A 115,343-nucleotide genomic window follows, 5' to 3' on the forward strand; every position below is an offset into this window, starting at 1 on the left:
TGATTCCCGGGCCGGAAACCGTCGTTCGCAGTCGCTTGCAACGCTGGTTCGCCGAGCAGCAGATCCAGCCGCGCATCGTTGGCGAGTTCGATGACAGCGCCCTGATGCAAGCGTTTGGCCCGTCCGGGGCAACCAGAGAGATCGCCTCGCCCGATCGACCGGCACGGCCAGTACGGCCGATGCGGTGAACGTAATCTTCGTCGACGTTCGGCAGCTCGAAGTTGACCACGTGTGGCAACTGGTCGATGTCGAGGCCGCGAGCGGCGATGTCGGTGGCAACCAGGATGCGCACTTCACCGGCCTTGAAATCGGCGAGTGCTTTGGTACGGGCATTCTGGCTCTTGTTGCCGTGGATCGCGACGGCGGAAAGACCGTGCTTGTCCAGGTACTCGGCCAGACGGTTGGCGCCGTGCTTGGTGCGGGTGAACACCAGGACCTGTTCCCAGGCGCCAGCGGTGATCAGGTGAGCCAGCAACGAACGCTTGTGGTTGGCAGGCAAACGGAACACGCGCTGCTCGATACGCTCGACCGTGGTGTTCGGCGGCGTGACTTCGATGCGTTCCGGGTTATGCAGCAGCTTGCCGGCAAGGTCGGTGATGTCCTTGGAGAACGTCGCCGAGAACAGCAGGTTCTGACGTTTGCTCGGCAGACGAGCCAGGACCTTCTTCACGTCATGGACGAAGCCCATGTCGAGCATGCGGTCCGCTTCGTCCAGCACGAGGATTTCCACGTGGGACAAATCGACGCTGCCTTGGCCGGCGAGGTCGAGCAGGCGGCCCGGGCAGGCGACGAGCACGTCTACACCGCGGGACATGGCCTGAACCTGTGGGTTCATGCCGACGCCACCGAAGATGCAGGCGCTGACGAACTTCAGGTCACGGGCATAGATCTTGAAGCTTTCGTGTACTTGAGCGGCGAGTTCACGGGTAGGGGTCAGGACCAGTACGCGCGGTTGGCGCGGGCCATGACGCTGGGACTTGTCCGGATGACCATTAGGGAACAACCGCTCCAGGATCGGAAGGGCGAAGCCACCGGTTTTACCAGTACCTGTCTGAGCCGCAACCATCAGGTCGCGACCTTGCAACACGGCGGGAATAGCCCGCTGTTGCACCGGAGTAGGCTCGGTATAGCCCGCTGCCTCGATGGCGCGGACTAAAGCCTCGGAGAGACCGAGGGAAGCAAAGGACATGAGTAATCCTGTTTTAGTTAGGGCTTGGCCCAATGGGAGTCTTGCCTGGCGCGAATCGCGTTTAAGAAGAACGCAACCCCGTCCGGTCCTGCTGGGCCTTGAAAGCTCGTCTGGAGCGCTCGCGCGGGCTGAAAAGCTGCGCTGTAGCGGGGTCGAGATGCCTTGAACAAGTCCGAGCGTCCGGGCGTGAGCCTGGCGGGAAGGCCGGAGTATAACAGAGCAATCACTGCGCGCTGCTTTCCTGCTGCTCAACGGTTTTTCCGCTGGCACGGGTGACGCTGGCGGCGTTGGCATTGGCGGCAGGTCCGGCACCGTATCTGGCACTCAGTTCCGCGTAGGCGGGCTCCCGCTTGAAGCGTTTGAGCTCGGCGCCGAAGCGTTGCACCAATAAGTCCATCCCAGCGTTGCGTCGTACCGCCAGATACTGGCTTTGCTCGCTGATGATCAGCGGGTTTTCGGTGATCTCGTCCCGGAGGTTCAACTCGTCGATCAGGTGCTGACCGACTCGGCGATCAGTGATCAGCAGGTCGATTCGTCCTCGTACCAGTTTGCCGAAGTTGGCTTCGTGGCTCGGCGCGGGCTCCCGTGTGAACAACGTCGACTCGCTGAAATCCGTGCTGTAGAGATAGCCCGGCGAGGTACCGACGCTTAGTCCGCGTAAACCATCCAGGGTACTGAACGGGTGAGGGCGGGCGTTGGCGTAGAACATCACGAATTGCACTTGCGAGAGGGGTTCGCTGGGGTAGAGCAGGGTCGCATCGCGCTCGACGCTGTGGAAAATATCCAGTGCTCCGTCGGCCTGACCCTGCTCGAGCATCGACAGGCAGCGCTTCCATGGCAGGAACTGCCACTCCACTTCAATGCCCAGACGCTTGAAGACAATGGCGGTGGTTTCGTAGTCCAGCCCCAGCTTTTTGCCGTTCTCCTCGTACACGTAAGGCGCCCAGGGTTCAGTGACAATGCGCAGTTTCTCGGCCCGAGCGGTAAAGCTCAGGCACGTGAATAAAATCACTGTCAGCAACTGTGAGATCAAAGGCATGGCTTGAGATTACGACGAGAAACCGGAAAGAGCCAGAAACTGGCCGCAGAAGCTCTAACTCCGTGTATTGGCGCACAAAAACAGGGCGTTAAAAGCAAAAGATCGCAGCCTTTGACAGGTCCTACAGAGGTTAAACAAACCGTGCAGGAGCTGCCGAAGGCTGCGATCTTTTGATCTTGCTTTGCTGTGTATTAACGCGGCAACTTCAGGTTGTTCCACACCGCCAGGCTCGGTTCAGCCTGGTTCAAGGTGTAGAAGTGCAACCCTGGCGCGCCACCTTGCAGCAGGCGTTCGCACATTTCGGTGATCACTTGCTCACCGAAACCTTGAATGCTCTTGGTGTCATCGCCGTAGGCTTCCAGCTGCTTGCGGATCCAGCGCGGAATTTCCGCACCGCAGGCATCGGAGAAGCGCGCGAGCTTGCTGTAGTTGGTGATCGGCATGATGCCCGGCACGATCGGAATATTCACGCCCAGTGCCCGTACACGCTCGACGAAATAGAAGTAGCTGTCGGCGTTGAAGAAGTACTGGGTGATTGCGCTGTCGGCACCGGCATTCGCTTTGCGAACGAAGTTGGCGAGATCGTCTTCGAAGTTACGCGCTTGCGGGTGCATTTCCGGGTAAGCGGCGACTTCGATATGGAAATGATCGCCGGTTTCTTCACGAATGAATTCCACCAGGTCATTGGCGTGGCGCAGTTCACCGCTGGCCATGCCCATGCCTGATGGCAAATCACCGCGCAGGGCGACAATACGCGTGATGCCGGCAGCCTTGTACTGAGTCAGCAGGCTGCGCAGATCATCCTTGCTGTCGCCTACGCAAGACAGATGCGGTGCGGCAGGGACTTTGACTTCGCTTTCCAGCTGCAACACGGTGTTGATGGTGCGATCACGGGTCGAACCGCCAGCGCCATAGGTGCAGGAGAAGAAATCGGGGTTGTACGTGGCCAACTGACGGGCAGTGGCGAGCAGCTTTTCATGCCCAGCGTCGGTCTTCGTAGGGAAGAACTCGAAGCTGTAGCGACGGTCTTGGGACATGGTCGTATCCTTGGAAACTCATGAGCCTGGAAGGCTTGCACGGTACCTGTGGAAGCGGGCTTTTGTGGTGAGGGGATTTATCCCCGTTGGGTCGCGCAGCGACCCCATAGCTTTGCGACTGCTTCGCAGCCGAACGGGGCGGTGCGACGTTTCGCTAAACCTTCACCACAAAAGCCCGCTCCCACAGGGGGAGCAGGCAGCAGGACCGATCAGTAACGGTAAGCGTGCGGCTTGAACGGACCTTCGACGGTCACGCCGATGTAGTCGGCCTGGGTCTTGGTCAGTTGAGTCACGACGCCGCCAAAGCCGCGGACCATTTCCAGGGCCACTTCTTCGTCGAGTTTCTTCGGCAGTACTTCAACCGTCAGGCGCTCGGCTTTCTGGGCTGGCGACAGGTCGGCGTATTTCTGGCCGAACAGGAAGATCTGCGCCAGAACCTGGTTGGCGAACGAACCGTCCATGATGCGGCTTGGGTGACCGGTAGCGTTGCCCAGGTTAACCAGACGGCCTTCGGCCAGCAGGATCAGGTAGTCGTCGTTCTGAGCGTCGAACGCGCCAGGACCGGTACGGTGGATCTTGTGTACCTGTGGCTTCACTTCTTCCCATGCCCAGTTCTTGCGCATGAAAGCCGTGTCGATTTCGTTGTCGAAGTGACCAATGTTGCAGACAACGGCGCGCTTCTTCAGGGCTTTGAGCATGTTCGAATCGCAAACATTGACGTTGCCGGTGGTGGTCACGATCAGGTCGATCTTGCCCAGCAGCGCTTTGTCGATGCTTTCTTCAGTACCGTTGTTGATACCGTCGATGAACGGCGAAACCAGTTCGAAACCGTCCATGCAGGCTTGCATGGCGCAGATCGGATCGACTTCGGACACTTTGACGATCATGCCTTCCTGACGCAGGGACTGGGCCGAGCCCTTGCCCACGTCACCGTAACCGATGACCAGCGCTTGCTTGCCGGACAGCAGGTGGTCGGTGCCGCGCTTGATCGCGTCGTTCAGGCTGTGACGGCAGCCGTACTTGTTGTCGTTCTTGCTCTTGGTCACCGAGTCGTTGACGTTGATGGCCGGGATTTTCAGCTCGCCCTTGGCCAGCATGTCCAGCAGGCGGTGAACGCCAGTGGTGGTTTCTTCGGTAACGCCGTGGACGCGGTCCAGGATCGCCGGGTATTTCTTGTGCAGCAGCTCGGTCAGGTCGCCGCCGTCGTCGAGGATCATGTTGGCATCCCAAGGCGCGCCATCTTTAAGGATGGTTTGCTCCAGGCACCACTCGTACTCTTCTTCGGTCTCGCCTTTCCAGGCGTAGACAGCGATGCCGGCAGCGGCGATAGCGGCAGCGGCCTGATCCTGAGTCGAGAAAATGTTGCAGGACGACCAGCGTACTTCGGCACCCAGGGCAACCAGGGTTTCGATCAGCACGGCAGTCTGAATGGTCATGTGGATGCAGCCGAGAATCTTCGCGCCTTTGAGCGGCTGCTCACCGGCGTACTTGCGGCGCAGACCCATCAGGGCTGGCATTTCGGATTCGGCGATGATGGTTTCGCGACGACCCCAGGCAGCCAGGGACATGTCGGCGACTTTGTAATCGTTAAAATCTGCAGGCGTGATGACAGCGCTCATGATGAGCCTCCATTCGTAATGTATGCGAATGGGCGCCGTTGTGCGTTTAGTGTCCGGTCGATGATGACCGGGCAACGCCCCATCCGAGCCTGACAGGTCGAACCTGCTGCAGCGCCCCTCGGACAGGTGGCGGGAAAACGGTATCAATCGATGATGACCGTTTTGAAACGGTGGCGATTATAGCGGGCTAAGCTGATCTTCCAAAGTCTTTCTGCAGGTCAATGCCTGAACGGTAATCGCGACCATAGTCGAAGCTTAATAGAGCTCTAGCCCGGGCTCTGCCATGATGTGCGGCATCAATCGGCAAGACGGTCAGGAGTGAATATGAATTTCCACACCCGCAAATGGGTAAAACCAGAAGACCTCAACCCCAACGGCACGCTGTTCGGCGGCAGCCTGTTGCGCTGGATCGACGAAGAAGCGGCGATCTACGCCATCGTCCAGCTGGGCAACCAGCGCGTGGTCACCAAGTACATTTCCGAAATCAACTTCGTCAGCGCCTCGCGCCAGGGCGACATCATCGAACTGGGCATCACCGCCACCGAATTCGGTCGTACCTCGATCACCCTGACCTGCGAAGTGCGCAACAAGATCACCCGCAAAAGCATTCTGACGGTCGAGAAGATGGTGTTTGTGAACCTTGGCGAAGACGGCTTGCCCGCGCCTCACGGTCGCACCGAGATCCTGTACGTCAAAGACCAGTTCAAGGATGAAGGCTTAAGCGAGTAATGCGAGCCCTGTAGGAGCTGCCGGAGGCTGCGAGCTTTTGATCTTGTTTTAAAAAATAAAGGCCAAAAGAAGCAGCGTTTACCGGCGCCTACAGAACGGAATCCGAGCCGCGCATGTCGTACGTACATCACACGCCACCGGTTTCGGAGCTCTATGGACACTCAACAAGACGGCAAGACCCCGAACCTCTCGGCGCAAGAGAAGCACGACGTCGACAAAAACCAGCCCCCGCGCGCGGCGGTGCTGCACGAAATCATCCGCACCCAGGGCGATCAGGAGCTCGAGCGTAGCGTCGCCGCGCTCTGGTGGTCGGCCCTGGCTGCCGGTTTGACCATGGGCCTGTCGCTGATGGCCATGGGGCTGCTCAACTCCCGCCTGCCGGACGGCGAAGCTTTCAAGGTGATCGCCAGTTTCGGGTACTGCGCCGGTTTTCTCGCGGTGATCCTCGCCCGCCAGCAACTCTTTACCGAAAACACCCTCACGGCCGTGCTGCCGGTCATGACCAAGCCCACGCTGAACAATTTCGGTCGGCTGATCCGGCTGTGGAGCGTGGTGCTGGTGGGCAACCTGTGCGGCACCTTGCTGGTCGCCTACGTGATGCTGCATCTGCCGATTTTCGATACCAAGACCGACATGGCGTTCCTCGACATCGGGCGCAAGGTCATGGAGAACGACGCCAGTAAGATGTTCGCCAAAGGCATCGTCTCGGGCTGGATGATCGCCACCATGGTCTGGATGATCCCGTCCATGGAAAGCGCCAAGATGTGGATCATCATCCTCATCACTTATTTGATGGCGTTGGGAGACTTCACTCACATCGTCGTCGGTTCCGCCGAAGTGTCGTATCTGGTGTTTGCGGGTGAGTTGTCGTGGGGAGATTTCTGGATGGTGTTCGCCGGTCCGACGCTGGCAGGCAACATCATCGGTGGCAGCTTCATCTTTGCGCTGTTAAGCCATGCGCAAATTCGCAGCGAGAGCGGGCCGCCGAAGCAGAATTCGGATCAGCAGGATAATGGGCAAAAGCACGAAAAATAATCAGTGATGCCCGGCCTGTGCCACTGGCGCAGGCTTTTCACTAGGCATCTGATAGCCCCGCTCTCGATGTTTACGGACTCGATGAGAAGGAAATCGAGAAGCAGGTAGTGACCGCATTGGCGGATCAAGAGGCGGGCAGATAAGCGCCTGAAATCAAAGATAAATTTTTAACCTGGCGGAATGATGTGGCAGCGTTTGTTGTATATTGCGAACGCTTCCCATTCATTGAAGACGGATCTTTATGCAATTTTCAGTTTCCCCTCCGGCGCGCCTTCTTGGCGCGTTTGTGCTGATGGTCATGACGTTCGGCACGGCTCAGGCCAAGGACGATGGCACCGACCTTTCGGTAACGATCGAGAAAGAAATCCAGGCGAATGTCATCAATGCCGATGGCAGTTTTGTCGTCACCAGTGACACGGTTTACCTGATCAATGAAGAGCGGGCCATCAAGGATCATGCGCAACGCTCACTGAGCTACAACCGCACCCTCGAAACCCTGGATGTGGTTGAGGCCTATACGCAAAAGCCTGATGGCCGCAAAGTCGTGGTCAAGCCCGAGCAGATCAAGGAGCAACAGGAACAGGCCTCTACCCAGGCGCCGATGTTTCAGGATACCCGGGTGAAAGTGGTGATTTTTCCGGAGGTCGCCGTAGGTGATCGCCTGGTGCTCCAGTACAAGAAGAATCGCGTCACGGCGTTGTTTCCCAATCAGTTTGAAGACCTGACCGCTCCGATGTTCTACCCCACCCGGCAACTCACGCTGATCTATGACCTGCCGGAGAACATGCACCTGAACGCGGACGCAAAAGGATTCAGTGCGTCAACGGAGATCGCGGCGCCCGGCCGCAGGATTTATCGTTGGGACTATGTGCCTGCCGACAAGGCCCGGATAGAGCAGGGGGCGGTGTCGTATCTGGATTACGGTCAATACCTGGCGGTCTCCACCTTCACTGATTTTGCCGAGTTCGCCAAAGCCTACGATTCCCGGGCCCACGTCAATGTCACGCCGCAGGTCCGCGAACTGGCTAAAACCATCACCTCTAAACTCGACAACCCTCGGGCCAAAGCCATCGCCCTGAATGAATGGGTTCGCAGGAACATTCGCTACGTGGCTGTTTATGTCGGCGCAGGCGGTGTGGTGCCGCATTCGGTGGAGACGATTCTGTCCAATCGCTATGGCGACTGTAAGGATCACGTGGCATTGCTCGAAGCATTGCTGATCGCAGCAGGGATAGAAAGCACGCCTGCATTGGTCAGCTTGGGCAATGCGTATGAACTACCGAAGGTGCCGACCCTGGGCGTGCTGAACCACGCGATCACTTATGTGCCGAGCCTGAACCTGTACCTGGATTCGACCGCCGAGGGCGTTGCTGGCGGCTACCTGCCGGTGCTGGTACTGGATAAACCGGTGGTGCTGGCCAAGTCGGGCGAGCTGGGGCGCACGCCGGCCGAGCAGGATGGCCTGGTAAAAAACGACACGCTGTACAAGGTCTCGAAAACGGGCGCGGCAGACTTCACTCACACGTCCCGCGTGGTTGGCTGGGCGGCGGAAATGAACCGCTATGGCATGAAGTCCATGACACCGACCAATCGCGATCAGATGATCCAGCAAGTCCTCGCTTCGTACGGACTCAATGGCACGGGCAAGTTCGACGCCGGGGAGCTTGAAGGCACAGGTGACGATTATGAAATGAAGCTGGCGGGGCGCGTGGACAACCTGGTCAACCTGCCCGGTCCTATCGGTGTGTTGACCATGAGCAGTCTGTCCGGCGGCATCGCGCAAAACGTATTTGGCTTTCTCATGGAGCAGGACCGGACTCAGGCATTTACCTGTATATCCGGCGTGACTGAGGAGCAGGCGCGGTTCGAATTTCCGAAAGACGTGAGCATTCTCGCCGCCCCCAAAGCGATTTCGTTGAGCGGGGAACGCTTCGACTACAGCGCCACGTACACCCGTGAGGCCAACGCGGTGGTGGTCAAACGGCGTTTCGCGTTCAAGCATCCAGGTGCGGTGTGCACACCTGAGGACTTTCAGGCGATGAGGGCGACGGCTGAAGTGATGATCAATGATCTGAAAAGCCAGATTATTGTGCAGGCGCTTTGATCACGAATCCTGTCAGTCGAGGGTCGCACTGAATGTGTGGCGAGGGAGCTTGCTCCCGCTGGACTGCGTAGCAGTCCCGTTCTTTTTGATAAAAGCGGGGCCGCTGCGCAGCCCAGCGGGAGCAAGCTCCCTCGCCACATGTTTCTGTTAGCCGAAAGATTCGGGCTGTTTCAGCCCACCACATTGGCCAGCTGCGCTTCGCGCCGTTGCCGATAGATAAAGTACAGCGCGGCGAGCACGGTCAAACCGCTGACCAGCGCACCGGTCCATGGCAGGTCGGCCAGGTCGGCGCCGCTGGCCACGACCAGCCCGCCGATCCAGGCGCCCGCCGCATTGCCGAGGTTGAACGCACTCTGGTTCAGCGTCGAACCCAGGTTCGGTGCCTCATGGGCCTGATCGATGATCAGCAGTTGCAGGATCGGGCACAGGGCGAAGGCAAAAATCCCCCACAACACCAGCGTGATTGCGGCCGGGATCACCGAGTGGCTGGCCTGCGTGAATGCGGCCAGCATCACGACTGTCGCCAGCGCCATGCCCACCAGCGATGGCAGCAAGCGACTGTCTGCCAGTCGCCCGCCGAGCATGCTGCCCGCCGTCAAACCTACGCCGAACAACAGCAGCATGAGGGTCACGCCATGCGGGCTGACGCCGGTGATGTCCTGCAGGATCGGCGCGATGTAGGTGAACACGCTGAACAGGCTGGTCGATGCCAGCACGCTCATGCCCAGCGCCATCAACACATTGGCCTTGCCCAGCACTTTGAACTCGCTGGCGAGGTTGGCTTTGTCCATGGCGATGTCCTTTGGCAACCAGACCCACTGCGCGATAGCGGCAATCACACCAATCACCGACACCGCCCAGAACGTCGAGCGCCATCCGGCGTATTGTCCGAGCGCAGTGCCCAATGGCACGCCAAGTACATTGGCCAGGGTCAGGCCGGTGAACATCATGGCAATCGCCTGGGCGCGTTTGTTCGGTGCCACGAGGCCGGCAGCCACCACTGAGCCGATGCCGAAAAAAGCGCCGTGACACAGCGCCGTGACCACACGCGCGGCCATCAACGTGGCGTAGTTGGGCGCCAGTGCGCAAAGAATGTTGCCGAGAATGAACATCAGGGTCATGCCCAGTAGCGTGGCTTTGCGCGGCATGTTGGCGGTGCCGACCGCAAGGATTGGCGCCCCGAACACCACGCCCAGGGCGTAACCGGTAATCAGCAGGCCGGCGTGGGGAATGCTCACAGCGAGGTCGCGAGCGACATCGGGCAGCAGGCCCATGATGACGAATTCAGTGGTGCCGATGCCGAATGCGGCAACAGCAAGGGCAAGCAAAGCGAGTGGCATGCGCAAGGTCTCTGTCGGTAGTCTTGACGCTGTGATCAGGCATACGCGTGCCGACGTCCGATCTGGATCAGAACGGGCGCGGGCAAAAATTATTGGAATTAGTCTGTGTGCAACTGAGTGCGGCGTGGTCGCTTGCAGTATAAACAGCTGCTGACATATCGCGAATCAATTCTCCGCGCCAACATCGCCTACAACGAACGTTGGAGCTTTAAAAGGAGTCAGCATTAGCGTGAATGTGGTGGTGTAGTTTGCGTTACCTGAAAGAACCTTTCGGTCGACCACGGCTCTTAGCCTGTGGGCGGGTATTGATCGGCTTGTTGGCGATGAAATTTTTAACGACTGATAAAAATTCAAATACTGAAAAAGGGACTGATTTATGACGGTTGCTCTGTGGTGCGTATTGATCGCGTTTTGCCTGCCTTACCTTTGCACGGGTGTTGCCAAGATCAGCGGCCGGTTCACGCTGAAAGACAACCATGACCCCCGGGACTTTCTCGATTCACTGAACGGTTTGGGTAGGCGCGCCTATGCGGCGCAACTGAACAGCTTCGAAGTGACCCCGTTTTTTGCCGCAGCGGTGATCGTGGCTCACCTGGTGGGCACCGCTCAGTTGGTGACGGTCAATGTGCTGGCCGTATTGTTTGTTACCAGCCGGCTGCTGTTCATTATTTGCTACCTGGCCGACTGGGCGATCTTGCGCTCGTTGGTGTGGTTTGTGGGGATGGGGTTGATTGTGAGTTTCTTTGTGGTGTCTGCCTAAAAACAAGATCAAAAGATCGCAGCCTCGTTTCACTCGACAGCGCCTACCAGGGATAGGTATGCAACCCTGTAGGCGCTGACGAAGCCTGCGATCTTTTGACTTTAAATTTTGTCAGCCACCTGAGGTACTTGCGGCAGCGCCGCGCCCTTCGGCCACAACATCCAGATCTGTCCCTGCTGTTTCATGTCTCCTGCCAACTGCCCGGCCGCTTCGCCGGTGCCCCAGAACAGATCCGCACGTACTTCACCGGCAATCGCCCCGCCGGTGTCCTGAGCCGCTACCGGGCGAACCAGTGCCGTGCCGTCCGGTCGCGTTGTCGATAGCCACAGCAGACTGCCCAGTGGAATCACCTTGCGATCCACCGCCGCGCTGTAGCCGGCCGTCAACGGTACGTTCAACGAGCCGCGAGGGCCTTCGTTGCTGTCCGGATTTCGGGTGAAGAACACGTAGCTCGGGTTACTGCCGAGCAGTTCCGGGATGCGCATCGGATTGGCCTTGGCCCAATCGCTGATGGCGCCCATGGTCACGTCTTCTTTCTTCAGTTCGCCTTGCTCCACCAGCCAGCGGCCGATCGGTCGATACGGGTGACCGTTCTGGTCGGCGTACGCAATGCGCAACTGGCGTCCGTCATCGAGCTGAATACGACCCGAACCCTGGATCTGCAGGAATTGCAGGTTCATCGGATCAGTCAGCCAGGCCACGACAGGTGCCTTGACCCCTTTGGTTTCAATGGTGGCTGCATCGTCGTATGGCTTGAGCACGCGACCTTCAAGGCGTCCCCGCAGGCGCTTGCCCTTGAGCTCGGGATAAATGCTGTCCAGAGAGACGATGATCATGTCTTCGGGCACGCCGTACACCGGGATGTTCGCCGCTTCGGTTTGCGTCAGGCTGCCGGGGTAGACCGGCTCGTAGTAGCCGGTGATCAACCCGTTCGGGTTGTCATTGGCGGCGCGCAGCCCGTAGACATCCAGGTGTTGTTTGAGAAACCCGCGAATCTCGTCGGCGGTTTGCGGCACGTTGGCAGAAGCCGCACAGGTCGAGCCCCAGACCGGGTCGGCCTTGAGCCGGTTGCAGGCGCTGCGCCATGAACCGAAACCGGCGATCAGATCGTTGTCGGACACAGCCGGCAGAGCTTCCCAGGTAGCGCTGGAATAGGTCGCCAGCGCGTGGGTTTTGGGGGTGTTGTTTTCGCCACCGGTGCAGCCCGCGAGCACGGCTACCATCGGAAGGGTCCAGGCCAGGCTGTGACGCCATGCCTTGATACGGCTAATCATGGAGTGATTCCTTTGACGGTCGCTCGAGTGCTCCATGCGCTCGAACAACCCATATTGATAATAGGGCTATTGGTCTTTATCGATGACGCGAGGATACTGGCCGCCGTTCCCGTGACCTGAAGCCACCATGATTCTTAAAAGATTTTCAGTTGTATTGCTGGCCTGCCTGACGTTGTCTGCCTGTGGCGGTGTCGACCCGAATTCCCCACTGGGCCAGCGCAAAGCGATCTTCAAACAAATGCTCAAGACCGGCGAAGACCTGGGTGGCATGTTGCGCGGTCGTATTCCGTTCGACGGTCCGAAGTTCGCCGAGGGCGCCGTGAAGCTTGATGCGTTGTCCCATGAGCCGTGGAAACATTTTCCGCAGGTGCGCGAAGAAGATCACACCAGCGCCAAGGATGATGTCTGGCAGAAACAGGCACGCTTCCAGGAAATGGCCCGCCATCTTGAAGCGGCCACCGGTGAACTGGTGATCGCCAGCCAGGTTCAACCTTACAAGGTGAGCAACCTTGGGCCGGCGGTACAAAAGGTCGAAGACGCCTGCAGTGCTTGCCATAAAGAGTTTCGGGATCATTGATTAATTGAAAGATCGGCCGGATGCGACCCGAGCCTTCGGCATCTCCTACATGTCATGCGTACCTCTGTAGGAGCTGACGAAGGCTGCGATCTTTTGATCTTGAAACGATGTTACTTATCCAGCTCGTCCAGCGCTTCCTGCAATTCCTTGCGGGACTCGGCGAGTTTGTCTTTGCGTTTGTTGATCTTTTCCGGGTCGCCTTTTTTCATGGCCTTATCAAGATCCGCCTGACGCTTGCTGACTTCGTGCTTGGCGTCGAGGACCTTGTTTTCCCGTTCTTTCTGCAGCGAGGCGTCGGTGCAATGAGCGGTGACTTCGCTGAGGGCTTTTTCCAGCCCGGCCTGCTGATCGGCGTTGCCGTGGGATTTGGCCAGTTCGATCTGGTTGATGATGCCTTGTTTCTTGGCCGCGCAACCGGTCAGCCCCGGGGCCTCTTCGGCGGCCATCAGTGGAGCAGCCATCACACTGCAAAGAGTCAGCAGGGCGAGCGAAGAAAGAAATTTCATAAAAGCTCCATGTGCAGAGTCAAACGGGTCGAGTGGCGTCGGGCTGTTTGAGCCCTGGTCGACACTTGGGTTCCCGGGTGGGTGGGCATCGCCGGCTGTTAGAAACCGTCGATGCCCGCCATACGTAATATTTCGCTCAAGGCCAGGACCTGCGGGTCGCGGAAAAAGGCGCTCAATTGCGCCGCGCGTCCCGGGCCGATACCGGCTTCAGCCTGCCATTGTTCGGTGTTTCGTTGCGCCAGCTCCTGCCATGAATCCGCAAGTACTGCCTGTCCCGTCGGCGGTAAACCCAGCGCTTTGAGCCAGTGCGCGAAGGGACGTTCCCGGGCACTGTTGAAACTGTTTAACAAACGAACCGTGCTGCGCTCGCCGAAGCCGTTAATGTTAGCAAGCTCTTGAGCATCGAGGGTCAACCAATCCAACAGGTTGTTTAGACGGCCTGTTTCGAGAAGTTTCTCCCAGATGCCGGGACCGACGTGGGGCATGGCCAGTCCCTGCTTGCCGCTGAGCCAGGTCAGACGCGCAAGAAACTGACCCTCGCATCCCGGCGTGGGTTGCCAGCAACTGAGCTGATGAAAGTCCGCTGCCAGCGGCACGGTCAACTCAACACGCTCGGTGCTGCGCAGCACAACGCTGTCCAGTCTGGGAATGGTCAGTCCCGCCAGACTGATGGACACTTGATCGCCGGGACGAATGTCGAGCTCCTCCCAGCGCCGCAGGGAGCTGACACTGACGCGCTTGATCTGCCGGTCATCGAGCCACACCGGTGCCAGGTCCAGCACCGGTGTGATCCTCCCGGTCCGGCCAATCTTGAACTGAACCTTGCGCACCTCGGCCAGCGTCTGGGCGAATGGATACTTCCAGGCAACAATCCAGTAAGGCGCTTTGGCTTGCCAGCGATCCGCCGGGGGACGTTGCTCCTGGCGCAAGACGATACCGTCGCTGGTGAAAGGCAGTGGAGAGCGATACCAGTGTTCACGCCAGCGCTCGGCGTCGGCAAATGCCTGGATCGGGTGGCTGAAGTGTGCTGTGCCCGGGAAACCCAATTCGTCCAGTGCCGCCAGGCGTGCGGGCAAATTGGCCGGGCCCTGCGGCCAATCCCAGACAAACAAACCGATACCCGCGGCAAGCTCAGCGCTCAGTGCCTTGCGGGTCATCAATCCGGCTACCGTGCCCCGTGCGTTGAGGCTGCCGGCCGTGGCCTGGACGTGATCGGTCAGGCGCCAGTAAAGCTCGCCTTGCAGCACCAGATCCAGTGGTTGCTGCAGTTGCTGCGGGATGTCTTTGATCAGGCGCGCGGACGCTGTCCAGTCATGCCCGTTGATCCCGTCACCACGGCTGATCGCCTGAGTCAGTTGACCGTTTCGGTAAACCAGCGTGACCGCCACACCGTCGACCTTTGGCTGCACCCAGACATCCTTGCGATCTTTCAACCAGGCGTTGACGGCGCGTGCATCACTGAGCTTTTCCAGGCCGGTGTGGACGATGGGGTGAGCAACGGGGCCGCCAGCGGTGCGCAACGGTTTCGCAGGAGCGCTGAGGTCGAAACATTTTCGCCACGTTGTCAGTTGCGCGCGGGATTGGTCATAGAGTTCGTCGGCAACAAGCGAGCGGCCCTGGCGATGATAGGTGTCGTCCCAAAGGTCGATTTTTTTTTGCAGGCTGGTGATTTCGGTTTGGGCGCGGGGAGTGGGCCAGTCGGGGCATTGGGTGGCGTTGGCGGTCATGCAGGAGAAGGTCAGGAGGAAAGCGATCAGTAAGCGCATCGTGAGCGTCCTTGCTCAATGGGATGCTCAAAGGCTAGTCAGTTTTAGCCTTTTGGGATCAGGGTATCCATTCAGTATGTTTCGTGGGCGAGGATCAAAAGATCGTCCGAACGCGGCCCGAGCCTTCGGCAGCTCCTACAGAGTCTCGCTTGCAACTGTAGGAGCTGCCGAAGGCTCGGGCCGCGTTCGGACGATCTTTTGATTTTCATACAATAAAAAGCCCCGCACGGCGAACCGTGCAGGGCTTTTGGTACCGCCGGGGAAGTTTTACAGACCGGCAGCAGCGCGCAGAGACTCGGCGCGATCGGTTTTTTCCCAGGTGAACGTGGTGAACGTATCGTCGCCCACGGTCTTGGTTTGCGGCGTGCGACCGAAGTGGCCGTAGGCAGCAGTTTCCTGGTACATCGGGTGCAGCAGGTCGAGCATGGTGGTGATTGCGTAAGGACGCAGGTCGAACACTTCACGGACCAGGTTGATGATTTTTTCATCGCTGATCTTGCCGGTGCCGAAGGTGTTCAACGAGATCGACGTCGGCTGGGCAACACCGATCGCGTAGGAAACCTGAATCTCGCAACGCTCGGCCAGGCCGGCTGCGACGATGTTCTTGGCCACGTAACGACCGGCGTAGGCTGCCGAACGGTCAACCTTCGATGGATCTTTACCGGAGAACGCACCGCCACCGTGACGGGCCATGCCGCCGTAAGTGTCGACGATGATCTTGCGACCGGTCAGGCCGCAGTCGCCCACCGGGCCACCGATGATGAACTGACCTGTCGGGTTGATGTGGAACTGAGTGTCCTTGTGCAGCAGTTCGGCAGGCAGCACGTGCTTGACGATCAGCTCCATCACGCCTTCGCGCAGGTCTTTGTAAGACACTTCCGGGTTGTGCTGGGTCGACAGAACAACGGCGTCGATACCGACAACCTTGCCGTTTTCGTAACGGCAGGTGACCTGGGACTTGGCGTCCGGACGCAGCCAAGGCAACAGCCCGGATTTGCGCGCATCGGCCTGACGCTGCACCAACTGGTGAGAGAAGGTGATCGGCGCTGGCATCAGCACGTCGGTTTCGTTGCTGGCGTAGCCGAACATCAAACCCTGGTCGCCGGCGCCCTGATCTTCTGGCTTGGCACGGTCGACACCCTGGTTGATGTCAGGTGACTGCTTGCCGATGATGTTCATCACGCCGCAAGTCGCACCGTCGAAGCCAACATCGGAGCTGGTGTAGCCGATGTCGGTGATCACGTCACGGACGATCTGCTCCAGGTCAACCCAGGCCGAAGTGGTGACTTCGCCGGCGATGATCGCCACACCCGTTTTCACCAGAGTCTCGCACGCCACACGGGCGAACTTGTCTTCAGCAATGATTGCGTCCAGCACCGCGTCAGAAATCTGATCGGCGATTTTGTCCGGATGCCCTTCAGACACGGACTCGGAGGTGAAGAGGGAGTATTCGCTCATCTCGATGTTTTCCTGAATTTACCGATGGTGAGTGTCGCCAGGCGGTCGCTGAAAATGGCGGACCTGAATCTGGAAACCATTACGTAAGCCTACATAGAGGCTTTCCCCGGGAACGAGTCCCGCAGCGGTGGCCCAACGGGCCAGATCGTCCTGTTCAAACCCCAGCCAGAGATCACCGCAGGCCTCCTTGGCCCAACTCTGGTTGTGGCTACATAACTCTGTTACTAGCAGGCTTCCGCCCGGTTTCAGCAAGCCGGCCATGTGCTTGAGCGCATCAGCCGGCGCGGCAAAATGGTGCAGCACCATGTTCAGTACAACGCAGTCGGCCTGGAGGCTGACGCCGTTCAATGCATCGGCCAGCTGCAGGCTGACGTTAGCCAACGACTCGCGCTCGCACACCTGGCGCGCCAGTTCGAGCATTGCCGGGCTGTTATCCAGCGCTGTGACCTGCGTAAAGCGGCGCGCCAGTTCCGGCAGGAAAGCACCGTCACCGGGGCCGACTTCAATAGCCGTGGCGCCTTCGTTGAAACTCAACTTGTCGAGCAGGGCCACCACGCTTTCGCGGTACTGCGGCAGGCCGGCAATCAAGTCTTGCTGGGCGCGAAACTTCTCCGCAACCCGTGAAAAAAAGTCCTGGCTGGCTGCCGCTCGTTGGCCATGAACCTGGGTAATTCGCGAGCGAACGTCCGCAGGCAGGGTCAGGTCGTCGACCTCTTCGAGCAAGGCGGTGTGCAGCTTGCCGCCCGGCAGGTCGGTGTGGGGCAGGGCGCGACGGTAGAAGATCGCATTGCCTTCACGGCGAGTCGCCACCAGCCCGGCCTGGGACAACACCTTGAGGTGATGGCTCATGCCCGATTGGCCCATACCGAAGATCTGCGCCAGTTCCAGTACGCCAAACGAATCGTTGGCCAGCGCGCGCAATACATTCAGGCGCAGAGGATCACCGGCGGCCTTGCAGAGGGCCGACAGATCGTCGCAATCGTCATGTCGAATGGAAGGCGCGCGTAAATTCATAAGGCCGGCAGTCTAGTCACGGGTCGAAAACACCGCAAGGGCAATATCAAAAAGTTTTGATATTGCTCGATAGATGGCACTTCTGCGTGCCTGGTCCACTCTACAAACGAGCAGCGGAAAGGTTTCACCAACCGAAACCACCGCTATCCATGGGAAAAACGTCCCCGGATGACTATCTGTCATTGCCCCGAGGCCGGTCGGTGAGGGAAAATGCTCGCCTTTTTTCCGATTCGTTTTAATCAATCCCCAGGAGAACAGCGATGCCCAGCCGTCGTGAGCGTGCCAACGCCATTCGTGCCCTCAGCATGGATGCCGTGCAAAAAGCCAACAGCGGCCATCCCGGTGCCCCTATGGGTATGGCGGATATCGCCGAAGTACTTTGGCGTGACTTCCTGAAGCACAACCCGAGCAATCCATCGTTCGCCGACCGTGACCGCTTCGTGCTGTCCAACGGTCACGGCTCGATGTTGATCTACTCGCTGCTGCACCTGACCGGCTATGACCTGTCGATCGATGACCTGAAAAACTTCCGCCAGCTGCACAGCCGTACGCCGGGTCACCCGGAATTCGGCTACACCCCGGGCGTTGAAACCACCACCGGTCCACTGGGCCAAGGCCTGGCTAACGCCGTTGGTTTCGCCCTGGCAGAAAAAGTGCTGGCGGCGCAGTTCAACCGTCCTGGCCACAACGTCGTTGACCACCACACCTACGTGTTCCTGGGTGATGGCTGCATGATGGAAGGCATTTCCCACGAAGTGGGTTCCCTGGCCGGTACCCTGGGCCTGGGCAAACTGATCGCTTTCTACGACGACAACGGCATCTCCATCGACGGCGAAGTCGAGGGCTGGTTCACCGACGACACGCCGAAGCGTTTCGAAGCCTACAACTGGCAGGTGATCCGCAACGTCGACGGTCACGACCCTGAAGAAATCAAGACCGCCATCGAGACTGCACGCAAAAGCGAGCAACCGACGCTGATCTGCTGCAAGACCACCATCGGTTTCGGTTCGCCGAACAAGCAGGGCAAAGAAGACTGCCACGGCGCCCCGCTGGGTGACGCGGAAATCGCGCTGACCCGCACAGCGCTGAACTGGAACCACGGTCCGTTCGAAATCCCGGCTGACATCTACGCCGAGTGGGACGCCAAGGAAGCAGGCCTCGCGGCTGAAGCCGAGTGGGATCAGCGTTTCGCGGCCTACTCCGCTGCTTTCCCTGAGCTGGCCAACGAACTGGTCCGTCGTCTGAGCGGCGAACTGCCGGCTGACTTCGCTGAAAAAGCATCGGCCTACATCGCTGAAGTCGCGGCCAAGGGCGAGACCATCGCCAGCCGTAAAGCCAGCCAGAACGCACTGAATGCCTATGGCCCGCTGTTGCCTGAACTGCTGGGCGGCTCCGCTGACCTGGCCGGTTCCAACCTGACCCTGTGGAAAGGTTGCAAGGGCGTTTCGGCTGAAGACGCCAGCGGCAACTACATGTACTACGGCGTTCGCGAATTCGGCATGAGCGCGATCATGAACGGCGTGTCCCTGCACGGCGGTCTGGTGCCTTACGGCGCGACTTTCCTGATGTTCATGGAATACGCACGCAACGCAGTTCGCATGGCGTCGCTGATGAAGAAACGCGTGGTGTTCGTCTACACCCACGACTCCATCGGTCTGGGCGAAGACGGCCCGACTCACCAGCCGGTCGAGCAATTGACCAGCCTGCGCAGCACGCCGAACCTCGACACCTGGCGTCCAGCCGATGCCGTTGAATCGGCCGTTTGCTGGAAACTAGCTCTGGAACGCAAGGACGGCCCTTCGGCGCTGATCTTCTCGCGTCAGAACCTGCAGCACCAGGAGCGTGACGCCGGCCAGATCGCCGACATCGCCCGTGGCGGTTACGTGTTGAAGGACTGCGAGGGCGAGCCTGAGCTGATCCTGATCTCCACCGGTTCCGAGGTCGGCCTGACCGTTCAGGCTTACGACAAACTGACCGAACAAGGTCGTAAGGTTCGTGTTGTTTCGATGCCTTGCACCACCGTGTTCGATGCTCAGGACGCCGGTTACAAGCAAGCAGTTCTGCCGTTGCAGGTCAGCGCCCGTATCGCCATCGAGGCCGCCCACGCGGACTACTGGTACAAGTACGTGGGCCTGGAAGGTCGCGTCATCGGCATGACCACCTACGGCGAGTCGGCGCCTGCGCCTGCCTTGTTCGAAGAGTTCGGCTTCACCCTGGAAAACATCCTGGGTCAGGCTGAAGAGCTGCTGGAAGACTAAAACACGGACGTGGCAGTCATGTTTTCATGCCTGCCGCGATCCCTGTAGCAGCTGCCGAAGGCTGCGTCCGGCCGCGAAGCGGTCGTAAACCCGACACCGCGTACCTTCAACTGAAGCGCGGTGCCAAATTTACGACCGCTTCGCGGCCGGACGCAGGCTGCGCCAGCTGCTACAGGTCCGGGTTGGTATAAAAATTCGTCTGGCTGCGTATTATCGAGAACCCCATGCCCCAACCGCGTCCCTACAAAGTTGCACTCAACGGCTACGGCCGGATTGGTCGTTGCGTCTTGCGTGCGTTGTTCGAGCGTGGCGAAAAGGCCGGGTTTGAAATTGTTGCGATCAACGATCTGGCCGACATGGCCAGCATCGAATACCTGACACGCTTCGACTCCACTCACGGGCGTTTCCCCGGTGAAGTGAAGGTCGACGGCGATTGTCTGCATATTAATGGCGTCTGCGTGAAGGTCCTGCGCAGCGCCACCCCCGAAGGCATCGATTGGGCGTCGCTGGACGTCGATCTGGTGCTGGAATGCTCCGGCGCTTACCACACCCGTGAAGACGGCCAGCGTTTCCTCAACGCCGGCGCGCCAAGGGTGCTGTTTTCCCAGCCGATGGCCAGCGAGGCCGATGTCGACGCCACCATCGTCTACGGCGTGAACCAGGATTGCCTGACCGGCGACGAGCTGCTCGTGTCCAACGCGTCCTGCACTACTAATTGCGGTGTGCCGCTGCTGCGCTTGCTGGATAAGGCCATTGGCCTGGATTACGTGTCGATCACCACCATCCACTCGGCAATGAACGACCAGCCTGTGATCGACGCCTATCACCACGAGGACCTGCGCCGCACCCGTTCGGCGTTCCAGTCGGTGATTCCGGTGTCCACTGGTCTGGCACGTGGCATCGAACGCCTGTTACCGGAACTTGCCGGGAGAATTCAGGCCAAAGCCGTGCGGGTGCCGACGGTGAATGTGTCCTGCCTCGACATTACGATGCAGACCGCCACCGCGACGGACGCCACCGAGATCAACCGGATTTTGCGCGAGGCTGCCACCAGCGGCCCGCTCAAAGGCTTGCTGGCCTATACCGAGTTGCCGCACGCCAGCTGTGATTTCAACCATGACCCTCATTCGGCGATCGTCGATGCCAGTCAGACCCGGGTTTCCGGGCCCAAGCTTGTGAATATCCTGGCCTGGTTCGACAACGAATGGGGTTTTGCCAACCGAATGCTGGACGTTGCAGAGCACTATCTGCAAACAGCTTCTCCACTCTCTGCTTCTCAAAAGCCGTAACTCAGGAAATGCGACCCATGACCGTGTTGAAGATGACCGACCTCGATCTGCAAGGTAAACGCGTACTGATTCGCGAAGACCTCAACGTCCCAGTCAAGGACGGTGTTGTCACCAGCGATGCGCGAATCCTGGCCTCGCTGCCGACCATCAAGCTGGCCCTGGAAAAAGGCGCGGCCGTGATGGTCTGCTCGCACCTTGGCCGTCCGACTGAAGGCGAGTTCTCGGCCGAGAACAGCCTCAAGCCAGTGGCTGAGTACCTGAGCAAGGCCTTGGGCCGCGAAGTGCCACTGGTGGCTGATTACCTGGGTGGCGTCGACGTGAAAGCCGGCGACATCGTGCTGTTCGAAAACGTGCGCTTCAACAAAGGCGAGAAAAAGAACGCTGACGACCTGGCCCAGCAATACGCTGCCCTGTGCGACGTGTTCGTGATGGACGCCTTCGGCACTGCTCACCGCGCCGAGGGTTCGACCCATGGCGTGGCCAAGTTCGCCAAAGTCGCTGCGGCGGGTCCGCTGCTGGCTGCAGAGCTGGACGCATTGGGTAAAGCCCTCGGCGCTCCGGCCCAGCCTATGGCCGCCATTGTTGCCGGCTCCAAGGTATCGACCAAGCTCGACGTACTGAACAGCCTGAGCCAGATCTGCAATCAGCTGATTGTCGGTGGCGGCATCGCCAACACCTTCCTCGCTGCTGCCGGTCACCCGGTCGGCAAGTCGTTGTACGAGCCGGACCTGCTGGACACCGCGCGCGAAATCGCCGCCAAGGTCAGCGTGCCATTGCCGGTCGACGTTGTTGTTGCCAAGGAATTCGCTGAAAGCGCGACCGCGACCGTCAAGCTGATCGCTGATGTGGCCGCAGATGACATGATCCTGGACATCGGTCCGCAGACCGCGGCGAATTTCGCCGAGCTGCTGAAGTCGTCCAAGACCATCCTGTGGAACGGCCCGGTAGGCGTGTTCGAATTCGACCAGTTCGGTAACGGCACCAAAGTGCTGGCCCAGGCCATCGCAGAAAGCTCGGCGTTCTCCATCGCTGGCGGCGGCGACACCCTGGCAGCCATCGATAAATATGGCGTTGCCGATCAGATCTCCTACATTTCTACCGGTGGCGGCGCATTCCTCGAATTCGTCGAAGGCAAAGTGCTGCCGGCCGTTGAAGTCCTGGAAAGTCGGGCCAAGGCCTGAGGCGGTTCATTTGACCAGGAAAGGGAGTGTTCACATGGTCAAGACGTTAGCGCTGTTGATCGTCGCGGGTTCACTGGCAGCTTGCGGGAGTAACCCGAAAGCCACCCCGGAACCTGCTCCGTCCGAGGTGGAGAAAGGCTGCTACCAGGCTGACTGGCAGGCCGAAACCAACCCGGTGATCAACAAGCGTTCCGGGCCTGATGGCCTGGACAAATACGAGACACAGACCCCCGCCAAGGAGCGTGGTTGCCCTTGACGGGTCTGACTCATTACTCAAGGCCGGCGGCGTGCGCCGTTGGTCGAGGAACATGGATGAAAGGTTTTATCGCCGTCATGGCGCTGGCTCTGCTGGCAGGTTGCTCGAATTTCAACCTGTTCGACAGTTCAGCCCCAGCGGACAACTGGACCACCTGGACCTGCGACAGCCAGGCCAAAGTGGTATGGCGCTATGCTGATGCTGCACGCGAGGAAGTCGATGTGCGGCTTGGCGGCGCCGACCAGGTCTATCGTCTCAAGCAGGAACCCGGCGCGTCGGGTTCGCTGTACAGCAACGACATGCTGGCGTTTCACATCAAAGGTGAGGAAGGCCTGGTTTACTGGGTCGCCACCAATGATTTGATTGGGCGCGGTTGTAAAGCGCAGTAGTACCCAGAGCCGACACCAAACCTGTGGGAGCCGAGCTTGCTCGCGATGAGGCCGGCACTTTCAATGCATGTGCTGGCAGTTAAACCGCCATCGCGAGCAAGCTCGGCTCCCACAGGGAATCGATGGTTCTCAAGATTTTTGTATTACCGAATTCGCAGCCCGGGCCAACCCCCGATCTGCAATAACTTGAATAGCCGCCGCCGCTACGGCAGGCTGGCACGATTAACGACCCTAAACCGGGAGAGACACACACAATGGCACTTATCAGCATGCGCCAGATGTTGGACCACGCAGCCGAGTTCGGCTACGGCGTTCCAGCCTTCAACGTCAACAACCTTGAGCAGATGCGCGCCATCATGGAAGCCGCTGACAAGACTGACTCCCCGGTGATCGTCCAGGCTTCGGCCGGTGCTCGCAAATACGCTGGCGCGCCGTTCCTGCGTCACCTGATCCTGGCGGCCATCGAAGAATTCCCGCACATCCCGGTGTGCATGCACCAGGACCACGGCACCAGCCCTGACGTCTGCCAGCGCTCCATCCAGCTGGGCTTCAGCTCGGTCATGATGGACGGTTCCCTGGGCGAAGACGGCAAGACGCCGACCGACTACGACTACAACATCCGCGTGACTCAACAAACCGTAGCCCTGGCTCACGCCTGCGGTGTTTCGGTAGAAGGCGAGCTGGGCTGCCTGGGTTCGCTGGAAACCGGTATGGCCGGTGAAGAAGACGGCATCGGTGCAGAAGGCGTGCTTGATCACAGCCAGATGCTGACCGACCCGGAAGAAGCCGCTGACTTCGTCAAGCGCACTCAAGTCGATGCCCTGGCCATCGCCATCGGCACCAGCCACGGCGCCTACAAGTTCACCAAGCCGCCTACCGGCGACGTGCTGGCGATCGACCGCATCAAGGAAATCCACAAGCGCATTCCGAACACTCACCTGGTCATGCACGGTTCGTCTTCGGTGCCTCAGGACTGGCTGGCGATCATCAACCAGTACGGCGGCGACATCAAAGAAACCTACGGCGTACCGGTTGAAGAAATCGTCGAAGGCATCAAGCACGGCGTGCGCAAGGTCAACATCGACACCGACCTGCGCCTGGCGTCCACCGGTGCGATGCGTCGCCTGATGGCCACCAATCCGAGCGAGTTCGACCCACGTAAATTCTTTGGCGCCACCGTCACTGCAATGCGTGATGTATGTATCGCTCGTTACGAAGCTTTCGGTACCGCAGGCAACGCTTCGAAGATCAAGCCGATCTCCCTGGAAGCGATGTATCAGCGTTACCTCAAAGGTGAGTTGAACGCCAAGGTCAACTAAGCCTTAAGCGTCAATCAGCACCCACAAAAAACCCGCAGCGATGCGGGTTTTTTATGCTTAAAAATTAATGTTCAGTTTTTTGTCCTTTAAGAATTTTACGTTTACTTAATTTTTTGAATGAGCGCTTCTCAACTAGCCGTAGTGATAGCTGTAAGAATTTAAGTTTGTCTTTTGTAATAGCGCATATAACAAAGTCGTCTAAAAGACTGTTACATTTGACAGGTTATTTCCTGTCTGTTTAACGCTACTTTCATGACTGAAAATTATACTTCAGGAGTAATGTATGCAAATTACAGTTAAGCTATGCCTGAGCGGTAGGTCAGTAACGCTTGAGGTTGCGCCATCTGACTCAATCGAATATGTAAAAGCAAAGTTTCAAGACAAAGAGGGAGTTCCTCCAGATCAACAACGTTTGGTTTTTGACGGAAAGCAGCTGGAGGACGGGCGTTCGTTGTCTGATTACAATATTCAGGCGGATTCGACAATAGATATGACATATCGTCCTAAAGCAAGTTGATGTTGGTGATATAAATATTTGGCGATGCGCAAAAATGCACGCTTTGTAACTGTGTGGAACAAGTTTTCATTCGGGAGGCGAAAACGCTTGCTTTTTCAGGAAGAGATTTAATTGTCGCAGCCGCGTCAATTCCTACAGGTGTATACGATTCAAAGTAGGAACTGCCGAAGGCTGCTATCTTTTCAAACGTAAAAGCTACTTGTCGTGATCAATATCCAGCTTGCTGAACGTCACCTTCCCGCCTTCGCTGGTGTATCCGGTGTGATCCTGAACATACACCCCAGCCTTGAAATACAGCGGCTTGTCTCGCCAGGTCTTGCTGATATCGGTGTCCCATTGATAGCCCGCAGCACTAATGCCTAACGAACCGCCGGGACTCAGGTGAATCAGGTAGGAGAATTGCTGATCCAGCTTCACCCCGGTAGCGATAGTGATGACTCGACCTTCACCGTCGTCGGGGCGCATGCGCACCTTGGCGACGATGTTGCCTGACTGCGTGCTGGTCTTGTACTGATACTCGACCTTCACCATCGGCTTCTGGCTTTGATAGGCATGAATCTGACCGATAACGATCTTGCCCGAGCTCGGCACCTGATTCACCGCCAACGTGGCACGCAGGGAGTTGTCGGCGTCCGGGTAAAGCCAGTTGCGCAGGGTGCCGTTGCTGTAGGTTTCGCGAAGCTCAGTGCGAGGATATTTCGCGTTTTCAGTTTTGGAACCAGTCACCGGTGACCAGAAAAACAAGGTGCCGGTATCGGAATGGAAGTATTGATCCTTGAACCCCTTCACCAGTTTTGCAGTTTCAACGGTGTAGGGCGGGTTGCCGACGGGAACGCTGAGGTTCCAGGTTGCGAGATCGATCATAGACAAAAGCTTCCACAAATTTTGCTGCACGCACGTGCCAGAAGCTCTAGCACGCGCCTTAGAGGGCGGTCTTTATAAGCGTAGAAGGCAACATTGTTAACGTCGAACTGACAGATGGATGACGTCAAAATCCTGTTAAAAGGCCATCTTCCCCGGTTTTAGCGGCCTGTAGGCGCGACCGTTAGTCGGCGAATTAACGCTTTCGTAGAATGATGGCGCTCTGACAGCTACTGCTTTCCTGGATCCAGGTCTAGAGTGATGGCTTGGTAATTGTCCGGTTTTTACCCAAAACCGGCCTGACTCCCCGAACAAAGAGAAGCAGCATGGAATGCGGGCAACTTACGCCAGGTGAAGGCAACCCTATCCTGTTAATCGTTGACGATTACCCTGAGAACCTCGTCAGCATGCGTGCTTTGCTGGAGCGCCAGGACTGGCAAGTAATGACCGCGCTTTCGGGTTTCGAAGCCCTCAGCCTATTGCTCGAACACGATGTGGACCTGGTGCTGCTGGACGTGCAGATGCCCGGCATGGACGGTTTTGAAGTCGCACGTCTGATGCGCGGCAGCCAACGTACTCGCCTGACGCCGATTATTTTCCTTACCGCCAACGAACAGTCCCAGGAAGCCGTGATCAAGGGTTACGCCAGCGGCGCGGTGGATTACCTGTTCAAGCCGTTCGACCCGCAAATCCTCAAGCCCAAAGTGCAGGCGCTGCTGGAACACCAGCGTAATCGTCGCGATTTGCAACGCCTCAGCCACGATCTGGAAGTAGCGCGCGCCTTCAACGCCTCGGTACTGGAAAACGCCGCCGAAGGCATTCTGGTGGTTGGCGAGGATGGCCTGATCCAGTTTGCCAATCCGGCCATGTCACGGATGCTCAGCGCCACGGTGCAAGAGCTGCAAGGCAAGGAATTTCTGGATTTCCTGCAAAAACCGCACATCCCGATCTGGGCCGATTCCGAGTGGCTGGCGGGTTACAAGCGCGGTGAGACTTTGCGCCTGCACGACGCACTGCTGCGTACCGCACCCAATCAGCAGGTTCCTGTCGCGCTGTCCTGCGCGCCGTTGCCGGCCGAGCAGCACGCCATGGTCGTGACGGTGCTGGACATGTCGGTGGTGCGTCATCTTCATAAGCAACTGGAGTTCCAGGCTGTCACCGACCCGTTGACCGGACTGCTCAACCGGCGCGGGTTTTATCAAACAGTGGAAAACCTGTTGTTGCGCGGCGAACGAACCGACGGGGCCTGGGTGCTGTTGTACCTGGATCTGGACGGCTTCAAGCGGGTCAACGACTCACTCGGGCATGATGCTGGCGACCGGGTGCTGCGCTGGGTCTCCGAGCAATTGAAAGGCTCGCTGCGTCCCCTGGATGTACTTGCGCGTATGGGGGGCGACGAGTTTACGGCGTTGCTCGACCTGGATTTTCCCGAGCAGGCGGCGAAGATTGCCGAAAAACTCATCGATCGAGTCTCGGCCTGTCAGCAAATCGAAGGCCTGGACATCGCGCTGGGCGCCAGCATTGGCATCGCCACCTTCCCGGACTGCGGTTCCAATCTGGATGGTTTGCTGCGAGCGGCGGACATCGCCATGTACGAAGCCAAACGCGCCGGGCGTCAGCAGTATCGTTTCTACGACCATGACATGAATGGCCGCGCCCGCTCGCGATTGATGCTGGAAGAGAGCGTTCGCGACGCCATCGAGAATCGTGATTTCAATCTGGTGTACCAGCCGCAGGTGTCCATCGCCGACGGGCACCTTCGCGGCTTCGAAGCCCTGCTGCGCTGGCAGCATCCGAGCGTCGGCGATGTCCCGCCCGGGTTGTTTCTACCCTTGCTGGAAGAAGCGCAACTGATCAGCCGTCTCGGCAGCTGGATTTATCAGCACGGAGCAGGGCAGCGCAAGGCGTGGGAAACCGTATTTGCTTCGGATCTGGTGTTGGGCGTCAGTTTGAGCAGCACTCAGTTCGGCATGCCCCATCTGGTCACCGAATTGCGCCAGGTGCTGGAGCGCCATGGTTTGCAGCCGCGCTATCTGGAAGTCGAGGTGACCGAAGAGGCGTTGGCGCAAAACCCTGAGGAAACCCGCAAGCAACTGTGGTTGCTGCGCAATCTCGGGGTGCGGGTGGCGTTGGATGATTTTGGGTCTGGCGCATGCTCGCTGTCTTACTTGCGCGACCTGGAACTGGATACGCTGAAAATCGATCGGCACTTGATTGCGCGGTTGCCGCACTCCTCGCGGGATGCGGCGCTGGTGCGAAACGTCATCGACCTGTGCAAGCAATACGGGTTGCTGATCGTTGCCGAGGGCGTCGAGACCGTTGCGCAATATGAATGGCTGCAAGCCCATGGTTGCGAGTACGTGCAAGGATTTCTGGTGGCACGACCGATGATCGCCGAGGAAGTCACCGACTTCGTGCAGCCGTTTGACTGGAACGCGCTGAGCCTCTGAATTCGCTACACTGACGACCTTTTCGTGATTGACGTTGCCCGCCCCGATGACCGCGTTGAAATACCTCCAGGCCTATCCCGCAGCGTTGCAGGACCAAGTACGCCAACTGATCAGCGAAGGTCGGCTGGGCGATTACCTGAGCCAGCGTTACCCCGAGAAGCACGGGGTACAGAGCGACAAGGCGCTGTACACCTACGCGCTGGACCTCAAGCAGGAATACCTGCGTAACGCGCCGGCCATCGATAAAGTGCTGTTCGACAATCGCCTGGACCTGACCCACCGCGCCCTCGGCCTGCACACCACCATTTCCCGGGTGCAAGGTGGCAAGCTCAAGGCGAAGAAAGAAATTCGTGTGGCCTCGCTGTTCAAGGAGGCACCCGCCGAGTTTCTGAAAATGATCGTGGTGCATGAACTGGCGCATTTCAAAGAGTCGGATCACAACAAGGCGTTCTACAAGCTGTGCGAACACATGTTGCCGGGGTATCACCAGGTGGAGTTCGATCTGCGGGTGTACCTGACGTGGCGGGATATGCCAGCGCCCACGGGCGCGTAGGAGCTGTCGCAGGCTGCGATCTTTTGATCTTCCAATGAATGCGGGGCAAATGGATGGACGTTAGCAAGACCAAAACCAGTTTCTACCGCCGGCTATACGTGGCTTACCTGATCGACAGTGGGCTGGCCAGCAGCGTTCCCGCATTGACCGAGGTCACCGGCATGCCCCGGCGCACGGCGCAGGACACGATTGCTGCGCTGGCGGACCTGGACATCGTGTGCGAGTTCGAACAGGAAGAGGGCGCGCGCAATCATGCCGGGCGCTATCGGATACGCGAGTGGGGAGCGATTGATCGCGGCTGGATCGAGCGTAATTTGCGGCAGGTGAAAGCCGTGCTCGAATACCCCTGAATTTGCAGTGTCAGGTCTGACGCCATCGCGAGCAGGCTCACTCCCACATTGGAATGCATCCCTGCAGGAGTGAGCCTGCTCGCGATAGGGCCCTCAAGGGCGACGCATCCCGATATGCGCAATTCCGTCTTCCATGTATTCCTCGCCCGCGACGACAAACCCGTACCGCCCGTAATACCCCTGCAAATGCGCCTGGGCTGACAAATAGATCGGCACATCCGGCCAGCGCTTCGCAGCCTGTTTGAGCGCCTGGGCCATCAACTCATGCCCGAGCCCGGTTCCGCGTGCCTGAGGGGCAATGATCACCCGGCCTATCACCACGTCACCGCCCTGAAGCTCCGGGTCGAGCAAGCGCAGGTACGCCACCAGACGATCCTCCTCCCAAGCCATCAAATGGCAGGTGTCGCCTTCCAGGTCCTGGCCATCGATGTCCTGATACACACACTTCTGTTCAACGACGAAGACCTCCGCCCGCAGTTGCAGAATGGCGTACAGCTGCTCTTTGCCCAAATCGCTGTGGTGTTTGCACACCCAATCAATAGTCATGTCCACATTCCTTGATCAACGTCGCCCGATACTAAGCTCCCTGATGAAAGATGTCTTTATGGCGGTCGAATCTGTGACAAAGGCCAAAATGCCATCATTCATTTCGCGCGGGATTGTTTTCTTTGTGTAATCTTCGATGACAGTCCGCCCGCCAAGGATTTTCCAGCATGCCGCGAGTGCATCGAGCCTTTGCTTTGATTGGATTGCTGTTGCTGACTCAGAGCGCGGTGGCGGAAAAGTTGCGACTGGTCGCCGATGCCTGGCCTCCGTTTACGGATGCCACGTTGATTAACGGCGGTCTGGCCACGGACATCGTCAGCACCGCATTGGCCCGAGCCGGTTATGCCAGCGATTTCGAGCAAGTGCCTTGGGCGCGAGCCTTGCTCGGCATCGGCGAGGGACGTTACGACGTGCTGGTGAATGCCTGGTACAACCAGGAGCGCACCAAGATCGGTCAGTTTTCCGGCGAATACCTGCTTAACCGGGTGCGCTTTCTCAAACGCAAAGACGTGGCCATCGAGTACAACAATCTGCAGCAACTGCACACCTACCCGATTGCGGTTGTGCGCGGTTATGCCTATTCGGCGGCATTCGATGAGGATGCGTCGCTGCAGAAAGTCCCGGTTCACAACTTCGCCATGGCAGTGCGCATGGTCGCGGCCGACCGGGTCAAGTTGACCTTGGAGGACGAATTCGTCGCGCGCTATTACTTGTCCAGGGAATCTTCAAAAGTGCGCAACTCGGTGGAATTCCTGCCCAAACCACTGAGCGAGAACAGCCTGCACATACTGGTCAGCCTGAAGAATCCCAGGCATGAGCAGATCGTCGCGGGATTTGATCGCGAGATCGCGGCGATGAAGGCTGACGGAAGTTATGAGCGGTTGATGAAGCAGCATGGCATGTGAAATCGCGTACAGAAGTACCTGTAGCAGCTGCCGAAGGCTGCGTCCGCTCCGGGGTCGCGCTCGACCGAAGCGGTCGCTGTCCAGACGCTGTGATGCCCGCTTGAAAATCAGGGCCGCTTCGCGCCCCAACGCAGGCTTCGCCAGCTGCTACAGGAAGCTATCCATCACTGCGCGCTGGTGTCCTTGATCAGGTGCGCCGCCAACGTCCGCAATGGCCCAAGCTGCCGGCAGATCAACGCCAGCTGGGTCTGCACCAACCGCTGCCCTTCATCGATTTCATCCGGCATCTGCTCAAGCTCGTTAGCCAGTGCCTCTTCCTCATCGCTCTGAATCGCGATCGGCGTTTTGCTCGCCAGGCCTTGGGCGATCTCGTCAATGCTGGCGGCCAGTTTCACCCCGGCCCCCTCAATCAGATGCTCTCGAACATCCGCTGGCAGCTGCGTCTCACGGTGTGCACCCAGCCCTGACAAATAACTGAGCAAGGTGTGCGACAGCACCAGGAAACGAAAGCCCACGTCCGCCTCCTTACGGAAATGGCCCGGCTCCATGAGCATGTTGGCCAGCGTTGTCGACAGGGCTGCGTCGGCGTTGTGGGCGTTGCGTCGGGCCAGGCGATAGGCGAGGTCGTCGCTTTTGCCGGCGGCGTATTGCTGCATGATCTGGCGCAAGTAAATGCTGTTGCACGTCAGGGTGTTCGCCAGCACTTTGTTCAAGCGCCGTCCCTGCCAGTCCGGCAGGAACAGGAACACCGCCAGGCCGGCAATCAGGCTGCCGAGCAAGGTATCGAACAACCTTGGCAGAAACAGCCCGTAGCCGTCGCCCACCTGGTTGAAGCAGAACAGCACCATCAGGGTGATCGCGGCGGTTGCCAGGGTGTAGCGGGTGGTACGGTTGATAAAGAATACCACCCCGGCGGCAATGGCGAAGCACGACTGAACCAGGGGGTTCGGGAACAGATCGAACAGCGCCCAGGCCACCGTCAGGCCGATGGCGGTGCCGATGATCCGCTGGCCGAGTTTGCGTCGCGTTGCACCGTAGTTCGGTTGGCAGACAAACAGTGTGGTGAGGATGATCCAGTAGCCCTGGGACGGGTGAATCAAATGCACCATGCCGTAGCCGATGCTCAGCGCGAGGGGCAATCGCAGGGCGTGGCGGAACAGCAAAGAGGTCGGTGTCAGCTGCGTGCGCAGGCGAATCCACACATCCTTGAGGCTGCGGGGCGAGCGGTCGAGCAAGCTGCTGTCGGTGGCGTCTGCCAGGGCATCCGGGTTGCTGGCATCGCTGAGCAGGCGGTCGAGGGTGCCCAGGTTCGCCGCCAATGCCCGCAACGAACGCAACAGGCCACGCCAGGCCGGATTGCTCTGGCCGCGCAAGTGTTCCAGGGAGGCGTCCAGGTCGCTCAGTGCTTCGGCGAAGCTGGCGTCGTAGATGAACGGTTGACGCATCTGGATCGATTCGGCCAGTGCTCGACAGGCTTTGCCCTGTTGGCGCAGCAGGCGCTGACATCGGAACAGCACGTCACTGTGGAAGAAGGCCTCGGCGAGCGCGTTGTAAGGATAGTGCGAGGAGCTGGCGCGTTCGTGGATGTCCTGAGCGAGGAAGTACAGCTTCAGGTAGCGACTGACTTTCGAACCCGGTCGACCATTGCCGACCCGGTGCAAAATGATTTCCTTGGCGGCGTTCAGTGCGGCGACCACGCGCCCATTCTGTTGGGCCAGTTCCAGGCGGCGCGCTTCAACGTCCATCTGACGGATCGGCTCGAACAGCGATGATTTCAGCTTCAGGTAAAACCCCAACTCCCGAAACAACCGCGCCAGGCTCTGTTGCACTGGCTGGTTGGAAAACATCGCCTGCCACAACACCGACAGCAAGCCGTACCAGGCGGCACCGGCGACCAGCAGCAGCGGCTCGTGCCAAAAGTCAGTGACCGCACCACCGCGCTGGTCCACGCCGATCATCGTGTAGACCGACAGGATCAGTGTCGCCGAGGCTATCGCACCGTAGCGCTCGCCCAGGGCGCCGAGCATGGTCAGGCCGAAGCTCGCCAGTGCCAGGGCGATGACGAAGACGATGGGGTAGGGGAACAGCAATTCGACGGAGAGCGCGGCGACGCTGAAGCACACCAGCGTCACGGCCAACGCGTTGAGGCGGCCTTGCCAACTGTCGTCGGTCTCGGCCAGTGCGCTGGCGATGATCCCCAGGAACAGCGGGATCAGCAGCCCCATTTCATCCTGATACCAACACAGCGCCATGCTGCCGGTCAGGGCGATGAACACCCGCACGCTGTAGCTGAATTTATCCAGCGCCCAGAGGCGACGCAGAGACTGATGAAGTGGGGTCGATGACATGAAGTGCGAAGGCCTTCCGAGGCAATGCCGCTAAATTGAGCCAGTAATGACGTCGACGCAATGGCGTCGATCACATCTGGCAGCAAAATTTGTTCCTTTAAAGCTCCACGCCCGTCTCAAATTTTCAGACTGGCAAAGAAACCTGTGGGAGCTGGCTTGCCAGCGATGAGGCCGGTACATCCAACATCCTTGTTGACTGTCAGGCCGCCATCGCTGGCAAGCCAGCTCCCACAGGGATTGTATTATTGGTTAGACGTACTGCGCGGCCGCGTAACCCGAGGCCCAGGCCCATTGGAAATTGAAACCGCCCAGGTGCCCGGTCACATCGAGCACTTCACCGATGAAATACAAACCAGGGCTTTTCAGCGATTCCATGGTCTTGGATGACACTTCATGGGTATCAACGCCCCCCAGTGTCACTTCGGCGGTGCGGTAGCCTTCGGTGCCTGCGGGTACGACTTTCCAGCTCGCCAGTTTTTCGGCGATGTCGGCGATTTCCGCATGGGTGTACTGCTTCATCGGTTTCGAGACGAACCAGTTGTCCGCCAGCAGGTTGGCCATTTTCTTGGTGAAGATCTCACCCAGCAGGGTTTTCAACTCGCTGTTCGGGCGCTCGGCCTGTTGCTGTTGCAGCCAGCCAGGCACGTCGTGATCGGGCATCAGATTGATTTCTACGGTGTCACCCGATTCCCAGAACGAAGAGATCTGCAAAATCGCCGGTCCACTCAGGCCGCGGTGGGTGAACAGGATGTTCTCGCGGAAACTCTGCTCGTTGCAGCTCACCAGGCAATCCACCGACGTACCGGACAGCTCGGTGCACAGCTCTTTGAGTTGATCGGTGATAGTGAATGGCACCAGACCTGCGCGGGTCGGCAACAGATCGTGGCCGAACTGCTTCGCCACCTGGTAACCAAAGCCGGTAGCGCCCAAGGTCGGAATCGACAGGCCGCCCGTGGCGATCACCAGGGACTCACAGCTGATCTGGCCCAGCGTGGTGTCCAGCAGGTAACCGTTTACGAGCTTCTCGATCGTCTGGATCGAGGTGTCCAGGTGGAGGCTGACGCCGACCTGATTGCACTCATCGAGCAGCATCTCGAGGATGTCACTGGATTTGTTATCGCAGAACAGTTGGCCGAGCTTTTTCTCGTGATAAGGCACGCCGTGTTTGGCGACCATCCCGATGAAATCCCATTGGGTGTATCGGGCCAGTGCTGATTTGCAGAAGTGTTCATTCTGCGAGAGAAAATTGCCCGGTTCGGTGTACATGTTGGTGAAATTGCAGCGTCCACCGCCGGACATCAGGATTTTCTTGCCGGCCTTGTTCGCATGGTCGAGCAACATCACCTTGCGCCCGCGCCCGGCGGCGGTCAGCGCACACATCAACCCTGCGGCGCCAGCGCCAATGATCACGACTTCGGTAGAGCGCAAAACGGTGTCCTCACACAATGGCTGAGCTGGAATGCAATCAAATGTGGGAGCTGGCTTGCCTGCGATGGCATCGACTCGGTCTGTCAGTCAGACCGAGTCGATGCCATCGCGGGCAAGCCCGGCTCCCACAAGGGCAAGCGACGTTCTTTAGAGAATACGAACGCGCAACGAACGGCCTTTGATCTTGCCGTCGTTCAGGCGCTGCAAGGCTTGCTTGGCGATGCCACGTTCAACCGCCACATACGCCTGGAAGTCGAAAATCGCGATCTTGCCAACCTGGGCGCCCGGAATACCGGCATCGCCTGTCAGTGCGCCGAGGATATCGCCCGGACGAACCTTGTCTTTACGGCCTGCGCCAATCACCAGCGTGCTCATCACCGGCAGCAGCGGTGCGCCGCCCTGGGATTTGAGGTTGTCCAACTGGTCCCAGCTCAGCGGCGACTTCTGCAGTTGCTCGATGGCCTGGGCGCGATGCGCTTCGGACGGAGCAACCAGACTGATCGCAATACCTTTCTCACCGGCGCGGCCCGTACGGCCAACACGGTGAATGTGGATTTCCGAATCGCGGGCCAGTTCGACGTTGATCACCATGTCCAGCGCATCGATGTCCAGACCGCGCGCGGCGACGTCAGTGGCCACCAGTACCGAGGTACTGCGGTTGGCGAACATTGCCAACACCTGGTCTCGGTCACGCTGCTCCAGATCGCCATGCAGGCCGACGGCAGAGATGCCTTTGGAGGTCAGGTGATCAACCGTTTCCTGCACTTGCTGCTTGGTAAAGCAGAATGCAACGCAAGTGGCAGGGCGATGGTGCGCGAGGACTTTGACCACGGCGTCCATGCGCTCTTCCGGGGAGATTTCGTAGAAGCGCTGCTCAATCTGCGTGTCGTCGTGGAACGCCTCGGCCTTCACGATTTGCGGGTTGCGCATGAACTTCGACGCCAGTTGCTTGATGCCTACCGGGTACGTGGCGGAGAACAGCAGGGTCTGGCGGCGCTCGGGGCACTGGGCAATGATTTCTTCGATGGAATCGTAGAAACCCATGTCGAGCATGCGGTCGGCTTCGTCGAGGATCAGCGTGTTCAGGCCGTGAAGAATCAGCGAACCCTTGCGCAGGTGCTGCTGGATACGACCCGGGGTGCCGACGATGATGTGCGCGCCGTGCTCCAGCGAACCGATCTGCGGCCCGAATGCAACGCCGCCGCACAGGGTCAGTACCTTGATGTTGTCTTCGGCACGGGCCAGACGACGGATTTCCTTGGCGACCTGGTCGGCGAGCTCACGAGTCGGGCAAATGACCAGTGCCTGGCAACCGAAGAAGCGCGGATTGATCGGATTCAGCAGGCCGACACCGAAGGCGGCGGTCTTGCCGCTACCGGTCTTGGCCTGAGCGATCAGGTCCATTCCCTTGAGGATCACCGGCAAGCTTTGCGCCTGGATCGGCGTCATCTGGGCATAACCGAGGGAGTCGAGGTTAGCCAGCATGGCGGCGGACAGCGGCAAAGTATTAAAAGCGGTGGCGATGGTGGTCACGGGACTGGCCTGCAAAACAAAATGTCGCGCAGTGTATCAGTCCCATGGCCTTTAGCCCGCAGTTTCCGGACGAGAAGTCGTAGAAGCCCGAGACCTAACCCTGTAGCAGCTGCCGAGGTACGAGGCTGCGTTGGGCTGCGAAGCGGCCCCCGAGGGCGGTCCTGCGGACACGCAACGCAGCCTCGTGCCTCGGCAGCTGCTACAGGTCAGTGTTCGATGTCGTGTTCGCGGTTAACTGCCCGTCTCCCATCGTTCGGCGAAAGCTGCGAGAAGATCGTCGCAGCCAGCATCGCCATGATTCCGACCGTCACAAAGGTCAGCTGGAATGCGCCCAGTACAGTGTCCACCCCGTCATTACCCACCTCTGCCGTAAACCCACCGAGCAGCGCACCTGCACACGCAACACCCAGGCTCAGGGACAACTGCGCGACCACCGACAGCAAGCTGTTGCCGCTGCTGGCGCTGGCGTCATCGAGGTCGATCAGGGTCACGGTGTTCATTGCCGTGAACTGCAACGAGTTGATCGCCCCGAGAACCGCCAGCATCCCCAGCAGCAGCCAGTACGGCGTCTGCTCGCTGACCAGGCCCATGCTCGCCAGCATCGCGCCCAGTGCCAGCGTGTTGCCGGTCAGTACGATGCGATAGCCCAACCGTTCAATCAGCGGCCGTGCCACCGACTTGGCAACCATCGCCGCAGCGGCCAGCGGTAGCATGCTCATCCCCGCTTGAGAAGGCGAGTAACCCAGTGCCACTTGCAGCAGCAATGGCACGAGAAACGGCAGTGCGCCGCTGCCCAGTCGGGCGAACAGGTTGCCGAGGATGCCCACGGCGAAGGTCCGAGTCTTGAACAGCGACGGCGCGAACAGCGGGTTGTCGATGCGTCCGGCCCGTAACCAATACGCGGCGAGGCAGGCCATGCCGCCGAACAGCAACAGCATCACGCGCAAGTGCGGCAAGTGCAGTTCGCCCAGGCCTTCCATGGCGACGGTGATCAGTACCATCGCAGCGCCAAACAGCAGGAAGCCGAGGCTATCGAAACGGGTGCGTTCAGTGCCGCGCAGGTCGGGGATGAATTTCCAAACGGCGTAGCAACCGACAGCGCCCACGGGCAGGTTGATCAGAAAGATCCAGTGCCAGGTCAGGTATTCCACCATCCAGCCGCCCATCGTCGGGCCGATCAATGGACCGAGCAATCCGGGAATGGTGATGAAGCCCATGATCCGCACCAGCTCGGAACGCGGGTAGGCCCGCAGCACCACGAGGCGCCCGACCGGCAACATCAACGCACCGCCCAGGCCCTGAATCACCCGAGCGCCGATCAGCATGCTCAGGCTGCTCGACAGGGCGCAGAGCAATGAGCCAAAGCTGAACAGGAGAATGGCGCCGAAGAATATCTTTTTGGTGCCGAAGCGGTCGGCGATCCAGCCCGAGGCAGGGATGAGCAAGGCGACGGTGAGCATGTAGGCGATGATCACGCCCTGCATGCGCAGCGGATCTTCCGCCAGATCGCGAGCCATGGCCGGCAGGGCCGTGTTGAGGATGGTCCCGTCGAGGGACTGCATGAAGAACGCGATGGCGACAACCCACGGCAACCAGCGGGCGGTGACGGCGTCGAGAGGTGGGCGGTTGGGCATGGGGCCTCTTGTGGGTTGGAGTGGCTGCAAGGTCATGGCTGACGCTGTGGCGAGGGGATCCTGTGGCGAGGGGATTTATCCCCGTTGGGCTGCGCAGCGGCCCCCAAAATCGGAAAACGCGGCACAGCAGATAAACCGTGTTGGCCGGCTTTACGACTGCTTCGCAGCCGAACGGGGATGAATCCCCTCGCCACAGGGTCTCCCATGGCGTTGGGATGCTGTGTTTACAGCGTTAGAGTAAGCCGGCTGATCAACGCCCCCGGCAACAGCGCCGAATCCGTCGCCCGCTGACTGTAGGTGCTGGCCGACAGCAGGAGTTCCCTTTCCTGAGTCAACGCTTCCAGCTGCGATCCCAGCAAGCTGTACGCACTGTCATCAAAACGCATGGTGCTGACCGGCGCCTGGATTTCGCCGTTCTCGACCCAGAATGTCGCGAACCGGGTCATGCCCGTCATGCGCGCACCCGGCTGGTCCGAGTAGTTCAGATACCACAAGTTACTGATGTACAGACCGGTGCCCAGTTGCTTGAGAATGTCCGCATTCGGCAAGGTTCCGGCCGCCATGTTCAGTGCGCCGGGCGACTCACCGCCGCCGGCGCCATTGGCGGTCAGACCATATTCGGCGGCGCTGCGAGAACTCACCAATTGATCGCCGGCCTGACCATCAGTAATCAGCTTCAGGTCACTGCGTGGATAGCCTTCACCCGAAAACGCCGGGCTTAACGAACCACTGACTTTCTCGTCCAGCGACACCAGCGGGCTGAAGGCCTGATCTCCAGCGTAGAGCTTCTGCAACGGGCTGCTCTTGCTGGCGATCGACTGCGCCGAGAACCCGCCCCAGCTCAGCATGCCCATGATTTCTTCCAGCGCGGCCGGGGCCAGATACGCGCGGTACTGACCGGGTGCCAACGTGCGCAATGGGCGACCGAGAAATTCCAACTGCTCGCGGGCCTGCTGGAAACGCTTGGCGAACCCGTCGCTGCTCCAGTCGTGCCCGGCGTAGCTGGCTTTCACTGCCTGGCCGTTTTCATGGAACAGGCTGAAATCGAAGTTGAAACTGTTGGCCTGATGCCACCCGAACGCGCCCGCAGAACTGGCAAACCCGCGACTGATCGGGCCTGCGGCGTAGAAACCAACCAGGTCCAGGCCTTCAGCAGCCTGGGTGATTTCAGCGACCACCTGCTCGGTGTCGGGTAACGGATGATCCTGCACGTTCTTGCTCTGCCAGCCGTTGAAGTTGAGCAGCAGGTAGGGATCTTTCGGCAGCAGCGGCAACGTCTCGCGCAACTGTTGCAGCCCTTCGGCGAGACGCTGCAGGTCAACCTGCGCATCACCCGACAGCGTGATGTCGAGGTCCGCATGGCGACCTTCGTTGATCAACTTGAAGCCGATACTCGCCTGCTGCACCTGGCCGGCCTGGCGCACTTTGGCGTGGTTGAAACGCACAAAGGCAGAAGACTCGGCGGCGTAGCTGAGAGTGAATTGTTCCGGCTCGCGAATGGCATCGCGCAACCAGTTGACCAAGGCTTTGAACGACTCGGCCTGGTTTTTAGACAAACTCATCAGGCGTCTCCTCCAAACACATCCACATGGCTGAACACACACGCGGGCGAAGCATGACCGACGCGGATGACCTGATTCGGCTCGCCCTTGCCGCAGTTCGGTGTGCCCAGGACCTTGAAGGTGCTGGCATCGCCGACGGCGCTCAGGCTTTTCCAGAAGTGCGCGGAAATGGCCCGATAGTTGGGATTTTTCACCACGCCTTTGAGCTCGCCATTCTCGATCAACTGACCCCATTCACAGCCGAACTGGAACTTGTTGCGCGCATCGTCAATGGACCACGAACGGTTGGTGCTCATCAGGATGCCGTGCTCAATGTTGCCGATCAGCTGCGCCAGCGGTTGATCACCGGGCTCGATATTGAGGTTGGCCATGCGATCGATCGGTGGGCGGTTCCAGCCACAGGCACGGCTGTTGGCAACGCCGTCCATGTCGGCACGGAACTGCGAAAGGGCGCCGCCCAACGGACGCAGGAGCAGGCCTTCCTTGATCAGAAACTGCTTGCTGGCCGCCGTGCCATCGTCGTCATGACCGTAGCTGGCGAGCTGTTCGGGAATGTCCGGGTCGAACGTCACGTTGAGTAGCTTCGAGCCGTATTGCAGGTGGCCGAAGTCTTGCGCCTTGACGAAGCTGGTGCCGGCGTAATTGCGCTCATCGCCGAGGATGCGGTCCAGTTCCAGCGGGTGGCCGATGGACTCATGGATCTGCAGCATCATCTGGTCGGGCATCAACAGCAGGTCGCGCGGGCCTTGCGGGGTGTTCGGCGCGAGGAGCAACTGCAGTGCCTGATCGGCGACTTGCGGGCCGGCGCCCACCAGTCCACAGCGGCTGATCACATCGGCGCCACCCTGCTGGCCAAAGTTTTCGCGGCCGAGGCTGCGTGTCTGGCTGTCATTGCCGTCGTAGGCGGTCACGTCCAGGCCCGGGTAGACAAAGCGCTGGGCCTGGCGCAATTCGGCGCCTGCGCTGTTGAGGTAGATCTGCTCGACGTGCGTAATGCCCAGGCTCACCTGCCAGTTCACCAGACGGTCGTCCTTGGGCACGGCCGCGGATTCGGCGCCGAGCAACTGGTAGCAGTCGCTCAGGGACGGGAAAGGCTGGTCGAGGTTCGGCGAAAAATAATCGGCTCGGTCGCTGGAAACGGCTTGTTCACGAAGGTCCAGCAGCGCGTGAGGCTTGAGGTGCCGTGCCTGTAGCTCGGCTCTTTCGAGCGCGGCTTGCAGGCCTTGTTGCGACAGGTCATTGGTCGCGGCATAGGCTTCGACGCCATTAACCCGGACCGTCAGCATCGCACCTTCATCACGGCTCAGGCTCGGAGGTTCGGCGACGTTCTTGCGCACCGACAGGTACTGGCCGGACTCGCGCACATAACGCAGCGAAAAGAATTCAGCGCCCGTGCGCAAGGCAGCAAAGCGCTGCTTGAGCTGGGGGTGGAAATCGAACATTCGGAAACCTCCTTGGTATGGAGTGGCGATGCAGCGGTGTTGCGAAGGGGGGTGAAACGTTTGCGTGGCGCTAGATTAGGCCTGTGCGGGGGGTAGGATCAAGCTTGGAGAGGTGTAGGAAGAATTACGTCGTAAAGAGGGCGCGTGGGACAAGATGGCTGATTATTGACGTTCGCGAACACTCAGTGGCGGCATGTTCGCGATCATTTCCTCTGTCGGGGAAATCAGATTTCAAGGGTCCAGAACGATGAGCGCTACCAGATAAATCGATAAGCTTAAAAAAAACGAAGGCAGGATTTTCTTTGTTGTGGCGACCGCGATAAAAGTACCTACGAGCAAGAACAGCTTCAGAGCATCTATAACTTGAAACTGCTCTATCAGTGTTAGTGCATCTCTCTTCCCGAACGCGGTGTCGTAAATAATAACCCCCAACATGGCTTGCGCGCTGTAGCTGATGAATCGATAGAAGGAACCTTGGGTTTGCGTGAGTGCCGCGCTATTTTTAAAAGCGAAAGGCAGAGCACGAAATGCAAAGGCGGTAAGGGCGGAGAATGTAATAAGAAGCCCGATTGTCATGCAGGAACTCGTTTTTTGTAATTGTTTTCAATCAGTACGATCAATCCGCCGATTATAAAAGGTGTGCATAACAAACTGTAATCCTTGAATAGGTAAACCAGCAGTGGAGCACCGATGAAGCCCATCCAATAACTTGATACTTCCGCATAATGAGGCCAATGCTTGCCGGCCAAGGCTGTGAACTGTAGCGGTAACAGGAGTGTCATGGCGGCAAAGATTAGCGGTGAGGCCAATCCTGCGCCGGCGATGAAACCAATATAGGTGCAAATAACTGATACGCCAAATATTGGCAGGCCTAGGCCGATAAAATAAGTGAAAGGGTGGTCGGTTCGACGTTTGAATCGTGTGAGACATCCGGTGAATATCGACGGTGTGATAAAAACCAAAGAAGCCATTATTTTTAGGGATGAAGTCTTTCTTATATAGGGGGTAAGTGTGGCGGAGAGCAGCACGAAGCGAGCATTGAGTGCCACAATGATGGGAAGCAATATCCATCCATCGTTATAGTTTTGTATGAGTAGGAACTGCAGCGGTGTAGAAAATATTAGCAGGGTCGTTGCGAGGGCTTGCCCTAGGGACAATGATTGCGTAGCGCTGAGAATACCAATTGATAAGTAAAGAAAAATGAATGCGACGCCAAACGTGATCGCGTCTCGTGCCCCCTCCTTGAATACGTTACCAGCTGAAACTCGAACGGATGAGTCGGGAGTAGGCATTAACAGGCCTCCCGCGTATAAGCTGTCTCATCCAGCGAGTAGTATTGCTTTCGAGGGCCTTTGCTTCGGAACAACAGTCGAGGAGTAGTGGTGAACGTCGAGTTGTTCGCTTGCTGGCGGGTGTGTGTGCCTTGGTTGTTATTTTTTTTCCACCAAGACCCAATGGCGCCACTTAAATAGCCGAAGTCCAGTGTAATTGCTTTTTCGTTGGATATTGTTTTTCGAAAGAAACTTATATCGGTATCGGAGCAGTGAAAAGCAATATTTTTCATAAAACTGTTTGGTGTCTGACTAAAGCGGGAGCGGATAATAGAAGAAGTTTTTTGTTGTGTGTAAATACAAGTGTTACTAGTTTTGTGAAGAGTTGATAAAAGGTTTTTAGTTGCTTGATATGAAGATTGTGGTTTGCTGCGCCAGCTTGTGCTAGACGAAAAAAAACCGCCAGCCTATGGAGGTTGACGGTTTTTCTGAGACAACGGCGCTAACTATTACTGAGCAGTAAGGCTCACATCCCGCATCGGCTTGCCACGCACCGGTGCATCACCGGCCACATAGTAATCAGCCGTGCTGCGCGGCAGAGGCTGGCGGCCGCGGATCTTGTCGGCGATTTTCTCGGCGATCATGATCGTTGGCGCATTCAGGTTGCCGGTGGTGATGATCGGCATGATCGAAGCATCGACCACACGCAGGGCTTGCATGCCATGCACACGACCTTCGCCATCGACCACGGCCATTTCGTCGGTGCCCATCTTGCACGAGCAGGACGGGTGGAACGCGGTTTCGGCGTGTTCGCGGATGAACTTGTCCAGCTGCTCATCGGATTGCACGTCGATGCCCGGGCTGATTTCCCGGCCACGGAAAGCATCCAGCGCCGGCTGCTGCATGATTTCGCGGGTCAGGCGGATGCCGTCGCGGAATTCCTGCCAGTCCTGTTCGGTGGCCATGTAGTTGAACAGGATGCTCGGGTACTCGCGCGGATCCTTGGACTTGGCCTGGATGCGACCACGGCTCGGCGAACGCATGGAACCCATGTGCGCCTGAAAACCGTGCTCTTTCACACCGTTGCTGCCGTTGTAGTTAATGGCAACCGGCAGGAAGTGGTACTGGATGTTCGGCCAATCGAAATCTTCGCGAGTACGGATGAAACCGCCCGCTTCAAACTGATTACTCGCGCCGATGCCGGTGCCGTTGAACAGCCACTCGGCGCCAATGGCTGGCTGGTTGTACCAGAGCAGCGACGGGTACAGCGAGACCGGTTGGGTGCACGCGTATTGCAGGTACAGCTCAAGGTGATCCTGCAGGTTTTCACCGACGCCTGGCAGGTCGTGGACCACCGGGATGTCGAGCTTGTTCAGCAGTTCGGCCGGGCCGACGCCGGAGCGTTGCAGAATCTGCGGCGAGGCGATGGCGCCGGAGCACAGCAGCACTTCCTTGCGAGCGCGGGCTTCAATGCGCTCTTCAGCCGCGCCGATCAGGTAACGCACACCCACTGCACGTTTGCCTTCAAACAGGATCTTGTCGGTCAGGGCGTGGGTGACGATGGTCAGGGTCGAGCGCTTTTTGGCCGTGTCCAGGTAACCGCGAGCGGTGCTGGCGCGACGACCGTTCGGCGTCACGGTACGGTCCATCGGGCCGAAACCTTCCTGCTGATAACCGTTGAGGTCTTCGGTGCGCGGGTAACCGGCTTGCACGCCTGCTTCAACCATCGCATGGAACAACGGGTTGTTGCCCGCTTTCGGCGTGGTCACGCTGACCGGACCGTCGCCACCGTGGTAGTCGTTCGGACCGATGTCGCGGGTTTCGGCCTTGCGGAAATACGGCAGGCAGTTCAGGTAGTCCCAGTCTTCAAGACCTGGCAGTTTGGCCCAGTTGTCGTAGTCCATCGCGTTGCCGCGGATGTAGCACATGCCGTTGATCAGCGAAGAACCACCCAGGCCCTTGCCGCGACCGCATTCCATCCGGCGGCCGTCCATGTGTGGCTCTGGATCGGTTTCGTAGGCCCAGTTGTAGCGACGGCCTTGCAGCGGAAACGCCAAGGCGGCGGGCATTTGCGTGCGGAAGTCCAGACGGTAATCCGGCCCGCCTGCTTCGAGCAGCAGGACGGTGACGCCTTCGTCTTCAGTCAGACGGGTCGCCAGGGTATTACCGGCCGAGCCGGCACCGATGATGATGTAATCGAATTCTTGGGACATTGAATGCACCCTCTTTGAAGTTGGTTCAGGTCGCGGTGACCGAGCTGCCACCTACTTGTGGCGAGGGAGCTTGCTCCCGCTCGGCTGCACAGCAGTCGCAAAATCAGCGACCGTGTTCTGACTGAAGGGATGCGGTGCCTGGAGTGGGGCTGCTTCGCAGCCCAGCGGGAGCAAGCTCCCTCGCCACAATGGCCGCTCCGCACCGCGTCAGATCAGAACACCGAGGCGTAATCGCCCAGTTCGACCTGTACCGATTTGATGCGTGTGAAGTTGTTCAGCGAGCTGATGCCGTTTTCACGGCCCACGCCCGACTGTTTGTAGCCACCGACCGGCATCTTGGCGTCGGACTCGCCCCAGGCGTTGATCCAGCAGATACCGGCTTCCAGTTGATGAATCACGCGGTGGGCGCGGTTCAGGTCCTTGGTGACGATACCGGCAGCCAGGCCGAAATCAGTGTCGTTGGCACGACGGATCACTTCGTCTTCGGTGTCGTAGGTCAGGATCGCCATGACCGGGCCGAAGATTTCTTCGCGAACGATGGTCATCTCGTCGGTGCAGTCGGTGAACACGGTCGGTGCCACAAATGCGCCTTTGGCCAGGTCGCCTTCGGTCAGACGGCTGCCGCCGCACAGGACGCGAGCGCCTTCTTCCTTACCTTTGGCGATGTAACCCAGCACGCTTTCCATGTGGGCAAAGCTGACCAGCGGGCCGAAGTTGGTGTTCTCGTCTTCCGGGTTGCCGATGCGGATGCGCGCTACGCGCTCAGCGATCTTGGCTTCGAAGGCCGCTTTCAGGTGAGTCGGTACGAACACGCGAGTGCCGTTGGTGCAGACCTGACCGGAGCTGTAGAAGTTGGCCATCATGGCCGTGTCGGCGGCGCGATCGAGGTCGGCGTCGTCGAAAATGATCAGCGGGGATTTGCCGCCCAGTTCCATGGTCACGTCTTTCAACGACGAGCTGGAAGCGCTGGCCATGACCTTTTTGCCGGTGTCGGTGCCGCCGGTGAAGGAGATCTTTTCGATGCGTGGGTGTTCGGTCAGCCAGGTGCCGACTTCACGGCCGCTGCCGGTCAGTACGTTGAACACGCCAGCCGGAACGCCGGCTTCGGTGTAGATCTCGGCCAGTTTCAGCGTGGTCAGGGAAGTGACTTCACTTGGCTTGAAGATCATTGCGTTACCGGCTGCCAGGGCTGGCGCGGATTTCCACAAGGCGATCTGGATCGGGTAGTTCCACGCGCCGATACCGGCCACAACGCCCAGCGGCTCGCGACGGGTATAAACGAAAGAAGTGGTGCGCAGCGGAATCTGCTCGCCTTCGATGGCCGGAACCAGGCCCGCGTAGTACTCCAGCACGTCAGCGCCGGTGACGATGTCGACGTACTTGGTTTCGGAGAACGACTTGCCGGTGTCCAGGGTTTCCAGGGCGGCCAGTTCATCGTTGCGCTCGCGCAGGATGTCCACGGCACGACGCAGGATGCGCGAACGCTCCATGGCGGTCATCGCGGCCCAGATTTTCTGGCCCTTTTCGGCGCTGACCACGGCGCGTTCAACGTCTTCCTTGGTCGCACGCTGGACGTTTGCGAGGACTTCACCGTTAGCCGGGTTGATGGCTTCGAATGTAGCGTCGCTGCTGGCGTCACTGTAGCCGCCATCAATGTAAAGTTTTTGCAGTTCGAAACGGGCCATAAAGTCCTCGCAAGAGCATCAGTAGGTTGGCGGTAACCACCGCGGTGATGCCATATGGTTGTGGCAACACCGATCGGTAGCAGTTCAGGGGTTGAGCGTTTATGTGTGCTCTAACTCACCTGCTTGGCCAATTGGATATCCATGTATTCGTAAGCGATCTGTTGCGCCTGCTCAGTGTCGAAAGCATCTCCCGACAGTGCGCCGCGCAACCACAAGCCATCAATGAGGGCTGCCAGGCCCCGAGCTGCACTGCGCGCGTCGTTGAGCGGCAATACACGGCGGAACTGGCAGCACAGGTTGGAATACAGGCGGTGATCGTTAATCCGCTGCAACCTGTGCAAAGACGGCTGGTGCATGCTGGTGGCCCAAAAGGCCAGCCAGGTTTTCATTGCCGGGCCATTGACCTGGCTGGCGTCGAAGTTGCCTTCGATGATCACCTGCAGATGCGCCCGCGGGCTTTCATCTGTCAGCGCCAGGCGGCGCGCGGTGACGTTCTCGCTAAGGACGCTCATCAGATACCGCATCGTGGCGGCGATCAGGCCATTCTTGTCCTGAAAATAGTGACTGATGATGCCGTTCGAGACACCGGCCAAACGGGCGATCAGCGCAATGCTGGCGTCCCCCATTCCAACCTGATCGACGGCCAGCAATGTGGCTTCGATCAACTGCTGACGGCGGATGGGTTGCATACCGACCTTGGGCATCTTGCACATCTCCTTAGGCCTTCCGGCAGACGTCGAACGTCTATCGGATTGAGGGCCAGTCTATTTTGTTTTGATTGAACGTTCAATCAACAAAGAATAAGCTCTGCGACAAATCGTCGCTATTTACAGATTTTTCCTACGTGTGAATGGCGATAAACCGACATCCAAAACCGCTCGAAACCTATACGCCACGGTGCTTCTGGGCTTTCGGGCATTTTCGGGGTGTCTTTATATCACCCGCCGGTCGGCTGCCAACTAACCGATTGGTCGGGTATCGCGTTGCCTTGTGTCCTTCTCTCGCACTGCCCGGAGCTTCTGTGCCATGAGTTCTGCCTCTCTAATAAAGACCCCACCCGAGAAGGTGACGGTCAACGGTTGGGTGTTCTACACCTCTACCGCGCTGGTTCTGCTGTTGACCGCCATTCTGATCATCGCCCCGCAAGAGGCGGGCAGGGTGCTCGGTATTGCTCAAGCCTGGTTGTCCCGCAGCTTCGGCTGGTACTACATGGTGGTGATTGCTGCCTATCTGGTATTTGTCGTCGGCCTGGCGTTTTCGTCTTATGGAAAACTCAAGCTGGGCAGCAAGGACGACACGCCGGACTTCAGCTACGGTGCCTGGGCGGGGATGCTGTTCTCGTCGGGTATCGGCATTTCGCTGCTGTACTTCGGCGCTTCCGAGCCGCTGGATCACTACTTCAACCCGCCGGAAGGCGTGGCCGCCAGCAACATGGCCGCTCGTCAGGCCGTTCAGCTGACATTCCTGCACTGGGGCCTGCATGGCTGGGCAATCTATGCGCTGGTCGGTCTGGCCGTTGCTTACTTTGCCTACCGTCACAACCAGCCGCTGGCGTTGCGTTCGGCGCTGTATCCGCTGGTCGGCGAGCGTTGGGTCAAAGGCGCGGCCGGCCATGCGGTAGACGGGTTTGGCATGTTCGTGACCCTGTTGGGCCTGGTGACGAACCTGGGGATTGGTTCGCTGCAAGTGTCCTCCGGGCTGGAAAACCTGTTCGGCATGGAACACAGCAACACCAACCTGCTGATCGTGATCATCGTGATGAGCACCGTGGCGACCATCGCCGCGGTGTCCGGTGTGGAAAACGGCATTCGCCGTCTGTCCAACCTGAACATCGTGCTGTTCAGCGGCCTGTTGATCTTCGTCCTGCTGTTCGGCCCGACCCTGCACCTGCTCAACGGCTTTGTGCAGAACGTTGGTGATTACCTCAACGGTATCGTGCTGAAAACCTTCGACCTGTATGTGTATGAGGGCAGTGCCGAGAAAACCGAACGCTGGATGGGCCTGTGGACCCTGTTCTACTGGGCCTGGTGGATTTCCTGGGCGCCATTTGTAGGCATGTTCATCGCGCGTATTTCCCGTGGTCGTACGGTGCGCGAACTGGTGGCCGGCGTGCTGCTGATTCCACTGGGCTTCACCCTGGCGTGGCTGTCGATCTTCGGTAACTCGGCGCTGGACCTGGTGATGAACCATGGGGCGGTGGAGCTCGGGAAGACGGCGCTGGAACAGCCGTCCATGGCGATCTACCAGTTGCTTGAGCATTACCCTGCTTCGAAAGTGGTGATCGGCGTGTCGATCTTCGTGGGTTTCGTCTTGTTCCTGACCCCGGCGGATTCCGGCGCGGTGATGATGGCGAACCTTTCGTGCAAGGGCGGCAATGTCGATGAAGATGCGCCGCACTGGCTGCGGATTTTCTGGTCGGCGGTGATCACCCTGGTGACCATCGGCCTGCTGTTCGCCGGTAACTTCGAAGCCATGCAAACCATGGTGGTGCTGGCCGGTCTGCCGTTCTCGGTGGTGCTGGTGTTCTTCATGTTCGGCTTGCACAAGGCCATGCGCCAGGACGTGCAGATCGAACAGGAGCAGGCGGAGCTTGCCGCGCGTGGTCGACGTGGGTTCAGCGAGCGTCTGACGCAGCTGGATTTGCAGCCGAACCAGTCGATCGTGCAGCGTTTCATGGACAAACAAGTCACCCCGGCGCTGGAAGAGGCCGCTGCGCAGATGCGCGCGCAAGGTCTGGAAGTTCAGACGCTGGTGGGCAAGTCCAAACGCTGCATGGGCCTGCGGATCGAGATGGAAGAGGGCAACCCTTTTGTCTACGAAGTGAGCCTGGATGGTTACCTGGCGACGCCGACCGAATCGGCTCAGTCCGATGAGACCCGCCAGCGTTACTACCGCGCCGAGGTGTACCTGCACAACGGCAGCCAGGACTATGACTTGATGGGCTTCACCCACGAACAGATCACCCGTGACGTGCTCGATCAGTTTGAAAGCCATCGGCAGCTCCTTGGCCGGGTGTATAGCTGAGACTTGAGGTAATGCGGTGCAAGCAGCTGCACCGCAGATCCATTGTGGCGAGGGAGTTTACTCCCGCTCGGCTGCGCAGCAGTCGTACACCCGGATAATGCGGTGTTTGTGAACCATTGCGGTGCCCGGTTTTGGGGCTGCTTCGCAACCCAGCGGGAGTAAACTCCCTCGCCACAGTAGTCCGCGTTTACAGCTCAATATCTGCACTAACAAAAACGCCGCGATCCTCTCGCGGCGTTTTTGTGTCCGGGGTCCTTACCCCAGGTTCTTGCCGAGCAGCGCGTGATACAGCTCGCTGTCCCCAAGAATGCCCACCACATGATGGTTGTCGTGCAGCACCAGCTTGTTCCCGGTCTGATAGCGAATCTGCAGCGCATCACGCATGCCGATGTTCGAGTCCACCAGCGTTGGCCGGCGACCCAGACCATCGACCGCTTGCCCCGGCACCCAGTTCTGCAGGTCAAGGCTCTCACCGTTCTGGCGGGCGCCCTTGATCGTGTTGCCTTCAGCCAGGTCCAGCCACGAATCGCCACCCGGATCGAGACAGACCGAGCCGTTGATGCGTTTGCAGTTATCCAGCGTGCGCATCAGGCTGCGACCGCACAGCACGTTCAACGGGTTGGTGTGGGCGACAAAGGTCCGCACGTAGTCGTCCGCCGGGTTGAGAACGATTTCTTCCGGCTTGCTGTACTGCACGATCCGACCGTCTTTCATGATGGCGATACGGCTGCCCAGCTTCAGCGCTTCATCAAGGTCGTGGCTCACGAACACGATGGTTTTGTTGAGCTTGCTTTGCAGTTCCAGCAGTTCGTCTTGCAGGCCCTGGCGGATCAGCGGGTCGAGTGCAGAGAACGGTTCGTCCATCAGCAGAATGTCGGCGTCCATCGCCAGTGCCCGGGCGAGACCGACACGTTGCTGCATGCCGCCGGACAGTTCATCAGGCTTCTTGTTACGCCATTGAGTCAGGCCCACCAGTTCGAGTTTTTCATCGACCAGTTTCTTGCGTTCCTTCTCCGGCCGACCCTGCATCTCCAGGCCGAAGCTGATGTTCTCGCGCACCGTCAGCCACGGCATCAGGGCGAACTTCTGGAACACCATCGCGATGCGCTTGGTGCGCATCATTTTCAGCTCTGCCGGAGTACAGGACGCGATATCGATCTGCTTGCCTTCGTGCTCCACAAACAACTTGCCACGGCTGACCGTGTTCAGGCCGTTGATGCAGCGCAGCAGGCTGGACTTGCCGGAACCGGACAGGCCCATCAAGACGCAGATTTCGCCCTTTTCGACGTCCAGGCTGGCTTTTTCAACGCCAACGATTTGTCCGGTTTTTTTCAGGATCTGGTCGCGCGTCATGCCTTGGTCGAGAAGCTTGAGTGCTTCTCGCGGGTCTTTGGAGAAAATTACGTCGACGTCTTCGAAGCGAATAATGCTCATGCGTCACCCCCTACTTTAGCGTCGGGTTGTTTGCAGATACGGTCGAGCATGATCGCCAGCAGTACGATCGCCAGGCCCGCTTCGAAGCCCAGGGCGATATCAGCAGTGTTCAGTGCGTTGACCACGGGTTTGCCCAGGCCATCGGCGCCCACCAGTGCCGCGATCACCACCATCGACAACGACAGCATGATGCACTGGGTGATGCCGGCCGCGATGCTCGGCATGGCGTAGGGCAGTTCTATGCGCGCAAGCAGTTGACGGCGCGAGCAGCCAAAGGCTTTACCGGCGTCCATCAGTTCTGCGGGAACATCACGAATACCCAGGTAGGTCAGGCGGATAGGCGCGGCAATCGCGAACACCACCGTGGAAATGAGGCCTGGAACCACGCCCAGCCCGAAGAGGGTCAGGGTAGGAATGAGGTACACGAAGGTCGGTACGGTCTGCATCAGATCGAGCACCGGACGCATCAGTGTGTAGAACATCGGTTTGTGCGCGGCGACGATGCCCAACGGCACGCCGATGACCACGCAGACCAGGGTGGCGAACAACACCTGGGCAAGGGTTTCCATGGTTTCCTGCCAGTACCCCAGATTGAGGATCAGCAGGAAGGAGGCGATGACGAAAACCGTCAGTCCCCATTTGCGTTGAATGAAATGTGCGAGGAGTGCGATAAGGCCGATCAATGCCAGCGGGTTGAACCAGGTCAGCGCAAAAGTCACGCCGTGGATCATCGTTTCCAGTGACACGGCGATGGCGTCGAAGGTGTTGGCGCCGTGTTGCGTCAACCATTCAACGAAGCCTGCGATGTACTGGCCTAAAGGGATTTTCTGATCAATCAGCATGGTAGTGAACGTCCGCATGCAAGGAAAAAACAGCCCGGACGACCGAGGTCGCCCGGCGTAAGCGATTTTACTGAGCGAGCTTGGCTTTCACGGCTTCCAGGCCAGGTTTACCGTCAATGGTGGTCACGCCAGCGAGCCAGGTATCGAGCACCTGTGGATTCTTTTTCAGCCAGGCCCTGGCGGCCGCGTCAGGCTTCATCTTGTCGTCCAGGACGTTGCCCATCAGCGTGCTTTCCATGTTCAGGGTGAACTGCAGGTTCTTCAGCAGTTGACCGACGTTGCTGCATTCCTGTGCATAGCCCTTGCGGGTGTTGGTGTAGATGGTCGCCTGACCAAAGTTCGGGCCGAAATAATCGTCACCGCCGGTCAGGTACTTCATCTTGAATCGAGTGTTCATCGGGTGTGGTTCCCAGCCCAGGAACACCACGGCGGTGTTGCGCCGCTGTGCACGATCGACTTGCGAGAGCATGCCTGCCTCGCTGGACTCGACCACCTTGAAGCCGGCGTCTTTGAGGCCGAAGGCGTTCTTGTCGATCATGCTCTGGATCAGACGGTTGCCGTCGTTGCCAGGCTCGATGCCGTAGATCTTGCCGTCGAGTTCTTTCTTGAACTTGGCGATGTCGGCGAAATCTTTCAGACCTTTGTTATACAACTCTTCCGGGACGGCGAGTGTGTATTTTGCGTTTTCCAGGTTGGCGCGCAGGGTGTCCACGGTACCGGCATCGCGATAAGCCTTGATGTCGTTTTCCATGGTCGGCATCCAGTTACCCAGGAACACGTCCATGTTCTTGCCGTCGGCCAGGGACTTGTAGGTCACCGGCACGGAAATCATTGTGGTTTTGGTCTTGTAGCCCAGTGCGTCGAGGACGACGCTGGTGGTCGCGGTGGTGACGGTGATGTCGGTCCAGCCGACATCGGAGAAGTTTACGGTGCTGCATTGGGCCGGTTCTGCAGCTTGCGCCAGAACCGGCAGACTAAGCATGGCGGCCAACAACAACGACGGGGAACCTTTCATTGACTGACTCCTTGGTGTTTTTTTTGGCAGTGTTCCGACTGGACCACCGCACTTATAGGTTGCGGTTGGATGGCGTTTTTGGGGACAGCTCTACCGCGGCGCCTTGCAATCGAGTCGATACGATCATGTACCAGTGAAAATCAGACGCCTACAGGGTGCGTCGTATCCAGTACAGGGAGGGTCGCATCCAGTGTCGGTGACGTCGTTTACAGCTTTTTTTAGCCCCCTTTGTTCCTCTGCACCGTAAAAAAACGGCGAAAACGCAGCGTGTACGACCTGCGGCGTTCGTGGACAAGAGTGCGTCGGTTAGAGACGCCGAACGACAGGGTAAAAGCCTGATGATGCAGCCATATCGGCGGATTGCAGCTTGAGCGTAGCAGCTCCGTCACTGGGCGCTTTTGCGTCTGGAGTTGGGCATATCCAGGAGTTCTGCAGTAATGGCTATCAGCGTTTTCGACCTGTTCAAAATCGGCATTGGCCCTTCCAGTTCGCACACTGTGGGGCCGATGCGCGCCGCAGCGCTGTTCGTGCAAGGTTTGCGCGAACAGGGTCTTTTGGAGCAAGTGCGGCGCGTCGAAGTTCAGCTGTATGGCTCGCTATCGGCCACAGGCATCGGGCATGGCAGCGACAACGCCGTGATCATGGGGTTGATGGGCGAGTGGCCGGACGCGATCGATCCGTCGCAAATCGGCATCCGCATCGCCACCCTGCGTGAAACCAATGAGTTGCTGCTGGATGGTCGTTTACCGGTGCCGTTCATGTGGGCGCGGGACATGCGCCTGATCGATGAGAACCTGCCGTTTCATCCCAACGCCATGACACTGATTGTCGAAGGCGACGCCGGCGAGCTGCACCGTGACACCTACTATTCCGTCGGCGGCGGTTTTGTCGTGGATGAGGCGCAAGCCAGCAGCGGCGTGGTGGACATGGATCGCACCGTATTGCCTTACGACTTTTCCAGTGCGGCCGAATTGCTCAGTCTTTGCCAGACGCACAACCTGCGCGTGGCCGAATTGATGTTGGCCAACGAGAAGGTCTGGCGTAGCGAAGACGAAATCCGCAGCGGTTTGATGAAGCTGTGGCGGGCCATGCAGGATTGCGTTGAACAGGGCCTCAAGCACGAAGGCATCCTGCCGGGCGGCCTGAACGTTCGCCGTCGTGCCGCCAGGTTACATCGCAGCCTGCAGGAACTGGGCAAGCCCAATGTCATCGGCTCGACCCTGAGCGCCATGGAGTGGGTGAATCTGTTCGCCCTGGCGGTCAACGAAGAAAACGCTGCCGGCGGGCGCATGGTCACGGCACCGACCAACGGCGCGGCGGGCATCATCCCGGCAGTCCTGCATTACTTCATGAAGTTCAGCGAAGCGGTGACCGACGCCAATGTCGTCGACTATTTCCTCGGCGCTGCGGCGGTCGGGATCCTGTGCAAGAAGAACGCGTCAATCTCCGGTGCCGAAGTCGGCTGCCAGGGGGAAGTCGGATCCGCCTGCGCAATGGCGGCGGCCGGCCTGGCGGAGATTCTCGGCGCGACACCAGAACAACTGTGCAACGCGGCGGAAATCGGCCTGGAGCACAACCTCGGTCTGACTTGCGACCCGGTGGGTGGGCTGGTGCAGGTGCCGTGCATCGAGCGCAATGCGATTGCGGCGGTGAAAGCGATCAATGCGGCGCAAATGGCGTTGCGTGGGGATGGTCAGCACTTTATCTCGCTGGACCGGGTAATCCGCACCATGCGTGATACGGGGGCGGACATGCATGACAAATATAAAGAGACATCGCGGGGCGGGTTGGCGGTGAGTGCGGTTGAGTGTTGAGACCGCGTTGATCCTATCGCTGGCAAGCCAGCTCCCACAGGGATCTTTGGTATGAAACAGATTCCAGGCACACCGAAAAACCTGTGGGAGCTGGCTTGCCAGCGATAGCGTCCCACCAGTCAAAACTGCGCGCTAACTGAACACCCGATCCAAAACGCGCCACCTTTTGGCGCGTCGCTTACAGATAAGCGCCTTGCCTGAGATCCGGGATCCAGGTTGACCATTACCGCCTGTCACCTGTGCTTGTGGTGACACTCTTTCAGAACGCGCCGTAGCCCTGTTCCCACAAGTGCTACCGATTTGCTCACACGCATCGGGGCAGCGCACTTGCCTCGCCTGATGGCACTTTTAAACCCTACTCCCCGCGCGTCATATCCAGACACATCCCGACGTCGTTTTCAGGAGTTATTGAACGCGCATTCAATTTTAGGCATGGCAATTGCTCTGTCATTACAAAGCCCGTCTCCCACGCGAGAACGATGGCAATAACAAGAGCCTCCGCCTGAGGCCATCACCCGCTTTGTGTGAGGAGATACCGCGATGACGACGTCCAACTCCGGGGCCCAACCCCAGAACCGTGCGCCTCAATCCATCGGCTTTTTGCTGCTGGACAATTTCACGCTGATTTCTCTGGCCTCCGCAGTGGAACCCCTGCGCATGGCCAACCAATTGTCCGGTCGCGAGCTGTATCGCTGGACCACACTTACCGTGGATGGCGGTCAGGTCTGGGCCAGTGACGGTCTGCAGATCACCCCCGATTGCTCCATGCACAAAGCCCCGGCGCTCGACACCATCATTGTCTGCGGCGGCATCGGCATTCAGCGCACTGTCACCCGTGAGCACGTGTCGTGGTTGCAAAGCCAGGCGCGTCAGTCCCGTCGTCTCGGTGCGGTCTGCACCGGCAGCTGGGCCCTGGCGTGCGCCGGCCTGCTGGACGGTTTTGATTGCAGCGTGCACTGGGAATGCCTGGCCTCGATGCAGGAAGCGTTTCCGCGTGTGGCCATGAGCACTCGACTGTTCACCCTCGACCGTAACCGCTTCACCAGCTCAGGCGGCACTGCGCCGCTGGACATGATGCTGCACCTGATCAGCCGCGATCACGGACGTGAACTGTCGGCCGCGATCTCGGAAATGTTCGTCTACGAACGCATCCGCAACGAGCAGGATCACCAGCGCGTGCCGCTCAAGCACATGCTTGGTACCAATCAGCCGAAACTGCAGGAAATCGTCGCGCTGATGGAGGCCAATCTGGAAGAACCGATCGACCTCGACGAACTGGCGGTGTATGTCGCTGTGTCGCGTCGTCAGCTCGAGCGGTTGTTCCAGAAATACCTGCACTGTTCGCCGTCGCGTTACTACCTGAAACTGCGCTTGATCCGCGCCCGGCAGTTGCTCAAGCAAACGCCGATGTCGATCATCGAAGTGGCGTCGGTGTGCGGTTTTGTGTCTACGCCGCACTTCTCCAAGTGCTACCGCGAATACTTCGGCATCCCGCCGCGTGACGAGCGCGTAGGTTCCAATACCACGCAGCAAGTGGCGATGATGCCGCTGCCGCAAGCCTTGGTGCTGTCGCCGTTGTCGGGACCGTTGTCGGCGTTGAGTCAGGCGCGGAACGAGTCGACGTTTGCGAGTGTAAGGCTCTAAACCGAGAGGCCATCATCGCGGGCAAGCCGGCTCCCACAGGGATTTGATGTGTGAATACAAACTATGTCACACGGCAGATCCTTGTGGGAGCGGGCTTGCCCGCGAAGGCGTACTGTCAGGCGCTACGGCTCTGCTGAAACTCCGCCAACGCCGGCAACAATTGCCTGTCGATGGCCTGGCGCACAGCCGGCAGGATCGTCGCGCTGCTGGTGTACATCTGCTTGACCATTGTGCGCAGCTCAATGGCCCGTTCGTTGTTCAACCCCCGCACTGCACACTCGCAAGCCTGCTCGGCGGTGGCGCCGTTCGGTACTTGAAAACCCAACGACTTCAGTTGGCCCAACAGGTCTTCCTGGTCAATCAAATCGGCGTACATCATGACGCAATCCTTCTTCAGGGAACGGTGTCGTGGCTCGATTCTCGTAGGGGTGAGAGGTGGCGGCAAGGACGATTTGTCGCAATGGCCGGTATACCTATGAACAGGTCGTTTTCGGCTAACTGATCGAGTAGGGGAGTGGGCACACTGGACTCAGCTCGCTTCACGAAGGTTTGGTCACCCTCGCGCAACGGCTCCTCAACAGTACCCTCCTCAGCTCCGATCCTGTCACGGCTTGATCGGGGTTTTTTTTGCCTGTGAATCAGGAAGGGATGTGCAGTCCGGACCGACGCCATCGTCGGAATGCCGCCCAGAACAAGCTCACTCCCACATTGACCGCATTCTTCTGGTAGGAACTCGGTTGAATGTGGGAGTGAGCCTGCTCGCGATGAACGATGACTCGGTCTAGCGTTGCAACACCAGAATCCGCGACAGCAACTCATCCCGATCCACATAACACCCCTGGAAATGCCGGGCCCCGCTGGCAGGGTCGAACGCATTGCGCGCATGCAGGGTGCGTCGGTTATCGAAGCACCACAGCTCCCCGGGATTGAGTCGTTGCATCAGCCTGAACCGAGGCTCGCGCGTCATCGCGATAAAGCGCCGATACGCGCGATAGAGCCTGGGCATCTCTTCCACCGACGCATCGAACGGCCCGCGTAAAAAGTTCGCCATGCGGATCTCCGACACCTGCCCCATCGCATCCAGCGCGATGATCGGCGCCAGGCACCGGTAGTCGCTGTGGCGGTCCTTGTTGCGGAATTCCACGGGGATGTTGCACAGGCTGTGGAACGACTCGGGATCCTCTTGACGCAGTGCATCAGCAATCGCAAACCCGTCGACGAAAATACTCTCGCCACCGTCGGCGTCATTCACCAGGCAGTGCAGAAATTGCAGTCCCGGTTGCAGCTCCCTGGTCGGCAAATCGCTGTGCAGCGGCAGGTTGAAGGCGGTGTAGGCATTGCTGTCGGCATCAGCCTTGGATTGCACGTTGAACAGCACACCGAAATTGCTCTCGCGGATGAAGGAAATGCGTTGCGCAATCAGCTTCAAAGATCCGGGTTCCGTGGGTACGCCGCGGACCTGGGTGAGGCCGATATCCCGTACCGCCAGCAGCCACTGCAACAACGCCTGGTTGTCGTTCATCAGCGCCGAATATTCGAACACCGGCAGCTGCACATCGCTGTGCCACAGCGTGGCTTTGGGTTTGCGGGCCCGACGTTCGTTGCGGGATTCATCGTCATAGGCATGCGCCCGCAACCAGCCCGGATCGAAGCGGCTGAGGTGGCCGTCCTGCCAATCGAGGCTGAGGCAGCCGTCTGCATCAATGCGGGTTTCGGTCGGTATCAGGTGCTCTGGGACGTCGACGATCTCCAGCACTTGCTCGCGAGTCACCGTGTAGACGCACTGTGGACACGGGCAGTTGTCGCGCAACCACTGATGATGGAACGGGCTGATGCGCCCGTCGGCCCAGGTCACCTGAGCGCGGTCCGCCAGGGTTTGCACGGCGGTCAACGCGCTGATCAACGGGTAGGTACGGAAGTCGGCAAAAGCGGCGGCGGTGTTCATGGCGATCTCCTTGTTATTTTTTGGGGGGTAAAGCAATCACTCGGCCAATGTAGTCAGGAACAGGCAGGTCGGTTTGTTCGGCGACGATGGCTTGCAGTTTGTTCAGGGTGTCGTCGCTGAACGGTGCGGAGCGCGGCCCGGCGAGGTCGACGTGGAGCAGCATTTGCTCGTTAGCCGCCAGCGCCTTGTCATCTCCGGCCAGGTGCAGGCTGTGGTAGAGGTGCAGGCGTTTGCTGTCGTGAGCGATGATTTGGGTGTGCACGTCGACGTCGGCGTCGAGCTTTACCTCTTGCAGGTAATTGAGGTGCAGTTCGAGGGTGAACAGCGAGTTGCCGCTGGCTTCGCGGTGGCTGCTGTCCATGCCGAGGCGGTCCATCAATGCGTCGGTGGCATAGCTGAAAATGAGCAGGTAGAACGCATCGCGCAGGTGGCCGTTGTAGTCGACCCACTCGGGGATGATGCGGGTTTGGTAGGTGGTGAGTGCGGGCATGGTGGCTGATCCAGAACAGATTGTGATTGGAATGCCGTCATCGCCAGCAGGCTGGCTCCCACATTGGAATGCATTCTCCTGTGGGAGCCAGCCTGCTGGCGATGGGGCCAGTCCTGATAGTGGATTACTCGCTGAATGCCATCCCATGCTTTTCTTTGGTGGTTCTCACCGCTTCAAGCACCGCCAGCAAGCAATCATCACGATAGCGCTCCAGCGCCGAAATGCTGTGGGTGCCCAATTGATCGCTTGTCCCATCGACCACATCATCGATCAACTTGTCGGTCAGTTCCGGTGCCGGCAAGTACGTCCACGGCAACTGCAACGCCGGTCCGAACTGCGCCATGAAGTGCCGCATGCCCGCATCACCACCCGCCAGGGTGTACGTTAGGAACGTGCCCATGAACGACCAGCGCAGTCCCGCGCCAAAACGAATTGCATCGTCGATCTCGCCGGTGGTCGCCACCCCGTCGTTTACCAGGTGCAGGGCCTCGCGCCACAGCGCTTCGAGCAAGCGGTCGGCGATAAATCCTGGCACTTCCTTGCGCACATGCAGCGGACGCATCCCCAAGGATTCGTAGACTTTCATGGCCGCCTGTACGGCTTCGGGTGCGGTGTTTTTACCACCCACCACTTCCACCAATGGCAACAGGTAAACCGGGTTGAACGGGTGACCGACGACACAACGTTCCGGGTGCGTCGAACTTTCGTAAAACTCACTCGGCAACAGCCCTGACGTACTGGAGCCGATCAGCGCGTTGGGCTTGGCTGCCGCGCTGATTTTGCTGTGCAGTTCCAGTTTCAGATCGAGGCGTTCCGGGGCGCTTTCCTGAATGAAATCCGCGTCGCGAACACACTCTTCAATGGTGGCGACAAAGCGCAGGCGATCTTGCGACGCGCCAGGTGCCAGGCCTTGTTTCTCCAGTGCTCCCCACGCATTGGCCACGCGTTTGCGCAAGGCGGCTTCGGCACCCGGTGCCGGGTCCCACGCCACTACGTCGAGGCCGTGGGCGAGGGCGCGGGATACCCAGCCGCTGCCGATGACACCGCTGCCCAGGGCTGCGAAGGTTTTGATTTCGGTGATGAAGGTCATGGCGCCGTCCTGAATGAATTCGGTGATCCTTGTAGGAGCGAGCTTGCTCGCGATGGTATTCCAGGCGCTGAGTGGCGTCGGCTGTACCTTTTTCGCGAGCAAGCTCGCTCCTACAGGGCTTATGTGTGGATTTAGCGCTTGGTCAGGCCCATTTTTACCCGGCCTTCAGCAGGGGTCAGGACACGGGCGCCGAGGCGACTGAGGATTTCGCTGGCGCGTTCGACCAATTGGCCGTTGGTGGCCAGTACGCCTTTGTCCAGCCAGATGTTGTCTTCCAGACCGACCCGCACGTTGCCGCCCAGCAGCACCGCTTGAGCCGCCATCGGCATCTGCATGCGACCGATGCCGAAGCCCGCCCAAACCGCATTGGCCGGCAAGTTGTCGACCATCGCCTTCATGGTGGTGGTATCCGCCGGCGCGCCCCACGGGATGCCCAGGCACAGCTGGAACAGCGGATCGTCGAGCAGGCCTTCCTTGATCAGTTGTTTGGCAAACCACAGGTGACCGGTGTCGAAAATTTCCAGCTCGGCCTTCACGCCCAATTCCTGAATGCGTTTGGCACCCGCACGCAGTTGAGCCGGCGTCGATACATAAATGGTGTCGCCATCGCCGAAGTTCAGAGTGCCGCAATCCAGGGTGCAGATTTCCGGCAGCAGCGCTTCGACATGCGCAAGACGCGTCAGCGGGCCGACCAGGTCGGTGTTCGGGCCAAACTCCATCGGGTTTTCGCCCGCACCGATTTCCAGGTCGCCACCCATGCCGGCGGTGAGGTTGACGATGATGTCGACGTCCGCCTCGCGGATGCGCTCCATCACTTCGCGGTACAACGCCACGTCACGGCTGAACTTGCCGGTTTCGGGGTTGCGCACGTGGCAATGAACCACCGTGGCGCCGGCCTTCGCGGCTTCCACTGCAGCGGCGGCGATTTGTTTCGGGGTGACCGGCACGTGTGGGCTTTTGGCGGTCGTGTCGCCAGCACCGGTGAGTGCGCAGGTGATGATGACGTCGTGGTTCATGAGGCGGGTTCCTTGCAGGCGTGATGATTTCGTTCGCAGCCCATGCGGGCTGCGATTCGACGGTTCAATCAGGGTTTATTTGGTGGTGAGTTGCAGGTTTTCAGCGGCAGGTTTGCCATCGAAGGTGGTGACGCCCTCGAGCCAGCGCTGTTTGTCTTGCGGGTGATCTTTCAGCCATTGCCTGGCCGATTCGAAAGCGTCTTTGTGATCCAGCAGCGGCTGCATCATCCGGCTCTCGTCTTCGGCGGTGTAGGTCAGGTTGCTCAGCAAGCGACCGATGTTCGGGCATTGCTCGGCATATTTCGGCGAGGTGACGGTCCAGACGGTCGCCATGCCTTCGTTCGGGCCGAGCGCATCGTCACTGCCCGTGAGGTAGGTCATCTTCACGTTGACGTTCATGGGGTGCGGCGCCCAGCCGAAGAACACCACGGCTTCATTGCGGCGCACGGCACGATCCACCGCCGCGAGCATGCCGGCTTCGCTGGACTCGACCAGCTGGAACTTGCCGAGACCAAACTGGTTCTTGGTGATCATCGCCTTGATCTGGGTGTTGGCGCCCGAACCGGGCTCGATGCCGTAGATCTTGCCGCCCAGTTCTTTCTCGAATTTGGCGATATCAGCGAAGGTTTTCAGACCCTTGTCCGCCAGATAGGTCGGTACGGCGAGGGTGGCGCGGGCGTCTTTCAGGCTGGGTGCTTCAAGCACCTTGACCTGGTTGGCCTGAACGAACGGCGTGATGGTCTGGGTCATCAGCGGGTTCCAGTAACCCAGGAACAGGTCCAGCCGCTGATCACGGATCCCGGCGAAGATTATTTGCTGGGACGCGCTGGTTTGTTTGGTGTTGTAGCCGAGGCCGTCGAGCAGGACCTGGGTCATGGCGCTGGTGGCGATCACGTCGGTCCAGTTCACCACGCCCATGCGCACGTTCTGGCAGGACGCGGGTTCGGCCGCCATGACGCTGGCGCTCAGGAAAGCGGTACCGCTGAGTGCAAGAACACAGCTGCTGATCAGTCGTTTCATGTCGGGTTCCTCGGCAGACGTTATTGTGGGTTCCGGCGTCTGCGCGCCGGTGATGCCAAGTTACGCAGCTATAGGCCCGTGGAAGCGCACTACGGCGACCAGCTCTTGCACTGCAGCGACCTGTGCTCTTGAATGCCGCTCGCAAGTGGCGTATCAACGTCTGCACGCTTCCCGCCCTCTCGCTACCAGCCATTGAGTGCGTTCCATGTCCCAGGATTTCTACTTCTTGCTGATGCCCGGTTTTTCGGCCATCGGTTTTATCTCGGCCATTGAGCCGCTGCGGGTCGCCAATCGCTTTCGCGGCGAGCTGTATCGCTGGCATGTGCTGAGCGCCGACGGCGGTGCGGTGTTAGCCAGCAACGGCATGTCGGTCAACGCCGACGCCGCACTGGAACCGTTGAAAAAAGGGGCGACGCTCTTGGTGGTCGCGGGGTTCGAACCGCTGAAATTTGCCACGCCCGCGCTGGAACACTGGCTGCGCCGCCTGGACATCGACGGCGTGACCCTCGGCGCCATCGACACCGGGAGCTTTGTCCTTGCCGAAGCCGGCTTGCTCGATGGCCATCGCCTGACCCTGCACTGGGAAGCGATCGACGCCTTCAAGGAATCGTATCCGCAGCTCAGCGTCACCCAGGAGCTGTTCGAAATCGACCGCAAGCGCATTACCTCGGCAGGCGGTACGGCGTCCATCGACCTGATGCTCGACCTCATCAGCCAGGCCCACGGCCCGGAATTGGCGATTCAGGTCAGCGAGCAATTCGTACTCGGCCGCATCCGCCCACGCAAAGACCACCAGCGCATGGAAGTGGCCAGCCGTTATGGCATCCGCAACAAGAAGCTGGTTCAGGTGATCGGGGAAATGGAGCAGCACAGCGAACCGCCGCTGACCACGCTGGCGCTGGCGGAGTCGATCAAGGTGACGCGGCGACAGCTCGAGCGCTTGTTTCGACTGCACCTGAATGACACGCCGAGCAACTTTTACCTGCGATTAAGGCTGGAGAAGGCCCAGCAATTGTTGCGGCAGACGGACATGAGCGTGCTGGAAGTGAGCATTGCTTGCGGGTTTGAATCGCCGTCTTATTTCACCCGAAGTTATCGGGCGAAGTTCGAGCGTTGTCCGCGGGAAGACCGGCGTACCGCAAAAGCATGAACAACCGAAAAACCTGTGGGAGCGGGCTTGCTCGCGAATGCGGTGGGTCAGGCAACATCAATGTTGAATGACTGACGCAGATCCCTGTGGGAGCCAGCCTGCTGGCGATAGCGGTGTGTCAGTCAATCAAGATGCTGACTGATACACCGCTATCGCCAGCAGGCTGGCTCCCACAGATCTGTGGTTGATTTTATTTCTTCAGCAACGCCGAACACGCCGCTTTGTACGCCTCATGCTGATACTTGTTTAGCGTCGCGGGTGGCTCAAACCCGTGCTTTTTGGCCTGCGCATTGATCGTCTGCGGCGACAGCAGCGTCACCTCGCAACTTTCCAGCAACTGGAAAATGCCCTCGATCTTGAACGTGGTCGGTCCGCCGGCAAACTCACCTTTCTTGCTGCGCTTCTTGATCGCGATCCGGTCGATGGAGTTCTCACGAACAAAGGACGCCACCTGCGCGGCAAAGACTTTGACGTTGGCCGCTTCGTCGTCGTCTTCCAGGGCGATTTTCTTGGTGGTGAGGGGAAGGTGACTCAGCGCCTGACCGTCGAGGGAGGCCACGGCAATGATTGCTTCGCTGCCTTTGATTTCGATGCCGCAGATTTTCATTTCGAATCCCTTTAAAAATGGTTGTGCGCAAGCTACAGCTCAAGCTGATTGGCAGTAATGCCAAACGCCATGGCAATTTTCTCGCGGGTGGCCTTACGCGGCTTCGCAACGGTCTCTTGTTGGGCGAAGGCTGGTTGGGAAATACCCATGCGTTTGGCCACTTCATCCTGAGTAAGGTTCAGGTGTTCGCGCCAGGCGCGAATCGGCGTTGCACCATCGACGATGCGGCTGACGACTTCGTGAGGAATCAGATCGGGCTCAATTTTTTGCGCGAGATATTGCGCGTAGGGAATGACCACGAAAGCCGGGTTGCCCTGTGCATCGTTAATAATTTGAACGTCAGTAGGTGCGTTCATCGCGTTTTTTGACCTCTTGAATATTGACCACTTTGATTGCGCCATCCCAATCGAATATGACTCGATAGTTACCGACTCGCAGACGGTAGGCGTAATCATGGCCGACAAGTGCTTTGACGTTGCCCGCATGCGGCATGCTAGCCAGCATTGTGACGGCATCACGAACCTGGATCTGGTGAGCGGAATGCAATTTCAGGAGTTGCTTAACGGCATTTCGAGTCCAGTGAATACTGTTCATGAGAGAGTATAAGTCTTTTATAAGATTTCCAATCTTTACTTATATTTAGCCGTCTACCAACTAACGAAGATTGTCAGGATGTTGCCCGGTTCACAGGGTCTTTCGCGACGCGTGGTAACACTGCAGGCCTTATCAGCCAAGGGCGTAGGAAATAGCGTTTCTTGAAGGCGAAAGCCGACAACGGCGCCAGCTTCCGATGGAATTACAGGATCACTCCTGCCCAATCGACTCCAAAAACTCCGACCGCTCATCACTCATCCGCGCCACGCAATCATTCTGCGCAATGGTGAACGCCTTGCTGCCGCTCGTCGCCGGGAACGCTTCGACGGCGCAATCGGCATCCCGCGTCTTTAGCCATTGCTGTTGGGAGGCTTTGATCCTGGAAGTGATGTCGGTCAATTGCGACGGGTTCTTGCCGTAGAGCGTCTGCATGCGCTCCGCCAGGCTTTGATAGTTGTCTTTGAGCAGGTCTTCGGCTGTGGTTCGGCTGTAGGCCGAGCATTCCAGGGTCTGGACGTCGTTTTCGACGGCATCGCAGGGGGTGCTGTCGGACTCTTCCTGGGCCTGTACGCCCGTCGCCGTCAGTAGTGCCAAGACCAGAAAAATCGTTTTCATAGCGCTGCCGTCCCCTTTATTCCATTCAAAGCTTCAGTAACGCGTTATTGAAGCATCCAGTGATGCGGCGAATTCTGGCCCAAGCGGAGGGGCTTGAACAGGCGGGCGATCAGGCCTGTCGACGACCCTTTGTCGCGGATTGACGCTTTCGGCAATTCCCCTGTCGTTTTTGCACCCGGCTGCCGAGGCACCGAGGCATATGCTGGCCCCAAAGCGCCGGCACACGATTCGGCGCACGAATCGCTAATAGGGGACAGCCTGATGAGCCCAGCCGAATTGCACGCCGACAGTATCGTTATCGACGGGCTGATTATTGCCAAGTGGAACCGTGAGCTGTTCGAAGACATGCGCAAGGGCGGTCTGACCGCGGCCAACTGCACCGTGTCGGTGTGGGAAGGCTTCCAGGCGACCGTCAACAACATCGCCGCCAGCCAGAAACTGATTCGCGAGAACAGCGATCTGGTGATTCCGGTGCGTACCACCGCCGACATCCGCAAGGCCAAGGAGCAGGGCAAGACCGGCATCCTTTTCGGCTTCCAGAATGCTCACGCCTTTGAAGACCAGATCGGCTACGTCGAGGTGTTCAAGCAGCTGGGCGTCGGTATCGTGCAGATGTGCTACAACACCCAGAATCTGGTCGGTACCGGCTGCTACGAGCGCGATGGCGGCCTGTCGGGCTTCGGTCGTGAAATCGTCGCCGAGATGAACCGTGTCGGCGTCATGTGCGACCTGTCCCACGTGGGTTCGAAAACCTCCGAAGAAGTCATCCTCGAATCGAAGAAGCCGGTCTGCTATTCCCATTGCCTGCCGTCGGGCCTGAAGATTCATCCGCGCAACAAATCCGATGAAGAACTGAAGTTCATTGCCGACCACGGCGGTTTTGTCGGCGTGACCATGTTTGCGCCGTTCCTGGCCAAGGGCATTGATTCGACCATCGACGATTACGCCGAAGCCATCGAATACACCATGAATATCGTCGGCGAAGACGCCATCGGCATCGGCACCGACTTCACCCAGGGCCATGGCCAGGACTTCTTCGAATACCTGACCCATGACAAAGGCTACGCACGCCGCCTGACCAGCTTCGGCAAGATCATTAACCCGCTGGGCATCCGCACCGTCGGCGAGTTCCCGAACCTGACCGAAACCCTGCTCAAGCGCGGCCATTCCGAGCGCGTGGTGCGCAAGATCATGGGCGAGAACTGGGTGAATGTCCTGAAGGACGTCTGGGGCGAATAAAAACCGGCCTCCCAACAACCCTGTAGCAGCTGCCGAGGCACGAGGCTGCGTTGCGGTCCGCAGGACCGCCCTCGAGGGCCGCTGCGCAGCCCAACGCAGCCTCGCAGGCTCGGCAGCTGCTACAGGGCTACGACACGCAAATACAACGAATTTTTCTGGAGTTAAGTTTCCATGGCCAAGATCGCCCCGCAATTGCCAATCGAAGTCGACAGCGAGACCGGTGTCTGGACCTCTGACGCCCTGCCGATGCTGTACGTACCGCGGCATTTCTTCGTCAACAACCACATGGGTATCGAGGAAGTGCTGGGCGCCGAAGCCTACGCCGAGATCCTCTACAAGGCCGGCTACAAATCCGCCTGGCACTGGTGTGAGAAAGAAGCCGAATGCCACGGCCTTGAAGGCGTCGCAGTGTTCGAGCACTACATGAAGCGCCTGTCGCAACGCGGCTGGGGCCTGTTCAAGATCCAGGACATCGACCTCGACAAAGGCACCGCCAGCGTCAAGCTCGAACACTCGGCGTTCGTGTACGTGTACGGCAAGGTCGGGCGCAAGGTCGACTACATGTTCACCGGCTGGTTTGCCGGTGCCATGGACCAGATTCTGCAAGCCCGCGGCAGCAACATCCGTACCGTTGCCGAACAAGTCTACGGTGGCTCTGAAGAAGGCCACGACGACGGTTTGTTCACCGTCAAGCCGTTGTAAGTCGAGGAACCCGCCATGGCTTTCGAAGCAATGTTCCAGCCGATCCAGATCGGCAAACTGACCATCCGTAACCGCGTGCTCAGCACTGCGCACGCCGAGGTCTACGCGACCGACGGCGGCATGACCACCGATCGGTACGTCAAGTATTACGAAGAGAAAGCCAAGGGCGGGATCGGCCTGGCGATTTGCGGCGGTTCCTCCGTGGTGGCCATCGACAGCCCGCAGGAATGGTGGAGTTCGGTGAACCTGTCCACCGACCGGATCATCCCGCACTTCCAGAACCTCGCCGACGCCATGCACAAGCACGGCGCCAAGATCATGATCCAGATTACCCACATGGGCCGTCGCTCACGTTGGGACGGCTTTAACTGGCCGACCCTGATGTCGCCGTCGGGCGTGCGTGAACCGGTGCACCGTGCCACCTGCAAAACCATCGAGCCGGAAGAAATCTGGCGAGTGATCGGCAACTACGCGCAGGCTGCTCGCCGGGCCAAGGCCGGTGGTCTCGATGGCGTCGAACTGTCCGCTGTGCACCAGCACATGATCGACCAGTTCTGGAGCCCGCGCGTCAACAAGCGTACCGATGAGTGGGGCGGCAGTTTTGAAAACCGCATGCGGTTCGGCCTGGAAGTATTGAAGGCTGTGCGGGCTGAAGTCGGCCCGGATTTCTGCGTTGGCATCCGTCTGTGCGGCGACGAATTCCACCCGGACGGCTTGTCCCACGAGGACATGAAGCAGATCGCCAAGTACTACGACGACACCGGCATGCTGGACTTCATCGGTGTGGTGGGGTCGGGTTGCGACACTCACAACACCCTGGCCAACGTCATCCCGAACATGAGTTATCCACCGGAGCCGTTCCTGCACCTGGCGGCCGGTATCAAGGAAGTGGTCAAGGCTCCAGTGCTGCACGCACAGAACATCAAGGACCCGAACCAGGCGACCCGAATTCTGGAAGGTGGTTATGTGGACATGGTCGGTATGACCCGTGCGCACATCGCCGACCCGCACCTGATCGCCAAGATCAAGATGGGCCAGATCGACCAGATCAAGCAGTGCGTCGGCGCCAACTATTGCATCGACCGGCAGTACCAAGGGCTGGACGTGTTGTGCATCCAGAACGCTGCGACCTCCCGCGAATACATGGGCGTGCCGCACATCATCGAAAAGACCACGGGCGTTAAGCGCAAGGTCGTGGTGGTGGGTGCCGGGCCGGCGGGGATGGAAGCCGCTCGCGTGGCCGCCGAGCGTGGCCACGACGTGACCTTGTTCGAGAAAAAAGAATTCATCGGCGGGCAGATCACCACTGCTTCGAAAGCACCACAGCGCGACCAGATCGCCGGTATCACACGCTGGTATCAGCTTGAACTCGCAAGGTTGAAAGTCGACCTGCGCCTGGGCGTGGCGGCGGATGCGCCGACCATCATGGACCTGCGCCCCGACGTGGTCGTGCTCGCGGTAGGCGGTCATCCGTTCCTCGAGCAGAACGAGCATTGGGGCGCGGCTGAAGGCCTGGTTGTCAGCAGCTGGGACATTCTCGATGGCAAAGTTGCGCCAGGTAAAAACGTGCTGGTGTACGACACCATTTGCGAGTTCACCGGCATGTCGACCGCTGACTTCCTGGCCGACAAAGGCAGTCAGGTCGAGATCGTTACCGACGACATCAAGCCTGGCGTGGCGATCGGCGGCACCTCGTTCCCGACCTACTACCGCAGCATGTACCCGAAAGAAGTGATCATGACCGGCGACATGATGCTGGAGAAGGTCTACCGCGAAGGCGACAAGCTGGTGGCGGTACTGGAGAACGAATACACCGGCGCCAAAGAGGAGCGGGTGGTGGACCAGGTGGTCGTGGAAAACGGCGTGCGTCCGGACGAAGAAATCTACTACGCGATGAAAGAAGGCTCGCGCAACAAAGGCCAGATCGACGTCGAAGCTTTGTTCGCGATCAAGCCGCAACCTTGCCTGGAACAGACCGGTGACGGTTACCTGCTGTTCCGCATCGGTGACTGTGTGGCGCAACGCAACGTGCATGCCGCGATCTACGACGCACTGCGGCTGTGCAAAGACTTCTAAGAGCTTGTGGATAACCCTTGTAGGAGCGAGCTTGCTCGCGATGGACGTGAACGATGACGCGGGGAGTCTGTTTTAACGCGACGTTCTCAGGTTTTTCGCGAGCAAGCTCGCTCCTACACAGGGAATCGAGCAAGGCATCCAGGTAGTTTGGCCTGCAAGACCCCGAGGTCTTTGGGAGCTCCACCATGTTGAACACCCTTCTTCCAATCCTGCTGTTCGCTGCCCTGGGCCTGGCTGTCCTCGGCGCGGTGCGGCGGGTGGCTATGTGGCGCCGGGGACGAGCCTCGAAGGTCGACCTGATCGGTGGCCTGTTCGCCATGCCCAAGCGCTACATGGTCGATTTGCACCATGTCGTTGCGCGGGACAAATACATCGCCAACACCCACGTCGCCACGGCCGGTGGTGCGGTGGCGTCCATTGTGCTGGCGATACTGGTTCACGGTTTCGGCCTGCACAGCCGCATTCTCGGCATTGCCCTGTTGATTGCCTCGGCGGTGATGTTCGTCGGCGCGATTTTCATGTACCTGCGTCGTCGCAACCCTCCGGCTCGCCTGTCCAAAGGGCCATGGATGCGTCTGCCGAAAAGCCTGCTGGCATTCTCGGCGAGCTTCTTCCTGTTGACCCTGCCGGTGGCCGGCATCCTCCCGGAAAACTTCGGCGGCTGGATGCTTGCAGCGATCCTCTTTGTCGGCGTGCTGTGGGGCGTGTCGGAATTGTTCTTCGGCATGACCTGGGGCGGGCCGATGAAACACGCCTTTGCCGGTGCCTTGCACCTGGCGTGGCACCGTCGCGCCGAACGCTTTGGCGGTGGCCGCTCGACTGGTTTGAAACCACTGGACCTCAACGACCCAACCGCGCCGTTGGGTGTGGAAAAACCCAAGGATTTCACCTGGAACCAGCTGCTCGGTTTCGACGCCTGCGTGCAGTGCGGCAAGTGCGAAGCGGCGTGCCCGGCGTTCGCCGCCGGTCAGCCGCTGAACCCGAAAAAACTGATCCAGGACATGGTGGTTGGCCTGGCGGGTGGCACCGACGCCAAATTCGCCGGTAGTCCCTATCCTGGCAAAGCCATTGGTGAGCATGCCGGTAATCCGCATCAACCGATCGTCAACGGCCTGGTGGACGCCGACACCCTGTGGTCCTGCACCACCTGCCGTGCCTGTGTCGAGGAATGCCCGATGATGATCGAGCACGTCGACGCCATCGTCGACATGCGTCGCCATCTGACGCTGGAAAAAGGCGCGACCCCGAACAAGGGGGCCGAAGTCCTGGAAAACCTGATTGCCACCGACAACCCTGGCGGCTTCGCACCGGGCGGGCGGATGAACTGGGCCGCGGATCTGAGTTTGAATCTGCTCAGCGAGAAGAAATCGGTCGACGTGCTGTTCTGGGTCGGCGACGGCGCTTTCGACATGCGCAACCAGCGCACTTTGCGCGCCTTCGTCAAAGTGCTGAAAGCGGCCAAGGTCGACTTCGCGGTACTGGGCCTGGAAGAGCGCGACAGCGGTGACGTGGCCCGGCGTTTGGGCGATGAAGCGACCTTCCAGTTGTTGGCCAAACGCAACATCCAGACCCTGGCCAAATACAGCTTCAACCGCATCGTCACCTGCGATCCGCACAGCTTCCACGTGCTGAAAAACGAGTACGGCGCTTTCGATGGCCACTACCTCGTGCAGCACCACAGCACCTACATGGCGGAAATCATTGGTGCGGGCGCCCTGAATCTTGGTCAGCACAAAGGCAGCAGCGTGACCTATCACGATCCGTGCTACCTCGGTCGCTACAACGGCGAATACGAGGCGCCGCGCGAGGTATTGCGTGCTCTCGGCATCGAAGTGAAAGAGATGCAACGCTCTGGTTTCCGCTCGCGCTGCTGCGGTGGGGGCGGTGGTGCGCCGATCACCGACATTCCGGGCAAACAACGGATTCCGGACATGCGCATGGAAGACATCCGCGAGACCGGCGCCGAGTTGGTGGCCGTGGGTTGTCCACAATGCACGGCGATGCTCGAAGGCGTTGTCGAACCGCGCCCGATGATCAAGGACATCGCCGAACTGGTGGCCGATGCATTGCTCGAAGACGCAGCCCCGAGCAAACCGAATGCGCCGCTGAAACGTGAAGAACCTGCGGAGGCCCACTGATGAGCGACATTATCCGCCGCGACCCCCGCGCCGAATGGATTGCCCGCAACCGCCTGCACCCGCTGCATGCGGCCATGCAACCGGCGCAACACAGCTGGATGGGGCCCAATGGGGTCATTCGCAAGAATCCCCATGGCATGGGCTTCATTGGTCCCAATGGCATCAAACGTATTGACCGCAGCGGCGCACAGCAGGGCGTAGCGACCAAACGCTCGGCCACAGTTGAAGTGCAATTACCACTGCATCAAGTACCGCAGCCAGCGTTTTATATCAGTGTGGTGCCGGACATGGTGGGTGGTCGCTTGAGCAGCCACGATCGCGACTTGCTGGGTCTGGCGCATCAACTGGCCGGTCAGGACGGCGCGGTGTTGGCCGTGATCTTTGGCGAGCACAAGGAAGCGGCCTTCGCTAGTGCCGGCGTGGATCGATTGCTGGTGCTCGACGGCGAGGAATTCAGCGGTTATGCACCGGAACAACGGGTCCAGGGCTTACGAGCTGTGGATAACCAGTTCAGTCCGCGTCACTGGCTGCTGCCCGACAGCCGCAGCGGCGGCGGCGAACTGGGTCGGCGCTTTGCCGCAGCCCTTGGCGAGCGTCCGGCCACGCGTGTCTGGCAGGTCAAGGATCAGGAATGTATCGGCCGTGCCGGTGCTGGTTTGCAAGACCTGGCGCGGCCGGTTGCGCGCTTGATTCTGGCCGCCGTCGAGTGTGCCGAACCGGTGAGTGAAACCCGTCACGAAGCCTTGCCCGTGGAGTTATCCACAACCGTGGCGCGCAGTCTTTCCCGTATCGAAGATTTGGGCGCGGTGGCGGTAGACCCGGCGGCGATTCCCATGGCGGAAGCCGAATTCATTTTCTCCGGCGGTAATGGCGTCAAGGATTGGGAGCTTTTCCACAGGACCGCCCAAGCCCTCGGCGCCACCGAAGGCGCGTCCCGGGTGGCGGTGGACGATGGCTTCATGGCGCGTGATCGGCAGGTGGGTGCTTCGGGGACCTGGGTCACTGCGCGGGTCTATGTGGCCGTGGGGATTTCCGGCGCGATCCAGCACCTTCAAGGTATTGGTGCCTGCGACAAAGTGGTGGCGATCAACCTCGACCCGGGTTGCGACATGATCAAACGGGCCGACCTGTCGGTAATCGGTGAAAGCGCCGAGATTCTTCAAGCCTTGATCGATGCGATAGCGGCCTACCGCAACGACGCCAAGCGCGATGCGGCTTAAGGGAAGGAAAAGGTTATGAGCACGAAAATCATCAGCCTGGTGTCCATCGGCGCCCACCCGACCTCCGGCCGGCCACGTCGCGCCGAACAGGATGCGCGAGCGGTGGAGCTGGGTCTGCAACTGGCTGGGGATCACCTGCAAGTGCTGCATGCCGGTGACGTCGCCGAGCCTGCGCTGCGTGCGTATCTGGGCATGGGGCTGGACCAGTTGCATGTCCTGGAACAGCCGTTGGGTGCCGACGCGTTGCCGGCGTTAACTGCCTATTTGCGGGAGGCTGGCGCGCAAGTCGTTCTGACCGGCAGCCAGGCGGAAACCGGCGAAGGCTCCGGCATGTTGCCGTTCCTGCTGGCCGAGAATCTGGGCTGGCCGCTGGTGGTGGGGCTGGCTCAGGTGGAATCCATCGACGGGGGTTCGGCACTTGTTCTGCAGGCGCTGCCCCGTGGTCAGCGTCGTCGCTTGAAAGTGCGTTTGCCGTTTCTGGCGACTGTGGATAACGCTGCGCCCAAACCTCGGCAAAGTGCTTACGGGCCAGCGCGCCGGGGTGTTCTGCAGGCCGATGATGTCGAAGTGATCGACGATGAACTGCTCGCCGTCTCCACCTTGCAACCGGCAAAACCAAGGCCGAAACGATTGAAGGTGATCAAGGCCAAGAGCGGCGCCGACCGGATGAAGGCTGCAACGGCCAAGGCCAGTGGTGGCGGTGGCCAAGTGCTTAAAGGTGTGACCGCACAAGCGGGTGCCGAGGCGATCCTCAAGCTGCTGATCGAAGAAGGCGTGGTTCGCTAACCCTCCACCGACATTAAAGCTGGCGAGGACTGCGTCCTCGAACGCCGCCTCGCGGGCTCGGCAGCTGCTACAGGATCGGGTTTCCAGTTGGGGTTTACCTACGCCCTATAAATCGCTTCTGTGGATAACGCTGCCTCACTTCCCCAAACTTACCCCCGATCTCTGTTGGCGCTTCTGTGGATAAGATGTTCGCTGTCTGCTGGAGGCTATATAAACAAGGGGTTACAGGCTTTTGATTAAAAAACAACCAATCAGCCTGTTTAGGTGTGAAATCTCGTTGAAAGCCTGATGTATCAAGGGTTATGGCGGTTTTCCACAGTGCCCGCATAGTTGCCCCCAAAGTCTGTTGGCGCTTCTGTGGATAAGGTGTTTGCGGTCGTCTACAGGCCACGTCATGTGTGGCTTTCAGGATTGTGATCAAAAAATAATCAATCGTCGTTCAAAACCGTGAATGTTAATAAGTCACGGATTTTCTTCGGATTGTGTGGAGAAAGTTTCAGGCAGATGCACACTTGTCCCCATTAGCTGTGGGTGGAGGTGTGGATAACTTGTTCGTGGAAGGCTGCGAGGTGCGGTGCGTATAGGCCTGAACGGAATAGATCATATTTCGTACAGTTCTACAGAGTGGTAGGTTGCCGGGAAGTGAGGTGTGGGCAGGTAAGCCGCCATCGCGAGCAGGCTCACTCCTACAGGTGATCTTTGGCATACCGAAGATCAAACGTAGGAGTGAGCCTGCTCGCGATGCTTTTGCCGTTAACCTTGAACCGGTACTCCCTTGAGGTAAGGCGCAGGCTCTGCCCCCAGATTGCTCAGCAACCGTTCGCTATACCAATCCACGAAGTTCACCACGCCAAACTCGTAGGTCTTCGAATAAGGCCCGGGCTGATAGGCCGTGGAGTTGATCCCGCGCTGGTTTTCTTCGGCCAGACGGCGGTCCTGGTCGTTGGTTGCATCCCAGACCTGACGCATGCGGTCGACGTCGTAATCCACACCTTCAACAGCGTCCTTGTGCACGACCCACTTGGTCGTGACCATGGTTTCCTGAGCGCTGATCGGCCACACCGTGAAGACAATGATGTGGTCGCCCATGCAGTGGTTCCACGAGTGCGGCAAATGCAGGATGCGCATTGAGCCCAGGTCCGGGTTCTTGATGCGGCCCATGAGTTTGGCGCAGCCCTGTTTGCCGTCCAGGGTCATCGACACGGTGCCTTTAAGCAGCGGCATGCGCACGATGCGGTTACGCAGGCCGAAGCTGGCGTGGGCGTAAGGAATCTTCTCGGCTTCCCAGGCAGCGGAAGAGGCAGCGACGTGGTCCTTGAACGCCTGATCGGCGCGTGGATCGGTGACGTCGTCCCATTCCAGCAGGGTCTTGAGCAGTTCCGGGTGCGACGCGTTGCAGTGGTAGCACTCGCGGTTGTTTTCCAGCACCAGTTTCCAGTTGGCTTTCTCCATCAAGGTGGTGGTGATTGCCACCTTGGTGTTTTCCATGTCGTACGGTTCCATGTAATGGCTCAGCGTCGACAGGAAGTCATCAATGGCTGGCGGGTTCTCCGACAGGCTGATGAAGATGTAGCCGCCGGCCGTTTTCACGTTCACCGGTTTGAGGCCGTATTGCTTCATGTCGAAGTCGGCGCCCATTTCGGTGCCGGCGAACAACAGACGACCGTCCAGCTCGTAGGTCCACTGGTGGTAGTGGCAGACCAGCTTGGCGACCTTGCCTTTTTCACTGGTGCACAGGCGCGAACCGCGGTGGCGACAGACGTTATGGAACGCATGCACCACGCCTTCAGCGCCGCGAATCACGATGATCGGGTTTTTGCCGACCTGCAGGGTCAGGTAATTGCCCTTGGTCGGGATCTCGCAAGTCATGCCGGCGATCAACCACTCTTTCTGGAAGATCTCCTGCATGTCGATATCAAACAGCCGCTCGTCAGAGTAAAACGGCTGCGGCAGCGAGTAAGTGCGTTCGCGCTCCTGGAGCATTTGCGCGGTGGCCTTGCGTGCGGGTTCCAGCGGATCGCCCAGGCTGATTTTTGCGGTGACGTCCATCGATTTGATCCTCATGGCCTTTCTGTGAGGCCGGCGAAAGTGGCTAATCAGGTTTGCTACGCAAGGTGTAAAGAAACTGTAGTGGTGTGAAGCGAGTGTGGGGCCGGCGCTACCCGGAACCTTATCCATGGGCGACATGGCCCAATCTGTTCCCGACGCGCAACCCCCGGTAGTTGGGGGCTGGTCGCGATAAGTATGTGAATGTCGCAGATAGGTAAATGGGTGGTTCGCGCTATACGCAGAATCGCCAACATAAGGCCGAGCATCGGCGGTGGAGAACAGCATGTCCAACAGCTTCCTGAATCCGGTAACGACCCAGACCTGGGCCAATGGTCGACACATCGTCCGTTGCGTCAAAGTCATCCAGGAAACCTGGGACGTGCGCACCTTCTGTTTCATGGCCGACCAGCCGATTCTGTTCTTCTTCAAGCCGGGGCAGTTCGTCACCCTGGAGTTGGAAATCGAAGGCGTGCCGATCATGCGCTCCTACACCATTTCCAGTTCGCCGTCGGTGCCGTACAGCTTTTCGGTAACGATCAAGCGAGTGCCGGGGGGCAAGGTGTCCAACTGGTTGCACGACACCCTGCATGAAGGTCAGGAACTGGCGGTGCACGGACCGGTCGGGCTGTTCAACGCCATGGACTTCACCGCGCCGAAAGTGCTCTACCTCAGCGGCGGCGTCGGCATCACGCCCGTCATGTCCATGGCGCGCTGGTTCTACGATACCAACGGCAACGTCGACATGGTGTTTATCCACAGCGCTCGTTCGCCCAAAGACATCATTTATCACCGCGAGCTGGAACACATGGCTTCGCGAATCGATAACTTCAGCCTGCACCTGATCTGCGAGAAGCATGGTCTGGGCGAGCCGTGGGCCGGTTATCGCGGTTACCTGAACCACAAGATGCTCGAACTGATGGCGCCGGACTTCATGGAGCGCGAAGTGTTCTGCTGCGGGCCGACGCCGTACATGAATGCGGTCAAGCGCATGCTCGAAACGGTTGGTTTCGACATGTCGCGTTATCACGAGGAATCCTTCGGCGCGACGCCACCGGAAGCTCGGGCCGATGCGGTGGAGCAAGCCGAGATAGCGGCGGATGCGCCTGAAGTCGATCTGGCGGATCTGCACCAGGTGGAGTTCATTGCTTCCGGGAAAAGCATTCGTGTGGCGCCCGGGGAAACCGTGCATGCGGCAGCCGCCAAGCTCGGCCTGCTGATTCCGAAAGCCTGCGGGATGGGGATCTGTGGGACATGCAAGGTGTTGAAACTGGGCGGCGAGGTGGAGATGGAGCACAACGGCGGCATCACCGAGGAAGACGAGGCCGAGGGTTATATCCTGTCGTGCTGCAGCGTGCCGAAAGGGGATGTGCGGATCGAGTTCTGACACCCGCCGAATCTCCCCTGTAGGAGCTGTGTAGGAGCTGTGTAGGAGCTGTCGAGTGAAACGAGGCTGCGATCTTTTGACTTTGCCTTTTAAAAGCAAGATCAAAAGATCGCAGCCTCGTTTCACTCGACAGCTCCTACAGTCCTATAGGGAGTTTGGGTGTTTCAGTCTATGAACAGGTCTGTCATCAGCTTGTCGGTGGAGTCCGGTTCAAACCGATAACCTTCAAAATCCTTCACTCCGTTTTCTCTCAGAATCTCTTCATCAATCAGCAGCCGTCCAGTCATGCTGCGATTAACGCTGCTCAAAATCACATGCGCCGCATCCGCCATGATCGCCGGCGTTCGTGCGTGTTTGAAGGACTCGCGCGAACCCAGCTGAAATTCGATGGCAGCAGTGGCAATCATGGTCTGCGGCCACAACGAGTTGACGCTGATGCCGTAGTTCTTGAATTCCTCGCTCATGCCCAGCGTCAGCATGCTCATGCCGTATTTGGTCACGGTGTAGGGGCTGTATTGCGCGAACCATTTCGTCGCCAGGTTCAACGGCGGCGACAGGTTGAGGATGTGGCCATTGGTTTTTTTCAGATAGGGCAGGGCGGCCTGGCTGCACAGGAGAACGGCGCGGGTGTTGATCTGGTGCATCAGGTCGAAGCGTTTGAGCTCGATGTGCTGAACGCCGGTCAGTTTGATCGCGCCGGCATTGTTGATCAGCGCATCGATGCCGCCGAAATGTTCGTTGGCCTGGGCCAAGGCTTCACGCACCGCCACTTCATCGCGCACATCCACCTGCAAGGCCAGCGCCTTGCCTCCCGCCGCTTCGACTTCCTTCGCGACGCTGAAAATCGTGCCCGGCAGCTTCGGATGCGGCTCGGCGCTTTTGGCCGCAATCACAATGTTGGCCCCGTCCCGCGCGGCACGCAGCGCGATTTCACGACCAATCCCACGGCTGGCACCGGTGATGAACAGGGTTTTGCCTTTTAGTGACATGCGTACGCTCCTGGTTATTGTTGTCTGAGCGGAGGGCTCGACAAACAATGTAGACGATGGAGCTGACGCAGGCTGGGAGTGGAGGAGCGCCCTTGTGGCGAGGGGATTTATCCCCGTTGGGCTGCGAAGCGGCCCCAAATACTGGGAATGCGGTCTGTCTGGCAGACCGCATTGGCTGGTTTTACGACGGCTGCGCCGCCGAACGGGGATAAATCCCCTCACCACACGGTATTTGGGTAGCTGCTCGACGGGATCAGCGGGACATGACTTCGCGGATATCCGCCGCCAGTTCACGAACACGCTCTTCCTCGGTATCCCACGAGCACATGAAGCGTGCGCCGCCGTTGCCGATGAAGGTGTAGAAGCGCCAGCCCTTGGCGGTCAGGGCGGCGATGGCCGGTTCCGAGAGTTGCAGGAATACACCGTTGGCCTGCACCGGGAACATCAGTTCCACGCCCGCAATGTCGCTGACCAGTTCAGCCAGCAACTGCGCACAGTGGTTGGCGTGGCGGGCGTATTTGAGCCAGGCGTCGTTTTCCAGAATCCCGACCCAAGGCGCCGACAGGAAGCGCATTTTTGAAGCCAGCTGACCGGCCTGTTTGCAGCGGTAATCGAAGTCTTCTGCCAGTTTATGGTTGAAGAACAGGATCGCTTCACCCACCGCCATGCCGTTTTTCGTGCCGCCGAAGCACAACACGTCGACGCCGGCCTTCCAGGTCAAGTCGGCTGGCGAGCAGCCCAGAAATGCGCAGGCGTTGGAGAACCGCGCGCCGTCCATATGCAGGTTCAGGCCGAGCTCTTTGCAGGTGACGCTGATGGCGCGGATTTCTTCGGGGGTGTAGATGCTGCCGACTTCGGTCGCCTGGGTCAGGGTCACGACGCGCGGTTTCGGGTAGTGGATATCCTGGCGCTTGAGGGCGACTTCGCGGATCGATTCCGGGGTCAGCTTGCCGTTTTCAGTGCGTGCGACGAGCAGCTTGGAGCCGTTGGAGAAGAACTCCGGCGCGCCGCATTCGTCGGTTTCGACGTGGGCGGTTTCCGAGCAGATCACGCTGTGGTAACTCTGGCACAGCGATGACAGGGCCAGGGAGTTGGCGGCGGTGCCGTTGAAGGCGAAGAACACTTCGCAGTCGGTTTCGAACAGTTTGCGGAATTGATCGGAGGCGCGAGCTGTCCACTCATCGTCGCCGTAAGCGCGTTGGTGGCCGTGGTTGGCCTGTTCCATGGCAGCCCAGGCTTCAGGGCAGATACCGGAATAGTTGTCGCTGGCGAATTGTTGGCTCTTGTCGGTCATGGCCGGCTTCCGTGTGCGAGGCTCTTATGGTGAAGGGCTTCGTGGTCAATGATGGTGCGCACTTTACCGAAGATCGTCCGGGGAGCACACGCGATGTATCTGTCAGAAAAATACAATGACGATGGGCAATTATGCACATGACTCAACGGGACGGGGCACTCGATCTGCTCAAGTGGCTGGCGCTGTTGAGCATGGTGCTCGATCACCTGCGATATGTCGGTTACTCCGTTGATCTGCTGTATGTGCCGGGGCGGTTGGCGTTCCCGTGGTTTTGTCTGGCGATGGCGGCGAACCTGGCTCGAGCGCGTGCGATGACGCAGGACGGCCAATGGCGATACCTCGGTTGGCTGCTGCTGTTCAGCGCCATCAGTGAAATACCCTACCGCATGTTCATGCCGGATCCCGACACCTTGAACGTGATGCCAACGTTGGTGTTGGGGTTGTTGGTGGCGCGGGGCTGGCAGCACAACACGCTGCAGACGCGGCTGCTGGCGGTGGGTGCCGTGGTGCTGGCGGCCCTTGTTCCGGATCGACTGATGTTCGGTTTCTTCGGCGTGCTGCTGCCGCTGGCGATGTTGCTGGTGATCAGGCGGCCCTGGTATTTCAGCCTGTTGCCGGGGGTTGTATGCCTCGCTGCCAATCAATGGGAGGTGCTGTATCACTCTGCCCGGTTCGGTAACAGTGCGGCCATCCTTGGCATCGCCGTGTGTCTGGTCGCGCCATTGATCGGACTGTTCTTGTTGCAACATGCCAGGCATCTCCAACCACCGCCAATGCGCCGCTGGGCGTATGCGCTTTATCCCGCGCATTTCCTGGCGCTTCTGGCCTTGCGCCAACTCCTCGCCTGACGCTTCCCCTGTGGCGAGGAGCTTGCTCCCGCTGGGCCGCGCAGCGGCCCCGAACCCGGCCCATGCGATTCTGCAGGCAGATTGAGTTTGTCGGTTTTGCGACTGCTGCGCAGCCGAGCGGGAGCAAGCTCCCTCGCCACAGGGTATTCACAAGTCCAGCCATTTCCCGCCATGTCGTAAACGCACCTTTGCGTGGCGTCCGTAGGCATTTGGCCTGTCTGCGCCGGTCATACCATCGCATTCAAAGGGCACTGCCGAAAGGTACGTGCCTCACCGAGACGAATGGCGCACCACCGCCGCTGGGAGAGACGCGATGTTCAGCAAGCAAGACCAGATCCAGGGTTACGACGATGCACTGCTGGCGGCGATGAATGCCGAAGAGCAACGTCAGGAAGATCACATCGAGCTGATCGCGTCAGAGAACTACACCAGCAAACGCGTCATGGAAGCGCAAGGCAGTGGCCTCACCAACAAATACGCCGAAGGGTATCCGGGCAAGCGGTACTACGGTGGCTGCGAGCACGTGGACAAGGTTGAAGCCCTGGCCATCGAGCGCGCCAAACAACTGTTCGGTGCGGACTATGCCAACGTGCAACCGCACTCCGGCAGCCAGGCCAACGCTGCTGTTTACCTCGCGCTGCTGAATGCAGGCGACACCGTGCTGGGCATGAGCCTGGCCCACGGCGGTCACTTGACCCACGGCGCCAAAGTCAGCTTCTCCGGCAAGCTCTACAACGCTGTGCAGTACGGCATCGACACCACCACGGGCCTGATCGACTACGACGAAGTCGAGCGCCTGGCGGTCGAGCACAAGCCAAAAATGATCATCGCCGGGTTCTCGGCTTATTCGAAGACCCTGGACTTCCCGCGTTTCCGTCAGATCGCTGACAAAGTCGGCGCGTACTTGTTCGTCGACATGGCCCACGTGGCCGGTCTGGTCGCCGCTGGCCTGTACCCGAACCCGCTGCCGTACGCCGATGTGGTCACCACCACCACCCACAAAACCCTGCGCGGTCCACGTGGCGGCTTGATCCTGGCCAAGGCCAACGAAGAGCTGGAAAAGAAATTCAACGCTGCCGTGTTCCCCGGTGGTCAGGGCGGCCCGCTGATGCACGTGATCGCCGGTAAAGCGGTGTGCTTCAAGGAAGCGCTGGAGCCGGGCTTCAAGGCCTACCAGCAACAAGTCATCGACAACGCCCAGGCCATGGCCGGCGTATTTATCAAACGCGGCTACGATGTAGTGTCCGGCGGTACCGATAACCACCTGTTCCTGGTCAGCCTGATCCGTCAGGGCCTCACCGGCAAAGAGGCGGATGCGGCACTCGGTCGTGCCCACATCACCGTGAACAAGAACGCCGTGCCGAACGATCCACAGTCCCCGTTCGTGACCTCCGGCCTGCGCATCGGCACCCCGGCGGTGACCACACGCGGCTTCAAGGTGACGCAGTGTGTCGAGCTGGCCGGCTGGATCTGCGACATCCTCGACAACCTCGGCGACGCCGATGTCGAGGCCAATGTTGCCCAGCAGGTTTCGGCTCTGTGCGCGGACTTCCCGGTTTATCGCTGAGTGCGGTTTTGGAGTAAATGACTATGCAACGGTACTCAGGCTTCGGCCTCTTCAAACACTCCCTCAGCCATCACGAAAACTGGCAGAAGATGTGGCGCACGCCGACCCCGAAAAAGGTCTATGACGTGGTCATCGTCGGCGGTGGCGGCCACGGTCTGGCGACCGCTTACTACCTGGCCAAAGAGCACGGCATCACCAACGTGGCCGTGGTCGAGAAAGGCTGGCTGGGCGGCGGTAACACCGCGCGCAACACCACCATCGTTCGCTCCAACTACCTGTGGGACGAGTCGGCGCACCTGTACGAACACGCGATGAAACTGTGGGAAGGCCTGTCCCAGGACCTGAACTACAACGTGATGTTCTCCCAGCGCGGCGTCTACAACCTGTGCCACACCCTGCAGGACATCCGTGATTCCGAACGTCGGGTCAGCGCCAACCGCCTCAACGGCGTCGACGGTGAACTGCTCGATGCCAAGCAAGTGGCCGACGAGATTCCGTACCTCGACTGCTCGAAGAACACCCGCTACCCGGTGATGGGTGCGACCGTTCAGCGTCGCGGCGGCGTGGCCCGTCACGATGCCGTGGCCTGGGGTTTTGCCCGTGCCGCTGACGCCTTGGGCGTGGACTTGATTCAGCAGACCGAAGTGATCGGTTTCCGCAAGGAAAACGGTGTGTGCATCGGCGTTGAAACCAACAAGGGCTTCATCGGCGCCAAGCGCGTTGGTGTGGTCACTGCCGGTAACTCCGGGCACATGGCCAAGCTCGCCGGTTTCCGCCTGCCGATCGAATCCCACCCGCTGCAAGCGCTGGTGTCCGAGCCGATCAAGCCGATTATCGACAGCGTGATCATGTCCAACGCCGTGCACGGTTACATCAGCCAGTCCGACAAGGGCGACCTGGTGATCGGCGCCGGTATCGACGGCTACAACGGCTACGGCCAGCGCGGTTCGTACCCGGTGATCGAGCACACCATCCAGGCCATCGTCGAGATGTTCCCGGTGCTGTCGCGCGTACGCATGAACCGGCAGTGGGGCGGCATCGTCGACACCACGCCGGATGCCTGCCCGATCATCTCGAAAACCCCGGTCCCGAACATGTTCTTCAACTGCGGTTGGGGCACCGGCGGCTTCAAGGCTACACCTGGCTCGGGCAACGTATTTGCCGCGAGCCTGGCCAAGGGTGAAATGCACCCATTGGCCGCACCTTTCTCCATCGACCGTTTCCACAACGGTGCGTTGATCGATGAACACGGCGCTGCTGCGGTTGCCCACTAACAGGAGAAATCCCCATGTTGCATATCTTCTGTCCTCACTGCGGCGAGCTGCGCTCCGAAGAGGAATTCCACGCATCCGGCCAGGCGCACATCCCGCGTCCACTGGACCCGACGACCTGCACCGACGAGGAGTGGGGCGACTACATGTTCTTCCGCGATAACCCTCGCGGTCTGCACCACGAACTGTGGATTCACGCCGCCGGTTGCCGCCAGTACTTCAACGCGACCCGCGACACCGTGACCTACGAGATTCTCGAGACCTACAAGATCGGCACCAAGCCACAATTCACCGACAAGACCGATAGCCCGAAAGCGGCCACGACGGCTCTGGGAGAGAAGGTATGAGCCAGATCAATCGCCTGTCCAACGGCGGACGGATCGACCGCAACAAAGTGCTGAGCTTCACCTTCAACGGCCAGACCTACAAAGGCTTTGAAGGCGACTCCCTGGCTGCCGCCCTGATCGCCAACGGCGTCGACATCATCGGCCGCAGCTTCAAGTATTCCCGTCCACGGGGGATCTTCGCTGCCGGTGCCGAAGAGCCGAACGCGGTGCTGCAGATCGGTGCCACCGAAGCCACGCAGATCCCGAACGTGCGTGCCACGCAACAAGCGCTGTACCAAGGTTTGGTCGCCACCAGCACCAACGGCTGGCCGAGCGTGAACAACGACATGATGGGGATTCTCGGCAAGGTCGGCGGCAAGCTGATGCCACCGGGTTTCTACTACAAAACCTTCATGTACCCGCAATCGTTCTGGATGACGTACGAGAAGTACATTCGTAAGGCTGCCGGTCTTGGCCGCTCGCCGACCGAGAACGATCCGGACACCTACGACTACATGAACCAGCACTGCGACGTGCTGATCGTCGGCGGTGGCCCTGCTGGTCTCGCCGCAGCATTGGCGGCGGCCCGTAGCGGCGCCCGCGTGATCCTCGCCGATGAACAGGAAGAGTTCGGCGGCAGCCTGCTCGACTCCCGCGAAAGCCTCGACGGCAAACCAGCCGCGGAATGGGTTGCCGGCGTCATCAACGAATTGAAAAACACCCCGGACGTGCTGCTGTTGCCCCGCGCTACGGTCAACGGTTACCACGACCATAACTTCCTGACCATTCACGAGCGCCTGACCGATCACCTTGGTGACCGCGCACCGATTGGCCAGGTGCGTCAGCGTATCCACCGGGTTCGCGCCAAGCGCGTGGTCCTGGCGACCGGCGCTCACGAGCGTCCGCTGGTTTACGGCAACAACGACGTGCCGGGCAACATGCTCGCCGGCGCTGTGTCGACTTACGTGCGTCGTTACGGCGTGGCACCGGGCAAAAAACTCGTGCTGTCGACCAACAACGATCACGCCTACCGCGTGGCGCTGGATTGGCTCGATGCCAGCCTGCAAGTCGTGGCCATCGCCGATGCTCGCAGCAATCCTCGCGGTGCACTGGTTGAGGAAGCACGCGCAAAAGGCATTCGCATCCTGACCGGCAGCGCCGTGATCGAAGCCCGTGGCACCAAGCGCGTGACCGCTGCTCGCGTGGCGGCGATTGATGTCAAAGCTCACGCAGTGACCAGCCCGGGTGAGTGGCTTGATTGCGACCTGGTCGTTAGTTCCGGCGGTTACAGCCCGGTGGTTCACCTGGCTTCGCACCTGGGCGGCAAGCCGACCTGGCGTGAAGATATCCTCGGTTTTGTACCGGGCGAAGCACCGCAGAAACGTGTGTGCGTCGGCGGAATCAACGGCGTTTACGGTCTCGGCGATTCCCTGGCAGATGGGTTCGAAGGTGGCGCACGCGCAGCCAGCGAAGCCGGCTTCGGTGCGGTCGAAGGCTCGTTACCGAAGGCCCTCAGCCGTCTCGAAGAGCCGACCCTGGCGCTGTTCCAGGTGCCTCATGAAAAGAACTCTGCACGAGCGCCGAAGCAATTCGTCGACTTCCAGAACGATGTCACCGCTGGCGGCATCGAACTGGCGACCCGCGAAGGTTTCGAGTCGGTCGAGCACGTCAAACGCTACACCGCGCTGGGCTTCGGTACGGACCAGGGCAAGCTGGGCAACGTCAACGGTCTGGCCATTGCCGCCCGTTCGCTAAACGTGACCATCCCGCAGATGGGCACCACGATGTTCCGTCCCAACTACACACCGGTGACCTTCGGTGCCGTGGCGGGTCGTCACTGCGGGCACATTTTCGAACCTGTGCGCTTCACCGCGCTGCATCACTGGCACGTGAAAAATGGCGCCGAGTTCGAAGACGTCGGTCAGTGGAAACGTCCGTGGTACTTCCCGAAAAACGGTGAAGACCTGCACGCCGCCGTGAAGCGCGAATGCAAAGCCGTGCGCGACAGTGTCGGCCTGCTGGACGCCTCGACGCTGGGCAAAATCGACATCCAGGGCCCGGATGCGCGTGAGTTCCTCAACCGTATCTACACCAACGCCTGGACCAAGCTCGACGTGGGCAAGGCGCGTTACGGCCTGATGTGCAAAGAAGACGGCATGGTGTTCGACGACGGCGTAACCGCTTGCCTCGCCGACAATCATTTCGTGATGACCACCACCACCGGTGGCGCTGCACGCGTGTTGCAGTGGCTGGAGATCTATCAGCAGACCGAATGGCCAGACCTGAAGGTGTACTTCACGTCGGTCACCGATCACTGGGCGACCATGACCTTGTCCGGGCCGAACAGCCGCAAGCTGCTCAGTCACGTCACCGACATCGACTTGAGCAACGAAGCGTTCCCGTTCATGACCTGGAAAGAAGGCCTGGTGGCTGGCGTGCCGGCGCGGGTCTTCCGGATTTCGTTTACCGGTGAGCTGTCGTACGAAGTCAACGTTCAGGCCGACTATGCGATGGGCGTGCTGGAAAAAATTGTCGAGGCGGGCAAGCAGTACAACCTGACGCCGTACGGCACTGAAACCATGCACGTACTGCGGGCCGAGAAGGGCTTCATCATCGTCGGTCAGGACACTGACGGCTCGATGACCCCGGACGACCTGAACATGGGCTGGTGTGTAGGTCGCACCAAACCGTTCTCGTGGATCGGCTGGCGCGGCATGAACCGTGAAGACTGTGTGCGGGATCAGCGTAAGCAGTTGGTGGGCCTCAAGCCGATCGATCCGAACAAATGGCTGCCGGAAGGCGCGCAACTGGTGTTCAACACCAAACAGGCGATTCCGATGAGCATGGTCGGCCACGTGACGTCCAGCTATGCGCACAACTCCCTGGGCTATTCGTTTGCCATGGGTGTGGTGAAAGGCGGGCTGAGCCGGATGGGTGAGCGAGTGTTCGCACCGCTGGCTGACGGCAGCGTGATCGAGGCGGAAATCGTTTCTTCGGTGTTCTTCGATCCGAAGGGTGAGCGCCAGAACGTTTGATTGTTCGGATCCTGTGGAGTGCAGTTGCGCCGTGGTGACTTCATCGCGAGCAGGCTCACTCCTACAGGTGATCGCATACCCCATGTAGGAGTGAGCCTGCTCGCGATAGCGGTATATCTGCTTGCAGGGTTCAAGTCAGAATTCAGGAAAGGTGCTTTATGACCGCAGCCAATGTTTACCAACAACGTCCAACCACCGGGGCCAAGGCCGAGTCGTCGCTGCACCATGCCGACCTCGCCAGCCTGGTGGGCAAGGGGCGCAAAAACGCCGGCGTGATCGTGCGTGAGAAAAAACTCCTCGGCCATTTGACTATCCGTGGCGATGGCCACGATGCGGCGTTCAGCGCCGGCGTGCACAAGGCCCTCGGCATCGAACTGCCAGGCGCCCTCAGCGTGATCGTCAAAGGCGAAACCAGCCTGCAATGGATGGGGCCGGATGAATGGCTGCTGATCGTGCCAACCGGTGAAGAATTTGCCGCCGAGCAAAAACTCCGTGAAGCGCTGGGCGATTTGCACATTCAGATCGTCAACGTCAGTGGCGGCCAGCAGCTCCTCGAACTGAGCGGCCCGAACGTGCGTCAGGTGCTGATGAAATCCACCAGTTATGACGTGCACCCGAACAGCTTCCCGGTGGGTAAAGCGGTGGGAACGGTGTTCGCCAAGTCGCAACTGGTGATCCGCCACACCGCTGAAGACACTTGGGAACTGCTGATTCGCCGCAGTTTCTCGGATTACTGGTGGTTGTGGTTGCAAGATGCTGCCGCTGAGTATGGGCTGAGTGTTCAGGCTTAAAGAGAACCCTGTAGCAGCTGCCGAAGGCTGCGTTGCTGCTACTTTCGAACAGGAGTCACCGCACTATGAGCCGCGCACCAGACACATGGATTCTGACCGCCGACTGCCCAAGCGTCCTCGGCACTGTGGATGCGGTGACCCGCTTTCTGTTCGAGCAGGGCTGCTACGTCACCGAGCACCATTCCTTCGATGACCGCCTTTCCGGGCGGTTTTTCATCCGCGTCGAATTTCGCCAGCCCGACGGCTTCGACGAGCAGTCGTTTCGCGCCGGCTTGCAAGAACGCGGTGCAGCCTTCGGCATGATCTTCGAACTGACCGCGCCGAACTATCGGCCAAAAGTGGTGATCATGGTGTCCAAGGCCGATCACTGCCTCAACGATTTGCTTTACCGCCAGCGCATCGGCCAGTTGTCGATGGACGTGGCCGCCGTGGTCTCCAACCACCCGGACCTCAAACCGTTGGCCGACTGGCATCAGATTCCGTACTACAACTTCCCGCTGGACCCGAACGACAAGCCGTCCCAGGAGCGTCAGGTGTGGCAGGTCATCGAAGAGTCCGGCGCTGAACTGGTGATTCTCGCCCGCTACATGCAGGTCCTGTCGCCAGAGTTGTGCCGCAAACTCGACGGCAAGGCGATCAATATCCATCACTCTCTGCTGCCGGGTTTCAAGGGCGCCAAGCCTTATCACCAGGCCTACAACAAGGGCGTGAAACTGGTGGGCGCGACGGCGCATTACATCAACAACGACCTGGATGAAGGCCCGATCATCGCCCAGGGCGTGGAGGCGGTAGACCATAGCCATTACCCGGAAGATTTGATCGCCAAGGGGCGGGATATCGAGGGGCTGACGTTGGCGCGGGCTGTTGGGTATCACATTGAGCGAAGGGTGTTTTTGAACGCCAATCGCACGGTCGTTCTTTAGATAGCTATCGCTGGCAAGCCAGCTCCCACAGGTTTTGTGTCGTTTACAAATCCTGTGCTCACCCCATCCACTGTGGGAGCTGGCTTGCCAGCGATGGCGGCATAACAGACAACACAAGGCTTACAGGCAACACCCAGAGCAAACAACGCGCCGCCCATTGATGGCGACGCGACCGCTACATAAAAACAACAGCGAGGTGAAAGCATGTCTGGCAATCGTGGTGTGGTGTATCTCGGCAATGGCAAAGTCGAAATACAGAAAATCGACTATCCAAAAATGCAGGACCCGCGCGGCAGGAAGATTAATCACGCCGTCATCCTGCGCGTGGTGTCCACCAACATCTGTGGTTCCGATCAGCACATGGTGCGCGGTCGCACCACCGCCCAGACCGGCCTGGTCCTGGGCCACGAAATCACCGGTGAAGTGATCGAGAAGGGCAGCGACGTCGAGAATCTGCAAATCGGTGACCTGGTCTCGGTGCCGTTCAACGTCGCGTGCGGGCGCTGCCGTTCCTGCAAAGAGATGCACACTGGTGTTTGCCTGAGCGTTAACCCGGCGCGTCCTGGTGGCGCTTATGGCTATGTGGACATGGGCGACTGGACTGGCGGCCAGGCTGAATACGCGATGGTGCCGTACGCTGACTTCAACCTGCTGAAACTGCCGGACCGCGATCGCGCGATGGAAAAAATCCGCGACCTGACCTGCCTCTCCGACATCCTGCCCACCGGTTATCACGGTGCAGTGACTGCCGGCGTTGGTCCAGGCAGCACCGTGTACATCGCAGGTGCCGGCCCGGTCGGTCTGGCGGCTGCCGCCTCTGCTCGCCTATTGGGCGCTGCCGTGGTGATCATCGGTGACGTCAACACCGTCCGCCTGGCGCACGCCAAGGCTCAGGGTTTCGAAATCGCCGACCTGTCCCTGGACACCCCGCTGCACGAACAGATCGCCGCACTGCTGGGTGAGCCGGAAGTGGATTGCGCCGTCGACGCCGTGGGCTTCGAAGCGCGTGGTCATGGCCATGACGGCGTGAAGCACGAAGCGCCTGCGACTGTGCTCAACTCGTTGATGGGCGTGGTTCGTGTCGCTGGCAAAATCGGTATCCCCGGGCTGTACGTGACAGAGGATCCAGGTGCCGTGGACGCTGCCGCGAAAATGGGCAGCCTGAGCATCCGCTTCGGTTTGGGCTGGGCCAAATCCCACAGCTTCCACACTGGGCAGACGCCAGTGATGAAATACAACCGCCAGCTAATGCAGGCGATCATGTGGGACCGTATTCATATTGCGGACATCGTGGGTGTGGAAGTGATCAGCCTGGATGATGCGCCGCGTGGGTATGGCGAGTTTGATGCGGGCGTGCCGAAGAAGTTTGTGATTGATCCGCATAAGTTGTTTAGTGCGGCGTAAGTGATTTTGGAGTGAAGTAAGGGCGACATGAAGTCGCTCTTTCTTAGTTGGCGAGACTGTTGCACTTACAGCTTCTGTCGGATTCTCGAGTTGCTTAACTTAACGAAGGTGTCAGCGGCAGTCATGCGTCTGATACCGAGGATGCTAGAGCTACTAGAGCTAATAAAGCTACTCGAACTTCCAGAGCTTCCATAATTACTAGCGCCGCGCCTCTCACTTCCAATGCTGAAGTCACTATCTTGGAAGTCTTCAAACGCTGATTGCGGGCGTCTATTCCAATGATTTCCCGTCCTTTCTCCGGTTCTTTCATATCGGAAAGCTGGATCATTTTGAGGGCGTGTAAAGTGATTTGTACTAAACGGGCCAGCTTCGTTGTGAAGAGAGCCTTCAATTACAGATTTGTTATTTTTTGGAATGTTCCATGATTCTGGAAGAGTGGGGCGGCTCTTAGGGTGGAACGGCAGGCCGCGCTTATGGAATGCCATGTACTCATCTAAATGCGTGAGAATGTCTTCGTTTGTCATGTTGGATGTTTTCACTGGAGGTTTCGGAGGTTCCGGAGATGGCTTCCTCCAAGCTGCCAATCGTTTCTGAATGGCCTTGAACGGGTTGTATCCTTTTGGAAAGAATGAAAAGTGCCCAGTCGGATCTGCCTGATTCACTGGATCTCCCACGCAATACGCATACGCATTCAACCCGCCCTTCCCGAAAGGACTCCAACTGTCCGGGCTGTTAAACCGCATCAACACCGGGTTAAACGCTCGATAGCCATTCCCCAACAAATAACACCCGGTCACTGGATCAGGCCGTTCGCCGTTGAAGCCGAGCAGGCTGAGCAAGCCGCTGGCCAATGGGCGGTGACCGTAAGGTGTGTGGGTGATTGGCTGAGGAGTGGATGCAGTGAGCACGTTCAATACCGAACGCTGTTGATCGGTGGCGAGCAGGCTGGTTTCCACAGTGTCCGACTGGCGCTGCTGTTGCGCCAGTAACTGGTCTGCATGCAGCATGATCGAATGCTGAACGGCGCCGCTGATTTCCGTGACCAGACGATCTTTTTGATAAAAGCGCCGGGCGCTTTCCTGTCCTAATAGTGTGCAATCGCACAGCCGGTTCAGAGGGTCATATCGGTATAGGCAAAACGGGCTGTTATTGACGTTCTGCATAAAATCGACTCCTACCAAATATCCCCAAACGATGCTCTTATTTCTTCTGATACACGCTCAAGATCCTCGGCACGCCTGAGTTCTTGTACCCTTTCAATCTCGGGTAAGTACGGGCGGCGATTTCGTTCGGCGATGGTCTTTATAACTTCGGTGCGAGTATAACCTGAGTCGACTGCATATTTTGGTGGTATACCTTTCACAGAGCCAAGCCCGACGGCATCTAATTTGAGTAGCCGTTCTAATGGTTCGCTGGCTGTTTCCATGTAGTTTATAAATTTCTTATGCCTGACCTCGCTGTTAACCACAGCATTCATCCGCTTGGACGTTGACGCGAATGAAGCCAGATCTTTTCCTGGCAAGTGATTGGAGATTTTATCGATCAGTTCGTTAGGCAAGCTATCTAACATTCGTGGTGAGGGACGAGGTGATGTTATGGGGGGCAGTTTTTTCGCAGCATTCATTGCATCTGGAAAGTGTTTTGCCATCAAATGAAGCCAGCTGACGTGACCTGTCTGATCAATCCTATTGACCGGATCCCCCATGCAATACGCATAAGCATTCACCCCGCCACTCCCAAAGGGACTGGCATTGTCCGGACTGTTAAACCGCATCAACACCGGGTTAAACGCCCGATAGCCATTCCCTAGCAAATAACACCCGGTCACCGGATCCGACCGTTCGCCGTTGAAGCCGAGCAAGCTAAGCAAGCCGCTCGATAATGGGCGGTGGCCGTAGGGTGTGTAGGTTACTGGCCGAGGAGTGGTCGCATTGAGTGCGCTCAATACAGATCGCTGTTGATCGGTGGCGAGCAGGCTGGTTTCTACGGCATCAGTCCGGCGCTGCTGTTGCGCCAGTAACTGGTCTCCGTGCTGCATGATCGAATGCTGTACGGCACCGCTGAATTCCGTGGCCAGGCGATCTTTTTGATAGAAGCGTCGGGCGCTTTGCTGTCCAGATAGCGAGCACGCGACCAGCTGATCCAGAGGGTCGTATTGGTAGTTGTAAAGGTATGATGACATTGCGTGTATACCTATGGGTTGGTGGACTCAGGAAAGCGGAAGAGCGGGAATAATTATGGTGTGAATTTGATAGGCTTGAAGTTGTGTGGTGTATTGCGATCTATGGGTGCCTTCCGGATGTAATGGGCTTGATGGTGGAAAGTGTTAACAAATTCATAGGGCTCTAGTGGAAACTGGTTTTTTACAGCACTAAACAATTTTTCCATTATCTCCGGTAAGGGCGCACTAGGGACTTCCCCGATATAGCCTTTGGTGGGCGTTTTGCTTAGTTTTGAAAATGCTGCGGCAAATGAGCTGTTTCCTCCGTTGCCTGAGAAGCAGGCAATGATCCGAATATTCGCAAAGTCCTCGAAGTTTGTTTTTCCTTTGACAGAGTTCCACAGCCGTTCGGCACTCCAAAGCTCGCCGTTAACCCCTATTCTGGATGTTTGGTCAATGGCCGTTTCCTCTCCGTGTGCCTCAAAATTCAGGCGTCGTTTGCCTTTGTAAATATCCTCGAAGGAATACGCGCCTTCCCCAACTCGCTGGATATTCAACATGTTGCCGCTGCTTGGTTTCTTTAGAAGTGCTCGGGAGGATTGAACTTCCAAGGGTTCGTTCATGCGGCTTATCATTTTCAGATTCGCTTTGACTAACCTCCAACTTTTTCCTGTTGAATCGTATCGATTGACCGGCTCACCTGAGCAATACGCATATGCATTCATCCCGCCCTTCCCAAACGGACTCCAACTGTCCGGGCTATTGAATCTCATCAACACCGGGTTAAACGCCCGATACCCATTCCCCAGCAAATAATGCCCGGTCACCGGATCCGGCCATTCGCCGTTGAAGCCGAGCAGGCTGAGTAGGCCGCTGGCCAATGGGCGGTGGCCGTAAGGTGTGTAGGTTATAGGCCGAGGAGTGGTCGCATTGAGTGCGCTCAATACAGATCGCTGTTGGTCGGTGGCGAGCAGACGGGTTTCCATGGCGTCAGTCTGGCGCTGCTGTTGCGCCAGCAGGTGATCGTCGTGCTGCATGATCGAGTGTTGGACGGTGCTATTGATCTCTGTGGCCAAGCGATCCTTCTGATAAAAGCGCCGGGCGCTTTCCTGTTCAGACAGTTTGCAGTCGACCAGCCGATCGAGAGCGTCGTAGTGATAGCTGCAAAGCGGCGTTTTACTGTGGGTCTGCATGGGCGTTGGCTCCCTGGAGTGGGCATCGATCAGGGATAAACAGTGACTTAATCCACTGGTATTGGGTACTAGCAGAACTGTTAGGGTCGACGCGCTTTCAGGTCTCCCGGGGCCTTCGTCACAGCATCAAAACTTGCCATTCATCGCATAGCATCCGGGGTTTCACACTTCCTATACGTACGCTGCGTGAAAATGGATACATGGCCGAGGAACATGCCCGCTGATGCCCGGTCCAATCGGAAGGTTTTTCCGTTCCTGAGTGGGCGGTTTTTCATGACGCAAGAGGATGTCTGGATGAAGATTTCACGCGGTTTTGCACTGGCTTCGCTGATGAGTCTGGCGGCCAGCCCGGTCTTTGCTCAGTTCAGCCTGAACGATGCGGCCAATGCCATTTCAGGCATGAAGGGTGATAACGCAGCGACAGCGGCAGCACCGACTCCGGAAACGGCGGACCTGCTGGGCGCGCTTAGCCAGTTGAACGTGACGCCGCAACAGGCCGTGGGCGGTACCAGCGCGATGCTGGGGTTGGCGAAAAATCAATTGAGCTCGACTGACTATTCCGAGTTGGCCAAAAGCGTGCCGGGAATCGACAAGTTGTCCGGTGGCGGGCAATTGGGTGCGCTCGCCGGTTTACTTGGCTCATCGGGCAAATCGGCGGGGCTGGAAAACGCCCTCGGCAATGTGAAGGACACCAATGACCTGAACAGTGCATTCAGCGCGTTGGGCATGGACAGCGGCATGATCGGCCAGTTTGCCCCGGTGATCCTGCAGTACCTCGGTCAGCAGGGCGTTGGCGGTTCGCTGCTGCAAAGCCTGGGCGGAATCTGGGGCGCCGGTACCGGTAGTTGAATCAACGGCGTTCGGCGCGCAACGCGTCGATGCGCTGATCTTTTTCGATCCAGAGCTGGTTGACCCAGTTCTGGATTTGTACGCGAAACACCGGATCGTTTTCGTAATCGCCTTGCCACAGGGTAGGGTCGAGTTCGCGGGTCTTGATGTCGATGATGACCCTTGGCACGTTGCCGCTGATCAAATCCCAGAACCCCGGAATCTTTTCCTGCGGATACACGACGGTCACATCGAGGATGGCGTCCAGCTGTTCACCCATGGCTGCCAGCACAAATGCCACGCCACCCGCCTTGGGTTTGAGCAGGTGCGTGAACGGCGATTGCTGCTGACGGCTTTTCGCCGGCGTAAATCGTGTGCCTTCCAGGTAGTTGACCACCGTAACCGGCTGGCGCTTGAACAGCTCGCACGCGGCTTTGGTGATCTTCAGATCCTTGCCCGCAAGCTCGGGATGTTTGGCCAGAAAGGCCTTGGTGTAGCGTTTCATGAACGGGTAATCGAGAGCCCACCACGCCAGCCCCAGAAACGGTACCCAGATCAGTTCTTTCTTGAGGAAGAATTTGAAGAACGGCGTGCGCCGGTTCAACGTCTGGATCAAGGCCGGAATGTCGACCCAGGATTGGTGGTTGCTGACCACCAGGTAGGAGGTGTCGCCCCGCAGATCGTCGCCACCGCGAATGTCCCATTGGGTGGGGATGCACAGGCGGAAGATCAGCTTGTCGATTTCGGCCCAGGTCTCTGCGATCCACATCACCGCCCAGGAGGCGACATCGCGAAAGCGGCCAGGCAGGACAAGTTTTAACAAGGCGAACACCATCAGCGGTCCGATCAGGACGAGGGTGTTGAGCAACAGCAGCAGGGTGACGAAACAGCCGGTGAGCAGGCGGCGCATAAGTAACTCTTGGAATCATTTGGGCGCGCCATGATAAGCAGCTTCGGGCGACAGGCCAAATCGGTGACGACGAATGTTTCACTTTTGGCTGGGTATGCTTTGCTCAAGTGTTGTGTTGAATGTGCCAGCTATGCGGCCTCACGGGCGAACGAATAACTCACAGACTGTCTAAAATCCCGCTGCCCACCTTTCCAAGGAAGCCCATTACGTGAAATCCCTTCTTGCACTGCTTTCCCTCGTGGCCCTGCCGGTTCTGGCCGCCGAGCCGACGCTGTACGGTCGATACGAATACATTGCGCTGCCGGAAATCGGTGGCGAAGTGCTCAAGGCCAAGATGGACACCGGCGCCCTGACGGCATCGCTGTCAGCCAAAGACATCGAAATGTTTACCCGTGATGGCGATGAGTGGGTGCGTTTCCGTCTTGCCACCAAGGACGCCAGTAACAAGGTTTACGAACACAAGATCGCGCGGATCAGCAAGATCAAAACCCGCTCGGAAGAGGACGCGGATGACGATGAAGCGACCGCGCCGACCAAGCGGCCGGTGGTTGATCTGGAGCTGTGCCTGGGTAACGTCAAGCGTACGGTCGAAGTCAATCTGACGGATCGCAGCAGCTTCAACTATCCGTTGCTGATCGGGGCGAAGGCGCTGCGTGAGTTTGGCGCGGCGGTGAATCCGGCTCGACGGTTTACGGCGGATAAGCCGGATTGTTGATCGGGTGATTATTTTCGTCCTCCGGTTCTGATGGTTCTTTGGACTTGCGCATTGGGGGGCGTTTTCAATTCGGAATTCATTGCCCTATAAAGTTTCGCGTGAGTACCGGTTAGATCTGTGGTGAATTGGGAAATAACAAAGTCACTGACCGGATCGTTTCGTTTCGATGCATAGAAAGCCTCCATGTCATCGAGTGAGTCCGGGATCTGTCCCAGTGATTTTGTCCTGCGATTCATCAGGTTGCTTCTCGGTTGATGGGAAGCGCCTTGCGTTGCGGATGGCGCTGGCATATTTCTTTTGTTTGCTAGGCCAAACTTCTTAAGTGCGGCGGCTTGAGCATCGATTTCTCGTTGTGTGAATGCGTTGATGTCGATATCAGCGCTCTTGGTTGGAGTTGAGGGAGGCGGTCCGCTTTTCGCGGAGCTAATATGGCTCATAACGACTTTTTTCGACGTCGGCGAGATCTTAGGTCTCATTGCTTTCCATCCAAGACCGTACTTCGCGAGAGCTGTACCAATTCCCAAGATATGCCCGGTAGGATCAGTTCGATTGCGAGGATCCCCCCCGCAATACGCATACGCATTCAACCCACCCGCTCCAAACGGACTCCAACTATCCGGGCTGTTAAACCGCATCAACACCGGGTTGAACTGCCGATATCCATTCCCCAGATGATAATGCCCGGTCAGCGCGTCCGGCGGTTCGCCGTTGAACCCGATCAGGGTGAGCAAGCCATTCTCCGGTGAACGATGACCATAGGGCGTGTAGGCGGTGGATCGGGGTTCGTTCCCGTCCAGGGTGTTCAACACCGACTGCTGTTGATCGGTCGCCAGTAAAAGTGTTTTGCAAGTATGTAGAGGCATTGCTGATCTCCTTGAAAAGATCCCGATACTGGGTATCCCGGTATAAGTCCTGTGTCAGCGCCTGCCTCCTGGCAAAACGGTGAAGTTGACGCTCATTGCTATTCACGACTAGACACTGCCTGATGCCGGTCATCGGTTACGACAAATGGGTGATCATCACGTGTTTCGAACCTGCCTGTTCTGAATGACAGGCTCGGGAAGTTTCGAGGCCTGTATTTTTAGACGTGCAAAATCACTATCACCCCCTATCACATCCCTGTTTCGGGAGCGTGGTGGTCTCACTGCCGCCACCTGACCGGGCGCAGGCGGCGGGACGACATTATTGGCAAGTGCAATGGGTTGCTCTTCGCTGACTGCTAGTTCAAGGGCTTTGCGAAACTGGACATCTATAGTGCTCGGGAGGGTGCGTGGATTCTTTATCTGCGTCGTTGGTGTGATAGATCCGGTCCCGGGAAGGCCGGTACTACCGGCGATAGTTTTGGCGGTGTCTCCCATTGAAGGTGCAACAACCTCCGGAATCTTCAAAAGGTTTTTTCCGGGAGACGCAACCTCGGTGGCAGAGGCCGTTAGTTTTATTAAGGGTTTAAACATATGCCCGGTTCGGTCATTTCGGTTGACTGGCTCCCCCCCGCAATACGCATACGCATTCAACCCACCTTCCCCAAACGGACTCCAACTGTCCGGACTGTTAAACCGCATCAACACCGGGTTGAACTGCCGATAACCATTCCCCAAATGATAATGCCCGCTTAGCGCGTCCGGCGGTTCGCCGTTGAACCCCAGCAGGCTGAGCAAGCCATTCTCCGGTGAACGATGCCCATAGGGCGTATAGGCGATGGAACGAGGCCCGTTCCCGTCCAGAGTGTTCAACACCGACTGCTGTTGATCGGTCGCCAGCAGCATTGTTTTTCGAGTGCGCGCGGACATCGCTGATCTCCATAAAAGATCCCAATAGCGGGTGTCTCAGCATCAACCCTTTACCGACCCCTGCCTACTATCAGAACTGTTAGGTTCACTGCCGATTGACGCCCAACCCACCTTGGTTCACCGTTCGACCATTCCTTAGCCGCGCCCGGATGCCATGCCTCATATCCTGATTGTCGAAGACGAAGCGGCGATTGCCGACACCCTGATTTTTGCCTTGCAGGGTGAGGGCTTTACCACCTCTTGGGTGAGCCTCGGTGCGGCGGCGCTTGAGCATCAGCGCCTGACGCCGGCCGATCTGATCATTCTCGACATCGGGCTGCCCGACATCAGCGGCTTTGAAACCTGCAAGCAACTGCGGCGCTTCAGCGAAGTGCCGGTGATGTTCCTCAGCGCCCGGGATGGGGAGATCGATCGGGTGGTAGGCCTTGAGATCGGTGCTGACGATTACGTCGTCAAACCATTCAGCCCTCGTGAAGTGGCAGCGCGGGTCCGGGCGATTCTCAAGCGCATGGCGCCGCGAGCGGTGCCCGAGGCGACATCGGCCTTGTTTCGCGTCGACAGCGAGCGCGTGCAGATCAGCTATCGCGAGCAGCCGCTTAGCCTGACTCGCCACGAATTTCGTCTGCTGCACTGTCTGCTGGATCAACCCGAGCGCGTATTCAGTCGTGAGCAGTTGCTGGATGCGCTGGGTGTCGCGGCCGATGCCGGTTACGAGCGCAGCATCGACAGCCATATCAAGAGCGTGCGCGCCAAATTGCGCCTGGTTAAGGCTGATGCCGAGCCGATCCAGACACATCGTGGCCTCGGTTACAGCTACAGTCCGGGGCGCAGCTGATGCGGCTGGGGATACGGATTTTCCTGGTCTTTGTACTGTTTATCGGGCTGACCGGTTACTTCGTACTCAGCACCGTCATGGAAGAGATCCGCCCCGGTGTGCGCCAATCCACCGAAGAAACCCTGGTCGATACGGCCAACCTCATGGCCGAAATTCTGCGTGATGACTTCAAGGCCGGCACCCTCAATCAGAACCGCTGGCCGCAACTGCTCAAGGCTTATGGCGAGCGGCAACCGAAGGCGAGTATTTGGGGATTGCCGAAAAATCAGGTTAACCACCGGATCTATGTCACCGACGCCAACGGCATTGTGGTGCTGGACTCCAGCGGGCTGGCGGTGGGCCAGGATTACTCACGCTGGAACGACGTCTACCTGACCCTGCGCGGCGAGTACGGCGCGCGCTCTACTCGCAGCGATCCGCAGGATGCCAGCTCGTCGGTGATGCACGTGGGCGCGCCGATCCGCGACAACGGCCAGATCATCGGCGTGGTCACCGTGGCCAAGCCCAACAGCTCGCTGCAACCGTATGTTGATCGCACCGAACGACGGCTGCTGATCTACGGCGCCGGATTGATCGGCCTCGGCCTGTTGTTCGGCGCGCTGTTGTCGTGGTGGCTGAGCGCGGCGCTACGTCGTTTGACGGTGTACGCGCAGGCCGTCAGTGAAGGCCGGCGAGTCGAGGTGCCGCACTATCGCGGTGGCGAGCTGGAGCAACTGGCGACAGCGGTGGAACAGATGCGCACGCAGCTCGAAGGCAAGGCTTACGTGGAGCGGTATGTCCATACGCTGACCCATGAACTGAAGAGCCCGCTGGCGGCGATTCGGGGCGCGGCGGAGCTGCTGCAAGGCGAGATGCCGTTAGCGCAGCGGCAGCGGTTCGTCGGCAACATCGACAGCGAAAGCGTACGGATGCAGCAGTTGATCGAGCGCTTGTTGAACCTGGCGCAGGTGGAACAACGGCAGGGGCTGGAAGAGCGGGTAGCGGTGCCGTTGGCGGGTTTGGTGGATGAGCTGTTGAATGCGCAGGCGGCGCGGATCGAGGGCAAGCAGTTGCGCGTCGAACAGCGAATTGCCCCGGAACTTGAACTGCACGGTGAGCCTTTTTTGTTGCGTCAGGCGCTGGGGAATTTGCTGGAGAACGCGCTGGATTTCACACCGGTTCAGGGCGTGCTGCGATTCAGTGCCGAGCGCATTGGGGGGCAGATCAAGATCAGGTTGTTCAACCAGGCCGAACCCATTCCCGACTATGCATTGCCGCGTTTGAACGAGCGCTTCTACTCGCTGCCGCGTCCGGACAGTGGACGTAAGAGCACGGGGTTAGGGCTTAATTTTGTAGAAGAAGTGGTGAAGCTACATGGCGGCGTCATGGTTATTGGCAATGTTGAGGGCGGCGTGCAGGTGATTTTACGGCTGCCTTAAAGCAAAAAGATCGCAGCCTGCGGCAGCTCCTACAGGGGATGGTGGTGGGTTTGGGGATCTGGCTTTGACACAAATCCTGTAGGAGCTGTCGAGAGAAACGAGGCTGCGATCTTTTCGAATTCCACACACTCTCCATATTCCTCACATAAAACCCCCATACAGCCAACCCAGACTCTCCCCATCCAAACAAGGAGAGTCCCATGAACCGAAGCCTGACCCTGAAACTCGGGGCCATTGCCCTGCTGATTCTGTTGTTGCTCATTCCATTGCTGATGATCAGCGGCGTGATCCAGGACCGCCAGCAACTGCGCGATGGCGTGCTCGAAGACATCGCCCGCAGTTCCAGTTACAGCCAGCAGCTCAGCGGTCCATTGATGGTGGTGCCGTATCGCAAGGTGGTGCGCACCTGGAAACTCAACGAGAAAACCAACCAACGCTATCAAGACCTCAGTGAAGAGCGGGGTCGTCTGTACTTTCTGCCGGAACATTTCGAGCTCAATGGCCAGGTTGAGACGGAATTGCGTAAGCGGGGGATTTACGAGGCGCGGCTGTTCCATGCCGACAATCGCATCAGCGGGCACTTCTCGTTGCCGGCGCAATTGGGCATCAAGGAAGACTTCAGCGATTACCAGTTCGACCAGCCCTTTCTGGCCGTCGGTATCAGTGACATTCGCGGCATCGAGAACGCGTTGAAACTTGAGCTGGGCGGCCAGCGTCTGGACTTCGTTCCGGGCAGCCAGGTGCGCTGGTTGGGCGAGGGCGTGCACGTAACGCTGCCTGCTCTGGACGCCAAAGCGCCGACTGAACTGACCTTCGGTTTCGACCTGCGCCTGCAAGGCACCGGTCAGTTGCAGGTTGTACCGGTGGGCAAGACCAGCAAGGTGTCGCTGGCTGCCAACTGGCCGCATCCGAGTTTCGTCGGCAACTACCTGCCGGCCCAGCGGGAAGTCACCGATCAGGGCTTCACTGCCAATTGGCAGACCTCATTTTTCTCCACCAATCTGCAAGAAGCGATGAACAGCTGCGTCTCCGGCAAGAACTGCGAAGTGTTCAATAGCCGCAGCTTTGGCGTGAGCTTTATCGACCCAGTGGACCAGTACCTGAAAAGCGATCGGGCGATCAAATACGCGCTGCTGTTCATCGTCCTGACATTCGCCGGTTTCTTCCTCTTCGAAGTGTTGAAAAGCCTGGCGGTGCACCCGGTGCAATATGCGCTGGTGGGGGTGGCATTGGCGTTTTTCTATCTGCTGCTGTTGTCGCTGTCCGAACACATTGGTTTTGCCTTGGCGTATCTGTTGTCGGCCAGTGGTTGTGTATTGTTGATCGGGTTCTATGTCTGCCATGTGCTGCGCAGCGTGCGTCACGGATTGAGTTTTTCAGCGGGGCTGGCGGCGTTGTACGGCTTGCTCTATGGCTTGTTGAGCGCCGAGGATTACGCGTTGTTGATGGGCTCGTTGTTGCTGTTCGGGTTGCTGGGCGTGTTTATGGTGCTGACGCGCAAGCTGGATTGGTATGGGGTGGGGCAGAAGACCGCCAAGCCGCTGGCGTTTGATATCGGAGCGGTGGAATGAGCCGGTCACTGGGGTTGCGTGAGGATCAGCGGGAAGGGCGGGTGTTGGCGTCGCTGATTTTTCGATTGTTTCCGGTGGATCCGGTGCGGTGCCATCGCGAGCAGGCTCACTCCCACAGGGATTCGCGCTGAACGCAAACCTCGTGTTCACCGGCGATCAAATGTGGGAGCGGGCTTGCTCGCGATGAGGTGTGTCAGGCGACATCGATGCTGCCTGTGCCTCCGCCATCGCGAGCAGGCTCACTCCCACAGGGATTCGCGCTGAACGCAAACCTCGTGTTCACCGGCGATCAAATGTGGGAGTGAGCCTGCTCGCGATGAGGACAATAAGAACACTGTTTTGGTGATGGTTAAAATAAATGTCGCATTATGTCTTCTAGAAGTAATTTTTTATTTGAGTTGGCGTATAGCAGCACTGCTGGCTGCTGGAGAGGTAGTAGTGGGGATGGTCTTGATCTTGTTTAAAATAGCGTGTTGATGTTCGAATCCCATTACTTGAGAGTGCAAGTTCATTACCGCCCTGTCCTTGCTGCTCGTGCCGCTGGTTGCTGAAGGGTACTGTATCGGGCTTGCCATAAACTCGACGGCCTCTCGTTTTGCTGGAGAATCTGGCAGTTGCTTTAATAAATCGATTTGTTTTTTTATCAAGTTGGCATTGGCTCCCTCGATTATTTCTGCGTGGAGATTTATCTTTCCAATGCTCATGTCGTCAAGACTCAGTAGCTTTGAATGTTCGCCAAGTTGATATCCTAACGTCTCTCCGTTGTACCGCATTCCTCGTTTCATCGTCATGAGTTCACTAACGTTGTTCATTATTTCAGGCGATCTGGCCAGCGAACTTCCTGGCATGAATTTAACAATAACTCCCATCAAAGAGTGCCCATTAGGATCAACATGGTTTATCGGATCGCCAGCGCAATACGCATAAGCATTCAACCCTCCCTCCCCAAACGGACTCCAGCTGTCCGGACTGTTGAACCGCATCAACACCGGGTTGAACTGCCGATAGCCATTGCCCAAGTGATAATGCCCGGTCACCGGGTCTGGCCGCTCGCCGTTGAATCCCAGCAAACTCAGTAAGCCATTCCCCAGAGGACGATGACCGTAGGGCGAGTAGGCGATGGGCTTGGGCTGGTTGGCATCAAGCGCGTTCAATACTGAACGTTGTTGATCGGTTGCCAGCAGCGTGGCGGCGATCTTGCCGTCTTCGCGCTGCTGCTGTGCCAACAGCTGATCTTCGTGCTGCAGGATGCTTCGATGCACACCGCCTTGGATTTCAGTGGCCAGACGGGCTTTGCAGTAGTAGCGCTGGGTGGGTTGTTCAAAGGGTGTGCTGTTGACCAGGCGATCAAGCGGGTCGTAGTGGTAGCGGCACAAAAGGGTTTCGCGATTGGGAGTAGGCATTGACTGGAGCTCCTTGCAAAGGTCGAAAAAGCCGAGGTTTCAGCATCATTCCTTTCCAAGCCTTTGCCTACCTATCAGAACTGTTAGGGCTTAGGCCGAACTGACGTAAAACCATCGATCCATCGTGGGTCCGCATGGGGTATTTCTCTCGTCGGAAAGTAAGTTTTCCTACAGGAAAAACTGGCTTCCTACGGCGCGAATCCCTTCCTTTTGCGGGACGTTTCCTAGATTATTTCGCACGCTTGCGCCGACAGATTTCCGTGCCTAATCTCCGTCCGTCACTGCTTATCAGTGATCGGGTTTAGTCGCCCGGATCTCTCCAGGCGTACAGCGCTACCTCCGTTCAGGTGTTTTTTATCGCCTGAATCTATGGTGGCTGTGCGCAGGGCACCTTCGGGTGCGCCGGTATTCCTGGAGGCCGGTCGACTAACCTGTGCGCAGCCGCCACCCCTTCTCGTTTAGTCGCGATATCGGTTGGCTCCAATTAGCTCTAGGAGTTTTACCAATGAAAAAACCGGTCCCCGATCCACCCTCAAACTCAACCAGAAATGACGATCTGCTCAGAGACCGCTCCGCCCTTTACCGTGCAATCGATTTCTACCTGACCGGCGAACAACCGTCGGCACCGGATGAACTGCGGTTCTACAACGTCAGCAACGACGTGAGCTTTGAAGACACCCAACTCTATATCGCTGACCTGCTGCGCTGTGCTTCGGTTACCGCCTATCAATGCGGTGATCACCTGAAAGGCGCAGACAGGGCAATGGTGTTCTCGATCTGGCACTTGCTGGAGATAGCCAAAGCCATGGTTGATCGGTCGATTGATTGTTTGGGGATGAAGCAGACTCAGGACTGACTCGAGTCATTGGTGGTTATTGAGGCCGCTATCGCGAGCAGGCTCACTCCTACAATAGATCCACAGCGCCTACATGATTTGTGTATGACGCGATCCAATGTGCGAGCCTGCTCGCGATGAGGGCAGTGAGAACACTGTTTTGGTGATGGTTCAAATAAATGCCGCCACTATGTCCTTTCTTTAGCCGTTGCCTACTACCAGAACTATTAGGGCCAGAGTGTGAAGATCAAAAGATCGCAGCCTTCGGCAGCTCCTACAGGGAACGCATTCCAGGTAGGAGCTGCCGAAGACTGCGATCTTTTGAGGTCAAATTAGCCAGCGTAGATCTATACCTTCGGCATCGTCGCCAGCATCGAAGCCCGTTGGCTCACCTCGAAATACCAGCCCGCCAGCTTCGGATTTGCCACACGCCAGTCCAGATTCGGGTGCCGCAAATCCAGATAACCCAACGCGCACGCCACGCTGATTGCGGCCACATCGAAATGGCTGGTCAGCTCGGCAATCGCGTCCGCTTCCAGCATGGTCAACGCCCGGCGGATTTTGTCGCGCTGGCCGTCCAGCCATTCGTCCCACTGTTTTTCCGGCGCGCGCAGGGCCAGTTCGTAGCGGGTCAACACCGCCGCGTCCATGATTCCGTCGGCCATGGACGCGAGGGTCATCCGCCGCCAGCGGGCCGAGCCTTCACGGGGGATCAGTGGGTTGCCGACATGCTGGTGATCGAGGTAATCGAGGATCACCCGGCTGTCGTGGATAACGCTGCCATCGGCCAGGCGCAGGGCGGGGATTTTGCCCAGGGGGTTGTCTTCGATGAGGGTCAGGTCCGGGCTGACCGGAGTGAGTACGCTGGATTGCAGCGCCACGCGGTTTTGCTGACCGGTTTCGTGGAGCAGCACCATGACTTTGCGAACGAAGGGCGAAAGAGGATTGTGGTACAGCGTCATGCTCGGGGTGGACATGGTGGCGTCTCGTTCGATGGTAGTGACGGCAGCATAGCGCGTTGGGGTGGCAGCTCAAGATTGCACGACGTGCTGTGGTTTGGGCTGACGCACGACGGTCCAGACGATGAGATTTCTGTAGCAGCTGCCGAGCCTGCGAGGCTGCGTTCGGCCGCTGCTACAGGGGCAGTCGTAGGCCCAGCGGCTGCTACAGGGGTTTCAGTAATCCACGCAGGGCGATGATGGCGGGGATGCCCAGGCCGAGCCAGCTCAGGGCGTCCCAGACGCCATCGCCCAACAACGCTGCGAACAATCCGGCAGCGCTGAACAGACCGATGACCGTGGGAAGGGCGAAGACTTTCCAGAAGTTCGACTGACGCGGCCTCATGCTTGGGCCTGCGCAATGTCCGCCACGGGTTTCGCTGCTTTGCGGCGCACGACCCAGAGGTAAACCCCACTGCCGAGAACGATGATGGTCAACACGTCCAGCGTCGCCCAGAGGATTTTCATCGGCATGCCACCGTAATCACCGAAGTGCAGCGGCTGCGACATCCCCATGGCGTCCATGTACCACGGTCGCTCGGCCACGGCGGTGACTTGCAGGGTGCTGGCGTCGATCAGCACCGGCGTGAGCAGGTGGGAAGTGAGGTGCGTACTGCCTTTCATGAACACGGCGTAATGGTGTTCGCTGGAAAACCGGGTGCCCGGGAACGCAATGAAATCGGGTTTCATGCCCGGTGCGACTTCCTTGGCGATATCGAGCAGGCGTGTCGCCGGCGCCAGTTGTGTCAGTGGTGGCGCGTCACGGTAAGGCGCGACCATCGCGCTGAGGGTGTCGGTGCGCCACGCAGCAATCAGCAGGTCCGCGCAGGCACTGATAACGCCGGTAACGCCGACCACCAGCGCCCAGGTCAGGGTCACGACGCCGATCAGGTTATGCAGGTCGAGCCAGCGCAAGCGGGTGGATTTGTCCTGGCGCACGGTGGCGAATTTCAACCGGCGCATGAACGGCAGGTACAGCACCGCACCGGACACGATCGCCACAACAAACAGTATCCCCATGAACGCCAGCAGCAACTTGCCCGGCAGGCCGGCGAACATGTCCACGTGCAGGCGCAGCATGAACATCATGAAGCCGCCGTTGGCCGACGGCATCTCCAGCGCTTCGCCGGTGCGCGCGTCGAGCATGAAGGTATGGGACGAGTTCGGCTCGGTGCCGGCTGTGGCCGCCATGATGGCGATCATGCCGTTGGGGTCTTCGTCGTCGTAACCGAAGTACTGCATGACCTCGCCAGGACGATGTTTCTCGGCCGCCAGCACCAGTTGCTGCAGATTGAGCTGGGGTGTGTCGGCCGGCATTTGCTTGAGTTCGGCCGCATCGCCGAGCAGGTGATCGATCTCGTGATGAAAGATCAACGGCAGGCCGGTCAGTGCCAGCATCAGCAGGAAGACCGTGCAGATCAGGCTGGTCCAGGTGTGGACGAACGACCAGCGGCGGATTGTTTTACTTTTCATTTCCAGACCTTCAAAAATACCAAAGCCGTCCATGGAGGACGGCCGGGTCTTGGGGTGTGTCAGGTCAGCCCGTTACCACTTGTAGGTTGCACTGGCGACGACGCTGCGCTGGTCACCGTAGTAGCAGTAGAAACTGTCACAGGTGGAGATGTAATCCTTGTCGAACAGGTTGGTTGCATTCAGTGCCAGCGACGCACCTTTCAAGCTGTTGTCCAGACGGCCGAGGTCGTAGTGAACAGCGGCGTCGAACACGGTGTAGGCATCAGCCTTGCCCAGCTCGGTGTTGGCCTGATCGCCGTAGGTGTTGCCGGTGTAGCGAACGCCTGCGCCGACGCCGAAGCCGTCCAGCACGCCGTTGTGCCAGGTGTAATCGGTCCACAGCGAAGCCTGTTGGTTAGGCATCAATTGCAGGCGATTGCCCTTGAATGTGCCGTCCTGTACTTCGGATTTGGCCAGGGTATATGCGGCGATGACTTTGAGGTTATCGGTCACGTCGGACACGGCTTCCAGTTCCAGGCCTTTGACTTTCACTTCACCGGTCTGGCTGGTGATCGACACGTTGTCCGAGCTTATCGTGGTGACGGAGACGTTTTTCTGGGTCAGGTCGTACACCGCAGCGGTCAGCAGCGTGTTGCTGCCAGGCGGTTGGTATTTGATGCCCAGTTCCCATTGCTTGCCTTCGGTCGGTTTGATCGAGTCGGTCGGCGAGGCGGTGGCGTTGCTGGTTGGCTGGAACGATTCGGCGTAGGACAGGTAGGGCACGACACCGTTGTCGAACACGTAGCTGATCGCCGCGTTGCCGCTGAAATTCTTGTCCCGCTCGGTGTTGGTGGCGTCGCCTTTGTTGAAGAATTTGGTCCCGGTGTGGACCCAGTCCTCACGTCCGCCCAGGGTCAGGCGCCATTGGTCGAGGGCCATCTGGTCCTGAACGTACAGGCCGGTCTGGTTGGTCTTTTGATCGTAATCGTAGTACGCCGTCGAGCGAGGTGGCCGAACGATCGGCAGGCCGTAGATCGGATTGTTGACGTTGGTGGTCAGGCCGTCACCGTAAATCGAGGTGTAGTGGGTGTTGGTGCGCTGGTGATCGAGGCCGATCAATACGGTGTGAAGGACGTCACCGGTGGCGAAGTCGGCCTGGAAGTTGTTGTCCACGGCGAACTGGCTGATGTCCTCATCGACGCTGGTGCTCGTACGGCCAACGTTACCGTCGGCATCGACTTGCGTGAACGGGTAGGCGCCGGGGGTGAGGGTCTGGAACGACAGGTCCGACTTGGTGTAACGCAGGTTTTGCTTGAACTGCCAGACATCGTTCAAGCGATGTTCAAACGCGTAGCCCAGGGCGTAGTAGGTGCGGTCGTAGTATTCCCAGTCCGGGTCGCCCAGGTTCTTGTGATGGGAAATATCACCGAGGGGCGAACGGATTTTGGTGCCTTGCACCGGCAGGAATTGGCTGGTGATACCGGTATCGTCGCGGGTGAACTGGGTCAGCAGGGTGAATCGGGTGTCGTCGTCGATGTTCCAGGTCAGGCTTGGCGCAATGTTGTAGCGCTTGTTGTCGACGTGGTCGATCTGCGTACCGCTGTCGCGGATGACACCGCTCAGGCCGTAGAGGAACTGGCCTTCGTCATCAATTTTGCCGGTGCTGGCGAAGTTGATCTGGCGGTGATTGTCACTGCCATATTGCACTTCGATTTCATTGCTCGATTCGGCGCTGGGGCGGCGGCTGACCATGTCGAGCAAACCACCCGGCGGGGTCTGGCCGTACACGGACGAGGCCGGACCACGCAGCAGGGCGAGGCGATCAAGGTTCCAGGTTTCCTGTTTCGGGTTGGCGTACACGCCTTTAGGCAGGGGCAGGCCATCTAGGAACTGGGTCGGTTCGAAGCCGCGCACGCGCAGCCAGTCGGCACGGGTGTCGCTGCCGTAACTGCTGGCGACGATACCGGGCATGTAACGCACGGCGTCATCGATGTTCTGAACGTTGCGGTCGTCCATCTGCTGGCGCGTCGCGACCGAAATCGAGCGCGGTGCTTCAACCAGTGCGGTGTCGGTCTTGGTGCCGGCGGCGGTGCGAGTGGCCAGGTAACCCTCCACCGGGCCCCAGGCGCTTTCCGTGTTTTCCACACCCATGATGCTGGTTGTCGGCAAGTCCATCACGCCCTCAGGCACGGCCACCAGGCTGAAGGTGCCGGCGCTGCTTTGTTCCAATTGCAGACCGGTGCCGCGCAAAGCTTCGCGCAGGGCGCCCGTAGCGTCGAACTGGCCTTTGACCGGTGCCGAAGTTTTGCCCGCTGCCAGCGATGGGTTCAGTGACAGGGCAAGACCCGCCTGGCTGGCGATCTGGTTGAGCGTGCTGGCCAAAGGGGCGGACGGCAGGTTGTAGGCGCGAACGCTCGACGCCTGATCGGCGGCCATCAGCTGAGCGCTAAGCAGAGGGGCACCGAGTGCAATGGCGATAGCCAGCAAACCGGGGCGCAACAAGGTGTCTAGCGAGCGGGACATACAGCGGCTCCTGAAGGGGAATACTTCTCAATTGCCTAGGTGCCGAACGAGAATCCAAAAGTGATAGGGCTGGATGAAAATAATTTCGATTCATTAAACAAATCTTGTGGTGAGGCTTACGACCTCATCGCGGGCAAGACCGCTCCCACATTGGATCAGCTGTGAATACAACTTCTGTACCTGGCACCAATTCTCTGTAGGAGTGAGCCTGCTCGCGATGGCGGAGTGTCAGTCGCCATTGATGTAGAGGTGATGGCCCGATCGCGAGCAGGCTCGCTCCTACATTGGAATTGCTACGAACTCGATCGCTGCGCCTGGCACATATCCACTGTGGGAGCGTGGCTTGCCCGCGATGGCAATAGACCTGTCGACACAAAACTCAGGGCTTGGCTTCAGCCTTCGCCACCGTCACCCACCATTGGGTGTGCTGTTCGATCTGCACCGGCAATGTGGGTAGCAGCGCACTCAGGGCTTTGTCCGTATCGTTCAGCGGGAAGCTCCCGGTGATGCGCAAATCAGCGACCTCGGGCGCGACGCCAAGGTGTCCACGTCGGTAGCGACCGAGTTCATGGATCAGGTCTTCGAGCCGTGCGTTTTCCACGACCAGCATGCCGCGGGTCCAGGCATCGGCACCGAGGTTGAGCGCGAGGATCGGGCCGAGGCCGTTATTGCGCATCAGCACTTGCTGGCCCTCACGAAGGATCTGCTCTTCGGGATTCGACTGCGGATGCGCGGCGACTGCCGACTTCAATACGCTCAGGCGTGTGCCGTCTTCTTCGCGCTTGACCAGGAAACGCGTGCCCAGTGCGCGCATGCTGCCTTCGCGGGTTTCAACGATGAAAGGCCTGGCATCGCCGTGGCCTGTCTCGATGAGGATTTCCCCTTCCTGCAGGACAATCAGTCGTTGCTTCTCATCGAAGCGTACGTCCACGGCGCTGTGGGTGTTGAGGTTGATCAGTGTGCCGTCGGCCAGGTGCAAGGTGCGTTGCTCACCAGTGGCGGTGCGCTCATCCGCCAGCCAATAGTCGAGCGGCTGGTAACGCTCCCCGGCGAACAATGCCAGGCCAACCACAGCGACAATACTGGCCAGGCCGCTACCGAGCTTGCGCACCCGGCGGCGAATACTTTCGCGCGATTGCAGCAACGCGGTGCGAGCCGGGCCACTGGCCGCGCTGAAGCGCTGATCGAGCATGCCCAACTGGCGCCAGGCGCGAGCGTGTTCTTCGTGGGCAGCGTGCCATTTGGCAAACTCTTCGCGCTCCACCGGGTTGCCGGAATCCAGGGACAATTGCCAGGCAATGGCCGCATCCAGCACCTGCGCCGAGACGGGTTTGGAACTGACCGGGCTCATACCGGCTCACCGTACAGCGCGATGTAGCACTGACGGATGCCTTGGGCCAGGTACTGACGCACCCGGGGTACCGAGACACCCAGGCGCTCGGCGATCTGCGCGTGGCTGAGGCCGTCGAGGCGGTTATAGAGGAAGGCGGCGCGGGCCTTGCTGGACAGCTTGCCGAGTAGGCGGTCGATGTTTTTCAGGTCTTCGAGAATGAGCTGCTGCTCTTCGATCGAAGGGTGTTCGCCTACAGGAATCAGCATCAGCTCGGTGAGATAAGCCTGTTCCAGCGCCGCGCGACGGAAATAGTCGAACAGCAGGCCTTTGGCAATCGCGACCAGGAAGGCCCTGGGCTCGCGTGGCTCTTTGAGTTCATCGCGTCCGAGCAGCCGGACGAAGGTGTCCTGGCTCAGGTCTTCGGCCCGTTGCGGACAAGCCACGTTGCGTCGAAGCCACGCCAATAGCCAGCCGCGATGGTCGCGATATAACGCGCCGACGAGGTTGTTGTGGGGGCTTTGAACTGACGACACGCAGCATCACCGATTGGGAAGGGTTAACTAACGAGAATAGTTCGCGATTGTGTCAGAGGCGGGGGAGGTAAGCAATTGGCGCTGGTCGGGTGGGAATGTTCCTGTTCAAGCGCCCGACGCGATCCCTTGTAGCAGCTGCCGAAGGCTGCGTCCGGCTGCGCAGCAGTCGTGAAATCAGTGTTTGCGGTGCAGCAGGTAAACCGAGACGGAAGGGTTGACGACTGCTGCGCAGCCGGACGCAGCCTTCGGCAGCTGCTACAGGGACCGTGGTGATTTAAAAAGACGGTGCTTGCTGCCTGCGTTTCCATTGGCTCAACCGCTGCTGCAGGTTCAACGGGCTATGAATCTGTTGCTGCCGTGCGCGGCTGAAGAGGATCAGCGCCAGTTCTGCGGTGGCCAGCGCGTCGGCGCTGGCATTGTGTCGCTCGAAGACTTCGAGCTTGAACTGGTCGATCCATTCATCCAGCCCGGCCTCGCGGATGTTCGCCTGCGGACACAGCAGCGGGGCGATGTCGGCCACATCCAGAAACGTATTTTGCAACTTGTAACCCAGATGATCTTTCAGCGCACGGCCCAGCATGTGCTGGTCAAACGGTGCATGAAAGGCCAGCACCGGGCTGTCGCCCAGGAACTCCATGAAATCGACCAGCGCCTCGGCCGGGTCACTGCCGGCTGCAATCGCGCTCGGCCCCAGGCCATGAATCAGCACGCTGGGGGCCAACTTCAAGTCGGCGCATTGCAACGTGCGCTCGAACTGCTGGCTGAAGTCGATCGCGCCGTCCTCAATCACCACTGCGCCGATGGATAACACTCGATCCTTGTTCAGGTTCAGCCCGGTGGTTTCCAGGTCAAGCACGACCCAACGTTGCTCGCGCAGGCTGCATTCACCCAGACCGGCGACCGCTGGCAACTGGCGGATACGCTGTTGCAGTTCACCCGGCAAACTCGGGCTGGCCGGGCGCAGCCATGAAAACAGGCTCATAGCTGATACCGCAGGGTCAGGCTGCTTTGCAGACGCTGGGCCTGGCGCAGGGATTCACGCAGGATGCGTCGATCCAGGTGATTGAGGCTGTCAGGATCGACCCGGTTGGAGTACGGCAAGTTTTCCCGGGTCTGAAGCTGGTGCTGCTGCATTCTGGTCTGCTGAATGAAGTGATACGCCTCTTCATAGGCGGCACCGTCCAGCCGCTCGATCACCTCTTTATCGACCAGTTGGCGGAAACGCTCCAGGGTGTTATTGGCCTCGATGCCATGAGCCAACGCCAGCAATCGGGCCCCGTCAACGAACGGTGTGAGCCCCTGGACTTTCAGATCCAGCGTGGCTTTCTCGCCGTGCTTGCGGGCCAGTACAAATTCGCGGAAACGTCCTACCGGTGGGCGATTGCGCAGGGCGTTTTCGGCCATCATCCGCTGGAACAACCGGTTGTCCACCACCTGGTCAAGAATCCCGCGACGCAGTTGGTCGCCACTCTGCTCGTCGCCCCACACCACGCGCAAATCGAAATAGATGCTCGAACCCAACAGGTTCTCCGGCGTGGCTTCGCGGATGAACGCCGAAAACCGGCGTGCCCATTCGGCCCGGGACAAACACAGCTCAGGGTTGCCGGCCATGATGTTGCCTTTGCACAAAGTGAAACCGCAAAGCGCCAGGCTCTGGTTGATCTGATGCGCGATGGGCAGCAGCTTGCCGCGTATTTCTGCCGCGTGGGCGGCGTCACGGGCTTCAAACAGAATGCCGTTGTCCTGATCGGTGTGCAGGGTTTGTTCGCGGCGACCTTCGCTGCCAAAACACAGCCAACTGAACGGCACGCCGGGGTCGCCTTTCTCGGCCAATGTCAGTTCGATCACCCGGCAAACGGTGTGATCGTTGAGCAGGGTAATGATGTGAGTGATCTGGGTCGAAGACGCGCCGTGGGCCAGCATGCGTTCAACCAGTTGGCCGATCTCGCCGCGCAACGCCACCAGGTTTTCCACGCGTTGCGCGCTGCGGATCGTGCGGGCCAGGTGCACCAGATCGACCCGTTGCAGGGAAAACAGGTCCCGTTCCGACACCACACCACACAGGCGCTGGTCCTTGACCAGGCACACATGGGCGATGTGTCGTTCGGTCATCGCAATGGCCGCGTCAAACGCACTGTGGTCTGGCGACAGATAAAACGGCGCCTGGGTCATGTGCCGTTCGATGGACTCACTGAAATCGTTGATGCCCTCGGCCACCACATGGCGCAGGTCGCGCAGGGTGAAAATGCCCAGCGGCGTTTTGTGCTCATCCACGATCACGATGCTGCCGACCTGCTGTTCGTGCATCAGGGTCACAGCTTCACGAAGGGGTGTGGTCGGGCTGCACGTCACCGGATGGCGCATGGCCAATTCACCCAGGCGGGTGTTCAGGGAATATTGAGTGCCGAGGGTTTCCACGGCTTTTTGCTGGACTTGCTGGTTGACCTGATCCAGCAGGCTGCTGACGCCGCGCAGGGCAAAGTCGCGAAAGGTGCTGGAAAGCGCGAACAGTTTGATGAACGCCAGCTTGTTCAGTTGCAGGCAAAAGGTGTCTTCGGCCGCGAGGTGTTCGGTGCGCGTCGCTCGTTCACCCAGCAGCGCCGCGAGCGGGAAACATTCGCCGGTGGTGATTTCAAAGGTGGTCTCGGTTCCGCCCTTCGCGGTGTGGGGACGTTCACCCACGACCCGGCCTTGTTTGACGATGTAGAAATGTTCAACGTCGCCATCGGCGGGCTTGATAATACTTTCGCCAGGGCCATAGAAACGTAACTGGCATTGCTCTACCAGATAGGCCAGGTGGGCATGTTCCATCTGATTGAACGGCGGGAAACGCTGAAGGAATTGCAAAGTGCCCTGGATGTTCTGCAACACCGCGGTTTTCCCTGCCTGTGTGAAGGCGTCCGCTTTACTCATAACCATTACCGCAGTCTTTTTTTGAATTGTTGTCGTCGGATGACTCAGCCATGGTCGACCCCTATCCGCAGGGTGCCCATTGGACGTAAGTCTAGGTAGGCAAATGGTGTGAGCAAATGTCGGAGAAACCCTACGCAACTGTGGGAAAAATCCCACTGTTCCCCTATTGGAAATATTTCCGACGAAGTGCACATTGAACGTCTTCCTGGCGATGTCTCACCACTGGGCCAGGAACGATTTTGAAACTTTTGAGATAGCCATGTCTGACCACGATATTTTGAGTGACGCCGAGCGCGAGGCGCTAAGTGCCGTCATGCTCGAACCCGATCTGCCGCCGCAGCGAGTGCTGATCGTTGACGACGATAAAGACGCACGCGAGTTGCTGTCGGAGATCCTTGCATTGGACGGCATTCGTTGCATGACGGCAGCCAGTGGTGAAACCGCACTCAAAATGTTGAGCGAGAAGCCTTCGATTGGCCTGGTGATTACCGATCTGCGGATGGGGCATGTCGATGGCCTGGACCTGATTCGCCAGGTGCGTGAGTCGGTGAGGGCGGCGTTGCCGATCATCATTGTGTCCGGCGATGCCGATGTGAAAGACGCTATCGCGGCGATGCATTTGAGCGTGGTGGATTTTTTGCTCAAGCCCATCGATACCGGCAAGTTGCTGGGGTTGGTGAAGCATGAGTTGGGGATGGAGCCTTAGCGCTTAAGGCTTTCGTGGCGAGGGGATTTATCGGAGTGCCGCACCACCCCGTTCGGCTGCGAAGCACTCGTGAATTGGTGAATGCGATTGTTCCGAAAGGATTATAGGGGCCGCTCCGCGACCCAACGGGGATAAATCCCCTCGCCACGATTGTTCGTATTCTCAAACAAAAAGGCCCTGATCTTTCGATCAGGGCCTTTTTTTGTCCGGCATCAGCGCTCAGTTACAGGCCATTGGCAGCCTTGAACTCGCGACGACGACGGTGCAGCACCGGCTCGGTGTAGCCGTTTGGCTGCTTGGTGCCTTCTACCACCAGTTCGACGGCTGCCTGGAAGGCAATGTTGCTGTCGAAGTTCGGTGCCAGTGGACGGTACAGCGAGTCGTTGGCGTTTTGACGGTCAACCACGGGCGCCATGCGCTTGAGGCTTTCCATGACTTGCTCTTCGGTGACGATACCGTGGCGCAGCCAGTTGGCGATGTGCTGGCTGGAAATACGCAGCGTTGCACGGTCTTCCATCAGGCCGACGTCATTGATGTCCGGCACTTTCGAACAACCGACGCCCTGGTCGATCCAGCGCACCACGTAACCGAGAATGCCCTGGGCGTTGTTGTCCAGTTCGTTCTTGATCTGTTCCGCGGTCCAGCTCGGATTTACGGCCAGCGGGATGGTCAGGATGTCGTCCACCGAAGCGCGCTCACGCTTGGCCAGTTCGGCCTGACGGGCGAACACGTCGACCTTGTGGTAATGCAGCGCGTGCAGCGCGGCAGCGGTCGGCGATGGGACCCAGGCGGTGTTGGCACCGGCCATCGGGTGAGCGATTTTCTGTTCGAGCATCGCGGCCATCAGGTCGGGCATTGCCCACATGCCTTTACCGATCTGGGCGCGACCTTGCAGGCCGGTGCTCAGGCCGATATCGACGTTCCAGTTCTCGTAGGCGCCGATCCATTTTTCAGCCTTCATGTCGGCCTTGCGCACCATCGGGCCGGCTTCCATGGAGGTGTGGATTTCGTCGCCGGTGCGGTCGAGGAAGCCGGTATTGATGAACACCACGCGCTCGGCGGCAGCCTTGATGCAGGCCTTGAGGTTGACCGTGGTACGGCGCTCCTCGTCCATGATCCCGACTTTCAGCGTGTTGCGCGGCAGGTCCAGCACGTCTTCGATACGGCCGAACAGCTCATTGGTGAAAGCCGCTTCTTCAGGACCGTGCATCTTCGGCTTCACGATATAGACGGAGCCGGTACGGGTGTTTTTGCGCGACGTGTTGCCGTTGAGGTTGTGCATTGCCGCGAGGCAAGTCACCAGGCCATCGAGAATGCCTTCCGGCACTTCGTTGCCCTCTTTATCGAGGATCGCGTCGATGGTCATCAGGTGACCGACGTTGCGCACGAACAACAGCGAGCGACCATGCAGGCTCAATTCGCTGCCGTCGACACCGGTGTAGGTGCGGTCGGCGTTCATGGTGCGGGTGAAGGTCTTGCCGCCCTTGGTGACTTCTTCCGAGAGGTCGCCCTTCATCAGGCCGAGCCAGTTGCGGTAGATCACCACTTTGTCGTCAGCATCGACGGCGGCGACGGAGTCTTCGCAGTCCATGATGGTGGTCAGCGCGGCTTCCATCAGGATGTCTTTGACACCGGCGGCATCAGTCTGGCCAACCGGGGTGGTGGCATCGACCTGAATTTCAAAATGCAGACCGTTGTGCTTCAACAGGACCGCGGTCGGTGCCGCAGCATCGCCGTGGAAGCCGATCAGTTGGGCATCGTTGCGCAGGCCGGTGTTGCTGCCGCCTTTCAAGGCAACCACGAGCTTGCCATCGACAATCTTGTAGCCGGTGGAATCGACGTGGGTGCCGGCTGCCAATGGTGCCGCTTCGTCAAGGAAGGCGCGAGCGAAGGCAATGACCTTGTCACCGCGAACCTTGTTGTAGCCTTTGCCTTTTTCCGCGCCGTCAGCTTCGCTGATGGCATCGGTGCCGTAGAGGGCGTCGTACAGCGAACCCCAGCGGGCGTTCGAAGCGTTGATGGCGAAACGCGCATTCATCACCGGTACCACAAGCTGTGGACCGGCCATGCGGGCAATTTCGTCATCGACGTTTTGCGTCGTTGCCTGGAAATCGGCCGCTTCTGGCAGCAGATAACCGATGTCTTGCAGGAAGGCTTTGTAGGCCACGGCATCATGGGGTTGACCGGCACGGGCTTGGTGCCAGCCATCGATACGAGCCTGGAAATCATCGCGTTTGGCGAGTAGGGCTTTGTTCTTCGGCGCCAGGTCATGAATGACCTTGTCGGCACTGGCCCAGAACTTATCGGCGGTGAGGCCGGTACCGGGAATGGCTTCGTTGTTAACGAAGTCGAACAGGACTTTGGCGACCTGCAGGCCACCGACTTGAACGTGTTCAGTCATTGCTTGCCTCACTCTGCTCAGCTATTTCGCTTTTCAGCTCTTCAATTATGACAATGAAGCCTCTGGCCATTTAAACCACAAACCCGTTCACCAGTACATGCCATTGCGGGCGGCTGGGAGTTGGTCCAATCAACGGCTTGGGGCCTTGCTGACGGGGCTTTCAGGGTTGCGACTGCGCCTTGGCAGACATCGATCCAACGTTATGTAGTGCGCGCTGCGGCATACTACATGATGAATTGCGGTTGTGAAAATTAGACTAATTACGTCGTTCTGCGACCCCATGACGCATTGCGGTCGCGTCGGGGAACGGGATGTTCTCAAAAAACCATCGGATTGTTCCAGTTAAATATCAGAAGTTGTACACATAATATTTGATGCACCGCTATGGAGCTTTGGTTTCTGTGGCGAGGGAGCTTGCTCCCGCTGGGGCGCGGAGCGGCCCCTTATCTTCTGCCGGACCTTGTTCGCGGCTGCTGCGCAGCCGAGCGGGAGCAAGCTCTCTCGCCACAAAACGCGGCACTGCGCCGAGTCAGGCTCCTTGGTGCAAAAAGCGTGACTGCGCTGAATCAGGCCCCTTGCCTATACTTCCTTTTCTATAACAAAAGAGGGCTGCGCCATGGACCACCTCGTACTCACTGTTTTCGCTCCGGACAAGGCTGGGCAGGTCGAGCGCATCGCCCAGTGCATTGCCGAGCATGGCGGCAACTGGCTGGAAAGCCGTATGTCGCGCATGGCCGGCCAGTTTGCCGGGATTCTGCGGGTGGGCGTGCCAGCGGAGGCCTACGACGAATTAGTGGATGCCCTGCAGGCGTTGTCGGCACATGGCATTCGCGTGTTGATTGCCGAGAGCGGCATCGAACAATCCTGCACCTGGAAGCCCATCGCGATGGAGTTGGTCGGCAATGATCGTCCGGGGATTGTGCGGGACATCACCCGGTTGCTCAGTGAGCAAGGCGTCAACCTGGAACGGTTGGTGACCGAAGTGCGTCCGGCGCCGATGAGCAGCGAACCGCTGTTCCACGCTGAAGCGATTCTGGCCGTACCCC

The 115,343-nt window shown here is 58.8% G+C and carries 96 protein-coding genes, 2 pseudogenes and 1 riboswitch (1 of these 99 running past the window's edge); of the genes and pseudogenes, 43 read left to right on the top strand and 55 right to left on the bottom strand.

What is annotated here, in order from left to right:
• From GBC55_RS02905 to ahcY, 4 genes are all read right to left on the bottom strand, one after another.
• A partial coding sequence (locus GBC55_RS02905; RefSeq protein ID WP_247266851.1) for a DEAD/DEAH box helicase occupies positions 1-1,189 on the bottom strand: 1,189 nt, incomplete at its 3' end.
• A gap of 223 nt (positions 1,190-1,412) precedes the next feature.
• Complete coding sequence (locus tag GBC55_RS02910; RefSeq protein WP_162441069.1) at positions 1,413-2,228, bottom strand: transporter substrate-binding domain-containing protein; 816 nt, start codon at positions 2,226-2,228, stop codon at positions 1,413-1,415.
• Positions 2,229-2,419: 191 nt separating this feature from the next.
• On the bottom strand, positions 2,420-3,265 hold the full coding sequence (metF, locus tag GBC55_RS02915) for a methylenetetrahydrofolate reductase [NAD(P)H] (protein ID WP_162441070.1): 846 nt from the start codon (positions 3,263-3,265) through the stop codon (positions 2,420-2,422).
• A 209-nt stretch (positions 3,266-3,474) separates the two neighbouring features.
• On the bottom strand, positions 3,475-4,884 hold the full coding sequence (ahcY, locus tag GBC55_RS02920) for an adenosylhomocysteinase (protein ID WP_162441071.1): 1,410 nt from the start codon (positions 4,882-4,884) through the stop codon (positions 3,475-3,477).
• A 23-nt stretch (positions 4,885-4,907) separates the two neighbouring features.
• Positions 4,908-5,010, bottom strand: a riboswitch (S-adenosyl-L-homocysteine riboswitch).
• Positions 5,011-5,208: 198 nt separating this feature from the next.
• On the opposite strand from ahcY, the gene GBC55_RS02925 reads away from it, so the two are divergent.
• The 3 genes from GBC55_RS02925 to GBC55_RS02935 all read left to right on the top strand — a co-directional run bounded on the left by GBC55_RS02925 (position 5,209) and on the right by GBC55_RS02935 (position 8,752).
• Positions 5,209-5,613 (top strand): hotdog domain-containing protein, encoded by a 405-nt coding sequence (locus GBC55_RS02925; RefSeq protein ID WP_162441072.1) that lies wholly within the window; start codon positions 5,209-5,211, stop codon positions 5,611-5,613.
• A gap of 153 nt (positions 5,614-5,766) precedes the next feature.
• A complete protein-coding gene (locus GBC55_RS02930) occupies positions 5,767-6,648 on the top strand; it encodes a formate/nitrite transporter family protein (RefSeq protein ID WP_162441073.1) in 882 nt (293 codons plus the stop codon).
• A 241-nt stretch (positions 6,649-6,889) separates the two neighbouring features.
• Positions 6,890-8,752, top strand: coding sequence for a DUF3857 and transglutaminase domain-containing protein (locus tag GBC55_RS02935; RefSeq protein WP_348650973.1), 1,863 nt, complete (start codon positions 6,890-6,892; stop codon positions 8,750-8,752).
• Positions 8,753-8,922: 170 nt separating this feature from the next.
• Here the strand turns inward: GBC55_RS02935 and GBC55_RS02940 are convergent, their stop codons facing one another.
• Positions 8,923-10,092 carry an MFS transporter gene (locus GBC55_RS02940; protein ID WP_247266852.1) on the bottom strand — a complete coding sequence of 390 codons (1,170 nt, stop codon included), beginning with the start codon at positions 10,090-10,092 and terminating at the stop codon, positions 8,923-8,925.
• A 376-nt stretch (positions 10,093-10,468) separates the two neighbouring features.
• On the opposite strand from GBC55_RS02940, the gene GBC55_RS02945 reads away from it, so the two are divergent.
• Complete coding sequence (locus tag GBC55_RS02945) at positions 10,469-10,852, top strand: MAPEG family protein (protein ID WP_162436146.1); 384 nt, start codon at positions 10,469-10,471, stop codon at positions 10,850-10,852.
• Between the two features lie 101 nt (positions 10,853-10,953).
• Here the strand turns inward: GBC55_RS02945 and GBC55_RS02950 are convergent, their stop codons facing one another.
• On the bottom strand, positions 10,954-12,126 hold the full coding sequence (locus GBC55_RS02950; RefSeq protein ID WP_162436147.1) for an MltA domain-containing protein: 1,173 nt from the start codon (positions 12,124-12,126) through the stop codon (positions 10,954-10,956).
• Positions 12,127-12,253: 127 nt separating this feature from the next.
• Here GBC55_RS02950 and GBC55_RS02955 point away from each other — a divergent pair, with 127 nt between their 5' ends.
• Complete coding sequence (locus GBC55_RS02955) at positions 12,254-12,703, top strand: cytochrome c (RefSeq protein ID WP_162436148.1); 450 nt, start codon at positions 12,254-12,256, stop codon at positions 12,701-12,703.
• Positions 12,704-12,813: 110 nt separating this feature from the next.
• Here the strand turns inward: GBC55_RS02955 and GBC55_RS02960 are convergent, their stop codons facing one another.
• From GBC55_RS02960 to GBC55_RS02975, 4 genes are all read right to left on the bottom strand, one after another.
• Positions 12,814-13,209, bottom strand: coding sequence for a DUF1090 domain-containing protein (locus GBC55_RS02960; protein WP_162436149.1), 396 nt, complete (start codon positions 13,207-13,209; stop codon positions 12,814-12,816).
• 98 nt (positions 13,210-13,307) lie between these two features.
• Positions 13,308-14,975, bottom strand: a complete 1,668-nt coding sequence (gene ligB / locus GBC55_RS02965) for an NAD-dependent DNA ligase LigB (RefSeq protein WP_162436150.1) — start codon at positions 14,973-14,975, stop codon at positions 13,308-13,310.
• A 267-nt stretch (positions 14,976-15,242) separates the two neighbouring features.
• Positions 15,243-16,433, bottom strand: a complete 1,191-nt coding sequence (gene metK, locus GBC55_RS02970) for a methionine adenosyltransferase (protein ID WP_162436151.1) — start codon at positions 16,431-16,433, stop codon at positions 15,243-15,245.
• 18 nt (positions 16,434-16,451) lie between these two features.
• Positions 16,452-17,447 (bottom strand): metalloregulator ArsR/SmtB family transcription factor, encoded by a 996-nt coding sequence (locus GBC55_RS02975; RefSeq protein WP_162436152.1) that lies wholly within the window; start codon positions 17,445-17,447, stop codon positions 16,452-16,454.
• 260 nt (positions 17,448-17,707) lie between these two features.
• Here GBC55_RS02975 and tkt point away from each other — a divergent pair, with 260 nt between their 5' ends.
• The 7 genes from tkt to GBC55_RS03010 all read left to right on the top strand — a co-directional run bounded on the left by tkt (position 17,708) and on the right by GBC55_RS03010 (position 24,656).
• Positions 17,708-19,705, top strand: coding sequence for a transketolase (gene tkt / locus GBC55_RS02980; RefSeq protein ID WP_162436153.1), 1,998 nt, complete (start codon positions 17,708-17,710; stop codon positions 19,703-19,705).
• Between the two features lie 224 nt (positions 19,706-19,929).
• Entirely contained in the window at positions 19,930-20,994 is a 1,065-nt protein-coding gene (epd, locus tag GBC55_RS02985) for an erythrose-4-phosphate dehydrogenase (protein ID WP_162436154.1), read from the top strand.
• 17 nt (positions 20,995-21,011) lie between these two features.
• Complete coding sequence (locus GBC55_RS02990; RefSeq protein WP_162436155.1) at positions 21,012-22,175, top strand: phosphoglycerate kinase; 1,164 nt, start codon at positions 21,012-21,014, stop codon at positions 22,173-22,175.
• Positions 22,176-22,209: 34 nt separating this feature from the next.
• Positions 22,210-22,431, top strand: a complete 222-nt coding sequence (locus GBC55_RS02995) for a hypothetical protein (RefSeq protein WP_162436156.1) — start codon at positions 22,210-22,212, stop codon at positions 22,429-22,431.
• 56 nt (positions 22,432-22,487) lie between these two features.
• On the top strand, positions 22,488-22,820 hold the full coding sequence (locus GBC55_RS03000; protein ID WP_162436157.1) for an MliC family protein: 333 nt from the start codon (positions 22,488-22,490) through the stop codon (positions 22,818-22,820).
• 254 nt (positions 22,821-23,074) lie between these two features.
• Positions 23,075-24,139: a class II fructose-bisphosphate aldolase gene (gene fba, locus GBC55_RS03005; protein WP_046045276.1), complete on the top strand. Its 1,065-nt coding sequence runs from the start codon at positions 23,075-23,077 to the stop codon at positions 24,137-24,139.
• A gap of 283 nt (positions 24,140-24,422) precedes the next feature.
• Positions 24,423-24,656, top strand: a complete 234-nt coding sequence (locus GBC55_RS03010) for a ubiquitin-like protein (RefSeq protein ID WP_162436158.1) — start codon at positions 24,423-24,425, stop codon at positions 24,654-24,656.
• 195 nt (positions 24,657-24,851) lie between these two features.
• On the opposite strand, the gene GBC55_RS03015 is transcribed toward GBC55_RS03010, so the two are convergent.
• The gene (locus GBC55_RS03015; protein ID WP_162436159.1) at positions 24,852-25,520 is read right to left on the bottom strand and encodes a polysaccharide lyase family 7 protein; all 669 of its coding nucleotides are present in this window, start codon (positions 25,518-25,520) and stop codon (positions 24,852-24,854) included.
• A 323-nt stretch (positions 25,521-25,843) separates the two neighbouring features.
• On the opposite strand from GBC55_RS03015, the gene GBC55_RS03020 reads away from it, so the two are divergent.
• The 3 genes from GBC55_RS03020 to GBC55_RS03030 are packed head-to-tail and all read left to right on the top strand — an operon-like array spanning position 25,844 to position 28,870.
• Positions 25,844-27,967: an EAL domain-containing protein gene (locus tag GBC55_RS03020; protein WP_162436160.1), complete on the top strand. Its 2,124-nt coding sequence runs from the start codon at positions 25,844-25,846 to the stop codon at positions 27,965-27,967.
• A 46-nt stretch (positions 27,968-28,013) separates the two neighbouring features.
• The gene (locus GBC55_RS03025) at positions 28,014-28,520 is read left to right on the top strand and encodes a M48 family metallopeptidase (RefSeq protein ID WP_162436295.1); all 507 of its coding nucleotides are present in this window, start codon (positions 28,014-28,016) and stop codon (positions 28,518-28,520) included.
• 53 nt (positions 28,521-28,573) lie between these two features.
• On the top strand, positions 28,574-28,870 hold the full coding sequence (locus GBC55_RS03030) for a winged helix-turn-helix domain-containing protein (RefSeq protein WP_162436161.1): 297 nt from the start codon (positions 28,574-28,576) through the stop codon (positions 28,868-28,870).
• Positions 28,871-28,963: 93 nt separating this feature from the next.
• Here the strand turns inward: GBC55_RS03030 and GBC55_RS03035 are convergent, their stop codons facing one another.
• On the bottom strand, positions 28,964-29,416 hold the full coding sequence (locus GBC55_RS03035; protein WP_162436162.1) for a GNAT family N-acetyltransferase: 453 nt from the start codon (positions 29,414-29,416) through the stop codon (positions 28,964-28,966).
• A gap of 167 nt (positions 29,417-29,583) precedes the next feature.
• On the opposite strand from GBC55_RS03035, the gene GBC55_RS03040 reads away from it, so the two are divergent.
• Positions 29,584-30,321, top strand: a complete 738-nt coding sequence (locus GBC55_RS03040; protein WP_162436163.1) for a transporter substrate-binding domain-containing protein — start codon at positions 29,584-29,586, stop codon at positions 30,319-30,321.
• 164 nt (positions 30,322-30,485) lie between these two features.
• Here the strand turns inward: GBC55_RS03040 and yccS are convergent, their stop codons facing one another.
• The 11 genes from yccS to betI all read right to left on the bottom strand — a co-directional run bounded on the left by yccS (position 30,486) and on the right by betI (position 46,141).
• A complete protein-coding gene (gene yccS, locus GBC55_RS03045; RefSeq protein WP_162436164.1) occupies positions 30,486-32,669 on the bottom strand; it encodes a YccS family putative transporter in 2,184 nt (727 codons plus the stop codon).
• A 249-nt stretch (positions 32,670-32,918) separates the two neighbouring features.
• The gene (locus GBC55_RS03050; protein WP_162436165.1) at positions 32,919-34,097 is read right to left on the bottom strand and encodes an NAD(P)/FAD-dependent oxidoreductase; all 1,179 of its coding nucleotides are present in this window, start codon (positions 34,095-34,097) and stop codon (positions 32,919-32,921) included.
• 147 nt (positions 34,098-34,244) lie between these two features.
• A complete protein-coding gene (dbpA, locus tag GBC55_RS03055) occupies positions 34,245-35,582 on the bottom strand; it encodes an ATP-dependent RNA helicase DbpA (protein ID WP_235992769.1) in 1,338 nt (445 codons plus the stop codon).
• Positions 35,583-35,836: 254 nt separating this feature from the next.
• Complete coding sequence (mdtD, locus tag GBC55_RS03060) at positions 35,837-37,264, bottom strand: multidrug transporter subunit MdtD (RefSeq protein WP_162436167.1); 1,428 nt, start codon at positions 37,262-37,264, stop codon at positions 35,837-35,839.
• 224 nt (positions 37,265-37,488) lie between these two features.
• Positions 37,489-38,826 carry a TldD/PmbA family protein gene (locus GBC55_RS03065; protein WP_162436168.1) on the bottom strand — a complete coding sequence of 446 codons (1,338 nt, stop codon included), beginning with the start codon at positions 38,824-38,826 and terminating at the stop codon, positions 37,489-37,491.
• Complete coding sequence (locus GBC55_RS03070; protein WP_162436169.1) at positions 38,826-40,268, bottom strand: TldD/PmbA family protein; 1,443 nt, start codon at positions 40,266-40,268, stop codon at positions 38,826-38,828. The genes GBC55_RS03065 and GBC55_RS03070 overlap by 1 nt, the downstream gene beginning before the upstream one ends.
• A gap of 231 nt (positions 40,269-40,499) precedes the next feature.
• Complete coding sequence (locus GBC55_RS03075; RefSeq protein ID WP_162436170.1) at positions 40,500-40,844, bottom strand: AzlD domain-containing protein; 345 nt, start codon at positions 40,842-40,844, stop codon at positions 40,500-40,502.
• Positions 40,841-41,560: an AzlC family ABC transporter permease gene (locus tag GBC55_RS03080; RefSeq protein WP_162436171.1), complete on the bottom strand. Its 720-nt coding sequence runs from the start codon at positions 41,558-41,560 to the stop codon at positions 40,841-40,843. The genes GBC55_RS03075 and GBC55_RS03080 overlap by 4 nt, the downstream gene beginning before the upstream one ends.
• 488 nt (positions 41,561-42,048) lie before the next feature.
• Complete coding sequence (betA, locus tag GBC55_RS03085; protein ID WP_162436172.1) at positions 42,049-43,752, bottom strand: choline dehydrogenase; 1,704 nt, start codon at positions 43,750-43,752, stop codon at positions 42,049-42,051.
• Between the two features lie 212 nt (positions 43,753-43,964).
• Positions 43,965-45,437, bottom strand: coding sequence for a betaine-aldehyde dehydrogenase (betB, locus tag GBC55_RS03090; RefSeq protein ID WP_162436173.1), 1,473 nt, complete (start codon positions 45,435-45,437; stop codon positions 43,965-43,967).
• Between the two features lie 110 nt (positions 45,438-45,547).
• On the bottom strand, positions 45,548-46,141 hold the full coding sequence (gene betI / locus GBC55_RS03095) for a transcriptional regulator BetI (protein WP_162436174.1): 594 nt from the start codon (positions 46,139-46,141) through the stop codon (positions 45,548-45,550).
• Between the two features lie 322 nt (positions 46,142-46,463).
• Here betI and betT point away from each other — a divergent pair, with 322 nt between their 5' ends.
• Positions 46,464-48,461: a choline BCCT transporter BetT gene (gene betT / locus GBC55_RS03100; RefSeq protein WP_162436175.1), complete on the top strand. Its 1,998-nt coding sequence runs from the start codon at positions 46,464-46,466 to the stop codon at positions 48,459-48,461.
• A gap of 255 nt (positions 48,462-48,716) precedes the next feature.
• Here betT and choV read toward each other — a convergent pair whose 3' ends face one another.
• The 3 genes from choV to GBC55_RS03115 form a co-directional block, all read right to left on the bottom strand.
• Positions 48,717-49,895 carry a choline ABC transporter ATP-binding protein gene (gene choV / locus GBC55_RS03105; RefSeq protein ID WP_162436176.1) on the bottom strand — a complete coding sequence of 393 codons (1,179 nt, stop codon included), beginning with the start codon at positions 49,893-49,895 and terminating at the stop codon, positions 48,717-48,719.
• Entirely contained in the window at positions 49,892-50,737 is an 846-nt protein-coding gene (gene choW / locus GBC55_RS03110) for a choline ABC transporter permease subunit (protein ID WP_109635476.1), read from the bottom strand. Before choW ends, choV begins: the two co-directional genes overlap by 4 nt.
• A 67-nt stretch (positions 50,738-50,804) precedes the next feature.
• Positions 50,805-51,752, bottom strand: a complete 948-nt coding sequence (locus GBC55_RS03115; protein ID WP_162436177.1) for a choline ABC transporter substrate-binding protein — start codon at positions 51,750-51,752, stop codon at positions 50,805-50,807.
• A 437-nt stretch (positions 51,753-52,189) separates the two neighbouring features.
• Between GBC55_RS03115 and GBC55_RS03120 the strand changes: the two genes are divergently transcribed.
• Both GBC55_RS03120 and GBC55_RS03125 read left to right on the top strand, forming a co-directional pair.
• On the top strand, positions 52,190-53,566 hold the full coding sequence (locus tag GBC55_RS03120; RefSeq protein ID WP_162436178.1) for an L-serine ammonia-lyase: 1,377 nt from the start codon (positions 52,190-52,192) through the stop codon (positions 53,564-53,566).
• Between the two features lie 540 nt (positions 53,567-54,106).
• On the top strand, positions 54,107-55,210 hold the full coding sequence (locus GBC55_RS03125) for a GlxA family transcriptional regulator (RefSeq protein WP_162436179.1): 1,104 nt from the start codon (positions 54,107-54,109) through the stop codon (positions 55,208-55,210).
• Positions 55,211-55,325: 115 nt separating this feature from the next.
• Here GBC55_RS03125 and GBC55_RS03130 read toward each other — a convergent pair whose 3' ends face one another.
• From GBC55_RS03130 to choX, 6 genes are all read right to left on the bottom strand, one after another.
• Positions 55,326-55,589, bottom strand: a complete 264-nt coding sequence (locus GBC55_RS03130) for a hypothetical protein (protein ID WP_162436180.1) — start codon at positions 55,587-55,589, stop codon at positions 55,326-55,328.
• A gap of 402 nt (positions 55,590-55,991) precedes the next feature.
• Complete coding sequence (locus GBC55_RS03135) at positions 55,992-57,155, bottom strand: gamma-butyrobetaine dioxygenase (protein ID WP_162436181.1); 1,164 nt, start codon at positions 57,153-57,155, stop codon at positions 55,992-55,994.
• Positions 57,156-57,168: 13 nt separating this feature from the next.
• Entirely contained in the window at positions 57,169-57,645 is a 477-nt protein-coding gene (locus GBC55_RS03140) for a thioesterase family protein (protein ID WP_162436182.1), read from the bottom strand.
• Between the two features lie 124 nt (positions 57,646-57,769).
• Positions 57,770-58,735, bottom strand: coding sequence for an L-carnitine dehydrogenase (locus tag GBC55_RS03145; RefSeq protein ID WP_162436296.1), 966 nt, complete (start codon positions 58,733-58,735; stop codon positions 57,770-57,772).
• Positions 58,736-58,866: 131 nt separating this feature from the next.
• On the bottom strand, positions 58,867-59,751 hold the full coding sequence (locus tag GBC55_RS03150) for a 3-keto-5-aminohexanoate cleavage protein (RefSeq protein WP_162436183.1): 885 nt from the start codon (positions 59,749-59,751) through the stop codon (positions 58,867-58,869).
• A gap of 75 nt (positions 59,752-59,826) precedes the next feature.
• The gene (choX, locus tag GBC55_RS03155; RefSeq protein WP_162436184.1) at positions 59,827-60,771 is read right to left on the bottom strand and encodes a choline ABC transporter substrate-binding protein; all 945 of its coding nucleotides are present in this window, start codon (positions 60,769-60,771) and stop codon (positions 59,827-59,829) included.
• Positions 60,772-60,976: 205 nt separating this feature from the next.
• On the opposite strand from choX, the gene GBC55_RS03160 reads away from it, so the two are divergent.
• Positions 60,977-61,921, top strand: a complete 945-nt coding sequence (locus GBC55_RS03160) for a GlxA family transcriptional regulator (protein WP_162436185.1) — start codon at positions 60,977-60,979, stop codon at positions 61,919-61,921.
• Positions 61,922-62,111: 190 nt separating this feature from the next.
• Here the strand turns inward: GBC55_RS03160 and GBC55_RS03165 are convergent, their stop codons facing one another.
• The 4 genes from GBC55_RS03165 to GBC55_RS03180 form a co-directional block, all read right to left on the bottom strand.
• Entirely contained in the window at positions 62,112-62,528 is a 417-nt protein-coding gene (locus GBC55_RS03165) for a DUF3010 family protein (RefSeq protein WP_162436186.1), read from the bottom strand.
• A gap of 32 nt (positions 62,529-62,560) precedes the next feature.
• Positions 62,561-62,884 (bottom strand): helix-turn-helix transcriptional regulator, encoded by a 324-nt coding sequence (locus GBC55_RS03170; protein ID WP_162436187.1) that lies wholly within the window; start codon positions 62,882-62,884, stop codon positions 62,561-62,563.
• On the bottom strand, positions 62,868-63,122 hold the full coding sequence (locus GBC55_RS03175) for a type II toxin-antitoxin system RelE/ParE family toxin (RefSeq protein ID WP_162436188.1): 255 nt from the start codon (positions 63,120-63,122) through the stop codon (positions 62,868-62,870). The genes GBC55_RS03170 and GBC55_RS03175 overlap by 17 nt, the downstream gene beginning before the upstream one ends.
• A gap of 210 nt (positions 63,123-63,332) precedes the next feature.
• Positions 63,333-63,737, bottom strand: coding sequence for a lysozyme inhibitor LprI family protein (locus tag GBC55_RS03180; RefSeq protein ID WP_162436189.1), 405 nt, complete (start codon positions 63,735-63,737; stop codon positions 63,333-63,335).
• 261 nt (positions 63,738-63,998) lie between these two features.
• Here GBC55_RS03180 and GBC55_RS03185 point away from each other — a divergent pair, with 261 nt between their 5' ends.
• The 6 genes from GBC55_RS03185 to GBC55_RS03210 all read left to right on the top strand — a co-directional run bounded on the left by GBC55_RS03185 (position 63,999) and on the right by GBC55_RS03210 (position 71,898).
• Positions 63,999-64,976, top strand: a complete 978-nt coding sequence (locus GBC55_RS03185; protein WP_008033250.1) for a dipeptidase — start codon at positions 63,999-64,001, stop codon at positions 64,974-64,976.
• A gap of 171 nt (positions 64,977-65,147) precedes the next feature.
• On the top strand, positions 65,148-65,678 hold the full coding sequence (locus tag GBC55_RS03190) for a DUF5943 domain-containing protein (protein ID WP_010565965.1): 531 nt from the start codon (positions 65,148-65,150) through the stop codon (positions 65,676-65,678).
• 15 nt (positions 65,679-65,693) lie between these two features.
• Entirely contained in the window at positions 65,694-67,754 is a 2,061-nt protein-coding gene (gene dgcA, locus GBC55_RS03195) for a dimethylglycine demethylation protein DgcA (RefSeq protein ID WP_162436190.1), read from the top strand.
• Positions 67,755-67,939: 185 nt separating this feature from the next.
• Positions 67,940-69,892, top strand: coding sequence for a dimethylglycine demethylation protein DgcB (gene dgcB, locus GBC55_RS03200; RefSeq protein ID WP_162436191.1), 1,953 nt, complete (start codon positions 67,940-67,942; stop codon positions 69,890-69,892).
• Positions 69,892-71,112: an electron transfer flavoprotein subunit alpha/FixB family protein gene (locus GBC55_RS03205; protein ID WP_162436192.1), complete on the top strand. Its 1,221-nt coding sequence runs from the start codon at positions 69,892-69,894 to the stop codon at positions 71,110-71,112. The genes dgcB and GBC55_RS03205 overlap by 1 nt, the downstream gene beginning before the upstream one ends.
• A gap of 15 nt (positions 71,113-71,127) precedes the next feature.
• On the top strand, positions 71,128-71,898 hold the full coding sequence (locus tag GBC55_RS03210) for an electron transfer flavoprotein subunit beta (protein ID WP_162436193.1): 771 nt from the start codon (positions 71,128-71,130) through the stop codon (positions 71,896-71,898).
• A gap of 753 nt (positions 71,899-72,651) precedes the next feature.
• On the opposite strand, the gene gbcA is transcribed toward GBC55_RS03210, so the two are convergent.
• On the bottom strand, positions 72,652-73,947 hold the full coding sequence (gene gbcA / locus GBC55_RS03215) for a glycine-betaine demethylase subunit GbcA (protein WP_162436194.1): 1,296 nt from the start codon (positions 73,945-73,947) through the stop codon (positions 72,652-72,654).
• A 283-nt stretch (positions 73,948-74,230) separates the two neighbouring features.
• On the opposite strand from gbcA, the gene gbcB reads away from it, so the two are divergent.
• On the top strand, positions 74,231-75,331 hold the full coding sequence (gene gbcB / locus GBC55_RS03220) for a glycine-betaine demethylase subunit GbcB (RefSeq protein WP_162436195.1): 1,101 nt from the start codon (positions 74,231-74,233) through the stop codon (positions 75,329-75,331).
• A gap of 164 nt (positions 75,332-75,495) precedes the next feature.
• On the opposite strand, the gene GBC55_RS03225 is transcribed toward gbcB, so the two are convergent.
• Together GBC55_RS03225 and GBC55_RS03230 are read right to left on the bottom strand one after the other, a co-directional pair.
• Positions 75,496-76,320 carry an NAD(P)-dependent oxidoreductase gene (locus GBC55_RS03225; protein ID WP_162436196.1) on the bottom strand — a complete coding sequence of 275 codons (825 nt, stop codon included), beginning with the start codon at positions 76,318-76,320 and terminating at the stop codon, positions 75,496-75,498.
• A 253-nt stretch (positions 76,321-76,573) separates the two neighbouring features.
• A complete protein-coding gene (locus GBC55_RS03230; protein ID WP_162436197.1) occupies positions 76,574-77,614 on the bottom strand; it encodes a low specificity L-threonine aldolase in 1,041 nt (346 codons plus the stop codon).
• A 131-nt stretch (positions 77,615-77,745) separates the two neighbouring features.
• On the opposite strand from GBC55_RS03230, the gene GBC55_RS03235 reads away from it, so the two are divergent.
• The 8 genes from GBC55_RS03235 (at position 77,746) to fdhA (ending at position 87,779) form a co-directional block, all read left to right on the top strand.
• Positions 77,746-78,462: a TraX family protein gene (locus tag GBC55_RS03235; RefSeq protein WP_162436198.1), complete on the top strand. Its 717-nt coding sequence runs from the start codon at positions 77,746-77,748 to the stop codon at positions 78,460-78,462.
• Positions 78,463-78,775: 313 nt separating this feature from the next.
• Positions 78,776-80,029 carry a serine hydroxymethyltransferase gene (glyA, locus tag GBC55_RS03240; RefSeq protein ID WP_162436199.1) on the top strand — a complete coding sequence of 418 codons (1,254 nt, stop codon included), beginning with the start codon at positions 78,776-78,778 and terminating at the stop codon, positions 80,027-80,029.
• 23 nt (positions 80,030-80,052) lie between these two features.
• The gene (locus GBC55_RS03245) at positions 80,053-81,303 is read left to right on the top strand and encodes a sarcosine oxidase subunit beta (protein WP_007947735.1); all 1,251 of its coding nucleotides are present in this window, start codon (positions 80,053-80,055) and stop codon (positions 81,301-81,303) included.
• Between the two features lie 14 nt (positions 81,304-81,317).
• Entirely contained in the window at positions 81,318-81,647 is a 330-nt protein-coding gene (locus tag GBC55_RS03250; protein WP_162436200.1) for a sarcosine oxidase subunit delta, read from the top strand.
• Positions 81,644-84,661 carry a sarcosine oxidase subunit alpha gene (locus tag GBC55_RS03255; protein ID WP_162436201.1) on the top strand — a complete coding sequence of 1,006 codons (3,018 nt, stop codon included), beginning with the start codon at positions 81,644-81,646 and terminating at the stop codon, positions 84,659-84,661. The genes GBC55_RS03250 and GBC55_RS03255 overlap by 4 nt, the downstream gene beginning before the upstream one ends.
• 158 nt (positions 84,662-84,819) lie before the next feature.
• Positions 84,820-85,452 (top strand): sarcosine oxidase subunit gamma family protein, encoded by a 633-nt coding sequence (gene soxG, locus GBC55_RS03260; RefSeq protein ID WP_162436202.1) that lies wholly within the window; start codon positions 84,820-84,822, stop codon positions 85,450-85,452.
• A 65-nt stretch (positions 85,453-85,517) separates the two neighbouring features.
• Positions 85,518-86,375, top strand: a complete 858-nt coding sequence (gene purU / locus GBC55_RS03265) for a formyltetrahydrofolate deformylase (RefSeq protein ID WP_162436203.1) — start codon at positions 85,518-85,520, stop codon at positions 86,373-86,375.
• Between the two features lie 204 nt (positions 86,376-86,579).
• The gene (fdhA, locus tag GBC55_RS03270) at positions 86,580-87,779 is read left to right on the top strand and encodes a formaldehyde dehydrogenase, glutathione-independent (protein WP_007947729.1); all 1,200 of its coding nucleotides are present in this window, start codon (positions 86,580-86,582) and stop codon (positions 87,777-87,779) included.
• 65 nt (positions 87,780-87,844) lie between these two features.
• Here fdhA and GBC55_RS03275 read toward each other — a convergent pair whose 3' ends face one another.
• From GBC55_RS03275 to GBC55_RS03285, 3 genes are read right to left on the bottom strand one after another with little or no spacing between them, the layout of a single operon-like run.
• On the bottom strand, positions 87,845-88,942 hold the full coding sequence (locus GBC55_RS03275) for an RHS repeat-associated core domain-containing protein (RefSeq protein WP_162436204.1): 1,098 nt from the start codon (positions 88,940-88,942) through the stop codon (positions 87,845-87,847).
• 11 nt (positions 88,943-88,953) lie between these two features.
• Positions 88,954-89,961 carry an RHS repeat-associated core domain-containing protein gene (locus GBC55_RS03280; protein WP_162436205.1) on the bottom strand — a complete coding sequence of 336 codons (1,008 nt, stop codon included), beginning with the start codon at positions 89,959-89,961 and terminating at the stop codon, positions 88,954-88,956.
• Positions 89,962-90,014: 53 nt separating this feature from the next.
• Entirely contained in the window at positions 90,015-91,133 is a 1,119-nt protein-coding gene (locus tag GBC55_RS03285; protein WP_162436206.1) for an RHS repeat-associated core domain-containing protein, read from the bottom strand.
• Between the two features lie 294 nt (positions 91,134-91,427).
• Between GBC55_RS03285 and GBC55_RS03290 the strand changes: the two genes are divergently transcribed.
• Positions 91,428-91,982 carry a DUF2780 domain-containing protein gene (locus tag GBC55_RS03290; RefSeq protein WP_162436207.1) on the top strand — a complete coding sequence of 185 codons (555 nt, stop codon included), beginning with the start codon at positions 91,428-91,430 and terminating at the stop codon, positions 91,980-91,982.
• Between the two features lies 1 nt (position 91,983).
• On the opposite strand, the gene GBC55_RS03295 is transcribed toward GBC55_RS03290, so the two are convergent.
• Complete coding sequence (locus GBC55_RS03295) at positions 91,984-92,871, bottom strand: acyltransferase (RefSeq protein WP_162436208.1); 888 nt, start codon at positions 92,869-92,871, stop codon at positions 91,984-91,986.
• A 208-nt stretch (positions 92,872-93,079) separates the two neighbouring features.
• On the opposite strand from GBC55_RS03295, the gene GBC55_RS03300 reads away from it, so the two are divergent.
• The gene (locus tag GBC55_RS03300; protein WP_162436209.1) at positions 93,080-93,586 is read left to right on the top strand and encodes an ATP-dependent zinc protease; all 507 of its coding nucleotides are present in this window, start codon (positions 93,080-93,082) and stop codon (positions 93,584-93,586) included.
• 8 nt (positions 93,587-93,594) lie between these two features.
• Here GBC55_RS03300 and GBC55_RS03305 read toward each other — a convergent pair.
• A pseudogene (locus GBC55_RS03305) lies at positions 93,595-94,422 on the bottom strand (RHS repeat-associated core domain-containing protein); the annotation flags it as partial.
• A 612-nt stretch (positions 94,423-95,034) separates the two neighbouring features.
• A pseudogene (locus tag GBC55_RS29865) lies at positions 95,035-95,355 on the bottom strand (RHS repeat-associated core domain-containing protein); the annotation flags it as partial.
• A gap of 175 nt (positions 95,356-95,530) precedes the next feature.
• Here GBC55_RS29865 and creB point away from each other — a divergent pair.
• From creB to creD, 3 genes are all read left to right on the top strand, one after another.
• Positions 95,531-96,211: a two-component system response regulator CreB gene (creB, locus tag GBC55_RS03315; protein WP_162436211.1), complete on the top strand. Its 681-nt coding sequence runs from the start codon at positions 95,531-95,533 to the stop codon at positions 96,209-96,211.
• A complete protein-coding gene (creC, locus tag GBC55_RS03320; protein ID WP_162436212.1) occupies positions 96,211-97,629 on the top strand; it encodes a two-component system sensor histidine kinase CreC in 1,419 nt (472 codons plus the stop codon). Before creB ends, creC begins: the two co-directional genes overlap by 1 nt.
• Positions 97,630-97,829: 200 nt before the next feature.
• Positions 97,830-99,200 (top strand): cell envelope integrity protein CreD, encoded by a 1,371-nt coding sequence (creD, locus tag GBC55_RS03325; RefSeq protein WP_162436213.1) that lies wholly within the window; start codon positions 97,830-97,832, stop codon positions 99,198-99,200.
• A gap of 389 nt (positions 99,201-99,589) precedes the next feature.
• On the opposite strand, the gene GBC55_RS03330 is transcribed toward creD, so the two are convergent.
• Positions 99,590-100,603: an RHS repeat-associated core domain-containing protein gene (locus GBC55_RS03330; protein WP_162436214.1), complete on the bottom strand. Its 1,014-nt coding sequence runs from the start codon at positions 100,601-100,603 to the stop codon at positions 99,590-99,592.
• 505 nt (positions 100,604-101,108) lie between these two features.
• Here GBC55_RS03330 and GBC55_RS03335 point away from each other — a divergent pair.
• Positions 101,109-101,459 (top strand): hypothetical protein, encoded by a 351-nt coding sequence (locus GBC55_RS03335; protein WP_162436215.1) that lies wholly within the window; start codon positions 101,109-101,111, stop codon positions 101,457-101,459.
• Positions 101,460-101,785: 326 nt separating this feature from the next.
• On the opposite strand, the gene GBC55_RS03340 is transcribed toward GBC55_RS03335, so the two are convergent.
• The 8 genes from GBC55_RS03340 to GBC55_RS03375 form a co-directional block, all read right to left on the bottom strand.
• On the bottom strand, positions 101,786-102,415 hold the full coding sequence (locus GBC55_RS03340; RefSeq protein ID WP_162436216.1) for a glutathione S-transferase: 630 nt from the start codon (positions 102,413-102,415) through the stop codon (positions 101,786-101,788).
• Positions 102,416-102,602: 187 nt separating this feature from the next.
• Complete coding sequence (locus GBC55_RS03345; protein WP_162436217.1) at positions 102,603-102,782, bottom strand: hypothetical protein; 180 nt, start codon at positions 102,780-102,782, stop codon at positions 102,603-102,605.
• Positions 102,779-103,909, bottom strand: coding sequence for a PepSY-associated TM helix domain-containing protein (locus GBC55_RS03350; protein ID WP_162436218.1), 1,131 nt, complete (start codon positions 103,907-103,909; stop codon positions 102,779-102,781). The genes GBC55_RS03345 and GBC55_RS03350 overlap by 4 nt, the downstream gene beginning before the upstream one ends.
• A gap of 72 nt (positions 103,910-103,981) precedes the next feature.
• Complete coding sequence (locus GBC55_RS03355) at positions 103,982-106,411, bottom strand: TonB-dependent siderophore receptor (RefSeq protein WP_162436219.1); 2,430 nt, start codon at positions 106,409-106,411, stop codon at positions 103,982-103,984.
• 379 nt (positions 106,412-106,790) lie between these two features.
• Positions 106,791-107,762 (bottom strand): FecR family protein, encoded by a 972-nt coding sequence (locus GBC55_RS03360; RefSeq protein ID WP_162436220.1) that lies wholly within the window; start codon positions 107,760-107,762, stop codon positions 106,791-106,793.
• Complete coding sequence (locus GBC55_RS03365; RefSeq protein WP_162436221.1) at positions 107,759-108,277, bottom strand: RNA polymerase sigma factor; 519 nt, start codon at positions 108,275-108,277, stop codon at positions 107,759-107,761. Before GBC55_RS03365 ends, GBC55_RS03360 begins: the two co-directional genes overlap by 4 nt.
• Positions 108,278-108,551: 274 nt before the next feature.
• The gene (locus tag GBC55_RS03370; RefSeq protein WP_162436222.1) at positions 108,552-109,259 is read right to left on the bottom strand and encodes a 3'-5' exonuclease; all 708 of its coding nucleotides are present in this window, start codon (positions 109,257-109,259) and stop codon (positions 108,552-108,554) included.
• Positions 109,256-111,196: a putative nucleotidyltransferase substrate binding domain-containing protein gene (locus GBC55_RS03375; protein ID WP_162436223.1), complete on the bottom strand. Its 1,941-nt coding sequence runs from the start codon at positions 111,194-111,196 to the stop codon at positions 109,256-109,258. Before GBC55_RS03375 ends, GBC55_RS03370 begins: the two co-directional genes overlap by 4 nt.
• A gap of 253 nt (positions 111,197-111,449) precedes the next feature.
• On the opposite strand from GBC55_RS03375, the gene GBC55_RS03380 reads away from it, so the two are divergent.
• Complete coding sequence (locus GBC55_RS03380) at positions 111,450-111,896, top strand: response regulator (protein ID WP_162436224.1); 447 nt, start codon at positions 111,450-111,452, stop codon at positions 111,894-111,896.
• A gap of 223 nt (positions 111,897-112,119) precedes the next feature.
• Here the strand turns inward: GBC55_RS03380 and GBC55_RS03385 are convergent, their stop codons facing one another.
• A complete protein-coding gene (locus GBC55_RS03385; protein ID WP_162436225.1) occupies positions 112,120-114,297 on the bottom strand; it encodes a malate synthase G in 2,178 nt (725 codons plus the stop codon).
• A 616-nt stretch (positions 114,298-114,913) separates the two neighbouring features.
• Between GBC55_RS03385 and GBC55_RS03390 the strand changes: the two genes are divergently transcribed.
• A protein-coding gene (locus GBC55_RS03390) for a glycine cleavage system protein R (protein WP_123410579.1) crosses the window boundary here: on the top strand, positions 114,914-115,343 show its 5' portion. The gene runs 89 nt beyond the window's last position; the window shows 430 of its 519 coding nt (coding positions 1-430); its start codon is at positions 114,914-114,916; its stop codon lies off the right edge, out of view.

It is taken from the genome of Pseudomonas sp. TNT3, assembly GCF_010095445.2.
Taxonomy (GTDB): Bacteria; Pseudomonadota; Gammaproteobacteria; order Pseudomonadales; family Pseudomonadaceae; genus Aquipseudomonas.

What these genes read in the sequence shown, in the direction of transcription:
- GBC55_RS02910 (WP_162441069.1), bottom strand. Translation starts at nt 2,228, where the DNA reads ATGCCTTTGATCTCACAGTTGCTGACAGTGATTTTATTCACGTGCCTG.
- metF (WP_162441070.1), bottom strand. Translation starts at nt 3,265, where the DNA reads ATGTCCCAAGACCGTCGCTACAGCTTCGAGTTCTTCCCTACGAAGACC.
- ahcY (WP_162441071.1), bottom strand. Translation starts at nt 4,884, where the DNA reads ATGAGCGCTGTCATCACGCCTGCAGATTTTAACGATTACAAAGTCGCC.
- GBC55_RS02925 (WP_162441072.1), top strand. Translation starts at nt 5,209, where the DNA reads ATGAATTTCCACACCCGCAAATGGGTAAAACCAGAAGACCTCAACCCC.
- GBC55_RS02930 (WP_162441073.1), top strand. Translation starts at nt 5,767, where the DNA reads ATGGACACTCAACAAGACGGCAAGACCCCGAACCTCTCGGCGCAAGAG.
- GBC55_RS02935 (WP_348650973.1), top strand. Translation starts at nt 6,890, where the DNA reads ATGCAATTTTCAGTTTCCCCTCCGGCGCGCCTTCTTGGCGCGTTTGTG.
- GBC55_RS02940 (WP_247266852.1), bottom strand. Translation starts at nt 10,092, where the DNA reads ATGCCACTCGCTTTGCTTGCCCTTGCTGTTGCCGCATTCGGCATCGGC.
- GBC55_RS02945 (WP_162436146.1), top strand. Translation starts at nt 10,469, where the DNA reads ATGACGGTTGCTCTGTGGTGCGTATTGATCGCGTTTTGCCTGCCTTAC.
- GBC55_RS02950 (WP_162436147.1), bottom strand. Translation starts at nt 12,126, where the DNA reads ATGATTAGCCGTATCAAGGCATGGCGTCACAGCCTGGCCTGGACCCTT.
- GBC55_RS02955 (WP_162436148.1), top strand. Translation starts at nt 12,254, where the DNA reads ATGATTCTTAAAAGATTTTCAGTTGTATTGCTGGCCTGCCTGACGTTG.
- GBC55_RS02960 (WP_162436149.1), bottom strand. Translation starts at nt 13,209, where the DNA reads ATGAAATTTCTTTCTTCGCTCGCCCTGCTGACTCTTTGCAGTGTGATG.
- ligB (WP_162436150.1), bottom strand. Translation starts at nt 14,975, where the DNA reads ATGCGCTTACTGATCGCTTTCCTCCTGACCTTCTCCTGCATGACCGCC.
- metK (WP_162436151.1), bottom strand. Translation starts at nt 16,433, where the DNA reads ATGAGCGAATACTCCCTCTTCACCTCCGAGTCCGTGTCTGAAGGGCAT.
- GBC55_RS02975 (WP_162436152.1), bottom strand. Translation starts at nt 17,447, where the DNA reads ATGAATTTACGCGCGCCTTCCATTCGACATGACGATTGCGACGATCTG.
- tkt (WP_162436153.1), top strand. Translation starts at nt 17,708, where the DNA reads ATGCCCAGCCGTCGTGAGCGTGCCAACGCCATTCGTGCCCTCAGCATG.
- epd (WP_162436154.1), top strand. Translation starts at nt 19,930, where the DNA reads ATGCCCCAACCGCGTCCCTACAAAGTTGCACTCAACGGCTACGGCCGG.
- GBC55_RS02990 (WP_162436155.1), top strand. Translation starts at nt 21,012, where the DNA reads ATGACCGTGTTGAAGATGACCGACCTCGATCTGCAAGGTAAACGCGTA.
- GBC55_RS02995 (WP_162436156.1), top strand. Translation starts at nt 22,210, where the DNA reads ATGGTCAAGACGTTAGCGCTGTTGATCGTCGCGGGTTCACTGGCAGCT.
- GBC55_RS03000 (WP_162436157.1), top strand. Translation starts at nt 22,488, where the DNA reads ATGAAAGGTTTTATCGCCGTCATGGCGCTGGCTCTGCTGGCAGGTTGC.
- fba (WP_046045276.1), top strand. Translation starts at nt 23,075, where the DNA reads ATGGCACTTATCAGCATGCGCCAGATGTTGGACCACGCAGCCGAGTTC.
- GBC55_RS03010 (WP_162436158.1), top strand. Translation starts at nt 24,423, where the DNA reads ATGCAAATTACAGTTAAGCTATGCCTGAGCGGTAGGTCAGTAACGCTT.
- GBC55_RS03015 (WP_162436159.1), bottom strand. Translation starts at nt 25,520, where the DNA reads ATGATCGATCTCGCAACCTGGAACCTCAGCGTTCCCGTCGGCAACCCG.
- GBC55_RS03020 (WP_162436160.1), top strand. Translation starts at nt 25,844, where the DNA reads ATGGAATGCGGGCAACTTACGCCAGGTGAAGGCAACCCTATCCTGTTA.
- GBC55_RS03025 (WP_162436295.1), top strand. Translation starts at nt 28,014, where the DNA reads ATGACCGCGTTGAAATACCTCCAGGCCTATCCCGCAGCGTTGCAGGAC.
- GBC55_RS03030 (WP_162436161.1), top strand. Translation starts at nt 28,574, where the DNA reads ATGGACGTTAGCAAGACCAAAACCAGTTTCTACCGCCGGCTATACGTG.
- GBC55_RS03035 (WP_162436162.1), bottom strand. Translation starts at nt 29,416, where the DNA reads ATGACTATTGATTGGGTGTGCAAACACCACAGCGATTTGGGCAAAGAG.
- GBC55_RS03040 (WP_162436163.1), top strand. Translation starts at nt 29,584, where the DNA reads ATGCCGCGAGTGCATCGAGCCTTTGCTTTGATTGGATTGCTGTTGCTG.
- yccS (WP_162436164.1), bottom strand. Translation starts at nt 32,669, where the DNA reads ATGTCATCGACCCCACTTCATCAGTCTCTGCGTCGCCTCTGGGCGCTG.
- dbpA (WP_235992769.1), bottom strand. Translation starts at nt 35,582, where the DNA reads ATGCTGGCTAACCTCGACTCCCTCGGTTATGCCCAGATGACGCCGATC.
- mdtD (WP_162436167.1), bottom strand. Translation starts at nt 37,264, where the DNA reads ATGCCCAACCGCCCACCTCTCGACGCCGTCACCGCCCGCTGGTTGCCG.
- GBC55_RS03065 (WP_162436168.1), bottom strand. Translation starts at nt 38,826, where the DNA reads ATGAGTTTGTCTAAAAACCAGGCCGAGTCGTTCAAAGCCTTGGTCAAC.
- GBC55_RS03070 (WP_162436169.1), bottom strand. Translation starts at nt 40,268, where the DNA reads ATGTTCGATTTCCACCCCCAGCTCAAGCAGCGCTTTGCTGCCTTGCGC.
- GBC55_RS03075 (WP_162436170.1), bottom strand. Translation starts at nt 40,844, where the DNA reads ATGACAATCGGGCTTCTTATTACATTCTCCGCCCTTACCGCCTTTGCA.
- GBC55_RS03080 (WP_162436171.1), bottom strand. Translation starts at nt 41,560, where the DNA reads ATGCCTACTCCCGACTCATCCGTTCGAGTTTCAGCTGGTAACGTATTC.
- betA (WP_162436172.1), bottom strand. Translation starts at nt 43,752, where the DNA reads ATGTCCCAAGAATTCGATTACATCATCATCGGTGCCGGCTCGGCCGGT.
- betB (WP_162436173.1), bottom strand. Translation starts at nt 45,437, where the DNA reads ATGGCCCGTTTCGAACTGCAAAAACTTTACATTGATGGCGGCTACAGT.
- betI (WP_162436174.1), bottom strand. Translation starts at nt 46,141, where the DNA reads ATGCCCAAGGTCGGTATGCAACCCATCCGCCGTCAGCAGTTGATCGAA.
- betT (WP_162436175.1), top strand. Translation starts at nt 46,464, where the DNA reads ATGAGTTCTGCCTCTCTAATAAAGACCCCACCCGAGAAGGTGACGGTC.
- choV (WP_162436176.1), bottom strand. Translation starts at nt 49,895, where the DNA reads ATGAGCATTATTCGCTTCGAAGACGTCGACGTAATTTTCTCCAAAGAC.
- choW (WP_109635476.1), bottom strand. Translation starts at nt 50,737, where the DNA reads ATGCTGATTGATCAGAAAATCCCTTTAGGCCAGTACATCGCAGGCTTC.
- GBC55_RS03115 (WP_162436177.1), bottom strand. Translation starts at nt 51,752, where the DNA reads ATGAAAGGTTCCCCGTCGTTGTTGTTGGCCGCCATGCTTAGTCTGCCG.
- GBC55_RS03120 (WP_162436178.1), top strand. Translation starts at nt 52,190, where the DNA reads ATGGCTATCAGCGTTTTCGACCTGTTCAAAATCGGCATTGGCCCTTCC.
- GBC55_RS03125 (WP_162436179.1), top strand. Translation starts at nt 54,107, where the DNA reads ATGACGACGTCCAACTCCGGGGCCCAACCCCAGAACCGTGCGCCTCAA.
- GBC55_RS03130 (WP_162436180.1), bottom strand. Translation starts at nt 55,589, where the DNA reads ATGATGTACGCCGATTTGATTGACCAGGAAGACCTGTTGGGCCAACTG.
- GBC55_RS03135 (WP_162436181.1), bottom strand. Translation starts at nt 57,155, where the DNA reads ATGAACACCGCCGCCGCTTTTGCCGACTTCCGTACCTACCCGTTGATC.
- GBC55_RS03140 (WP_162436182.1), bottom strand. Translation starts at nt 57,645, where the DNA reads ATGCCCGCACTCACCACCTACCAAACCCGCATCATCCCCGAGTGGGTC.
- GBC55_RS03145 (WP_162436296.1), bottom strand. Translation starts at nt 58,735, where the DNA reads ATGACCTTCATCACCGAAATCAAAACCTTCGCAGCCCTGGGCAGCGGT.
- GBC55_RS03150 (WP_162436183.1), bottom strand. Translation starts at nt 59,751, where the DNA reads ATGAACCACGACGTCATCATCACCTGCGCACTCACCGGTGCTGGCGAC.
- choX (WP_162436184.1), bottom strand. Translation starts at nt 60,771, where the DNA reads ATGAAACGACTGATCAGCAGCTGTGTTCTTGCACTCAGCGGTACCGCT.
- GBC55_RS03160 (WP_162436185.1), top strand. Translation starts at nt 60,977, where the DNA reads ATGTCCCAGGATTTCTACTTCTTGCTGATGCCCGGTTTTTCGGCCATC.
- GBC55_RS03165 (WP_162436186.1), bottom strand. Translation starts at nt 62,528, where the DNA reads ATGAAAATCTGCGGCATCGAAATCAAAGGCAGCGAAGCAATCATTGCC.
- GBC55_RS03170 (WP_162436187.1), bottom strand. Translation starts at nt 62,884, where the DNA reads ATGAACGCACCTACTGACGTTCAAATTATTAACGATGCACAGGGCAAC.
- GBC55_RS03175 (WP_162436188.1), bottom strand. Translation starts at nt 63,122, where the DNA reads ATGAACAGTATTCACTGGACTCGAAATGCCGTTAAGCAACTCCTGAAA.
- GBC55_RS03180 (WP_162436189.1), bottom strand. Translation starts at nt 63,737, where the DNA reads ATGAAAACGATTTTTCTGGTCTTGGCACTACTGACGGCGACGGGCGTA.
- GBC55_RS03185 (WP_008033250.1), top strand. Translation starts at nt 63,999, where the DNA reads ATGAGCCCAGCCGAATTGCACGCCGACAGTATCGTTATCGACGGGCTG.
- GBC55_RS03190 (WP_010565965.1), top strand. Translation starts at nt 65,148, where the DNA reads ATGGCCAAGATCGCCCCGCAATTGCCAATCGAAGTCGACAGCGAGACC.
- dgcA (WP_162436190.1), top strand. Translation starts at nt 65,694, where the DNA reads ATGGCTTTCGAAGCAATGTTCCAGCCGATCCAGATCGGCAAACTGACC.
- dgcB (WP_162436191.1), top strand. Translation starts at nt 67,940, where the DNA reads ATGTTGAACACCCTTCTTCCAATCCTGCTGTTCGCTGCCCTGGGCCTG.
- GBC55_RS03205 (WP_162436192.1), top strand. Translation starts at nt 69,892, where the DNA reads ATGAGCGACATTATCCGCCGCGACCCCCGCGCCGAATGGATTGCCCGC.
- GBC55_RS03210 (WP_162436193.1), top strand. Translation starts at nt 71,128, where the DNA reads ATGAGCACGAAAATCATCAGCCTGGTGTCCATCGGCGCCCACCCGACC.
- gbcA (WP_162436194.1), bottom strand. Translation starts at nt 73,947, where the DNA reads ATGGACGTCACCGCAAAAATCAGCCTGGGCGATCCGCTGGAACCCGCA.
- gbcB (WP_162436195.1), top strand. Translation starts at nt 74,231, where the DNA reads ATGTCCAACAGCTTCCTGAATCCGGTAACGACCCAGACCTGGGCCAAT.
- GBC55_RS03225 (WP_162436196.1), bottom strand. Translation starts at nt 76,320, where the DNA reads ATGTCACTAAAAGGCAAAACCCTGTTCATCACCGGTGCCAGCCGTGGG.
- GBC55_RS03230 (WP_162436197.1), bottom strand. Translation starts at nt 77,614, where the DNA reads ATGACCGACAAGAGCCAACAATTCGCCAGCGACAACTATTCCGGTATC.
- GBC55_RS03235 (WP_162436198.1), top strand. Translation starts at nt 77,746, where the DNA reads ATGCACATGACTCAACGGGACGGGGCACTCGATCTGCTCAAGTGGCTG.
- glyA (WP_162436199.1), top strand. Translation starts at nt 78,776, where the DNA reads ATGTTCAGCAAGCAAGACCAGATCCAGGGTTACGACGATGCACTGCTG.
- GBC55_RS03245 (WP_007947735.1), top strand. Translation starts at nt 80,053, where the DNA reads ATGCAACGGTACTCAGGCTTCGGCCTCTTCAAACACTCCCTCAGCCAT.
- GBC55_RS03250 (WP_162436200.1), top strand. Translation starts at nt 81,318, where the DNA reads ATGTTGCATATCTTCTGTCCTCACTGCGGCGAGCTGCGCTCCGAAGAG.
- GBC55_RS03255 (WP_162436201.1), top strand. Translation starts at nt 81,644, where the DNA reads ATGAGCCAGATCAATCGCCTGTCCAACGGCGGACGGATCGACCGCAAC.
- soxG (WP_162436202.1), top strand. Translation starts at nt 84,820, where the DNA reads ATGACCGCAGCCAATGTTTACCAACAACGTCCAACCACCGGGGCCAAG.
- purU (WP_162436203.1), top strand. Translation starts at nt 85,518, where the DNA reads ATGAGCCGCGCACCAGACACATGGATTCTGACCGCCGACTGCCCAAGC.
- fdhA (WP_007947729.1), top strand. Translation starts at nt 86,580, where the DNA reads ATGTCTGGCAATCGTGGTGTGGTGTATCTCGGCAATGGCAAAGTCGAA.
- GBC55_RS03275 (WP_162436204.1), bottom strand. Translation starts at nt 88,942, where the DNA reads ATGCAGAACGTCAATAACAGCCCGTTTTGCCTATACCGATATGACCCT.
- GBC55_RS03280 (WP_162436205.1), bottom strand. Translation starts at nt 89,961, where the DNA reads ATGTCATCATACCTTTACAACTACCAATACGACCCTCTGGATCAGCTG.
- GBC55_RS03285 (WP_162436206.1), bottom strand. Translation starts at nt 91,133, where the DNA reads ATGCAGACCCACAGTAAAACGCCGCTTTGCAGCTATCACTACGACGCT.
- GBC55_RS03290 (WP_162436207.1), top strand. Translation starts at nt 91,428, where the DNA reads ATGAAGATTTCACGCGGTTTTGCACTGGCTTCGCTGATGAGTCTGGCG.
- GBC55_RS03295 (WP_162436208.1), bottom strand. Translation starts at nt 92,871, where the DNA reads ATGCGCCGCCTGCTCACCGGCTGTTTCGTCACCCTGCTGCTGTTGCTC.
- creB (WP_162436211.1), top strand. Translation starts at nt 95,531, where the DNA reads ATGCCTCATATCCTGATTGTCGAAGACGAAGCGGCGATTGCCGACACC.
- creC (WP_162436212.1), top strand. Translation starts at nt 96,211, where the DNA reads ATGCGGCTGGGGATACGGATTTTCCTGGTCTTTGTACTGTTTATCGGG.
- creD (WP_162436213.1), top strand. Translation starts at nt 97,830, where the DNA reads ATGAACCGAAGCCTGACCCTGAAACTCGGGGCCATTGCCCTGCTGATT.
- GBC55_RS03330 (WP_162436214.1), bottom strand. Translation starts at nt 100,603, where the DNA reads ATGCCTACTCCCAATCGCGAAACCCTTTTGTGCCGCTACCACTACGAC.
- GBC55_RS03335 (WP_162436215.1), top strand. Translation starts at nt 101,109, where the DNA reads ATGAAAAAACCGGTCCCCGATCCACCCTCAAACTCAACCAGAAATGAC.
- GBC55_RS03340 (WP_162436216.1), bottom strand. Translation starts at nt 102,415, where the DNA reads ATGTCCACCCCGAGCATGACGCTGTACCACAATCCTCTTTCGCCCTTC.
- GBC55_RS03345 (WP_162436217.1), bottom strand. Translation starts at nt 102,782, where the DNA reads ATGAGGCCGCGTCAGTCGAACTTCTGGAAAGTCTTCGCCCTTCCCACG.
- GBC55_RS03350 (WP_162436218.1), bottom strand. Translation starts at nt 103,909, where the DNA reads ATGAAAAGTAAAACAATCCGCCGCTGGTCGTTCGTCCACACCTGGACC.
- GBC55_RS03355 (WP_162436219.1), bottom strand. Translation starts at nt 106,411, where the DNA reads ATGTCCCGCTCGCTAGACACCTTGTTGCGCCCCGGTTTGCTGGCTATC.
- GBC55_RS03360 (WP_162436220.1), bottom strand. Translation starts at nt 107,762, where the DNA reads ATGAGCCCGGTCAGTTCCAAACCCGTCTCGGCGCAGGTGCTGGATGCG.
- GBC55_RS03370 (WP_162436222.1), bottom strand. Translation starts at nt 109,259, where the DNA reads ATGAGCCTGTTTTCATGGCTGCGCCCGGCCAGCCCGAGTTTGCCGGGT.
- GBC55_RS03375 (WP_162436223.1), bottom strand. Translation starts at nt 111,196, where the DNA reads ATGGTTATGAGTAAAGCGGACGCCTTCACACAGGCAGGGAAAACCGCG.
- GBC55_RS03380 (WP_162436224.1), top strand. Translation starts at nt 111,450, where the DNA reads ATGTCTGACCACGATATTTTGAGTGACGCCGAGCGCGAGGCGCTAAGT.
- GBC55_RS03385 (WP_162436225.1), bottom strand. Translation starts at nt 114,297, where the DNA reads ATGACTGAACACGTTCAAGTCGGTGGCCTGCAGGTCGCCAAAGTCCTG.